General features: G+C 43.4%; 96 protein-coding genes, 1 tRNA gene, 4 pseudogenes and 1 CRISPR repeat array. Of the genes and pseudogenes, 20 read left to right on the forward strand and 81 right to left on the reverse strand.

Annotated elements, in window-relative coordinates:
- Nucleotides 1-93: 93 nt before the first annotated feature.
- Nucleotides 94-1,014 (forward strand): Rgg/GadR/MutR family transcriptional regulator, encoded by a 921-nt coding sequence (locus ACYQ2E_RS05655; protein ID WP_460017105.1) that lies wholly within the window; start codon nt 94-96, stop codon nt 1,012-1,014.
- Between the two features lie 519 nt (nt 1,015-1,533).
- On the opposite strand, the gene purH is transcribed toward ACYQ2E_RS05655, so the two are convergent.
- The 11 genes from purH to ACYQ2E_RS05710 all read right to left on the reverse strand — a co-directional run bounded on the left by purH (nt 1,534) and on the right by ACYQ2E_RS05710 (nt 10,278).
- Nucleotides 1,534-3,072: a bifunctional phosphoribosylaminoimidazolecarboxamide formyltransferase/IMP cyclohydrolase gene (gene purH / locus ACYQ2E_RS05660; RefSeq protein ID WP_460017106.1), complete on the reverse strand. Its 1,539-nt coding sequence runs from the start codon at nt 3,070-3,072 to the stop codon at nt 1,534-1,536.
- A complete protein-coding gene (purN, locus tag ACYQ2E_RS05665; RefSeq protein WP_460017194.1) occupies nt 3,069-3,620 on the reverse strand; it encodes a phosphoribosylglycinamide formyltransferase in 552 nt (183 codons plus the stop codon). Before purN ends, purH begins: the two co-directional genes overlap by 4 nt.
- An 8-nt stretch (nt 3,621-3,628) precedes the next feature.
- Complete coding sequence (gene purM / locus ACYQ2E_RS05670) at nt 3,629-4,660, reverse strand: phosphoribosylformylglycinamidine cyclo-ligase (RefSeq protein WP_460017107.1); 1,032 nt, start codon at nt 4,658-4,660, stop codon at nt 3,629-3,631.
- Between the two features lie 241 nt (nt 4,661-4,901).
- Nucleotides 4,902-5,636 (reverse strand): Fic family protein, encoded by a 735-nt coding sequence (locus tag ACYQ2E_RS05675; RefSeq protein ID WP_460017108.1) that lies wholly within the window; start codon nt 5,634-5,636, stop codon nt 4,902-4,904.
- Between the two features lie 4 nt (nt 5,637-5,640).
- Entirely contained in the window at nt 5,641-7,503 is a 1,863-nt protein-coding gene (locus ACYQ2E_RS05680) for an AAA family ATPase (protein WP_460017109.1), read from the reverse strand.
- Between the two features lie 190 nt (nt 7,504-7,693).
- The gene (locus ACYQ2E_RS05685) at nt 7,694-7,819 is read right to left on the reverse strand and encodes a hypothetical protein (RefSeq protein ID WP_460017110.1); all 126 of its coding nucleotides are present in this window, start codon (nt 7,817-7,819) and stop codon (nt 7,694-7,696) included.
- 115 nt (nt 7,820-7,934) lie between these two features.
- Nucleotides 7,935-8,165, reverse strand: a complete 231-nt coding sequence (locus tag ACYQ2E_RS05690; RefSeq protein ID WP_460017111.1) for a hypothetical protein — start codon at nt 8,163-8,165, stop codon at nt 7,935-7,937.
- An 84-nt stretch (nt 8,166-8,249) separates the two neighbouring features.
- On the reverse strand, nt 8,250-8,519 hold the full coding sequence (locus ACYQ2E_RS05695) for a type II toxin-antitoxin system RelE family toxin (protein ID WP_460017112.1): 270 nt from the start codon (nt 8,517-8,519) through the stop codon (nt 8,250-8,252).
- Nucleotides 8,509-8,724: a type II toxin-antitoxin system RelB family antitoxin gene (gene relB, locus ACYQ2E_RS05700; protein WP_460017113.1), complete on the reverse strand. Its 216-nt coding sequence runs from the start codon at nt 8,722-8,724 to the stop codon at nt 8,509-8,511. The genes ACYQ2E_RS05695 and relB overlap by 11 nt, the downstream gene beginning before the upstream one ends.
- Before the next feature lie 236 nt (nt 8,725-8,960).
- Nucleotides 8,961-10,001: a virulence RhuM family protein gene (locus ACYQ2E_RS05705; RefSeq protein ID WP_460017114.1), complete on the reverse strand. Its 1,041-nt coding sequence runs from the start codon at nt 9,999-10,001 to the stop codon at nt 8,961-8,963.
- Nucleotides 9,985-10,278: an N-6 DNA methylase gene (locus ACYQ2E_RS05710; RefSeq protein ID WP_460017115.1), complete on the reverse strand. Its 294-nt coding sequence runs from the start codon at nt 10,276-10,278 to the stop codon at nt 9,985-9,987. Before ACYQ2E_RS05710 ends, ACYQ2E_RS05705 begins: the two co-directional genes overlap by 17 nt.
- A 634-nt stretch (nt 10,279-10,912) precedes the next feature.
- Between ACYQ2E_RS05710 and ACYQ2E_RS05715 the strand changes: the two genes are divergently transcribed.
- The 6 genes from ACYQ2E_RS05715 (at nt 10,913) to recX (ending at nt 15,168) form a co-directional block, all read left to right on the forward strand.
- On the forward strand, nt 10,913-11,752 hold the full coding sequence (locus tag ACYQ2E_RS05715) for a DUF368 domain-containing protein (protein ID WP_460017116.1): 840 nt from the start codon (nt 10,913-10,915) through the stop codon (nt 11,750-11,752).
- 12 nt (nt 11,753-11,764) lie between these two features.
- Complete coding sequence (locus ACYQ2E_RS05720; RefSeq protein ID WP_460017117.1) at nt 11,765-12,079, forward strand: PadR family transcriptional regulator; 315 nt, start codon at nt 11,765-11,767, stop codon at nt 12,077-12,079.
- A complete protein-coding gene (locus tag ACYQ2E_RS05725) occupies nt 12,076-12,687 on the forward strand; it encodes a DUF1700 domain-containing protein (protein ID WP_460017118.1) in 612 nt (203 codons plus the stop codon). Before ACYQ2E_RS05720 ends, ACYQ2E_RS05725 begins: the two co-directional genes overlap by 4 nt.
- Nucleotides 12,684-13,475: a DUF4097 family beta strand repeat-containing protein gene (locus tag ACYQ2E_RS05730; protein ID WP_460017119.1), complete on the forward strand. Its 792-nt coding sequence runs from the start codon at nt 12,684-12,686 to the stop codon at nt 13,473-13,475. The genes ACYQ2E_RS05725 and ACYQ2E_RS05730 overlap by 4 nt, the downstream gene beginning before the upstream one ends.
- Nucleotides 13,476-13,540: 65 nt before the next feature.
- Nucleotides 13,541-14,290: an ATP-grasp domain-containing protein gene (locus tag ACYQ2E_RS05735; protein WP_460017120.1), complete on the forward strand. Its 750-nt coding sequence runs from the start codon at nt 13,541-13,543 to the stop codon at nt 14,288-14,290.
- A gap of 56 nt (nt 14,291-14,346) precedes the next feature.
- Complete coding sequence (recX, locus tag ACYQ2E_RS05740) at nt 14,347-15,168, forward strand: recombination regulator RecX (RefSeq protein WP_460017121.1); 822 nt, start codon at nt 14,347-14,349, stop codon at nt 15,166-15,168.
- A 36-nt stretch (nt 15,169-15,204) separates the two neighbouring features.
- On the opposite strand, the gene ACYQ2E_RS05745 is transcribed toward recX, so the two are convergent.
- Nucleotides 15,205-17,535, reverse strand: coding sequence for a TcaA 3rd/4th domain-containing protein (locus ACYQ2E_RS05745; RefSeq protein WP_460017122.1), 2,331 nt, complete (start codon nt 17,533-17,535; stop codon nt 15,205-15,207).
- A 93-nt stretch (nt 17,536-17,628) separates the two neighbouring features.
- A complete protein-coding gene (locus ACYQ2E_RS05750) occupies nt 17,629-18,399 on the reverse strand; it encodes a hypothetical protein (protein ID WP_460017123.1) in 771 nt (256 codons plus the stop codon).
- Between the two features lie 288 nt (nt 18,400-18,687).
- On the opposite strand from ACYQ2E_RS05750, the gene ACYQ2E_RS05755 reads away from it, so the two are divergent.
- Nucleotides 18,688-18,852 carry a hypothetical protein gene (locus tag ACYQ2E_RS05755; protein ID WP_460017124.1) on the forward strand — a complete coding sequence of 55 codons (165 nt, stop codon included), beginning with the start codon at nt 18,688-18,690 and terminating at the stop codon, nt 18,850-18,852.
- 514 nt (nt 18,853-19,366) lie between these two features.
- Nucleotides 19,367-19,696: a CRISPR direct-repeat array (repeat unit 38 nt; unit sequence GTTCTCGTCCCCTTCACTCGGGGAGGTATTACAGAACA).
- Nucleotides 19,697-20,001: 305 nt separating this feature from the next.
- On the opposite strand, the pseudogene cas2 reads toward ACYQ2E_RS05755, so the two are convergent.
- The 4 genes and pseudogenes from cas2 to ACYQ2E_RS05775 form a co-directional block, all read right to left on the reverse strand.
- Nucleotides 20,002-20,229: pseudogene (gene cas2 / locus ACYQ2E_RS05760) on the reverse strand (CRISPR-associated endonuclease Cas2); the annotation flags it as partial.
- Between the two features lie 701 nt (nt 20,230-20,930).
- Nucleotides 20,931-21,218 (reverse strand): hypothetical protein, encoded by a 288-nt coding sequence (locus ACYQ2E_RS05765; protein ID WP_460017125.1) that lies wholly within the window; start codon nt 21,216-21,218, stop codon nt 20,931-20,933.
- Between the two features lie 15 nt (nt 21,219-21,233).
- The gene (locus ACYQ2E_RS05770) at nt 21,234-21,665 is read right to left on the reverse strand and encodes a hypothetical protein (RefSeq protein ID WP_460017126.1); all 432 of its coding nucleotides are present in this window, start codon (nt 21,663-21,665) and stop codon (nt 21,234-21,236) included.
- Between the two features lie 46 nt (nt 21,666-21,711).
- Nucleotides 21,712-22,323, reverse strand: coding sequence for a hypothetical protein (locus ACYQ2E_RS05775; protein ID WP_460017127.1), 612 nt, complete (start codon nt 22,321-22,323; stop codon nt 21,712-21,714).
- Nucleotides 22,324-22,660: 337 nt separating this feature from the next.
- Between ACYQ2E_RS05775 and ACYQ2E_RS05780 the strand changes: the two genes are divergently transcribed.
- Nucleotides 22,661-23,005, forward strand: a complete 345-nt coding sequence (locus ACYQ2E_RS05780) for a helix-turn-helix domain-containing protein (protein ID WP_460017128.1) — start codon at nt 22,661-22,663, stop codon at nt 23,003-23,005.
- An 80-nt stretch (nt 23,006-23,085) separates the two neighbouring features.
- On the opposite strand, the gene ACYQ2E_RS05785 is transcribed toward ACYQ2E_RS05780, so the two are convergent.
- From ACYQ2E_RS05785 to gnd, 8 genes are all read right to left on the reverse strand, one after another.
- A complete protein-coding gene (locus ACYQ2E_RS05785; protein ID WP_460017129.1) occupies nt 23,086-23,646 on the reverse strand; it encodes a hypothetical protein in 561 nt (186 codons plus the stop codon).
- Nucleotides 23,646-24,368: an HAD family hydrolase gene (locus tag ACYQ2E_RS05790; protein WP_460017130.1), complete on the reverse strand. Its 723-nt coding sequence runs from the start codon at nt 24,366-24,368 to the stop codon at nt 23,646-23,648. Before ACYQ2E_RS05790 ends, ACYQ2E_RS05785 begins: the two co-directional genes overlap by 1 nt.
- Nucleotides 24,355-25,344, reverse strand: a complete 990-nt coding sequence (locus ACYQ2E_RS05795) for a D-isomer specific 2-hydroxyacid dehydrogenase family protein (protein ID WP_460017195.1) — start codon at nt 25,342-25,344, stop codon at nt 24,355-24,357. The genes ACYQ2E_RS05790 and ACYQ2E_RS05795 overlap by 14 nt, the downstream gene beginning before the upstream one ends.
- Before the next feature lie 174 nt (nt 25,345-25,518).
- Nucleotides 25,519-26,010 (reverse strand): PTS system mannose/fructose/N-acetylgalactosamine-transporter subunit IIB, encoded by a 492-nt coding sequence (locus ACYQ2E_RS05800; protein ID WP_460017131.1) that lies wholly within the window; start codon nt 26,008-26,010, stop codon nt 25,519-25,521.
- Nucleotides 26,011-26,017: 7 nt separating this feature from the next.
- Complete coding sequence (locus ACYQ2E_RS05805) at nt 26,018-26,437, reverse strand: PTS sugar transporter subunit IIA (protein WP_460017132.1); 420 nt, start codon at nt 26,435-26,437, stop codon at nt 26,018-26,020.
- A 58-nt stretch (nt 26,438-26,495) separates the two neighbouring features.
- Complete coding sequence (locus ACYQ2E_RS05810; RefSeq protein ID WP_460017196.1) at nt 26,496-27,371, reverse strand: PTS system mannose/fructose/sorbose family transporter subunit IID; 876 nt, start codon at nt 27,369-27,371, stop codon at nt 26,496-26,498.
- An 82-nt stretch (nt 27,372-27,453) separates the two neighbouring features.
- Nucleotides 27,454-28,212, reverse strand: coding sequence for a PTS mannose/fructose/sorbose/N-acetylgalactosamine transporter subunit IIC (locus tag ACYQ2E_RS05815; protein WP_460017133.1), 759 nt, complete (start codon nt 28,210-28,212; stop codon nt 27,454-27,456).
- A 75-nt stretch (nt 28,213-28,287) separates the two neighbouring features.
- Nucleotides 28,288-29,202, reverse strand: a complete 915-nt coding sequence (gnd, locus tag ACYQ2E_RS05820) for a phosphogluconate dehydrogenase (NAD(+)-dependent, decarboxylating) (protein WP_460017134.1) — start codon at nt 29,200-29,202, stop codon at nt 28,288-28,290.
- Nucleotides 29,203-29,361: 159 nt separating this feature from the next.
- On the opposite strand from gnd, the gene ACYQ2E_RS05825 reads away from it, so the two are divergent.
- Nucleotides 29,362-30,210 carry a MurR/RpiR family transcriptional regulator gene (locus tag ACYQ2E_RS05825; protein WP_460017135.1) on the forward strand — a complete coding sequence of 283 codons (849 nt, stop codon included), beginning with the start codon at nt 29,362-29,364 and terminating at the stop codon, nt 30,208-30,210.
- Nucleotides 30,211-30,290: 80 nt separating this feature from the next.
- Entirely contained in the window at nt 30,291-30,605 is a 315-nt protein-coding gene (locus ACYQ2E_RS05830; protein WP_460017136.1) for a DUF960 domain-containing protein, read from the forward strand.
- 250 nt (nt 30,606-30,855) lie between these two features.
- Here the strand turns inward: ACYQ2E_RS05830 and rpsR are convergent, their stop codons facing one another.
- The 13 genes and pseudogenes from rpsR to ACYQ2E_RS05895 form a co-directional block, all read right to left on the reverse strand.
- The gene (gene rpsR / locus ACYQ2E_RS05835; RefSeq protein WP_460017137.1) at nt 30,856-31,107 is read right to left on the reverse strand and encodes a 30S ribosomal protein S18; all 252 of its coding nucleotides are present in this window, start codon (nt 31,105-31,107) and stop codon (nt 30,856-30,858) included.
- A gap of 106 nt (nt 31,108-31,213) precedes the next feature.
- A complete protein-coding gene (gene ssb / locus ACYQ2E_RS05840) occupies nt 31,214-31,726 on the reverse strand; it encodes a single-stranded DNA-binding protein (RefSeq protein WP_460017138.1) in 513 nt (170 codons plus the stop codon).
- A gap of 196 nt (nt 31,727-31,922) precedes the next feature.
- Nucleotides 31,923-32,201: pseudogene (gene rpsF / locus ACYQ2E_RS05845) on the reverse strand (30S ribosomal protein S6); the annotation flags it as partial.
- A gap of 155 nt (nt 32,202-32,356) precedes the next feature.
- Complete coding sequence (locus tag ACYQ2E_RS05850) at nt 32,357-33,415, reverse strand: hypothetical protein (protein ID WP_460017139.1); 1,059 nt, start codon at nt 33,413-33,415, stop codon at nt 32,357-32,359.
- A gap of 114 nt (nt 33,416-33,529) precedes the next feature.
- The gene (locus tag ACYQ2E_RS05855) at nt 33,530-34,225 is read right to left on the reverse strand and encodes a VOC family protein (protein WP_460017140.1); all 696 of its coding nucleotides are present in this window, start codon (nt 34,223-34,225) and stop codon (nt 33,530-33,532) included.
- Between the two features lie 81 nt (nt 34,226-34,306).
- Nucleotides 34,307-35,020, reverse strand: coding sequence for a VOC family protein (locus tag ACYQ2E_RS05860; protein ID WP_460017141.1), 714 nt, complete (start codon nt 35,018-35,020; stop codon nt 34,307-34,309).
- The gene (locus tag ACYQ2E_RS05865) at nt 35,017-35,817 is read right to left on the reverse strand and encodes an energy-coupling factor transporter transmembrane component T family protein (protein WP_460017142.1); all 801 of its coding nucleotides are present in this window, start codon (nt 35,815-35,817) and stop codon (nt 35,017-35,019) included. Before ACYQ2E_RS05865 ends, ACYQ2E_RS05860 begins: the two co-directional genes overlap by 4 nt.
- Nucleotides 35,810-36,667: an energy-coupling factor ABC transporter ATP-binding protein gene (locus ACYQ2E_RS05870; protein WP_460017143.1), complete on the reverse strand. Its 858-nt coding sequence runs from the start codon at nt 36,665-36,667 to the stop codon at nt 35,810-35,812. The genes ACYQ2E_RS05865 and ACYQ2E_RS05870 overlap by 8 nt, the downstream gene beginning before the upstream one ends.
- Nucleotides 36,664-37,494 (reverse strand): energy-coupling factor ABC transporter ATP-binding protein, encoded by an 831-nt coding sequence (locus ACYQ2E_RS05875; protein WP_460017144.1) that lies wholly within the window; start codon nt 37,492-37,494, stop codon nt 36,664-36,666. Before ACYQ2E_RS05875 ends, ACYQ2E_RS05870 begins: the two co-directional genes overlap by 4 nt.
- A gap of 71 nt (nt 37,495-37,565) precedes the next feature.
- Nucleotides 37,566-37,817: a hypothetical protein gene (locus ACYQ2E_RS05880; RefSeq protein ID WP_460017145.1), complete on the reverse strand. Its 252-nt coding sequence runs from the start codon at nt 37,815-37,817 to the stop codon at nt 37,566-37,568.
- Nucleotides 37,818-37,891: 74 nt separating this feature from the next.
- On the reverse strand, nt 37,892-38,428 hold the full coding sequence (locus ACYQ2E_RS05885; protein WP_460017146.1) for a TetR family transcriptional regulator: 537 nt from the start codon (nt 38,426-38,428) through the stop codon (nt 37,892-37,894).
- Between the two features lie 495 nt (nt 38,429-38,923).
- Entirely contained in the window at nt 38,924-40,003 is a 1,080-nt protein-coding gene (locus ACYQ2E_RS05890; protein WP_460017147.1) for a DUF4209 domain-containing protein, read from the reverse strand.
- Nucleotides 40,004-40,044: 41 nt separating this feature from the next.
- Nucleotides 40,045-40,599 (reverse strand): hypothetical protein, encoded by a 555-nt coding sequence (locus ACYQ2E_RS05895; RefSeq protein WP_460017148.1) that lies wholly within the window; start codon nt 40,597-40,599, stop codon nt 40,045-40,047.
- A gap of 285 nt (nt 40,600-40,884) precedes the next feature.
- On the opposite strand from ACYQ2E_RS05895, the gene ACYQ2E_RS05900 reads away from it, so the two are divergent.
- Nucleotides 40,885-41,673 carry an SDR family NAD(P)-dependent oxidoreductase gene (locus ACYQ2E_RS05900; RefSeq protein ID WP_460017149.1) on the forward strand — a complete coding sequence of 263 codons (789 nt, stop codon included), beginning with the start codon at nt 40,885-40,887 and terminating at the stop codon, nt 41,671-41,673.
- Between the two features lie 126 nt (nt 41,674-41,799).
- On the opposite strand, the gene ACYQ2E_RS05905 is transcribed toward ACYQ2E_RS05900, so the two are convergent.
- The 9 genes from ACYQ2E_RS05905 to ACYQ2E_RS05945 form a co-directional block, all read right to left on the reverse strand.
- Nucleotides 41,800-42,120, reverse strand: coding sequence for a hypothetical protein (locus tag ACYQ2E_RS05905; protein ID WP_460017150.1), 321 nt, complete (start codon nt 42,118-42,120; stop codon nt 41,800-41,802).
- A 108-nt stretch (nt 42,121-42,228) separates the two neighbouring features.
- A complete protein-coding gene (locus tag ACYQ2E_RS05910) occupies nt 42,229-42,396 on the reverse strand; it encodes a hypothetical protein (RefSeq protein WP_460017151.1) in 168 nt (55 codons plus the stop codon).
- Between the two features lie 133 nt (nt 42,397-42,529).
- A complete protein-coding gene (locus ACYQ2E_RS05915) occupies nt 42,530-43,105 on the reverse strand; it encodes a hypothetical protein (RefSeq protein ID WP_460017152.1) in 576 nt (191 codons plus the stop codon).
- A gap of 227 nt (nt 43,106-43,332) precedes the next feature.
- Nucleotides 43,333-43,731: a hypothetical protein gene (locus ACYQ2E_RS05920; RefSeq protein ID WP_460017153.1), complete on the reverse strand. Its 399-nt coding sequence runs from the start codon at nt 43,729-43,731 to the stop codon at nt 43,333-43,335.
- A 99-nt stretch (nt 43,732-43,830) separates the two neighbouring features.
- A complete protein-coding gene (locus ACYQ2E_RS05925; RefSeq protein ID WP_460017154.1) occupies nt 43,831-45,315 on the reverse strand; it encodes a DNA/RNA helicase domain-containing protein in 1,485 nt (494 codons plus the stop codon).
- Nucleotides 45,312-45,611, reverse strand: coding sequence for a nucleotidyltransferase domain-containing protein (locus ACYQ2E_RS05930; RefSeq protein WP_460017155.1), 300 nt, complete (start codon nt 45,609-45,611; stop codon nt 45,312-45,314). Before ACYQ2E_RS05930 ends, ACYQ2E_RS05925 begins: the two co-directional genes overlap by 4 nt.
- Nucleotides 45,608-46,210 carry a protein adenylyltransferase Fic gene (gene fic, locus ACYQ2E_RS05935; protein WP_460017156.1) on the reverse strand — a complete coding sequence of 201 codons (603 nt, stop codon included), beginning with the start codon at nt 46,208-46,210 and terminating at the stop codon, nt 45,608-45,610. The genes ACYQ2E_RS05930 and fic overlap by 4 nt, the downstream gene beginning before the upstream one ends.
- A 193-nt stretch (nt 46,211-46,403) precedes the next feature.
- Complete coding sequence (locus tag ACYQ2E_RS05940; RefSeq protein ID WP_460017157.1) at nt 46,404-46,673, reverse strand: hypothetical protein; 270 nt, start codon at nt 46,671-46,673, stop codon at nt 46,404-46,406.
- Nucleotides 46,674-46,855: 182 nt separating this feature from the next.
- Nucleotides 46,856-46,943: transfer RNA gene (locus ACYQ2E_RS05945), tRNA-Ser, on the reverse strand.
- A 49-nt stretch (nt 46,944-46,992) separates the two neighbouring features.
- Here ACYQ2E_RS05945 and ACYQ2E_RS05950 point away from each other — a divergent pair.
- The 3 genes from ACYQ2E_RS05950 to ACYQ2E_RS05960 all read left to right on the forward strand — a co-directional run bounded on the left by ACYQ2E_RS05950 (nt 46,993) and on the right by ACYQ2E_RS05960 (nt 48,335).
- A complete protein-coding gene (locus ACYQ2E_RS05950) occupies nt 46,993-47,517 on the forward strand; it encodes a YbhB/YbcL family Raf kinase inhibitor-like protein (RefSeq protein WP_460017158.1) in 525 nt (174 codons plus the stop codon).
- 177 nt (nt 47,518-47,694) lie between these two features.
- Nucleotides 47,695-48,063 carry a type II toxin-antitoxin system RelE/ParE family toxin gene (locus ACYQ2E_RS05955; RefSeq protein WP_460017159.1) on the forward strand — a complete coding sequence of 123 codons (369 nt, stop codon included), beginning with the start codon at nt 47,695-47,697 and terminating at the stop codon, nt 48,061-48,063.
- Nucleotides 48,060-48,335, forward strand: a complete 276-nt coding sequence (locus ACYQ2E_RS05960; RefSeq protein WP_460017160.1) for a helix-turn-helix domain-containing protein — start codon at nt 48,060-48,062, stop codon at nt 48,333-48,335. The genes ACYQ2E_RS05955 and ACYQ2E_RS05960 overlap by 4 nt, the downstream gene beginning before the upstream one ends.
- 270 nt (nt 48,336-48,605) lie before the next feature.
- On the opposite strand, the gene ACYQ2E_RS05965 is transcribed toward ACYQ2E_RS05960, so the two are convergent.
- The 9 genes from ACYQ2E_RS05965 to nrdD all read right to left on the reverse strand — a co-directional run bounded on the left by ACYQ2E_RS05965 (nt 48,606) and on the right by nrdD (nt 57,755).
- Nucleotides 48,606-48,716, reverse strand: coding sequence for a type I toxin-antitoxin system Fst family toxin (locus ACYQ2E_RS05965; protein ID WP_460017161.1), 111 nt, complete (start codon nt 48,714-48,716; stop codon nt 48,606-48,608).
- A 154-nt stretch (nt 48,717-48,870) separates the two neighbouring features.
- Nucleotides 48,871-49,605 carry an amino acid ABC transporter ATP-binding protein gene (locus tag ACYQ2E_RS05970; RefSeq protein WP_460017197.1) on the reverse strand — a complete coding sequence of 245 codons (735 nt, stop codon included), beginning with the start codon at nt 49,603-49,605 and terminating at the stop codon, nt 48,871-48,873.
- Between the two features lies 1 nt (nt 49,606).
- Nucleotides 49,607-50,293 (reverse strand): amino acid ABC transporter permease, encoded by a 687-nt coding sequence (locus ACYQ2E_RS05975; RefSeq protein ID WP_460017162.1) that lies wholly within the window; start codon nt 50,291-50,293, stop codon nt 49,607-49,609.
- Between the two features lie 87 nt (nt 50,294-50,380).
- Nucleotides 50,381-51,205, reverse strand: coding sequence for a transporter substrate-binding domain-containing protein (locus ACYQ2E_RS05980; protein ID WP_460017198.1), 825 nt, complete (start codon nt 51,203-51,205; stop codon nt 50,381-50,383).
- A 207-nt stretch (nt 51,206-51,412) separates the two neighbouring features.
- A complete protein-coding gene (locus ACYQ2E_RS05985; protein ID WP_460017163.1) occupies nt 51,413-52,639 on the reverse strand; it encodes an ATP-binding protein in 1,227 nt (408 codons plus the stop codon).
- Nucleotides 52,640-52,768: 129 nt separating this feature from the next.
- Nucleotides 52,769-53,368 carry an anaerobic ribonucleoside-triphosphate reductase activating protein gene (nrdG, locus tag ACYQ2E_RS05990; protein ID WP_460017199.1) on the reverse strand — a complete coding sequence of 200 codons (600 nt, stop codon included), beginning with the start codon at nt 53,366-53,368 and terminating at the stop codon, nt 52,769-52,771.
- A gap of 114 nt (nt 53,369-53,482) precedes the next feature.
- Nucleotides 53,483-54,463, reverse strand: coding sequence for a D-2-hydroxyacid dehydrogenase (locus ACYQ2E_RS05995; RefSeq protein ID WP_460017164.1), 981 nt, complete (start codon nt 54,461-54,463; stop codon nt 53,483-53,485).
- A 52-nt stretch (nt 54,464-54,515) separates the two neighbouring features.
- Entirely contained in the window at nt 54,516-55,490 is a 975-nt protein-coding gene (locus tag ACYQ2E_RS06000; RefSeq protein ID WP_460017165.1) for an NAD-dependent epimerase/dehydratase family protein, read from the reverse strand.
- 21 nt (nt 55,491-55,511) lie between these two features.
- On the reverse strand, nt 55,512-57,755 hold the full coding sequence (gene nrdD / locus ACYQ2E_RS06005; protein ID WP_460017166.1) for an anaerobic ribonucleoside-triphosphate reductase: 2,244 nt from the start codon (nt 57,753-57,755) through the stop codon (nt 55,512-55,514).
- Between the two features lie 477 nt (nt 57,756-58,232).
- Between nrdD and ACYQ2E_RS06010 the strand changes: the two genes are divergently transcribed.
- The 3 genes from ACYQ2E_RS06010 to ACYQ2E_RS06020 are packed head-to-tail and all read left to right on the forward strand — an operon-like array spanning nt 58,233 to nt 61,844.
- Entirely contained in the window at nt 58,233-58,934 is a 702-nt protein-coding gene (locus tag ACYQ2E_RS06010) for a DeoR/GlpR family DNA-binding transcription regulator (RefSeq protein WP_460017167.1), read from the forward strand.
- A 15-nt stretch (nt 58,935-58,949) separates the two neighbouring features.
- Nucleotides 58,950-59,873 carry a 1-phosphofructokinase gene (gene pfkB / locus ACYQ2E_RS06015; RefSeq protein ID WP_460017168.1) on the forward strand — a complete coding sequence of 308 codons (924 nt, stop codon included), beginning with the start codon at nt 58,950-58,952 and terminating at the stop codon, nt 59,871-59,873.
- A 60-nt stretch (nt 59,874-59,933) separates the two neighbouring features.
- Entirely contained in the window at nt 59,934-61,844 is a 1,911-nt protein-coding gene (locus tag ACYQ2E_RS06020) for a PTS fructose transporter subunit IIABC (RefSeq protein WP_460017169.1), read from the forward strand.
- A gap of 65 nt (nt 61,845-61,909) precedes the next feature.
- Here the strand turns inward: ACYQ2E_RS06020 and glpK are convergent, their stop codons facing one another.
- Complete coding sequence (gene glpK / locus ACYQ2E_RS06025) at nt 61,910-63,406, reverse strand: glycerol kinase GlpK (RefSeq protein ID WP_460017170.1); 1,497 nt, start codon at nt 63,404-63,406, stop codon at nt 61,910-61,912.
- A gap of 144 nt (nt 63,407-63,550) precedes the next feature.
- Here glpK and ACYQ2E_RS06030 point away from each other — a divergent pair, with 144 nt between their 5' ends.
- The gene (locus ACYQ2E_RS06030) at nt 63,551-63,880 is read left to right on the forward strand and encodes an ArsR/SmtB family transcription factor (RefSeq protein WP_460017171.1); all 330 of its coding nucleotides are present in this window, start codon (nt 63,551-63,553) and stop codon (nt 63,878-63,880) included.
- A gap of 21 nt (nt 63,881-63,901) precedes the next feature.
- Nucleotides 63,902-66,160, forward strand: coding sequence for a heavy metal translocating P-type ATPase (locus ACYQ2E_RS06035; protein WP_460017172.1), 2,259 nt, complete (start codon nt 63,902-63,904; stop codon nt 66,158-66,160).
- A gap of 109 nt (nt 66,161-66,269) precedes the next feature.
- Here the strand turns inward: ACYQ2E_RS06035 and ACYQ2E_RS06040 are convergent, their stop codons facing one another.
- From ACYQ2E_RS06040 to ACYQ2E_RS06155, 24 genes and pseudogenes are all read right to left on the reverse strand, one after another.
- Nucleotides 66,270-66,758: a hypothetical protein gene (locus ACYQ2E_RS06040; protein WP_460017173.1), complete on the reverse strand. Its 489-nt coding sequence runs from the start codon at nt 66,756-66,758 to the stop codon at nt 66,270-66,272.
- Between the two features lie 137 nt (nt 66,759-66,895).
- The gene (locus ACYQ2E_RS06045; protein ID WP_460017174.1) at nt 66,896-68,236 is read right to left on the reverse strand and encodes a glycosyltransferase; all 1,341 of its coding nucleotides are present in this window, start codon (nt 68,234-68,236) and stop codon (nt 66,896-66,898) included.
- Between the two features lie 10 nt (nt 68,237-68,246).
- A complete protein-coding gene (locus ACYQ2E_RS06050) occupies nt 68,247-68,531 on the reverse strand; it encodes a hypothetical protein (RefSeq protein WP_460017175.1) in 285 nt (94 codons plus the stop codon).
- 79 nt (nt 68,532-68,610) lie between these two features.
- Nucleotides 68,611-68,808: a hypothetical protein gene (locus ACYQ2E_RS06055; RefSeq protein ID WP_460017176.1), complete on the reverse strand. Its 198-nt coding sequence runs from the start codon at nt 68,806-68,808 to the stop codon at nt 68,611-68,613.
- A 190-nt stretch (nt 68,809-68,998) separates the two neighbouring features.
- Nucleotides 68,999-69,274, reverse strand: coding sequence for a helix-turn-helix domain-containing protein (locus tag ACYQ2E_RS06060; RefSeq protein WP_460017177.1), 276 nt, complete (start codon nt 69,272-69,274; stop codon nt 68,999-69,001).
- Nucleotides 69,275-69,311: 37 nt separating this feature from the next.
- Nucleotides 69,312-70,955 (reverse strand): bacteriocin secretion accessory protein, encoded by a 1,644-nt coding sequence (locus ACYQ2E_RS06065; protein WP_460017178.1) that lies wholly within the window; start codon nt 70,953-70,955, stop codon nt 69,312-69,314.
- On the reverse strand, nt 70,948-73,095 hold the full coding sequence (locus tag ACYQ2E_RS06070; protein ID WP_460017179.1) for a peptide cleavage/export ABC transporter: 2,148 nt from the start codon (nt 73,093-73,095) through the stop codon (nt 70,948-70,950). The genes ACYQ2E_RS06065 and ACYQ2E_RS06070 overlap by 8 nt, the downstream gene beginning before the upstream one ends.
- A 305-nt stretch (nt 73,096-73,400) precedes the next feature.
- Entirely contained in the window at nt 73,401-73,556 is a 156-nt protein-coding gene (locus tag ACYQ2E_RS06075; protein WP_460017180.1) for a hypothetical protein, read from the reverse strand.
- Nucleotides 73,557-73,863: 307 nt separating this feature from the next.
- Nucleotides 73,864-74,199: a CPBP family intramembrane glutamic endopeptidase gene (locus tag ACYQ2E_RS06080; RefSeq protein WP_460017181.1), complete on the reverse strand. Its 336-nt coding sequence runs from the start codon at nt 74,197-74,199 to the stop codon at nt 73,864-73,866.
- The gene (locus ACYQ2E_RS06085; RefSeq protein WP_460017182.1) at nt 74,183-76,924 is read right to left on the reverse strand and encodes a cation-translocating P-type ATPase; all 2,742 of its coding nucleotides are present in this window, start codon (nt 76,922-76,924) and stop codon (nt 74,183-74,185) included. Before ACYQ2E_RS06085 ends, ACYQ2E_RS06080 begins: the two co-directional genes overlap by 17 nt.
- Nucleotides 76,925-77,171: 247 nt before the next feature.
- Nucleotides 77,172-79,163, reverse strand: coding sequence for an ABC transporter ATP-binding protein/permease (locus ACYQ2E_RS06090; RefSeq protein WP_460017183.1), 1,992 nt, complete (start codon nt 79,161-79,163; stop codon nt 77,172-77,174).
- 159 nt (nt 79,164-79,322) lie between these two features.
- A complete protein-coding gene (locus ACYQ2E_RS06095) occupies nt 79,323-80,705 on the reverse strand; it encodes a glycoside hydrolase family 1 protein (RefSeq protein WP_460017184.1) in 1,383 nt (460 codons plus the stop codon).
- Between the two features lie 48 nt (nt 80,706-80,753).
- Entirely contained in the window at nt 80,754-82,178 is a 1,425-nt protein-coding gene (locus ACYQ2E_RS06100; RefSeq protein WP_460017185.1) for a PTS sugar transporter subunit IIC, read from the reverse strand.
- Nucleotides 82,179-82,309: 131 nt separating this feature from the next.
- Nucleotides 82,310-83,047: a MurR/RpiR family transcriptional regulator gene (locus ACYQ2E_RS06105; RefSeq protein WP_460017186.1), complete on the reverse strand. Its 738-nt coding sequence runs from the start codon at nt 83,045-83,047 to the stop codon at nt 82,310-82,312.
- A gap of 458 nt (nt 83,048-83,505) precedes the next feature.
- Nucleotides 83,506-85,386 carry an LTA synthase family protein gene (locus tag ACYQ2E_RS06110; RefSeq protein ID WP_460017187.1) on the reverse strand — a complete coding sequence of 627 codons (1,881 nt, stop codon included), beginning with the start codon at nt 85,384-85,386 and terminating at the stop codon, nt 83,506-83,508.
- A 953-nt stretch (nt 85,387-86,339) separates the two neighbouring features.
- A pseudogene (locus ACYQ2E_RS06115) lies at nt 86,340-87,415 on the reverse strand (HigA family addiction module antitoxin).
- Nucleotides 87,408-87,754: pseudogene (locus tag ACYQ2E_RS06120) on the reverse strand (hypothetical protein). Before ACYQ2E_RS06120 ends, ACYQ2E_RS06115 begins: the two co-directional pseudogenes overlap by 8 nt.
- Before the next feature lie 365 nt (nt 87,755-88,119).
- Nucleotides 88,120-89,481 carry a hypothetical protein gene (locus tag ACYQ2E_RS06125; protein WP_460017188.1) on the reverse strand — a complete coding sequence of 454 codons (1,362 nt, stop codon included), beginning with the start codon at nt 89,479-89,481 and terminating at the stop codon, nt 88,120-88,122.
- 242 nt (nt 89,482-89,723) lie between these two features.
- Entirely contained in the window at nt 89,724-90,665 is a 942-nt protein-coding gene (locus ACYQ2E_RS06130) for a glycosyltransferase family 2 protein (RefSeq protein ID WP_460017189.1), read from the reverse strand.
- A gap of 456 nt (nt 90,666-91,121) precedes the next feature.
- Nucleotides 91,122-92,879, reverse strand: a complete 1,758-nt coding sequence (locus tag ACYQ2E_RS06135) for a hypothetical protein (RefSeq protein WP_460017190.1) — start codon at nt 92,877-92,879, stop codon at nt 91,122-91,124.
- A gap of 64 nt (nt 92,880-92,943) precedes the next feature.
- The gene (locus ACYQ2E_RS06140) at nt 92,944-94,407 is read right to left on the reverse strand and encodes a DUF2142 domain-containing protein (RefSeq protein WP_460017191.1); all 1,464 of its coding nucleotides are present in this window, start codon (nt 94,405-94,407) and stop codon (nt 92,944-92,946) included.
- Nucleotides 94,404-96,149, reverse strand: a complete 1,746-nt coding sequence (locus tag ACYQ2E_RS06145) for a glycosyltransferase (RefSeq protein WP_460017192.1) — start codon at nt 96,147-96,149, stop codon at nt 94,404-94,406. Before ACYQ2E_RS06145 ends, ACYQ2E_RS06140 begins: the two co-directional genes overlap by 4 nt.
- Before the next feature lie 29 nt (nt 96,150-96,178).
- Nucleotides 96,179-97,384 (reverse strand): ABC transporter ATP-binding protein, encoded by a 1,206-nt coding sequence (locus tag ACYQ2E_RS06150; protein WP_460017200.1) that lies wholly within the window; start codon nt 97,382-97,384, stop codon nt 96,179-96,181.
- A gap of 59 nt (nt 97,385-97,443) precedes the next feature.
- Nucleotides 97,444-98,292, reverse strand: a complete 849-nt coding sequence (locus tag ACYQ2E_RS06155) for an ABC transporter permease (protein ID WP_460017193.1) — start codon at nt 98,290-98,292, stop codon at nt 97,444-97,446.
- Nucleotides 98,293-98,492 lie beyond the last annotated feature (200 nt).

Consider the following 98,492-nt stretch of genomic DNA (forward strand, 5'->3'; position numbering starts at 1 on the left):
GATTTATAGGCTGAAAATTATACAGTTCAAGGGGTTTAGGGCTTTTCAATAATAATATTCACTTTAAATATATCTTAGAATTGAGAGTTTGACATGAACAAAAATAAGAAAATTGACCAAAATATTGGCGCTGTATTCAATCTGTTGCGTAAATCTAGAAAACTTACCCAGACTGAGGCTGCAAAAGGGGTAATGTCTGCTACAGAGCTTTCAAGTTTTGAAAACGGCAAAGTTATGCCTGGAGCAGATAAAGTTTTCCGCTTACTTTCGAATATTAACGTGACCTTACTTGAGTTTCAGGATGAATATAATACCTATTTGGGGAAGAGCGACATTTTACTTTATGACGACGCTGCAATTTCTAATGCCTACTTTTCACAGGATTTTGGAAAACTTGAGACAATTCTTGAAGAAATAAAAAATCAGATTAAACATGCGCCAGATATCCTAAAGTACAAGTTGGATAAAGGAAAAGTGGAAGCTATTATGGAAGTTATCAATCCTTCTTTTCAAGTTCCTCAAGAAGATAAGGAACTGATCAAAGATTACCTTCTTAGACTTAAGAGCTGGAGGCTGTATGATCTTTTACTTTTTGATCACTGTCTCAACTTTTTTGAGTTTGGCAGTTTTTTGAAAATTATTGATAGATTAACTAAATTTACAGGGAAAAATCTCAATATTCCTAGTGTTAAACGCGCTTTTATTCAGACCTGCCTAACTGCCATTGACACTTGTATCTTACAAAAGTATTACCCTTTAGCTGAAGAGTTAGTGGAATTTCTGACAAATTTTAGAAGTAGTGATTACAACATGTACGAAAATCTGACCCTAAAATATAACAAAGTTAAGCTAGGCTATCTGACTGGGAAGATAAAAAAAAGTTCTGCTTTCAATGAAATGAACAAATGCAGAGATGCTCTCCTTTTTTGTGATTGTCCAAATACGGCAAATTTGATTCAGCGTGAGATTGAAGCTTTGGACAAGCTTGACGTATCTAAACAAGAGCAAACATAATCCAATATGAAAAAAGAAATTCAACCTTAAGGGCAGCTCTAACAAACACAGATTTCGTGATTTTGGCTAAATTTCCCCCACAGTGGTGGGGAAAGCGACCTGTAAGCGGCTGAAGTCGCAACAGCCTGCTTACGAAATCCTGCGTCAGACCTCCTAGACTTACACCTGTAAGCCGTCGTCGGACTTCCTTGACTTTCGTAAATTTGCCATTTCGCCTTGCGACTTTAGTCGCTTAGAGCGAATGGACAGCATCGCGTTTGCGCGTAGATATCTCAAAAGTCACGAAAAGCTGTTTGTTAGAGCTGCCCTTAAAATGAATTCTTCTTGCATTCTTTTATCATTATATTAACCTTGTTATACTCTCCCCACCACGGAACCTTTGAATTTCGACATCCGAGTCCTGAATGTGGAGCAATAATTGACCGAATCTGAAAAGACCATGACTCCTTCCTTTCTGTCCAGCACAATTTAGTATAGTATCAAAAAACTGCCCGCGTGGACAGTTTTAGAAATTTGTACTCAATGTCTGAAATGCCGAACCCCGGTAAACACCATAGTAATCCCGTATTTCTCGCAGGCCTCAATCACCTCCTGGTCACGCACGGAGCCGCCGGGCTGGATGATGAATTTCACGTCGGCTGCGGCGATTTCGTCAATGTTATCCGCAAAAGGGAAAAAGGCATCGGACGCAAGCGCTGCACCGTCTAAGCGGTCCTTGGCCGCCTCCAGCGCGATTTTCACTGAGCCGACGCGGTTGGTCTGGCCTGGGCCGACGCCTAGGGTCTGGTGGTCGTTCGTGATGATGATGCCGTTTGATTTGACGAATTTCACGGATTTCCAGGCGAATTCGAGGGCTTTTTCTTCTTGAGCGGTCGGCTTTTCGCCCGTAACGAGCTGCCAGTTTGCCGGGTCTTCTTTAATCACGTCCTGATTCTGCACGAGTAGACCACCGAGTACGCCTGCGTAGAGCGGCTCAGTCTCAGAGTCTGCTTTCCGGCTGAAATCAACGGTCAAAAGCCGGATGTTCTTCTTTTTGGACAGGATTTCCAGGGCTTCGGCCGAATAGCTCGGCGCGATGATGATTTCGAGGAAGATTTTGCTCATTTTCCCGGCAGTTGTCGCATCGACTTCACGATTCAGCACGATAATACCGCCGAAAATAGAGACGGGGTCGGCCTCATAGGCGTAATCCCAGGCTTGTCCAATCGTCTCTGCCTGGCCGATGCCGCAAGGGTTCATGTGCTTGAGCGCAACGACCGTCGGCGCGTCAAAGTCACGGGCAATCGTGATGGCAGCGTCGGCGTCCCGCACATTGTTGTAGGACAGCTCCTTGCCGTGCAATTGGACAGCCTGTGCAATCGAGTAGTGCGTCGGAAGTGCAGATTCATAGAAATCAGCATTCTGCTGGGGATTCTCGCCGTAGCGCATGGGCTGCTTGAGCTCATAGGTCAGCGTAAGCTTCTCAGGCGTCCCGCCGCCAAACTGCGCCGTCAGATACTGGGCAATCAAGGCGTCATAAGCGGCCGTGTGGCGGAAAACCTTGGCTGCGAGCTTCTGTCGGGTGGACAATGCGGTTTCACCGCTTGCCAGCAACTCGGACAAGACCAGAGCATAGTCACTCGGGTCAACCACAACCGTCACGAACTGGTGATTCTTCGCGGCAGAACGCAACATCGAAGGACCGCCGATGTCAATCTTTTCAATCATCTCCTCCTGAGAACCGCCTGCCAGCAGCGTTTCCCTGAAAGGATAGAGATTCACCACCACAAGCTCAATCGGCTGGATATGATGCTCCTGCATTGCCGTCATGTGCGTGTCAAGGTCACGCCGGCCGAGCAGCGCCCCGTGAATCAGCGGGTGCAGCGTCTTGACCCGTCCGTCCATCATCTCCGGAAAGCCTGTGACATCATCAATCGCGATAGTGTCAATGCCTGCGGCATCAAGCGCAGTCTTTGTCCCGCCGGTTGAGATGATTTCCCAGCCCAGTTCTCTAAGTTTCTGGGCAAGTTCTACGATGCCTGTTTTGTCTGAAACACTGATGAGTGCACGTTTCGTCATTTTTTCTTTTCCTTAATTAATTTTTCGATTACTTTTGGATAAAGCTGATATTCTGCATTGTGAACGGATTGTTCATAATCCGTTAAATTGTCCAAATAAGGGACTTCAGTCTGAGCAATGATTTGGCCAGTGTCCACGCCTTTGTCCACAAAGTGCACGGTAACGCCGAGCCCCTTCTTTGCCTGCCAGCTTTCTTCAATGGCGTGCGGCGAGCCTGCGAAATCGGGCAGATAGGAGGGGTGGATGTTGACGATGCGGCCTTCATAGCTGTCAAGCATCGTCTGTCCGATGATTTTCATGTAGCCGGCTAAAACGACTAAATCAATTTCGTGGTCTCGCAATAGCTTTACCAGCTGGACTTCATAGGCAGTTTTGTCCGGAAACTCTCGGAGTTCAAATGAGACTGCTGGAATGTTCGTCTTTTCGGCACGTTTCAGGACATAGGCGTCACGATGGTCTGAAAAGACAAGTGAAACTTCGACTGGAAACTTTTCTGCAAGTACTTGAAAATTTGAGCCATTTCCCGACGCGAAAACGGCAATTTTCATTGGATTTTTCATTGAATGACGACCGCCTTGTCTTCCGCTGTTTTCGGAATTATCCGGCCGATTTCAAAGGCGCCGAGCTCGGCTTTCACGGCTGCTGCGTTTTCGGGCGAGACCGCCAGCACCATGCCGAGGCCCATGTTGAAGATTTCGTACATTTCGCTGTGCGGGATTTTACCGTATTTTTCCAGCGCCTGGAAAATCGGGAGCACCGGCCAGCTGCCCTCGCGGATTTCGGCCGCCAGATTTTTTCCGAACATTCGGGGCAGATTTTCATGAAAACCTCCGCCTGTAATATGGGCAATGCCGTTGATTTTGTCCGATTTTATGAGCGGAAGCAATTCTTGCACGTAAATTTTCGTCGGAGTCAATAGCTCGTCAATCAATGGCCTGTCCAGCTCCGGCAGGATTTCACTTTTGTCGAAGTCTTTGAAAATTTTGCGTACCAGCGAATAACCGTTCGAGTGGATACCAGATGAAGCAAGGCCCAGCAAGATATCACCGGCCTTAACATTTTTTTCGCCGTCAATCAGGTGTGATTTTTCAGCCATACCGACCGCAAAGCCCGCCAGGTCATAGTCCTCAGCGCCGTACATATCGGGCATCTCGGCCGTTTCACCGCCAATCAGCGCAGCCGCCGACTGAACGCAACCCTCAGCAACGCCCGCCACAACCTGCTCCAGCTTCTCCGGCACGTTTTTCCCCGTGGCGATATAGTCCAGGAAATACAACGGCTCCGCGCCCGCCGCGACGATGTCATTGACACACATGGCCACGCAGTCGATTCCGATCGTATCGTGCTTATCCGCCTCAATCGCCAGCATCAGCTTCGTTCCCACGCCGTCCGTCCCGGAAATCAAGACAGGTTCCTCGATTTTGTTCGCTTTCATGACCGCCGCCAAGTCAAAAGCGCCGCCGAAACCGCCCAGCGCGCCCAAAACACCTAAACGTTCGGTTTTTGCGACATGCTTTTTGATACGGCTCACGACCTCATAGCCAGCTTCGACGTCAACGCCGGATTTTGTGTATGCGTTTTTGGGCATTTGTTATCTCCAAGTATTTTTCTATAGCTTTATCTTAACTGAATGTTTGGAAATATAAAAGCTCCAGTGGGTGAAACTGGAGTTTTTTGCGGGGAATGTTCGGGTTTATGCTGGGGCTGTTTATGAAACGGTTTGAGTGGGAATCTTGTCAGAAACTTTGCGTCAGAGAGCACAGAGCTCTCTTATTACTGCCAGTGTATAGTGAGTGCTGTCATCATCTGTCAGTTTTAGAGGGTGTTTCTCAAGAAAGTAGAATCTCTGGATAAAAGTATTTCACCCATTCTTTGTAGGTATCTTGAGCAGCAAGGCAAGTGTCTCGCAGGTAGCCTTTTTGCGTATTGAACTCGCTCAAACCTCTGTAATAGAAGAGCTTTTTATCATTTTCAATCACAAAAGGCACAATGTTGTTTTTTAAACATTCACGGAATAGAATCAGGCGACCAACACGACCGTTTCCATCCTGAAAAGGATGAATTGTCTCAAAATTGACATGAAACGCCAGCAAATCGTCAAATGTTTTCGTGGAAAGCGAACGATAATCCGTCAGAAGCTTTTGAATGTCCGCTTCGACATTTTCAGGACGGCTCGTCTGAATATCGCCAACCTCATTGGGAATTTTCTTCCAATTGCCAACATTGAAATATGCTTTATGGCTATCACTCGTACCGTCCTTGAGAATTTTGTGAAGTTGCTTGATCATTGTGGAACTCAGCGGCTCATCAATCGTATCCAGCAAATAGTCGAAAGCACGGAAATGGTTGCTCGTCTCAATGATGTCGTCAACCGGCAGCCCGTCCGCGCCAAAACCTACTGTCTGCGTTTCAAAGACATAGCGGGTCTGCTCTTCTGTTAGCTTGCTGCCTTCAATTCGGTTAGAATTGTAACTTAGGCTGATTTGCGTTTTGTGGTATAGACCGCCTTTTAGAGCGTTTTTTCGCTCGGTTTGGAGGGCTTTTTGGATTTTGTTAGTCTTCATATCATCATTCCTCACTATAAATAATACCAGGAAAATAATTCTGTCTAATATCTTTTGCCAAGTCTTTATTCTTTTTTAGAGTTCCAACAGCCTTTCGGATATAATTTATTTTAGTTGTGCCATCATCAAAGACTTCATTGCTTAGAGCTCCAGAAATCTCTCCTTTCAAACTGCAGATAGTCAAACAGAATTTATATTCTTTCAAATCATCGTTCTCTTGGGGCTTAAACTTTTGAGTAATCTCTCTAGAAATCGATTCAAACCTTTTTTCTGTAAATAAACTTAGAAAGTTTTCTTTCAAGTCCGCTAAACTTTCTCCCTGAAGTTTTTCTTTCGAAAGTTTCTCTTCCAGCCTCTTCTTCACAGCCTGAGTAATTATTCTTTTTTGGTTTTTCCTCACACAGTCAATAAGTCCTTGTCTAAAATTTTGAATAAGACTTCCATCATCATCAGGAAACGCACTTTTAATCGTTTCATCTAAAATTTCGGGCAGAAAAAATGCCATCTCAACTTCGTTAATTGACTCAATGACAAAAACTTGTTCATCTTTAAGTCTTTGAATTTCATCATCACTTCGTAAGTCATAATCTATGATGCCGATAGCCGCATTTTGGAACAGCTTCTGTTTATTCGCATTATATGTCTTTGTGCAATGCCGGACACTCTCACAGCCTCCCACAGGATAAACTGTGTACTCTTTACCAAAAAGAATTTCATACAGTTGATAATCAAGTGATTTATTATCTTCTCCCTCACAAAACATCACACGTTTTTTATTACCCAGCAATGAAACTAACAAATTAGCCGGTAGATCCGCATCTTCAACTAATTCAATGTCCCAAGAGTCATTCTCCATATTGGAAGACTTCAACCAAAATAAAGAAGAATTTGAACGAGAATTGATAAACTCTACATTGTGAGTAACATAAATGAACTGGCAATCACTTCGTTTTTGCTCAAGTAAGTCCCAGAGTTTATCTGAAATATTCGGATTCAAGAATGTCTCAGGTTCATCAACAATTATATAAGAATTTTTCTTGGCAAATAGAACATACAATATGAAATAAATTGCTACTTTTTCTCCATCTGACATCCCATTAAGAGTATACTCATGTTTATCACGTATCGGTGTTAATACTCTCGAAGATGTTTCCATATGGAAAGTAATTCCAGTAAACACCTGCTGGAATATTTCTTTAAAACTATCAAAACTAGTGTATGGAACCTTTTGAGTGTTACCTGGTATGGCTTTTTCTTTATACTCAACAGATTTTTGAGTTTCCTCATTTATCATTGCCACGATTAAGTCCAATAATAAAGTGCTCAGTCCCTCTGGGACATTAGCTCTTATCTCTTGGTTTTTCAACTCAATCCTAGTCTGTTTTTGTTGAATTGTTTCAGGCGTAGAACTATTTGAAGCGTAATTGTTTCCAAAAAATAATACTTTCTGCGCAGGAATTGCCACGATACTGTCAAACAATCCTTTTTTTGTCAAGTATTCGGCAAAACTAGATTTCCCAGATCCATTTGCTCCAACTAATACAATATTACCTTCACTAGCTTTGGCTATCGGTTCTAATTGAATCAGGGTATTAATTGAAGTGGACAAAGAGCTCAATTGACTTCTAACCCCTCTCTCAAAAGCTTCTTGCATACTACTATTAGCCCTACTATCATCGTTTAGATAGGGCACATTTAGCGGCATTAGCTTATCAATCAGCACTTTATATTGGACCGAATAGTTTTTTAAATCCGAATTTTTAAGCCCATTAAGCTGGTTATTGATTCCCACCTGTTCCGATTCATCATAGTTTGCACCATTTAACGACTTTAACCGTTTAAATAGAGTTTCCAGTTTACATCTCATATTACACTTTTCCCAACATTTTTTTAACTTCTTTGGCTATTTCCTCAATAGTATTTCGGATTACTCTCCTAAAATCCCCTTAATCACATATGCCATATTCGTATAAGGATTCTCCCTAAGATTCACCTCATTCAGCACCTGGAAGCCCTCTGCATTTTCATCGCGTCAGGCAACTTTTCAATCATCTGCTTCAACTGCCTTCATCAGCCTTGACATAAATCTCGCCTAGTTCCGCGCCTAGTGCTTTCTCCAACTCATTTTGTGACTTCCTCCTGGAAACTTTTTGAAAATGCAAAAATACTGCGATTGAATTCATCACTGCTATTTTCAGAAATCGGATAATCCGAATGGTATTTGCTCATGCTTTAAATTATATAACTTTTTTAAGAAATAGTCTATCTCTTATGAACTCACCTACGATTTGTGATTGTTTAATTGCTTGTGCTCAAAAAACCTGCCAGATGACAGAGTTCCCAATTTTCTACCAAAATAGGCCTAGAAATCACTCTCAAAGCTTGTGAAGCCACATTCTGATATTCGAAAATGCGTGCTTTTTGAGGGTCTTTCTCATCAATTTTGTTAATTAGGACGCTTGAGTTCGGATAGGTATAAATGTTATCAGGATCGTTGTACTGATATGAATCATATTTCTTTCGAGCCATTACACAATCCCTAAAGCTATTGCTTCTTCACGGAGACGAAGAACATCGCTGACTTCCGGCTGCCAACCTTCAATCATATTTGTACTATCGCTGATAAATATCCCCGCGCTTGCCAACCGCAATCCCCAAAATAAGCAATTCATCATCAAGAATTTGAACAATCAGACGATATTTGCCCACACGATAACGCCAAAGTCCGCGCTTATCCCCCTGCAGCGCCTTACCGAAAAGACGGGGCTGCTCCGTCCCGTCAATATTCTTTTCTAAGTAATCAAGAATCAGCATTTTTACAGGCTTGTCCAGCTTCAAGAACTGCTTTTCTGCCGTGTTGTTGAACTTGAACTTATAAGCCATATTTTTCTCGCATTTCTGAAATAGAGAGTCTTGTTCCGTCATCCTCTCTCAAAGAGCGCTCCGCCAGCTGCAAGTCAAAATCATCCTCAATTTGCGCTTCAAGGGCTTCTTTGAGCATCGTCGACAGTGATTTCCCGTGTAAATCGGCGAATTGTTTCATTACTTTATATTCTGCATCGTTTAGTCTTACAGATGTTACAGTCATTTTAGCTTCCTCCCGACTACTTATGTAGGTTTATTTTACTACATTTGTAGGTTGACGTCAAGTTTTCGGCCTTAGTCCTTTTTCTGAAATCTCAGTTCTTCACGTAACGCTCCGAATTTCCGCCGCTAATTTCTCATTGTCAAAACGAATAGAGTTTCCTTCAAAAAATCCTAGGGGAATCAAATTCCTAGGATTTTGAAATAATAGACACAACCGAGCTCTCATCCAGCTCCCCATCAGCAATCTTCTCCATCACCACCCCGCTCTGCCAAAAACAAATCAAAGTCACTGGCAAATAATCTGTCCTGTATCATACGATACTTTTCAAATTCAGATTCTGCTTTCGCCTTGGCAATCTCAGCAGTAACTTTTCCCGCATCTTGCAGGATTTCCCGGTCAGCTGCTTCGATAAAACGATTAAGTCTGGTTTCCCAGTCGGCCATTGTCATAGGGATGTGGCGTTCAGCTTGAGCTTCTGCCAAATCTAGGTAGGCTGAAACCAGACGATTGAGTTGAAAACTCTCTTTTTCTGTCAAATAGTTTTTCGCTATAGACACATCAAACTTTTGAATTTTTCCATTTGGCGCATCTTCCCAGGTGGTCAGCCCCATGTAGTCTTTCTCACTGTCTGCACGGTCATAAACAATCTCAGCAGCAGTGTTCCCAGTAATAGCCCAATGTAATTTGTTCTGAACAGTCGCAAAAAAACGTTGTGTGGCTTGAGCTGTCTTATCATAGTCAACCGAAGTCTGATAAATATCTGTGATTTTTTGATAGAACTTGCGCTCTGACAGACGAATTTCACGAACCCGTTCAAGCTGCTCTTCAAAATACCTCTTCGTCAAAATACTACCATCATTTTTTAGTCGTTCATCATCCATTACGTAGGCTTTTATCGTAAATTCTTCAACGACGTCCGTTGCCCATTTCCGGAACTGGACTGCTTTTTCTGAATTAACTTTGTAGCCAACTGCAATAATCGCCTTGAGATTATAGTGCTTAGTATTGTAGTTTTTACCGTCCTTTGCAGTTATTCGAAATTTTCGAGTAACTGAATTTTCGTCCAACTCAGTATCTGAAAATATTTTTTTTAAATGATAATTAATAGTATGCGATTCAACATCATATAAAACTCCCATCATTTTCTGTGTCAGCCAAACATTCTCGTCCGCAAAAACAACTTCTACCCCGTCATCCCCAGTTGCTCCTATGTATGTTAAATACTCTGCAACAGAAGAACGAATAATCGAAATTTCATTTTTATCTTTCTTTTTCATTTTCACTCCAATTCCTTTCTTTGAAAAGCGCTATCCATAAACTTTTGACCGATTTCTCAAAACAGTCACTTTCTTCTTTTTTATCAAAACGGGAGAGGATATTGTCAATACTCACGTCTAAAAGCCCGTTATTGTCGGCTTCTTTCCTAAACTCCCGGCTGGCGTCAAGGAAGAATGTGTCTGTATCAGGCTTGTTTTTCGCAGGTATCAGGATACAGCTCGCAATGCCGGCACCGAAGAAAAGATTTGCTGACAGCTGAATCACAGCTTCTACCAAGGACTTGCGAATTCTTACTCTGCCCCCGCGATAGAAAACCCTAGAAATGCTGCAGTAGCCGCGGTATTGTCTGCTAAACCTGTTATATTCATATTTTAACACAAGTAAATATATTCTGAGCCAACAAGATTAATAGCACATCACTACCAAGCCTGTCCCATGTTTCAATCCACGACGAGATTTTCTTCATATGCTTTTTTCGCTCTGTATATTCAGATAGTCCCGGAATATCCTTAGTGAACTCGCATTCAGATTATTTACTTTTCAAAAGTAAATAAGAATTCGCTCAGCATCGCCCTGCGGCTGATAAATAATGATTTCTGCCTGATTTTCTCTTGTAAAACGCCTCTTACTATATAATACGTTTTTTATTCGGATTTGTTTCAGTTTCTATTTCAAAAAGAGAAAATATCCTTTCTCCCCCATCGCTCTGGCTGTCATTGCTGGTTCCTTGGGAAGAAAGTTGAAGCTCATTTTTTGGGTAATGAAAAATCATCTGCGGGGGCAAGCGCTTTTGGTACATGGCTGAAAACAGCTCGCTCTTCCCATTCTCTCATTTTGTTCAAACTTTATACTTGACATTATATTATATTTAATATAGTATTATATTACAATCAAAAACAAAAGAGGTTTTATGTTCAATTGGATATTTAGAGTCATCAAAGGCATGATTATTGCCCTGGGCTTCATTCTGCCGGGTGTCTCCGGCGGTGTGCTGGCAGCCATCATGGGGATTTACGAGCGGCTGCTGAGTTTTCTAGCGCATATTCGGCGGGATTTCAAGGGTAATTTTCTGTATTTTCTGCCGGTCGGAATCGGCGGTATCCTCGGCCTGGTATTGCTGTCACGGCCGCTGGATTATTTGCTGACGCATTTTCAGGTGATTGTGCTCTGGGGTTTCGCGGGGGCGATTTTGGGCTCATTGCCGGCGCTTTTCAGGGAGTCCACTGAAAAATCAAGGCGCGACAAGACGGATGCTTTCTGGCTTGTTGGTACTTTCCTGGTTTCACTAGTGGTTCTCTATATGCTGCCGGCCATCGGTCTGACGATTCCTGCCAATTTCGCTGGCTTCGTGTTGGCCGGTGTGCTGATTGCGCTTGGTGTCCTGGTGCCTGGACTGTCGCCGTCTAATTTGCTGATTATTCTGGGTTTGTTTACGCCGATGCTCAATGGTTTCCAGAATCGTGATTTGCTGGGGGTTTTCCTGCCGATTGTGATTGGCGGTGTGATTGCACTTCTGGCTTTCTCGAAGTTGATGGAGCGGTTGCTGTTGCGTTATCATTCTCGGGTTTACCATTTTATTATCGGACTTGTTCTGTCAAGTACGGTGCTCATCTTGGTGCCGAGCAAGTCTGCCGAGTCTATTTCTTATGCAGGTTTTACTCTTGGTACTGGCCTATTGTCCCTCGTCTTCTTTATGTTGGGGCTGATTCTGGGCTTTTGGATGACGATGTTAGAGAAAAAATATAAATAGGGAGGTATAAATATGGAAATACAAATTCCGACAGCTTTGCTGGATGGCGTGGTGCTTATGCTGGTCAGCCGGGAGGATATGTACGGCTACGCTTTGACGCAGACGGTTCAGAGAAATTTCCCGATTAGTGAGTCGACGCTTTATCCGGTGTTGAGGCGTCTTAAGAAGGATGGCGATTTGGAGACGCATGATGAGCCGTTTGAGGGGCGGATGCGCCGTTATTACCGGATTACTGAAGTCGGGAAACTGCAGCTGCAGAAGATTTCTGCGGACTGGGAGATTTTCAAGAGTGTTATTGACGAATGTTTGGGAGGGAGCAATTTATGAATAATTATTTGAATGATGTCAGAAAGCATCTTGCAGGGATTCCGGCTGAAGATGTCAATGATTTGCTGGAATATTATGAAGAGTATTTCTACGATGCAGGGATGACGGATGCTGACGCTTATACAAAGTACGGCCAGCCGAAGAAGTTTGCGCAGTTTCTGCGGATGAATTATTTGCTGAATCAGGATGATGCTAGACTGCGCGAGACCAAGCCGAAGCATCGTTTGCAGCTGGTCTGGATGGTTGTTCTGGGCTTGTTTGCCTCGCCGATTCTGCTGCCGCTGGCAATTGGCGCTGCGGCGGTAATCTTCTGCTTGCTGCTTGCCTTTCTGGCGATTGTTTTCAGCGCTTATGTGGTCGTGTTCGCGCTGATTGCGGCTGGTCTTGCGTCAGCGGTTGTTGGTTCTTTCGTGCTGCTGGAAAATCCTGCAACTTCCTTTGTTTCGATGGGCTGCGGCCTGGCAGCGCTTGGCATCGGCCTAATTCTGGCGCCGTTTCTTCTGCGCTTTACCCGCTTGCTTTTCAGCCTTTTCATGCGATTTGTCAAGTGGCTGGGCAGAAAACTTGTCAGACCTAAAAGCTCAAGAATGAAAGGAAGTTTATCATGAAATTTTTCAGGACTAGAAATTTAGTGCTGACTGGCGCGGTTCTCGCAGTTGTCGGTGCCATTCTGCTCATTGGCGGCTTTGCCATGGGAGGGTTTAAAAATTCTATCGGCTTTGAAGACGGAAGATTTCAGGTCGTCAAAAATGAAAGCACGACTCAGACAAGAATGTTAAGTTCAGACATTAAAAAACTCTTTATTGATACGAACGCCCTCCAAATCTCGATTAAAGTCGGTAAAGAGTTCTCTGTCAAGAGTCAGCTCATCGGTCGTGAGCTCACTGTCACCCGTCCAAAAGAAGGGGATGCAGCGATTATTTCAACGACAAGCGATATCGGCATACAGCTTTTCTCTTTTGGTTTCAAAAATGATGAGAGCCTCGTCATCACTGTGCCGGACAAAAAGCAGCTCAGAGAACTTCGTCTTTCGCTTGACGCAAGCAATGTCGATGTAGATGACCTGGAGCTGTTAGAGCTGTCAGGAAAATTGGCTGCTTCAAATTTATCTTCAAACAATTTGTCCGTAAATTCTATCAATTTTAAGGATGTCGAGGCTTCACAGCTCAATTTTAACGGTCTGAAGCTGGAAAAGGGCGGGAATATCAAGATGGAAGCCAGTTCCCTGGCCGTTCGGAACAGCCAGCTTCCAAAATTGGCAGCCGAAGGCGAGGCGTCCTATCTGAAAATCAACGGGAAGCATATAGATTTGCCCTACTTACTCGCCGACACGCTTGGTATCCCCGGTTTCTTGTACATCAACATGGAAGCTTCAGGCACAACAATCGAAGATTGACACACTGTCCAAAATTTCCAGACAAAAAAGCTGAGTTTTTGAAAACGAATACGTTATAATAAGGTATGAGACAAATCGAAAAAATTCTTCAGGAAATTTCAGCTGAAGAAAACCTGAACTACCAGTCATTCGCGGATGGCTGGATTTTGCGTGTCGGCGAGAAATTCGTCAGCGGCTACCAGTTTGCCGTCAACAATGCCGCTGCAAGCCGCCTTTGCGATGACAAATCGGCCACCTACGAGTGTCTGAAAGATGCCGAAATCGCAGCCATTCCCCACTACTTCTTCATGGAAATGGACAAGGCGCGTCTAGCCCAAATCCGCTCAGCCAACGGCGACCTCGTGCTCAAGCCGAACAACTCGACAGGCGGCGAAGATGTCGTCCGAGCCTCAAGCATCGAAGAAGTCTTCAGCGAAGCCGGGAAAATCCTCTCCAAGTCCGATTTTCTGGCAGTTTCTCCCTATTATTCTTTTGAAAATGAATACCGCCTCATCGTGCTCAACGGCGAAGTCCAAATCTGCTACCGCAAAAAAATCCAGTCAGGCTGGAAACACAACCTAGGGCTCGGCGCGCAAGCGACTATTATTGAGCCTGACGAAAAACTAGCTGACCTCGCTCTTAAAACAGCCGCTGCACTGAACATCTGCTTTGCCTCAGTCGACATCGCCGAATGCGCCAGCGAAGGTCTGAAAGTCCTGGAAGTCAATTCCGGCGTGATGATGGAGTATTTTTCTGAACAATCTGATGAAAATTATCAAATCGCGAAAGAAATCTATCGCAAGGCAGTCAAAATTATGGAAACACAGGATTGTTAGACAGACTCTTTTACATTGTAGTGAAACAATTTCCGATTTTTTTCGTATAATAAAGTATGGCGAAAATCATAGAACTCAAAAAACTCAAGCGGCTCTATCTGGTTCGATTTGATGAAGATATCGAAGATGATGATGGTGAGCTGCTCGAGAAGATTTATGTCACTGAGGACACGATTGTCAAGTTCATGCTGTCAAAGGGACTGGACGTTGATTCGGCGCTGGCTCAGGAGATTATCAAATTTGCGGACTATTCGCGCGGAAAAAATCTGGCGATTTACTACATTTCCTTCAAAATGCGCACCCGCAGCGAAGTCGCAAAGTACCTGGCTGAGCACGAAATCCCGGAGAACAATATTCCCAGAATCCTGACAGAGCTTGAGCAAATCGGTCTAGTCAATGATGCCAAGTTTGTCGAAAATTATCTGGACATTCGTATTTCCGGCGGGCAAAATGGGCCTTACAAGCTAAAACAAAAACTGCTGCAGAAAGGCATTGACGCAAATTTAGTTGCTGAGAAGCTCGAGCAGCTCTTTGATATGGACAAACAGCTGAAAGCTGCCGAAAAACTGGCAGAAAAACAGGTCAGAGCCAAAGCTGCCCGTCTGCCGCTGAAGCAGCTTAAGCTGAAAATCTCACAGTCGCTCGTCGCAAAAGGTTTCTCCTACGAAACTGCCGCAAACGCACTGGAAAATCTTGAGCTAGAGGCAGATGAGGAGAACGAGCAGGAGCTGCTCTCTGCAGAGGCAGAGAAGGCTTATGCACGGTTGTCGAAACGCTATGAGAGCTATGACTTGAAGCGAAGGGTGTCTCAGGCGCTTGCGCGCAAGGGGTTTGATTGGTCTGACATTTCCGACACCTTAAAAGATTATGATTTTTAAAAAGCTGGATAAATAAATATCCGGCTTTTCGCATAATTAATTGAGAGAATTCCAGTTAATGTTCGGGTTGTTGACAGCGGAATCCCCGGCGGCATTGCCGAAGCTGCGAATCTTGATGTAGCCTGTGTTTGGGTCGTAATTCGCTGAGCTGTTCAGCAGGTTTTCGGCCTGACTCGAATTGATGATAATCTGGCGCTCTGTCCAGTGGAAGAGCTGATAACCGTCCCCGTCCTTGCCGCCATTTGGGGTTGCTGACGAATACATGTTCCAGTACTGGACTTCGGAGAAATTCACGTTGAAGACCAGCTCGCTGTCTGTGATGTCGACCAGCGAAATATCTGCGTCCTGATTGTATTTGTAGTAATAACCGTCAAATTTGTACAGTTTCTGTGCTTTAATCTCATTAGTATTTGCATGATTATAAGTATCATTCTGCGCCTTGATTTTGGCGAAATGATTCGTGATATAGTCGCTGTAATCCGGCGTGGAAGCGCCTTTTTCGAGGAAATTGATGAGTTTGGGGTTCTGCGTGAGTCCCGCCTCGGTCTTGTAGTACTGGTAGAGGAAGTTGTTGATGACTGTTTTGTAGTCGGAGACATTGCCAGGGAAGGCCGCTTCAAAGTCCAACGTAATATCAGGATAACCTTCCACCAGCTCAATGCGGTTGCTCTCAAGCGTCTTTGAAGGAAAACTCTTTTTCAGATAGATTTTCATGCCGCTTGTATAAGCCATCTCGGGCAGGTAAAGGAGGCCGTCCGTGAGCTGTCCGACTTTTTTATTATCAATCCAGACGTCTGCATCCGGGAAAGTGCTGCAGCGAACAGTGGGCGCGGTGATTTTGAATTCCAGCGCGAGATTCTGCGTGAAAGCGTCGTGGCTAAAGCGCGTCAAATCAATCTCTCGAGAACTGCTGAGCGTCTGCTCATTCAGGGTGAAAGCGCCCTTGAGCTCATAACTGCCGGGCACATAAGCACCAGGCTTCAAAGTCTGATTATCCGCTGTTGTTTTTCCCAGCTTTTTACCGTCAAAAGTCACGGTCGTTCCGCTTCTCTCGGCAGTAATTGCCGGGTAGACCAGATTCATTTTGAGCACATATTTCGGGTAAAGCAGCAGCTGACTGCCGGCTCTCACCACATAAACATCGGAGTTCGACTTCTTCGCCGTATCATTTTCGACCGCCGAAGACAGCTCAGAAGCATAAGCCGGATTTTTAGACAGATAGTCTACAAAAGCCTTGAGACTCTTTGCGCTGACTTTAAATTTCGGGTCGGCTACCTGAACAACCTTGGCAATTTTGTCTGCATTCTCTGACTCAAGCGCCTTCCTCAGACTTACCAGCTGATTGTCACGCGAAAAGTGGATAAAGCCGAAAAAAATCAGCCCGACAATAACCACAAAAGCAAGGCACGAAACAATCACCGCCGCAATTTTGAGGCCTTTTCTCGAATTCGGCGCCTCGAACTCTGCCGCTTTCAGGGCCTTCGACATTTTAACAGGTTTGTCCAGAGGCACGGGTACTGCCTTTTGAGAAGAAGCTTTCTGGACATCTTCCGGACTTTCGTCTGTAATCTCGCTTGAGTTTTCGCTAAAAGCTTCAGCCGAGGCTTCAGCTGCCGTCTCATCCAGCACTTTCTCAGCATGTAAATACTCTGTATTTTGTGCCGCCTCAGCCTCCAGCTCGCCCATGTCAAAATTTGCCCCTTCAGCAGCTGTGAGCTCATCTTCAGTAGGTTTCCGGCCTTTGACCTCCTCAAAATAGGACAACCATCGCTCTTTCAGAGGCCTCGGGAAAAAATCGATTTTCCCTGAACTTTCTGACTGCGGGACCGTCTCTTCAGATGAAACTTCAGGCTCTGCCGCTTCTGGAACGGCTTCGGAAAATGCCGTGGATTCCGTGGATTCAGAGACACCTGTATCTTCAGCAACTTCGCTGGCTTCAGTGACCTCTGATGCTTCTGCGACCACAGTATCCTCTGAAGCTTCGGCGACTTCTGTAGCTTCTGCGACTTCTGTAGCTTCTGAGACTTCTGTATCTTCGGCAACTTCGCTGGTTTCAGTGACCTCTGAGGCTTCTATGGCTTCAGAGGCATCTATATCTTCTACAACTTCTGTAGTTTCTGCAACCACAGCATCTTCTGTAGCTTCGGCGACTTCTGAAACTTCTGAGGCTTCAGTGACCTCAGTATCTTCTGTGGCTTCTGAAACTTCTGCGGCTTTTTCGACCGCAGTATCCTCAGCGACTTCAACGTTTCCTGTATTACCAGGCTCATCCTCGAACCCATTGCTTTTCGCCTTCAAAAACTCTTCGAACTCTGGTTTACGCCCGAATTTTTGCTTGAAGGCTTTCATCCATTCCGATGCTTCCATCCTGACTCCTAACCCCTAAATTCATACAGACGCTGGAAATTTAAAGCTTTTTCTTCACATATCATAACATATATTTTTAGAAAAATTACAAAATTAAACCACTTTTTCCAGGCGATAAAAAACTTTATTGACATCGAAAACCGTCCGCCAAGGCGACCAGGTGTCAAGCTTCAGCTTCCTCACATTTTCACCCAAATCAGCACCATTAGTATTTGTCATGAAATACCGCTGCCTCTGATTCGTCAATGTCATACTATTCAAGTCCGCGTCCAGTTTGAAAGTCACCTGATATTCAACATCCCCCACCGGCTGTGTAGAGCCTACCGCCCCGCCGACACCATCAACAAACAGCGGATAATTCAAGACAAGCTGTTTATTTTTTTGATAATAACTCATAACTATTTTGGTCTCACTCAACTGCCTATATGAAAAATTCGTATAAGAAGAAGCCCGGTTTACATCAGAATTATGCTCGTCCTTCGGCATTGTCACACTAATCACGCCAGCATCATCCCAGCTGATTTTAAAAACCGCTCCACTTGCAAAACGCACATCCGAACTATTTTCCCAACTCGTACCTTTTAGCGCATCAAATGCGCTCTGAGAAGTCTCATAACTTTTTGCGGCCGAATTATTATTATTTTTCAAAACAAAATAAGTGCCAAAGCTGATTAGCACAAGCAGCGCTGCAACTCCGCCGATTACCAGTCCAATTTTTCCCTTCCGAGAAAAATGTGAGACCGCTGCTTTATTATCTTCCGGATTAAATTCCCCCGCATTGTCCGCCGCCGCATACTCATCCAGCGTCGGCGCACGGCCGTTGATGCGTCTGAAATCTTCAAACCATTCTTTTTTTTCTGCCATTTTCTGTTCTCTTTATCTTCCCGTTTTTCCTTTATTTTACAGGAGTTTGGCCATTATGTCAAAGTACAGAAAATTAGGGGATTCTGTTTTAGAAAACGCAGGAATTTAACTGATATTAATGATTTTTAACGCTATAATAACCTTATAGATATACAGGAGGTGACAAATGACTGCTCCAACGATGAACTTTAAGCTTGATGAAACACTCAAGGCTGAATTTAATCAGCTGGCAAAGGACCTCGGTCTCACGAGCACTGGTCTTTTGACTTTATTTGTCAAAAAGGCTGTTTGCAGGGCGTGCCCTTTGATGTTGTGGTGACAAAACCGCGCTATCAAGAGGATTTTTATAAGATGCTTGAGGCTGAAAATCAAAAGATTAACGGAGTGATTCCCGATGATTCAGCACCCGTCAGCCGTGCAGAACGACAAAGATGGCGCGAGGATTATGAATGAGCTTTGAGATTCGTGAAACGGCTGCTTTTGTGCGTCACCGGAAAAACTTACGTCAGCGTTTCGCTCTGTCCAGAGCAGAGGCAAGAAGCTAAATTTAAATAAGTCTCACTCTATGGAGTGCTAAAAAGATAAAAATCTCTCTAAACACAGTTTTTAGAGGGATTTTTATCTTTTCATCGGTCAAAATCATATGGCTTTGACTACTTATGTCTGCTCAAAATTGAGCAGATTTTTTATTTGTAGATAAGCTCAACGCTCATCCTTTGCACAGTCAAAACATTCTTGCCTGAGCAGTTACTTTTTTAAGCGCGGTTTCTCTCTAGTCAATAGCAATATATACAAAGTGTCTTCCTCTACTTTTGAGGAAGGCACTTTTTTTGCGTCTTAAGCTTGCTTTTGTGAAAAGCAGGGGAACGTGCAATTTTCTGTGAAACAGCTGAAATCTGTCTCCTTCATTCGGGGAGGGAATACTGAACAATACAACATTATCAATTTACTCACATGTCACAAAAAAGTTCTCGTCCCCTTCACGCGGGGAGGTAATACTGAACTGTTGGTCGATTTGCAAACCAGGTAGGTGTTAAAACTCGTTCTCGTCCCCTTCACTCGGGGAGGTATTACAGAACACTATTTCCGGAAACGGAAAACGTTTTTATGAGTTCTCGTCCCCTTCACTCGGGGAGGTATTACAGAACAGAATATATGTGACTGCAAAAGCAACTCTTTCAGGTTTGTTCTCGTCCCCTTCACTCGGGGAGGTATTACAGAACACGTCATCTAGTTGGAGCTCTGACGAAATTCATTCCGTTCTCGTCCCCTTCACACGGGGAGGTAATACTGAACACCAGCCTTGGAGACCCGCGTCCACCATGGGCTAGATTTGCCTTTTGCACACTTCAGCTTTTTCGGCTCTAAATGTCCTCCTTCATTTTTCAACAAAGTCTTAAACTCCTTCATATATCTGCTTCTACAGCTTGCACACATGAAGCCTGTTTTACATAATTCCATGCCAGCTTCAGCTTAAATTAAACTGAAATTTTCTTCCGCCCTGTCTTTTTGGATTGGTTTGTCATTGTTTCTGTATTGACCACTAACATTAGTTTACCACCTTTCATTAAATTGTCAATTTTGTCAGGTCGTTTCTTCTACTCAAAATATTGCAAAGCAATAGTTTTCATCAGGGATTGCGTGTTGTCCGTACTCTTCTGCTTTGTCCCAGCAGTCACTGCACAGGCGCAGAACAACGAGTGAATCTGTCTCTAGATTGATGATTTCTTTGGCTTGTGTGATGAGTTCTGTGAGAGTGTCTTCTTCCATTTCTCCGGTGAAGACGCTTTTTTGCATCCGCAGGCTTGCTGTCTGTAAGAGGGCCACGAGCCGCGCGGCGCTTGCTTGTCACGATGTCATACATTAAAACGACTCTTAGTGTCAACGCCATCGTAAGCCCTCGTATTCTTCGGGATTCTCGGTGTAGACGGCTTTGGCGAGTTTCTGGGCCTGGCGGTAGATGTGGCGGCGCAGGCTTCCTGAGAATTCTGGGATGGCGCCTTTGTGTTGTATTCGCTTTTTGGTATTGGAAAATGATTCCAGTCCCCTTTATTCGGGGAGGTGTTTATGAACGGGAGTTCGGGGCGAAAGGTGAGCTTGCGGTTATGTTCTCGTCCCCCTTCATTCGGGGAGGTGTTTATGAACGGGAGTTCGGGGCGAAAGGTGAGCTTGCGGTTATGTTCTCGTCCCCCTTTATTCGGGGAGGTAATACTGAACAATAAGCTTGTTTCACGAATAATGCCGAACGCTCTGTTCTCGTCCCCTTTATTCGGGGAGGTAATACTGAACTCTAGTACTGGAGACCCGCGTCTGCCATGGGCTGGTTTTGTCTTTTGCACACTTCAGCTTTTTTGATTCTAAAAGTGATTGTTCATTTTTTATCAAAGTCTCAAACTCCTTTATTGGTCTGCTTCTTCGGTTTGCACACTTGAAGCTTGTTTGACGTGAGGTCATGCCAGCTTCAGCTTAAATTAAGCTGAAACTGTGTAACTTCCCATGATGATAGCTTTAATAAAGTCGCTCTTTGTTAATCAAATCTCTATGCGCTTCAATTCTTTTGAAATTTCTTCTCGTTCATTGCTTCTTTCCTGAATCATTTTCCGAATATCAGTTTGCTCGTTTTTCAAGTTTAAAATATCTCTTTCAAGTTTTGAAAACTTATATTTCATTTCTCTCTGAGCCTTTTCAATCTTCTTTCTTTCCGAATTTCTAGTCTTTCTACTCACACCCTCTTTGGAATCTCTTTCTAACCTTGTCTTTTCTTCTTTCTGTCTGAGCACAAGTTCTTTTTCTTCAACCTTTTGTGCCAATTCTTTCAACTCACCATCAAGGATTTAAATTTTATTTCGCAGATTATTTGCTTTAAAAGATTTGATATTCTCCTCAGTCCTTCCAATTGCTAGTATTTTATTTTCATATTTCGCTTTAACGAAACTTTCGAAAAAAATTGCCAGATTAAAATCTTCTTTCTTAGGTGTGAAAATATGTTTTTCTCCAATAGTAAATTCTTGATTATACATTTCACTCGGCAAATCGTTGAAAAGGATAAGTATTTCGCCTTTAACTGGCTTAAATAAAATTGGATGCTGAAAGCGCTGGATTTTAGGTTTTCTTTTATTAAAAGCGAGATTTTTATCGTCTGGATCTCGCTCAACGCCCTCCACTGGCATTTTATTTTCGTTATAATTATCTGCAAGGCCAAGCAGTGCTCGATAAAATTTTGTATTTTGAGCGTCATAGTGAGATGTTTTATGTACTAACTCCAAGTCTGTTTTGTATTTTGTTTCTTCATATTTTCTGACTAAAAAACCCTCATATTTCCCTTTTGTTAGACTTTGTTTTCAACTCATCGGCAATGTTGTAAATTTCATCTAATATCGTGTTAGTTGGAACTTTCATCGAAAACATATAGCTAAAGAATCCAGAATCTGATATCTCTTGAACTGAAACATTTTGTACTTCACCATTAATTTTATCTACAACAAATGAACCAAATCCTTTACTTCCGCGTGCTCCAAAATTATGTATGACAAAAAACAAGGCAAGGTGTTTTTGAATTAAACTTAACAATTCTTCATGCTTTGAAATTATTTTGATATCAACCCCATCTTCATATCCTACTTGTTTAATCTTTTTACTATCTTTCCCCATATTTGCGAAAAAACTTTTATGAGGTTTACCAGCTTCCCCCTTCCCCATAATCTGCATCTTATAATCAAGTGCCCGATACTTTTTGTCTTTAACCTTTGGTAAGCACCAACATTCTTGAATTTCGCCTTTGGAGCAGGAATAGGTTTGCAGAAATTTATCCAGCTTCGGCTTTACCTCGCTTGCACGCAAAGTCGCATCAGTCGCTCCGTCCTGATGCACTTGAAAATGAATAAGCGGAGTAATCTGTGTCAGCTCGACTTTTAATTCATTCATTGAATTACCTTCTTTCCTTCAGTATTATTTCCCGAGTTCACCAAGTTTTTAATCAATCCCAGTAAAACGCTTACACAGTCTATATATTAAATTTTACGACTTTTTCTCTTTGTTGTCAATTTTTATTAAATTCGAAACTAGGACGTCTCAGTCTCTTCTTTCTTCTTTACAAGAAACGCAAATAGTACAAAATTCATCAAAGTCGTCTCAAGCGTGTGTCGCTAGGGGTTAATCTGAATCTGCAAAATCTACAAGAAATTCGACAGTTTCAAAACACTTGTACTTAAACCAGTACAAATAAGTTTAAATTTGCATACAGTTATGATACAATCAACCCATGGATAGAAAAGAACACAATGCAATTCTGGCTGAAAACATTTTAGCCAACCTGCATAAGCAGCAGATTACCCAGCAGGATTTCGCCAAGAAAATTGGAATTGCCCCGTCGACTTTGACCGACTATCTCAAACTCCGCACACTGCCTTCGCACGGCGTGGTCCAGAAGATGGCGGATTATTTTGGTATTGAAAAATCCGAACTTGACACCTTTTATAAGCCGGAATCCACTGATTTGGAGCAGTTAATCGAGCAGGCCGACAACTACGAAGGTTACAAGATTGACAAGACAACGCGACAAAAGCTCAAGAACATGATTCTAGACTTCTTGAAAGCTGAACAATAATTTTTCCTGCGGCATTCGCAGGTTTTTTTATTCCTGACAAAAAGCAGCATACACATTTATGCTGCCTTTATCAGAATCAGTTACTTCCTCTTCTTTTTCAAAATAGGGTCCACATAGTCAACAATCACCACTTCAGGATTCCCCGCCAGCGCATGCCTCCTCAGCTCCGCCCAAATTCTCTGAAACTTCTTCTTCCGAAACTGAAACCCGTCAATCATGATATTATAAAACACATGATTTCCGTTTTTCATCATATTCACGCGCATATTTTGTGCCAATTCTGCATGATTATTCATATCCTGACTCGCAAAAATCCCAATCTGCAGCGAAGAATTATTCGACACCTCCTCAAGCTTCATGACCTCCGACCAAGCCAAATCAATCACATGCGCCGGGTTCGTCAAATCCCGAATGCCGGCTTCAGAAATCTCATACATCACCTCATGCCGCAGAAACTTCCTCAGCTCGCTGAAAGTCATCAGCAAAAACAGCAGCAAGAGCAGCACGATGACAATCGCCAGAAAAAGCGGCGGCCGCTTGAAAAACAGCACACTCAACAGCCCGGCAAGCACCAGAACCTCAGCCCCAACCGCAAGCCCGCCCCGCACCCTGTCCGGATAAACCAAATAATTCTCATTCATCAAATCTTAAAATCCTTTTCCGTCAAAAAGTCCGCCGCCTGCCCCAAATCGTCAAATTTGAAGTCCGAAACAACGGCGCTCCGCGCCTGACCCAGCAAATCCTCATTCAGCAAACGCCATTTCCCGTCCAAACCAGCCAAATCACGAATATCATCCTCAACCCAGACCGAGCGAATCCCAGCAGAGCGAGCGGCCGCAATACCCACCGCCGAATCCTCAAACACCAGGCAACGAGACTCGGGAACCTCTGCAAGCCTCGCAGCGGCTAAAAACACATCCGGCGCAGGTTTCCCCCGCCTCATATCCTCCGCAGAAACAATAAAATTCATCACACCCGACATTTTCTCCATCGCCAAATACTCAAGAATCTTATTCCGCGCCGTCGACGAAGCCAGCGCAAGCTCCAGCCCCGCCGTCTGAGCGGCCGCGATGAGCTTCAACAGCCCCTTCTTCTTATAAACGCGCCCCTCACGCGCCAAAATCTCATTCTTAGCCGCGACAATATCCGCGCGCCAGAGCTCAACAGGCGCCGCAGACCCATAAATCTCGTGCATCCCCTGAATAATCGAGCGCTCCGTGCGCCCCGTCAAATAATAGTAAACATCCGGCGTCACCTCAAAATCATTTTTGCGCGCCGACTCAAGATAGGCGCGGTAAGCCAGCCGACCCGTGTCAAACATCAAGCCGTCCATATCAAAAATCAAAAGTTCAAGCCTTGCCATACACCAACTCCTCCGGTTTCTCACCGTTCACAACCCTCGTCAAATCAGCGACACACTTCTCGCCCATCCCCTCCAGACACTCATACGTATACGCCGAAGTATGCGGCGTCACCAGAATCTTCGGGTTTTTAAAGTAAGGGTGGGAAAAGTCTGCCGGTTCAGAAAGCATTACGTCAGTAGCGAGCCCCGCGACACGTCCCTCTTCCAGAGCCTCAAGCAGCGCAGCCTCGTCAATCAGCGCGCCGCGGGCTGTATTCGTCAGATAAAGCCCATTTTTCACGAGCTTCAGGCTTTCTCGGCTGATTATTTTTTCGCTGGTCTCATTTAACGTACAATTCAAAGAAATAAAGTCTGACTCCTGAAGTAAAGTCGCAAGCGACACCACTTCCATCTGGTGCTCTGCCGCCCATTTCTGCTGCTCAGGCTTGGGGTCGGCCACCAGCACGCGACCATTGAAGCCGTACTTGAAGATTTCCGCCACCCGGCTGCCGATATTGCCGCAGCCGATGACGCCGAAAGTCTTGCCGGTCAGGTTGCAGCCCATGAAACTGGCCCGCTCAGCCCAGCGATTATCCGCCGCAGCCTCTGCCGACAGCCGCGTCTGACGCACCAGCGCCATCAGGTTTGCCGCCGCGTTTTCAGCCACTGCATCGCGCTCAATAAGCGGCGGAACGATGGACACATAAGTCCCATGCGCCTCTGCAGCCTCAAGGTCAATATTATTGTAGCCTATCCCATGGCGTGAAATAATGAACAAATCGTCTTTATTGTCGAAAAACTCTTTCGTGAAATAAGGCGTAACACTGGCGATAATCATATTATAGCCATTTAGCTTTTCAGCTAAATCTCGGCCGCTGATGTCATTTGCCACACGAAAATTTTCAACTTCACCCAGTTTTTTCAGTGCTTCAAGATGTTTCGGAAACACACGCCCAAAACTGCTTGAATTCACAATTGCAATTTTATATTCCATAATTTTTTCCTTTGCATAACGTTCGCAAAATGCGCTCGGCTTAATGACAAATACAATTTACCCAGTTTTGTCTCGTTTCACCTCAAAATACGACAATTTTTTTGGACAGTCTGTATCTTAACACAGGAAAATCAGTGAATGGTCAAAGAAAGAGCCGCCCCGCAGGACGGCTTGTCACTACAAAGCCTTCAATGCTTCGTCCAGTGATACTTTCTTTGTGTCTGGCACAATCTGGAAATAGATGTCGATGTGCTTTTCTTCATTCAGCTGCTTCAAAAGCTCGCCGTCTTCTTTCGTAAGGCCGACGGTGCTGATGACGAAAGTTGCGCTCGGCTTTTTGGCAATGCCGCCGATGTTCAAACTTTCTGCCGGTATGCCGTTCTCAATGACTTCTTTGGCCGCTTTGATTGACTTGAACAGCAGAATCGCATTGTCCGAGCCGAACTGATTCTTGTTCCATTCATCCACTACCTCGGTCGTGCTGTAAACGGCAATCTTCAGACCTGCAGACGAATTTGTCGAAATATAAATATCTTTCATGAAATCATCAGCCGCAGTGTCATTATCCACCACATAAATGGCATTTGTTCCCATTCCTTTTGACCACTTTGTCATGACTTGTCCATGAATCAGACGGTCGTCCACGCGCAATAAGTTAATTTTTCCCATTTTTAAATCATATTCCTCCTTTTAGGAAATTAATGTCTAAGAGCTGGATTCCTTCATTCGAAGTATTTTGGACAGTTTTCAGTAATTCATCACTGTCTTCCATTGTTTTATAGAAGGTCAGCATCTCAATGAGCATGGGCATATTGACGCCGGTGAAGATTTTTTCAACACCTTTGGACAAAAGATAGAGTGCGACATTTGACGGGCTGCCGCCCAGCAGGTCACATAGGACATAAACTTTTCTGCCTTCGTTCTGATAGTTCTCGACGGCGGCAATCGCTTCATTGCGCAGCGATTCCACGGATTCTCCAGGATTCAATGACAGCGCGGTCACATCTTCTTGAGGTCCCATAATCATCTCAGCGCTTTTCACGAGTTCCACGCCAAACATGCCATGTGTAATTATAAGTATAGCACGATTTTCCATTTTTTAACATTCCTTTCATGAACTGCGCAAGCCAAGCGCTAGCGTTTTCCCCAAAATCCTACAGAATACCGACAACGGCCAGTACAATCAGCGCAATGGTCAGGTAAATCAGGCCGCGCATGATTTTCAGGCCTTTGCGGTCAAAGTAGAAGTAAAGTGCCATAATCGCAATCAGCGGCAGCATTCCCGGAAGTATGCTATTTAATATGTCCTGAATGACGAAAGCTTTGCCGCTGATACTGAACTTGAGTCCCGAACTAATCGTGACATAGCTGGAGGCCATCACGCCCATCATGAACAGGCCCAGAACGCCTAGTGCGTTGATAATCGTCTTTGTACGCTCACCTGTCATAATCTCCTTGGCGGCATTACGTCCCAGCGAATAGCCCATCTTTGTGAAAAAGTAGCCGTAAATAAAGGTCGCTGTCGCAAAGAAGATGAAGGGAAGCAAAGCTCCGAGCGCATTTCCCTGCCTCGCATAAGGCAGAAAAATCGCGATGAAAATATACTGAATCGTCCCGGAGTCAATCGCATCGCCGATTCCAGCCAGCGGGCCCATCAGTCCGACTTTCGTATTTGAAATCAAGGTCGGGTCAATTGCACCCTCGGTGTCGCCCTCTGCCAAAGCCTTGGCACGGCTTTCTTCAAGCGAAATCGACATACCGGTCAGCGTTCCGCCGCCCCAGACTGCCTGCGTATTGAAGAACATCAGGTGGCGCTGATAAGCCTCGCCGCGCATAATCTTGTCTTTATAAAGCTTCTTCAAAGACGGCATCATGCCGAAAAGGAAAGACGGCGCAAGCATGCGGTCAAAGGTATGCGGCACTTCATTGGCCCACCACCAGCGGAACCAGGACTTCATCAGGTCTTTATTGGTAATGGCCTCAGGTTTGTTTTCCGGTTTTGTCATGACGGAGACATCTGCATGAATCATGCCTTCTTCGTCCATATAGTCTTCGATTTTTGTTGAAAGTTCTGGAACTTCAGCAGAATTTACATTTTCTTCAGTCATTTTCCTAGTCTTCCTTTCTCATAAATTGGGTGTACAGAACCGCCAGAACCACACCGATAATCGCATAAGTCACCGTGTTAATTTTCAGGCTGGCCAGAGACACGCTGACGAAATAGGCTAGGAAGAAATATACCAATAGGCTCTTCTTGCCGATGACATGCATGATGACAGCAATACCAAGCGCAGCAAGTCCTCCCCCGACAACTGTCAGGACATGAATCAGCGGACCGTTTGAGAGGTTGTTGATGACGTCGGAAATAACCGGTGCTCCGTAATAAAGTGCGATAAAGAGCATCGGCACAAAGAGTAAGAATGAGATAACGGCCGGGATGACCATTATACTCAGAACAAGCCCCTTGTCATTGGCTTCACGAGCAAATCTGTCCATTTGCCTTGTAAAGAAAGTGTTGAGAAAGAAACGGAACTGATAAAGATAGCTTCCCAGCAAACCGACCGGAACCGCGATAGCAACCGCCGCCTCCGGCTTCAGGTCGCCGATAATCGCGACCGAGACCGCAATGGCCGCCGCAATTGACGGCTCAGCAGGCAGCGTCCCGCCAGGCGCGACCGTTCCCATATAAATCAGCTGAATCGTGGCCGTGACAACCATCGCTTCCGCGATATGGCCTGTCACCAGACCAACAACAAATCCCGTCATTAACGGGCTGAATCGCAGCATCAGGGTTGCATAACCCAGAATACGCGACTCGACAAGCGCCACCCATATGGCAATGAGCAGGGCTTGAACTACTGTGAGTGTCATAAATTTTCTCCTTTAATAGCGTTCGCGCAAGCGCTCGGCTTCCATCAGCTTGCACATGCGTTCTATCCTAAATATTTATTTCTCTGCTGAATCGACAGCGTGGCCGCCGAAACCGTTGCGCAGAGCCGCGACAACTTTTCCCGTGAATGTATCATTCTGCATGGAGCGGTTGCGCATCATCAGTGAAAGTGCAGTGACAGGTGCAGGAACATTGTACTCTAACGCTTCTTCCACTGCCCATTTTCCCTCGCCGGAAGCATACATATGTCCGGAAATTGTCTCAAGCTTCGGGTCCTTTTTGAAGGCTTCCTCAGCCAGTTCCATCAGCCAGGAGCGCACTACCGAGCCGTGATTCCAGAGCTTCGCGACGGCTTCATAGTCATAGTCGTATTCAGAAGCTTCCAGAATTTCAAAGCCTTCCGCAATGGCCTGCATCATGCCGTATTCAATGCCGTTGTGAATCATTTTCAGATAGTGGCCTGAGCCAATCGGCCCGGTATAGAGATAAGCACCGTTCTCAGATAGTCCTTTAAACAGCGGTTCAATCGTCTGCCAGCTCTCTGCATCATTTCCGCCGACCATGAAGTTCCCTGCCTCTCTCGCACCCTCCATGCCGCCGGAAGTTCCCGCGTCGAAGAACTTGATGCCTCGCGCGGCCAGAATCTCATTCTGACGAAGATTTTCCTTATAATTAGAATTTCCGCCGTCAATCAGAATGTCGCCCGGCTCCAGCTTCTCAGACAGTTGGCTAATCATCTCATCCGTTATTTCTCCGGCCGGAAGCATCAGCCAGACAACTCTCGGCTTCGGCAGCTTTGCCAGCAAATCATCAATGTCTGCTGAGTCCGTTACCATTGAGGCGGAATAGGCCGCGGCTTTTTGTACAGCCTGAGGATTAATGTCAAACACGACCACTTCATTGCCGTGGTCTACCGCATTCTCTACCAGATTCAGTCCCATTTTTCCCAGACCAATCATCGCAAATTTCATCTTTCTCTCCTTTCTCGAGCTTTGCCCGATTTTCCTGTTATCGCTTACATTTACATTGTACGAAAATATTTTTCTTTTGTCAATAGGAAATATGAAAATATTTTACAAAAGTCTTCACAAATGAAATTTTTTTACAGCATTTTATGCTATAATATGAAAATGGCCACTTCATTAAGCTCCAGAATAATAAGCTACAACGACAAACTCAGCAAATCCGACAGCCAGCTCGCCGATTTTCTGCTCGAAAACTCTGAAAACGCCGGAAAACTTTCAATCCAAGAATTATCAAGTTTAACCGGCATTTCCACCGCAACCATTTCCAGATTCGCCAAAAAAATCGGCTACGACTCCTATCAGGACCTGAAATTTGATTTGTCAAACTCAACCGCCGTCAAAACCGACGATTTTTTCCGTGAAATAAAGGACAGCGACAGCTATTACGACATGCTGGTGAAGAATTTCAGCGCCAACATCGCTTCCCTCAAGGCCACCGAATCCATCGCCAGCGAAGAGTCGCTCCAGAAATCCGTTGACCTCCTGCTCGCCGCCCGAAAATGCGCCTTCTTCGGCCTCGGCGAATCCAATGCCCTCGCTCTGATTGCCTACCACCGCTTCCTGAAAACTCCACTGATAGCGCTCTACCACCAGGATTTCCACTACCAGCAGATGATTGCCGCCAAAATGACGAAAAAAGATTGTGCAATCGTCATTTCCCATACCGGTAAAAACCGGGACATCCTGCGTCTGGTAGAAATCCTCAACGAGCGGAAAGTCCCCGTCATCGGCATTACCAGCTTCGCCGGCTCCCCCTTTGCCGACCAGGTCGACGTCGCCCTCATCTCAGTCGCCGAAGAAACCTCTTACCGCCCCGAAGCCGTCGCCAGCACCGTCTCGCAAATCAGCCTGCTCGACAGCCTCTTCATGATTTACGGCGCCAAAATGAAAAACCAGACCAACGAAGCCCTCGCCAGCATTCGCCAAGTCATCCAGAAAACCCGGCTTCCCTAATCAAAAATAATGGTCTTTCCTTGAACTTTTTCAAATTTTGTTTTATCATAGTATCAACTTAAAAGAAAGGTCGAAAAAATATGGCATTTTCAAGTACAAGGCGCCGCTACGCCAGTTTCAACACAGTGCAAAGTCTTCCCGGACCCCTTATCGACTTTTTCTGGTACCTCATCGACAACAACCTAAAAGGCACAATTACCCTCTCTAACGTCCTCAATTTCGAGCTCCTCGACAACAAAGCCGACCTGTCAATCCGCTTCACACAAGATGACATGCCAGAATTCTCAGCCGTCTTCGACACCAGCTTCAGCTTCAATCCGGACTGGCCGCGCCTCTTTCACGCCGTCGACAACATGGGCCGCGAAACCATAATCACCGCAGACGAAATGATGTAATTAAGATGTGAACCACGCCCGTTTTGACGCGTAGAAATTTAGGAAATTGTAGTTCTGCCGTAAGGCAGGTTCAGAATTTATCTAATTTCATAGCGTCAGGCCTGTTGAACTCAGTTAGTTTCTAATCATTAGAAGCTTTTTTGTTTGAAAAATTGCCGGAGATTGATTTTATAGGTGTAAAAAAATAACCCCGAAGAGTTATTTTTGTTAGTGTTAGCAATTTCAGTGCGATAATTAGCCTATTCTGAGCTTAATTATCCTGGTCAGCTACAAACGGCAGTAAAGCCATTATGCGTGCGCGCTTGATGGCAGTCACCACTTTACGCTGATTCTTGGCAGAAGTTCCTGTCACACGACGCGGCAAGATTTTTCCGCGCTCTGAGATAAAGCGTGAAAGCAATTCTGTGTCTTTGTAGTCGACATATTCAATTTTGTTGGCTGCAATGTAGTCAACTTTTTTACGACGCTTAAAACCGCCGCGGCGTTTGTTATCATAAGCCATATTAGTATTCCCGGCTTTCATTCTTATTTCAAAGAATGAACACCCATCGGCACCGCCTCAGCAGCACCAATGTTTCCTTTCTTTATATTATTCTTCCGCTTCTTAATTAGAATGGAAGATCATCGTCGCTGATATCAATCGGATTGCCGCCGCTGAACGGGTCAACGTCGCGCCCGAAATCAGGAACAGTATTCGACTGAGTCTTCATTGGAGCAGGATGATTGTTGCTGTTGTTATTGTATGAACCGCCGGCAGGTGCAGAATAACTTCCGCCGCCAGTGCCCATACTTTCACGTGTTGCCCGGCTTTCCAGCATCTGGAAATTATCAACCACCACTTCAGTCACGTAAACGCGCTGTCCCTGCTGGTTTTCATAATTCCGTGTCTGGATAGAACCGACCACACCAATCAAAGCACCCTTTTTTGCCCAATTCGCCAGATTCTCCGCAGATTGGCGCCAAATAACGCAGTTGATGAAATCCGCCTCACGCTCGCCGGCCGCATTTTTAAAACGGCGATTCACAGCAATTGTAAAGGTTGCAACAGCAGTATTCTGACCAGTATAACGAAGTTCCGGGTCTTTTGTCAGACGACCAACCAATGTTACATTATTGATCATGTTTTATGACACCTTTCTTCGAAAGCTTTTATTCAATAGCTTTCAGCTCCTTTGGTGGCTTGAAACCTTATTCAGCTTCAACAGTTGGTGCTTCTGCCGCTTCAGAAACAGGCGCTTCTTCAACAACTTCAGCCTCAGCCGCTTTTGAATTACGCCCAGCTTTAGCAGCCTTCGGCGCAACAAACTCTTCGACGATTACAAACATGTGACGCAAGATATCTGGACTGATTTTTGCCAGACGGTCAAACTCGCTAAGTGCAGCAGAGTCAGGTTCAGCTTCAAGATTTACGATTTGGTAGATACCCTCTTTAAAATCCTGAATCTCATAGGCAAGGCGACGCTTCTCCCAAGTTTTAGACTCAACGATTGTCGCACCGTTTTCAGTCAAAACTCCATCAAAACGCTCAACCAGAGCAGCTTTTGCGGCATCATCAATGTTTGGACGAATAATATAAAGCAATTCGTATTTAGTCATTGTTGACTTCCTCCTTTTGGTCTAATGCCTGACGGTCTTGCCGCCAGGAAGTGAGGTATTTTTACTCACGAGAGTTTAGTATAGCAGAAAATCACGTTTTTTGCAAGTTTTTGTGCCGATTTGGAAGAAAAATCTTCAGTCAAATAGAAAGCGGCTCATTTACGAGACCGCTTTTTAGAACTTTTAGTGCGCAAATTCTGTTTTGGAATTGTTGTGAGCAGGAAATCCTGCTGGAAATTCTTCTGCTCAGAAGGTTTTACTTCTTTCGCACGAACTTTGGTCATGTCCACAGGAGCTTTGGGAATTTCCGGCTTTATCTCATTTTTCGGCTCGTGCGCGTAGGACTGAGTTAAATCAACAGGGGCTTCGGGAACTTCTTTTCTGCTCTTAACTTTCGGCTGAGCTGTATTTTCTGCAGTCGCTTTTACTGACGGAGCTTCCGGTTTTATCTCTTCATTTTTTATTTCTTCAATAAATTTTTCGAGCGGCATCTTGTTATAGGGAGCCACTGCCTCTATCTCTGAATCTGTGCCGAATTCCAGTTTGTTCTCAAGTTTTACAATGTGTTTTCGCTCACTAGGGTCAACGAGCAAATCAGGGAAATCTTCCAGTCGTAAGCCTTGCTTTTTGATGAAAGCTAAACGAGATTCCTGCAAGATGTCTTCTGAGGCGTCAATTACACTGTTGGAGCTGTTGCATAAGCGTTCGTATTCGCCCTTTATCCTCATATACACATACTCTGTCCCGGACTTTCGATAGATTTGCATATTTTTATAGCTGTCGGCATCAATTCTTGAGCGTTTGTAGCTTTTTCCTTTTATCAAAAGCTGTAATGCCTGACGAATAATCTCATCTGCCTTGTCACCGTCTTCCGGTGTTCTTTTTAATTCTGCTTCAAGCGCATTTATTTCAGCGGTGAGTTGTTCGTAGAGCTGATTATTTTCTTTTACTGGGCTCACTTGTGCCGCACTCAGTTCGTAAATTTCACGGAGCTGAATCCGCAATTCACCTGCCTTTTTACGAAGCGACGAAATTTTCTCTGACAACTTGTTCAGCTCAGATAAGACTTCAGCGTATTCTGCATTCTGATTCTGATTGGCGTTTAGCTCGGCCAAAAAATCCTGAATTTCCGGCCTGTCAAAAGGATTCGGACTCATCAGAATATTTTTCTCAATATCGCGGAGACTAGGAAGTTTCTGAAATTCTTTTTTCATTTTATTCAATTATATCATACTCTTTGGCAGATGTCCCTAATATTTACAGATAATTTCTCGAAAAATAAAAAGCAAGTGGTGCTTACTTTTTATTGTACTGTCCATATCATTTTGTCAGATGGATTCTCCGTCTTCAACCTTGTAATAGCTGCCGTTCTCTGCGTGGCGAAGTAAGATTGGACCATCTTCAATGTTATACTTTCGGCAGACAAGCTGCAAATCTGATGACAAAGATTTATTTTCAAGGTCAATATAGTAAAGATTATTACGAATACCTGACAGTTTATCTGTGAAATCACGGCAGTCACGGCTGCTAAGTCGTCCGAAAAAGACGATGGCTTTATCCGGCAGGAAATCTAAATCGCGCACGTTAATCAGTTTTGCGCCGCTCAAATTGCGGAAATAATCGGCAATGACTTCATCTGTCAAGCCTGGGTCAATACGCGGCCCCCGCACTGCATACTGCAAGCCTTCCAAATCATAGAAGCTAAACGAATAATCTTCACCAATCGGTACAATCGGGCTGACTTTTTTGGTTTCTTTCTCCACCAGTTCATAGGCTTCATCAATGTCTTCGACAGAAAAAATTAAATTCGGATTTACAGTAGAAGCTTCTGGTGAATTTCTGGTGACGAAATCAATTTCATAGAGCTGAATTGTCACATCGCCGAAATCAACGTTTGACAGGATAATACTCTGACTATCCCCGATTGTGATGCGCTGCAGCTCTTCAAAGCCTAGTGCTATCCAGAAATTTGCCGAACGGTTGACATTTTTTACGTAAAGCACCAAAATCATTCCATTTATCATTTTTTTCTCCTTTAATATTTGCACGAGGACGTCATTTTGAATGAGTTCTTCTGATTGCACAAATATTTAACTTTTGATTTTTTATTTATTACCATTGATGAAATTCGAGAAGCTTTGTTTTTTTTCGTCAAATGTGACATACATGCCATTGGAGGCACGTTTAATCAGCGTCGGGACTGTTCTGACATTGTAGCGCTGCCGCACTGGATGGTTCGCATCGGTGCCCTCTGTGTCTACCCAATACATGCGGACTTTCAGTTTACTGAAGTTTCTGGCCATGCGACGGCACCATGGGCAGGTCTTTCTGCCGAAGAAGATAAAATTCGGCCGCGTCATATTTTCGAGCTCTTCAAAGCTCAGAGGCAGCAGATTGTGCATGTTGCGGTCAAATTCGGCCAAATCCTCAGCAGTTGCCGGCCGGTCAACCAGTTCACCAATCATAGTGAAGCGGTTATTGTCAGGGTCAAGAAAAGTGAAATAATTCTGGTCGCCGTACGGGGCTATTTCACTGAAGTGTGCATCAATGGCTGCTAATTTTGTATAAATATCATCAATGTAATCAGCTGAGAAAAGCAGGTTTGGCTTGCTGTCAAGCAGCTCCGGCTGTGACTGGCGGATAAACTCCCTGTCATAAAGCTGAATGCCGGCACCTGTTTCACTATACACCAAAAGTACCGTTTCGTGTCCATCTCCTAAATCTTGCCGAAATACTTCCTTGAAATCAATTTGCTGCCAAAATCGGCTAGAGACAGCCACATTTTCGACGTAAAGCATGACCGTCATGTCTGTTATCATCTGTATTTCCCCCAAACAACGAGTAAAGCTCCTAAAAGCACAAGGCTTACTAGCAATATTGTATCATTTTTACGCCATTTCAGCACGCGATACTTCGTACGGCCGTCGCCGCCTTGATAGCCGCGGGCTTCCATGGCGGTTGCCAGGTCATCGGCCCGGCGGAAGCTCGAGACGAAGAGCGGGATTAATATCGGGATGACGGAGCGGATTTTCTGGATGAGGTTGCCTTCGCCGAAGTCCATGCCGCGGGCGCGCTGGGCGTTCATAATCATGGTGGTGTCGTCCATCAGGGTGGGTATAAAGCGAAGGGAAATCGACAGCATGAGGCCGAGTTCGTGGACGGGGACTTTTATTTTCTTTAACGGGCTAAGCCCTGTTTCGATGCCGTCGGCAAGGGTCAGAGGGGGTGTGGTCAGTGTCAAGATGGTCGACATAAAGATAATCAGGACGAAACGGCAGAATATGAAGCCTGCGTTCACCAGCGACTCTGTGGAAATTCTGACAATCCAGAAACTAAACAACAGGTGAGTACCGGGTGTAAAGAGCATTTGGAAGATAACAGTGAAGAGTATCAAGCCAAGCATTGGCCGCAGGCCGCGTAGGAAGTAACCGACGGGGATTTTTGAGAGCCAGACGCCGAGGAAGGTGTAGGCTAAGAGCAGCAGGTAGCCTAGGGGGTCGTTCGCGAGGAAGATGACGAAGATGAAGGCAATCATGACGAGGAGCTTGCTGCGGGGGTCGAGGCGGTGAATGACGGAGTTGCCGGGGATGTAGCGGCCCATGATGAGTTTATCCATGTTGAACTACCTCCTTCACAGCTGCGACCAGCTCTGCACGGGTAATCGGGAGTCTGTCAAGTTTTTTGCCGATTTTTTCCTGAAGCTGCAGGGCAAATTCTGTGGCTTTGGGGAGGCCCAGCTGGTGCTGGGTGAGAAACTCGGGTGTCTGGAAGATTTCGCTCGGCGTGCCGGAATTGATGACACGGCCTTTTTCCAGGAGGTAGACGTAGTCAGCGTAATCGGCGACGTCGTCCATGTTATGAGTGACGAGGACGACGGTCAGGCCTTGTTTGACGTGCAGGTCGTTGAAGAGCTGCATCATTTCCTGGCGGGCTTTGGGGTCAAGGCCTGCGGTGGGCTCATCTAGAACGAGGACTTCGGGCTCCATGGCGAGGATTCCGGCGATGGCGACGCGGCGCATTTGGCCGCCTGAAAGTTCAAAGGGCGAGCGCTCGAAGAGCTCTTCCTGGAGGCCGACTTGTATGAGTTTTTCACGGGCAATTTTCTCGGCTGTGTCTTTGTCGACACCAAAATTCTGCGGGCCGAATGCTGCGTCTTTCAGCACGGTCTCATCGAAGAGCTGTGCCTCTGGGAATTGGAAGACCACGCCGACGCGCTTTCTCACGGGCTTGATGTCTTTTTGTTTACTGCCGGACTTTATGATGATGTCACCGACAATGACTGTGCCTGTGGTGGGCTGCAGTAAGCCGTTCAGATGCTGAAGGAGGGTTGATTTCCCCGAACCTGTATGGCCGATGAGCGCTGTGAAGCTGCCGTCTGCAATCTCGAGGTCAATGTCAAAAAGCGCCTGGCTGGCAAAGGGCGTTTTCGCCTGGTATTCAAAATTTACTTTGTCAAATTTTATCATTTATTTCTAGTCAAAAAATCTATCAGTTCTGTTTCCGTCAGGTAGCCGCCGGGGAGCTCGAATCCTGCTGCTCGCAGGTCTTTCATGAGTTTGGAGGTGAAGGGGACATCAAGGCCCAGCTCCATCAGGTCGTCACTGGAGCTGAAGAGCTCACGCGGGCGGGTGTCGCGGACTATTTTGCCATTCTGCATCACGAGAATGCGGTCGGCGGAGGCGGCCTCTTCCAGGTCATGGGTGATGGACAGCACGGTCAGATTGTATTTCTGCTTGATTTCGCGGATGACGCGCATGATTTCGGCGCGCCCTGTGGGGTCAAGCATAGAGGTTGCTTCGTCTAGAATGACGATTTCCGGCCGCAGCGCGACAACGCCGGCAATGGCCACGCGCTGTTTCTGTCCGCCGGATAAACGGGCAGGCTCTTTGCCGCGGAATTCCAGCATATCGACTTGTTTCAGGGCTTCTTCTACCCGCGGCAGCATTTCTTCGCGCGGGACACCTTGATTTTCCATGCCGAAGGCCACATCGTCCTCGACAGTGGCACCTACGAACTGGTTGTCCGGGTTCTGGAACACCATGCCGATTTTACGGCGCAGGTCCCAGACGTTGTCTTTGGTCAGCTCTGCGCCGTCGATTTTGACGCTGCCGGACTCTGCTTCCAGGAGACCGTCGATGAGGCGGGCGGTGGTGGATTTGCCGGAGCCGTTCTGGCCGATGATGGCGACCCATTCACCTGGGGCAACGTCAAAATTAACAGCATCTAAGGTTGGAGCTGTTTGCTCTTTTTCATAGCGAAAAGTGAGGTCTTTGATTTCCAGAACTTTTGTCATTGTATTATTTTACCAAAAAACGGCGCTAATGGCACCGTTTTTAATTACAAGATGCAAATACGGCGACTTTATTACAACTCGCCGTCTTCGTCAAAAACATTTCCGGACTCATTCGTGAGAATGTCCAGAATCTCCTCTAAGCTCTGGTCATCGTCATTGTCATCCTCGAAGCTTTCGTCGGTGTACTCGTCGTAGCGCATTTTGAGGTATTCAATCAGATTGTTGAGTTCAGCTAAACTGTAGTAGTTTTTGATTTCGATGCCGTCTGTGTTGTCTTTTAAGTAGTCTATTTGGTCGTCGGTCAGGATTTCGTTTAAATTCATTTTTTCCTCCGGATTTTTCTTTTTAGGTTAGTACTAGTATAACATAAATTTCGGACGGGAAATTTAGGAAAATATCATTTGTCAAAATTTTTCACAAGCTGCCAGACAGCTTCAAATTGCATTTGAAAATTGTCGTCCCATTGCGGTGCGATTTTTGGATGATGGAAATAACTGAATGCCAGCAGGAAAGCCCCAGCTTCATCGCGGCTTATTTCGGCAGCAGCGGACAGACTTTCCATTAAATCCTGAATGTGTGCCCGGCCAAGGTCTGGATTGCCTGCAATATAGGTGGTGTACAGTGCGAACATATCTGGTGTTTCCTGACAGGCTGCAAATTTTGACGAGGCGAGAGTCCAGAGCCAGTCGTGGATGATTTCGTTTTTGGCTGTATAGCCGCTTGTGGCAAAAGGGAAGATTTTGGATAGGGTTTTGTCATCCAGCCAGATGTGCGCAAGAGTTGTGAGGAGGTCGTCTTTATTTTTAAAATGTTTATACACTGCAGGCTGGCTGATGGTCAGTTGCTTCGAAATTTTTGATAAGGTCAGCTTGGAAATGCCGTTTTTTAAGATGAATTTTTCGGTCTCGGACAGAATTTTTTCGCGTGTGTTCATGAAATAATTATAGCACGCTTCTTAATTGTTAGGTTATTTAGCGGGTGGTTTATTTGGCGGAAAACACAATGTGAAAAGTTTTGCGAAAGACTTGCTTAACCGAGAATCAAACGTGATATTACTTGACGAATTCAATAAAACAATTTCCTTATCTTTTAGTATTTTTTACCAGTTATTTGATGAAGAAGTCTGAGGAGACCAAAATTATCGCGGAAAGCTATAAATCGATAATTATTTGTACAACCACTATCCGGAAAAATCGTAAAAGAATTAGGCTGCGCTATCTTTAATCGATTTGAAGAATGTTAAAATCTTCAGATTTAGACGATGAGGCCATGTCTCAAATATGCCAAAGAATCTTTGAGGAAATTTCACCTGCATACAAAGAACAATTTGATAACGAACTTCATAACCAAATTAGGTAGATTAAACCAGAGTTATTCAGAATTTGAAAATGCACGACAAATAAGAAGATTCATCGAAAATGTCTTTTCTTCAGTATTTCATCAATAATCTAAGCAAAAAGTAGCTACAGAACAAGTATGTTACATTAAACCGACCAGAATCTGATGTCAATCTATGGCTTGAAAGATTCCTAAGATTTAGACCATTTTTATTACAGAGTAAAGCTTCCAAAAGAAAAGCGTCATCCTCCTCAATTAAGTTATGTTCTTTACACTTGGCAAGCAACGCTCCCATTGTTAAATCTTCCTGTACGTCTTTATCTTCCAATTGTTTTATGCTTGAAAGTCCGTTTTGTTCTAACAATGCCGCTAAAAATGACTCAAAGGAAATGAGCAATGGTTCAATCACGATTTCAGAATATCCCGATAGAGCCGTTCGCAATATGTAATCTATCATACGTACATTTTCAGGAAGAAGAGGTTTAATAATCTCAGAAAAGGTTACATTATCAATCTCTGACAAAATATATCTTTGATTAAAAAAAACAATTATATACGATTGAAGATTTATATAGTTGATAGCCTCTTTTATTAAGAAAGTTTCATCCTCGTTTTTGTTGTTAGTAGCAAATTCTTTTGTACTAGAACGAACTATTCCTTTGTCATCAATAGTTTGACTATTAAATAGACCATAAAGTGGGTTAGCCTTTTTATTGTCCTCAAATCGATTACGAACGGTATCGTGACTGATTTTGGTAAATTCCATTATTAATAAAATTTTTTTATTAATACTTGCTCCATTAAATTTTTGCTCAAATCGATCAATAATACATTTTAAATCTATAGAATAACTATAAGATTTCCAACCACTTTTATCTCTTAGGCTTTCCTGAGAGGCCATAAGGCATCTGCTATATCCGACATCATCTCCACCTTTTTTATATGCATCGGCTGCTTTACTCATAGCATCAGCTTTTACTATCATCGGCCGATCTTTCATCATCTCGCTCATCTTTTCCCAGCCATTAGCAACTAACAACCATGCTTCTTTTTCGGCCTTCGTATCGTTTTCTTTTCGAGCTATCTTAACAAGCAAATTTCCGGCAAAATCAGCAGAATGATAATCTTCGGCTTTTTCTTTTAAATAAGCTTTATACTGCATTTTTTTCATGCCGGGTAACAATTTAAATTTTTCTTTTTTTACCAGACAATCTAATAAACCGAAAAATTCTGTGTCTTCATTACTGTGTCTTCATTATCTGAAATACTTTCATCAATGATATTACAAACAAATTCTACAGCTTCCTCTTTTAGTTTTTTACCAAGTTGTGTCATTAAATCAAATGCTATAAGTGCATTTTTTAGCGCTTCGCCCTTCCTCGCTTCGTCTAATTCTTTTTTACGATTAAAAAGATTTTTGTACGCCTCTACAGCTCTTTTTGCCGCCTGATAATCTCCACTAAAATGCCATAGTACCAATCCGATACAAGAGACCACTTCATCACGAGTGGCAAAATTAAAAATATTTTTCAAAACGCTAAGTTGGTCATCAGTAAAGATTTGTTCTTCATTTTTCTCTTTTTTTGTGACCGAAATGAAGCATTGTGTTACTTCTTTAGATTGTGGTTCCACTTGAATCCTATTAAAAACTACTTCTAGTATATCCCTAACTTCATCCTCAAGGCCTTCGGGCAAAACACATCCTATTATTGAAAAGTTCGCCATATCAAGATTTTTATTTATTTTTTCCCAATCCAATTCTTTCATTAGACCACACCTTTCATATTTATTATAACTGTTGTTCAGATTTTATCCAATTATATCAAATGTAAACGCTTTTTTGGCAGCAATAAATTCTTCAGTAATCCCCATATACAAAAGCGCCTTAATTATTTAATAACAATACACCTCATCGCTAGTATTTGTGTGTAAAGTTACTGGGATTGGTACTCATATGCCAGGTTATAAAAGTCGACAATTATAACTTTCTGCGCTATAATGGTTTCGTTGACAAAGTTATAAAAACAAAAATATATAACCAAAGGAAATTGAATGATGAAACTGGAAAATCAAATAATTCTTATTACAGGCGGGACGAGCGGGATTGGACTCGCCTTTGCCAAGGCATTGGCCGAGAAAAATAAGGTCATCATTGTCGGACGAAATTTGGCAAAGGTACAGGACTTTTTGGCGGAGAATTCATCTGTTACTGCGCTTCAAGCAGATTTAACGAGCTCTTCAGACCTGGTGAGGCTCGCAGCTCAGGTGCCTGACAAATTGACGCTGCTAATCAATTGTGCCGGGATTATGCGTCCTCTGAACTTTTTTGATGGGACTGGCAAAGCGGAGCGTTTCACGGATGAATTGGCGACAAATCTGGCCGCACCGGTTATTTTGACGAAACTGCTCCTGCCAAAGCTGGTTAAATCCGGCCAGGAGACTGCTATTGTCAATATTTCGAGCGGCTTGTCTTATGTTGCAAGCGGTGCCCATCCTGTCTATAGTGCAACGAAAGCCGGCATTAATGCCTTCAGCGATGCTGTCCGTGCGCAGGCTGAGTACTTCGGCGCTTCAGGGCTGCATGTGATTCAGATTGCGCCGCCTCTGATTTCTGAGACTAATCTGGAGCCTAGTATGCGCGGCGAAAACAATACTTCTAATCCGCTGAACATGAGGCTGGCCGACTTTATTCGCGTGAGTCTGGCGGGGATTGAACGTAATAAAAATGTGATTAATCCGGGGGCTTCAAAGTTCTTGCGGCTGCTTGGGCACTTTGCGCCGCTGGCTGTTAAGAATCGGATTTTTCAGGCGACGCTTGGGGTGGCTTTTGGCGGGAAATGAGTGATTAAACTGCTCTCTACAATTCACCGCCGGTGTCTTCGAATTTTTCAGCCAGTACGCTGATTTTCCCGAAGACTTTTTCCTTTGATGAGGGGGCTGATTCTAGGATTGGGACGTTTTCAATCATCACTTTACGCTTTCTAGATTGGCTTCCAAAATGTGCTTGTACCAGCCCTTATCAGGTGCCTCAACATCATAGGAATGGAAATCATGCTCAAAAGAGCCGCCAAAATCAGCGACAACGATTTTTCCAACTAATTTTTCACCTTGGATTTTGAAACTGACTTTGTCTCCCACTTTATACTTCATTGGAGGAAATTTTCGACGGAGTTCTGCTTGATGTGCGAAATATATTTTTCCAAACTTCTTATACTGTTCGTCTGAAAGTGATCGTCTGTCCTCTTCTTCATCTTCATTGGACAAAGTAGCAAAATATTGTTTTGTCATAAAATTATTTCCTGATTTCCTTTATTATTAATGAAATACTTTTTCCAATTGTCTCGAAATTTACCTGTAGACCTTGAGAATTCTTGAGTGATAGGTCAGATTTATCCGCTAACTCTTTGCAATTTCGGAGAATTGGTTAAATGTCGGCTGCTTTTCACCGCTCAAAATCTTACTGATATCAAAGGCCTTAATTTTTGACTCTAGATAGCTTTGGGAGACTTGTGAATTCTGAACGTAATGATTGAGCGTTTCTTTTTCCATGGCGAGTGTCATCATGTTTTAACCTCCTGTCCTTGTTTTGGTTTTATTATGTCATTTCTTTGAGTGATTTTTGTCAGGATTATCCATTCCGTAAATCGTCAGACATATTTTCATAATAAAACATTCTAAACAAGAAATTATTCTAGCATTAAGTATTAGACCTACTTTTCAACTTAATAAAATCACGATATCGGTTTATATCCTTTTCGTTGTTAATTATGAGTGGAATTATCTCCCCAGGTTTAGCGGTATTATTACCTAAGTCTTTGCGCATTTGAATGAGAAAGCTTTCCATATCGAACATAGCCTCCATAGGATCTGCCTGGTTGACATGCATTATGGATTTTTCAAAAGAACGAATAGTTGGACCTGAAGCCCACATCATTAATTGCTGTTTTAATCCAATCATTTCTTCATAAGTTGGCTTTGGAGTTTCTTTTTGTTCATTTCCGAAAAATTTAAAGAAAAGATTATAAAAGTTTTGATAGGCTTTCATTCGTTCTTCATAAAGATATTGCTCCCGTTCTAATTGCAATTCTTTTCTTTTATTGTAAAACAGCGTGACCATTGTCACCAAGGCCGTGAGAAGCGCCCCAAAAATAATAGCCCCATTCTGTGTTTTAACTAAAGTCAGAATAGATTGCCAGAGCAAATAAATTGCAACTACACCAATGATTAGAACAATTAACACTAGCATTATTGCTAGCCTGTTTTTCTTCTCCATTATCTTTCCTTTCGTACACCATACTTAGGACTCAACACGACACATAAAATGTTTTCTCAAAGTTTGGAGTAAGCTAGTTACTTTCTTGTACTTTTAAGTGATTTATTCATCACTTTCAGTTCATGAACAACATCTTTCAATTAGCTATTAGAATCTTTACTATTTTTTATAAGGATAAAGCTCAATAGTATTCTCCGTAACCACTCCTTTGTATGACGGTTGATGGGTCAACTTACCTCTACCATCACGCATCCACCTGACACCACTCGAATCTGTGAAATAAAGTTCAACTTTTTCTTCATCATATTCAGCGACTCCAACATATATTCCCGCGGGATGATTCTAACAAACTTTTGATCCTTAATTCCAGAACTGAGTTGGAAAATAATCTCTACTTCATAAATTGGACTCTGTGAATTATTGCTAATTATAGGGGAAACTTTGTCAGTACAATCCATTTCATCCATCCAGATAGCGATATTGTAAGCTTGTGTCGTTTGTCTCTGTAATTCAACTTGTGTTCTCATTAGACTACTTTGTCTACGAAATATTACTGCTTGAAAGATTACAGCTATTGCTGAAGCTATTCCTGCCAGCGCTGTCAAGACTGTTAAAAATTTTTCCATATTTTCTTCTCTCTAAAAATTATTTCCCATTTAAAATGAGGACAGCGGAATTGTGAGATTAAATACCAAAACGCTTTTATTTGTTTAATGTTTCAGTCATTATTCTTTTCCAGTTAACGTCATTTTATATAATTCTTCATTATCTATGATGACAATAGCCAACTTATATCTTGCTCTTGTCATATTTTGAAATAACATATCTGTGGTCGGGTAATATGGATTTTGATTGGCTTTAATCATTAGTTTTCGACTTTCAAGATTATAACCAAAATTATTATCAAGCAATACAACTACTTTATCACACTCCAATGAAATAATCTGATGAGTAGTTTTATGACTACCATTGATTCCTAACTCATCATTTAAATCATAATCAAATCGAGATGGAGTCATATTATAAAAAGAATAATTCTTACTCTCAAAATATTTAATAACTTGCTCAGCCTCCCCTTTATCTTTCACATGAATCACCTCGACAATGTCGTTAGGAACTGCTTTATGTTGTTTCAAATCAAAAAATCCTTTGATAAAATCTGCTAACTCAGGATTGGTTCTGATTTTCTCTTTAAGATTATACTCTACGGTTTTCCGATTCCGTAATTTTTCAACTGTTTCATAATCTTTCTCAGCATTTGAAATTTGCTGTTTTGAGTCAAAGAAGACAACCACTTGCTTAAACCGGGCTAGTTTTTCAAATGATTTTCCATAAAGCCGTTGCCCCTCATCAACTATTACAGCGTCATAAGATTGGGCATTGATTCCCTTAAATTCTTTAGCCGAGACAATATTATACGAATATTTGTTTCGAAGTTCGTTCTGTCCCTCATTTAAATTCGCTCCAAAGACAAACAGTACTTCGTGGTCTTTTGACAACCTTTTATATAAATCCAGCGCAACTAAACTTTTCCCCGTCCCAGCCCTACCTTTAATCAAAATAAAGTTTTCTTCTTTTTGCGTTAAACATTGACGGACATTATTTTCAATGTCTTCTTGACTTTGGGTTAAACAATAAATATTCTCTATGAACTTTTCAGGATTGTTATAAGGTGCCGTCAAAAATTTTGAAGGATGGAATTTTTCGTCAAGATTCACCGATTCTGCTTGGTCATTAGATAAAAGATTAATCAAAAATTTACTCTCAATTTGTTGAAGCTCATTATTCACAAACCAATAAAGCATTCGCTCCTTCTCATTGCCAATAAAGGCGAAACAGTATATTGCCTTATTGTCATCTGAAAATGCAGTTTCTAAGTATCTCTTATTCTGCTGGAGTTGCTTCAAGGTCTTCTCACCTGTATCCTTAGACTTCAGTTCAATATTAACAACACTGTCTCCAAATACCTTTAATAAGTCAAATTCTTTTTGCAGCTGAACTGTTTTATAACCTATAATAAAATCATCTAAATTGGGAATCGTCAGTATACCAGGTTCTATAAGGTATTCTGTAAAACGAGAAAGAGTATCAAACTCTTGGCTTCTATCAATTTGAAAACCTAAGTTTTCTCCTGAAATATCAAAGACTGGCTCTGTTAAACTCTTATATGCCCTCTCAATAAACAACAAATTCGCAGTTTTCACACTCATAATAACATGCCGTCCACTTCAATATTTTTCTTTAATGCTTCGTCTTTCAAGCTCTCAAAATGCACCACATCAAACTCAAAAATCGTATCCAATTCCTCCAATTGTCCACGAACCTCAGCTGTCACGCGCTCATCAAAATCGCCGAAAAGCGCCAAATCAACATCTGAATATTTCCGCTGAGTGCCGCGCGCCCGACTACCATAAAGTCTTACACCTGTAATTTCTGGGAACAGTCTTGTGATATCAAGTATTTGACCAATCAGGCCTTCCGTTAGACCTGTTTTATTTTCTTTCATAAATCCTCCACCCGAAACGCACCATACCCCTCATAAAAATAACTCGCATCAACCCCCTTAAACAAACTCTCCTTACTCAAATCATCCGTCAAAGCCTTCTGAATCAAGTATTTAAGCTCGCCCGTATTAACATGGCTCCGAATCATAGCTGAAAGATATTCGTCTTTGTCAATCGCGTTCCAGTCCACGATTTTCCCCAGCTTATCTTTCAAGATGCAATCAAGCCAGATTCGCGTTGCACGTCCATTTCCCTCACGAAAAGGGTGCGCCACGTTCATATCTGCGTATTTGTCAATGATTTCATCAAAAGTTTCCTGAGGTTCCTTATCGATGTAAGCTAAAGATTGTTCCAGATAAATCCGCGGTGCAAATTGGAAATCTCCTTTGGCGATATTAACATCACGGATTTTCCCGGCGAAGTCATAAATCTCATCAAATAAATAACGATGAATGTCTGAGAGTCCTTTAAAAGTGCCTATCTCAAATGAATCAATTTTTCCAGACTCAAAAAGCATCTTGGCCTTGAGCTTTGAAATCTTTTCCTCTTCTCTGTTCAATTCCGCCTGATTTTCGATTCCTAATTTGTTTTCTAAAATCATTTCATGCTCCTAATTTCAATATTCACAAATTCGACAAATTTAAACTTTTGTCCATTTTAATTTTATCACTTTTTACCTGACATTTGAGCTTGAGCTCCGTATAATTAATCCAATCGATGAAGTTCCGCGCGGGCTTCTGTGGCAAAAGATTCATTAGTCTTTATCAGCTATTGCTTCGGCTTTAGCTGTTTTTTTATTTTGGCAAAGATTTTCTTTCTAAATCATAAAAGGCAGTTCGATATTCCTTCCCGTCCACAGCAGTTGCCAACTGATAGTTTACAAATGAGCTCTCATCCAGCTCCCCATCTGCAATCACATTTTTAATATGTTTTGCAATGTTTTGTTTCGTCGTCCGGAAAAGTTCTGCCAGCTCCAGCTGAGTCAGCCAAACAGTCCCATTTCTCTTATGAAGCTCAACCTTTGTCAAACCGTCTTCCGTATTATAAATAATCACATCACTCATTTATTTAGCTCCTCCACAATCTCAGCCTACAACCGTGTCATCCGCTCCATTTTCCAATTCCCCATGCTTACTGTATTTATTCTCTAATTTTACCATTTTTTACCATTTTATTAAGTTTTCGAGAAAAACCGTACGAAAAAAAGCTCCCAGACTCAAAAAGAGTCATGGAAGCCCATAAAATAAGGAGAGGAGGGGATTCGAACCCCCGGTACGCTTGTGGCGTACACACACTTTCCAGGCGTGCTCCTTCGACCACTCGGACACCTCTCCGCAACCATTATATTATACCAAAATTTTCCAGATTTGCTATAATTAAAGTATGAAAATTCACTTAAAACTCGAAAAAGGCTTCCTGCCCGACAAATACGGCAAGTTTGCCGATGCTTCAGGGAAAACTGACGGAACACCAGTCATTTCCTTCCCGGTTGAAATCTCTGAAGTCCCTGAAGACGCACAAACGCTGGCGCTTTACCTCATCGATTTCGATGCCGTCCCAGTATCCGGTTTCCCCTGGATTCACTGGACCGCCGCTAACATCCCGGTCAAGTCGGGCACAGTCAACATCCCCGAGGATTTCAGCCGAATCGCGGCAAGAATTGGTGCAGACCAGGTCATACAGGGCAAAAACTCCCAGGCCTCGCGTTTTGTCGGCGAAACAGACCCGCAGCTGACAATACACTACACTGGACCCACACCGCCAAACGCCGACCACCGCTATTCCCTAGTCGTCGCCGCCTTTGACCGCCTCCTCAACCTACAGCCCGGCTTCTGGCTGAATGAACTCTATTTCGAGCTGCCGACGGCACTCGAAATTGCCCAACTAGACTTCTGGTCACGCGCTTAACATAAAATCTGCACAAATCAGAAATTTGTGCTATAATATGTATTACTTATAAATTGCAAAATCTATCGGAAAATAGAGCCGTTTCTGTAGCTCTATTTTTTGCTCCCCCTAAAAAATTTTTCAGATGACTTATAACGTATAATTTGCTTTTTGATGACCAATAAGGTATAATTGGATATGGAAAACAAAAGAAAAACTACATTTCGACCGTTGAGACGAAAAGACGGCTCGAGCGAATTTGAGGATTTCTACGAGGCATTGCCTGCCAAAGACAAGCACAAGTTACTTCTGATTATCAATCAGACAGAACTCGACGGCCTGCAGATTGCGATGAGACAAAAATGGGTCAAAAAACTGGATAAAAATCTTTACGAGCTGCGTTCAAAGGTGGCAACAAATATTCAGCGCGCGTTTTATTTTCAAAACGTTGGAAATGAATTTCTAATCACACATGGTTTCACCAAAAAATCACAGGAAACTCCGCAGCGGGAAATCAATCACGCAAAAGAGCTGAGAAAACAATTTGAAAAAGGAGACTTACTATGAGTTGGGTAGAAGAAAAAATCAAGGAAGAAGCAAAAAAGGACCCTCAGTTTATGACTTGGTTTGAAGAAGAGAGTAATAAACTGGACATTGCTGTTGCAATGACTGAATTGAGGGAAGAAACAGGATTAACACAGCGGGAGTTTGCTGAAAAAGTCGGTAAACAGCAAAGTGTTATCGCGCGAATTGAAACTGGTGCGATGACACCGTCATTCAAGCTTGTCAATGAAATTGCAGTTGCTTTGGGGAAGAAACCGACTCTGAGATTCAGCTGACCGAAATTTCTTACTGATGCGGTTTGAAATGTTGATTGTAACGCAGAAAAATCATTCTGTTATAAATCTGGGATTTCCTCGACCTACAGCATGTCACGCGCTTAACAGAACAGATGAATTGTAAGAGATTTATTTTGACAAGCCGGAAATCTGTGTTATAATATGTGTAGGTTATGAGAATCAATATCTCTCACAAAAATAGAACAGCGGGAACTGTTCTATTTTTTGCTCCAAAAAACTGTCAGATACGGGAATATCTGACAGCTAAGGCTAGCGGCGCTTTTTTCGTTGCTTATCGTGTTTAACTAGCCAATGCTTGAAGAGCTCAAGCAGAACACCGACCACTACAGGTGCAACTATTGAGGTTATGAAGACCAACATCTTCTCACCCCCTTTCTAAGGCACCATCCTGCCGGAAGGGAGCGCCAAAATAATTATATCATGTATCTTATTATTTTCATAGAATCTTCTCATATTGTAGTTGCACATAAATCACATCAAAAAATCCGCTCAAACTTGCGGATTTTTTGTTAAGTCACAGAACTTTCGCCAGGAATTCCTGCGTTCGTGTCTCCTTCGGCGCGTCGAAAACCTCCTCGGGCGTGCCTGTCTCAACAATCGCGCCGTCCGACATGAAGAGAACGCGGTCGGCCACATTTCGGGCGAAGCCCATTTCATGGGTCACGACGACCATGGTCATGCCTTCCTGCGCGAGTTCCTGCATGACGCTCAGAACTTCGCCTACCATTTCTGGGTCGAGGGCGGAGGTCGGCTCGTCAAAGAGCATGACGTCCGGCTGCATGACAAGCGCGCGCGCAATGGCGACACGCTGCTGCTGGCCGCCGGACAGGCTTTGCGGATAGGCATCAGCTTTTTCTGCCAGCCCTACTCGCTCTAGGAGCTCCAGCGACTTTTTCGAGGCTTCTTCTTTGGACATTTTGCCCGTTTTGACAGGGGCGAGTGCCAAGTTATCGAGGACGGTCATGTTCGGGAAAAGGTTGAACTGCTGGAATACCATGCCCATTTTTTGCCGATGTTCAAAAACGTCCACCGACTTGTCGGCGATATTGGTGCCTTCGAAGTAGACTTCGCCCTGGGTCGGTGTTTCGAGCAGGTTCATGCAGCGCAGAAAGGTCGACTTCCCCGAGCCAGACGGGCCAATCATGACGACCACTTCGCCCTTGGAAATCTGGATGTCCAGTCCTTTGAGCACCTCGTTTTTGCCGAAAGATTTATGCAGATTTTTTGTTTCAATCAAAAATTCGTTCATTTTAATGCACATAGCCCTTTCCTAGTTTTTTCTCGAATCGCGCCAGCACGCGGGACAAGATGAAGCAGACAACAAAGTAGTAAGCAGCTGCCAGAATGAACGGCGTCAGAGGGACGTAACTCGAGTGATTGACCGTGACTGCGCCGTTATAGAGTTCCATGATTCCGATGGTATAGAGCAGCGAGCTGTCTTTGATAATGGTCACAAACTCGTTGCCGACCGCCGGCAGAATATTGCGAATCGCCTGGGGCAAGATAACGCTTGACATGGTTGCGGCCGGCCGGATGCCCAATGAATAAGCGGCTTCGCGCTGCCCTGCGGGCACAGCTTCAATGCCTGCACGCACGATTTCTGCCATGTAGGCACCCGAATTCAGCGACAGGACAATCATTCCGGGAATCAGGCGTCCCAAGTCCTCATTTAGAATTCCGACCTGTACGTGCGGCCAGCCCATGCCGCCCATCAGCAGAAAACCAATGGTAATCTGAACCAGCATCGGCGTGTCGCGGAAGATTTCGATATAAGCATTCAGAATCCAGCGCAGCGGCAGTATTTTGGACATTTTCCCCAGCGCTGTAAAAATTCCGATGATTGTGCCGAACAGCACCACGAAAAAGGAAATGATGACCGTGACAATCATGCCGTCATTGAAATAGGGCCAGTACTGCGGTAAAAAACTAAAATTCATGTGTCCTCCTTGGAATAGCATTCGCACTCGGTTAAGCGATACATACAAAATCTGTCCTTTTGTATCGGACAGATTTCAGTTCAGAAATTATTCTGCATTCTGCGATTTCGTATAATTATCTTCAATGATTTTTTCCATCTCACCGGAATCTTTCAGGTCTTTGATAACAGCATTAATTTTTTTCTTCAGCTCGCTTGAGCCCTTCTTCATGGCAACGGCCATGTCTGCTTCCGCTTCTGTCACTGGGATTTTGACATTGGCAACAGCTAAATCCGGATTTGCAGCGACATAACTTTTGGCAATCATGTCTTCAAGCACTGTACCGTCAATCTTGCCTGTCTGAACCTCTGTGATTTCGTCACCGGCATCTGTCAGAGACACCAGATTTGAGCCTGTAATCTGGTCTTTAATGGCTGTTTCCTGGGTAGAGCCTGTCTGTCCTGCCAAAGATTTACCTTTGAAGTCGGCCAATGATGAATATTTACTCAAATCTGACTTCTTAATCACAATTTCATTATATGGTGTGTAATAACCGTTTGAAAAGTCAAATGTTTTCTTACGCTCCGGATTGGCCGAAATCGCTGAAATCGCTACATCAGCCTTGCCTGAAGAGACCGCGGCCAAGATATTGTCAAAGCTCATCGGACTCAATTCAAGCTTGACGCCCAGCTTATCCGCAATCTTGTTGGCCAGGTCAACATCGGCGCCGACAATCGTATCCTTGCCGTCAACCATGGTTTTATATTCAAAGGGCGGATAGTCAGGACTCAGCGCCACAACCAGTTTTCCGTTGTCTTTGATGGTGTCCACCTCACTCTTTTTTGATGAAGAATTTGAGGAAGAGCAGGCAGTGAGTGATACAGCAGCCGTGAGCAAGGCAGCGGCTAAAATTATTTTCTTAAATTTCATAATTGTCTCCTAAAAGTAGTATGCGTATTATTATACCAACTTACGTATAAATGTCAAGCATAAACTTTCATTCATATTAAAATTTATGCAATCATTTTCATTTATAAAATTATAAAAAACGGAGTTCCGAAGAACTCCTCAGGTGCCGATTGGCAATTTGAAATTTATTATAACGAATTCTCTAGCTTTGTCAGCTAATTTCGGAAATCGCTAGTTTTTCAGGTCCAACAGCCAATCCAGCAGATTCAGTTTTTGTATTCCGTTGTAATTTGCCGTGCGATTAATCTCATCCATCGTGAGCAGATATTTGGGGAAATGGTCATTAATCTGCTCCAGCGAGCGAAGCTCGCGTTTTAGCACAGCTTCGTCTAAAGTTGAAAGGGCCACTTGGTAATATTTCACCTCTTGTTTGGGATTTATCGCGACGAAATCCACTTCGTACTTTGAGCTGCGGCCGACATAGACTTTGTTTCCCCGGCGTTTAAGTTCTAGATAAACGACGTTCTCGATGATATGTCCAAAATCCTCTTGATGGTCTCGGAGCACGAGGTTTCTTAGTCCGAGGTCTGTTGCATAGTATTTGGCTTGCGTGTCCAAAAGTTGTCGTCCATGGATGTCGTATCGTCTTGCTTCGTACATGAGCATGCTGTCCAAAATTCCTTGGAGATATTTGTCTACTGTACTGCTTGCAATTTTCAGCCCTTTGCTCTCCATTGTATTTTTGATTTTATTCACGGTCACGGGGCTTCCTATCGAGCTGAACAGTGTTTCAATCAGCCTTTCCAGCGTGCGCGCGTCTTGTACGTTGATGCGCTTTACAATGTCATCCAGCACGACAGTTGAGTAGATGCCCTGAAGGTAATCCAGGCGCTCTTCTTCTGTGTTTGTGAACAGGGTATAAGGAAAGGAGCTCTTGAGATAGTTGTCAAATAAAACCGCCTCTGAAATATGCTGCTCATTCTGCACATGCCAGGCGACATATTCTTTGAACGACAGCGGCAGCATTTTCAGCTCGACATATCGGCCGGAAAGCAAGGTGGCCAATTCTCCGCTCAGAAAATACGCATTCGACCCCGTGAGATACAGGTCCACATTGTCGCGGATAAACAGAGAATCTACTACTTTCTCAAAGTTTTCAACATTCTGAATTTCATCAAGAAAAATATAGGTCATTTTCCCCTCGGCTAAATGCGCCAGGAGATAATCGTGCAGAGCTTTTGCCTCTCTCAAGTTGTCAAAGGAGAAATCTTCAAAATTAATGACAATCATCTGCTCAGGTGTAACACCCTGCTTTGCCAGATAATCTCTGAACAAATAGAACAGAGTCGACTTCCCTGCGCGGCGAATTCCGGAAACTACTTTGATGATTGGTTTGTTCGCTGAACGGATGAGAAAGTTGAGGTATTCGTCACGTGAAACGTATTTTAGTTTGCTCATTGTTTCAACTCCAGTTAGTATTTTATTATATTATATCATAAAGTTTGTACTTGAGGTGCAAACTTATGTTGAAAAATCATCTTCTTTGCATTAGAGTGTAAAAAAATCGGCATCGGCCGATTTTGTTCTTTAAATCAATTTTTCCTTGTGAATCTGCTCCGTCGCTGTTTCTGGGTCGTTCAGTTTCTCCCAGATGACAACTTTCTCGCTGGCGAGGGACTTTTTCACATCGATAATGCGCTGATTGCTGGAACCGCGGAACTGCAGGTTGAGGTTTTTCTTGGCCAGCTCAAATCTGCCGTCAACGAGGATGTCCACGTAATCAAGCAGCTCGAGCTTGTCTTTTGTTTCGAGCATCAATTCTTCCCAGCTGTATCCGGTCCATGACCAGATGTCTTTTCCTGGTAACTCTCGGCGAATCCGCTTGAGCAGCGGTAGCAGCGTGCCAGTGTTTAAAAAGGGCTCGCCGCCCAGCAAGGTCAGGCCTTGCACATAAGGTTGCGCCAAGTCCGCCATGATGCGCGCTTCCAGTTCCTGCGTGTATGGCACGCCATAACGAAAGCCCCACGTGGCCTGATTGTAGCAGCCCTCGCAGTGAAAAAGGCAGCCGCTGACGTAGAGTGAACAGCGCACGCCCTCGCCGTCGACGAAGTTGAAGGGCTTGTAATCGGCGATGTAGCCCTGGCTTAGTTCCTCGGACTTCCACTCGCCTGGTTTCGGGTCGTTCATCTTTTTCCTAACTGAGTTCAGCAGGCCTGAAACTAGGAAATTAGATGAAATTGGAACCTGGCTTGCGCCAGAACCCAATTTCCCTAAATTTCTACGTTTCAAAGAGGGCCTGCTTCACATCTTCTTTTTATATCCTGTCTGCATATCTACTAGGTTTCGTAAAGCTTTGCCAGCCTTGTAATTCTCCAGATTCTCCTGTAAAATCTCTGCGAAGCGATGCCGGCAGTCGGGGAGGGTATACCCACCCGCAGAATGGGGCGTGATAAGGAGATTCGGCGTGTGCCAGGCGCGGTGGCCTGGCGGTAATGGCTCGGGGTCTGTCACATCAAGTCCCGCTGCCCCTAGTTTCCCGGACTCTAGTGCGTCGCAAAGTGCGTCCAGGTCTGCTGTTGTTCCGCGTCCGACGTTGATGAAAACAGCGCTCGGCTTCATCCGTGCAAATTTGGCCGCATCAAAAATTTTATAGGTCGCCTTGGTACCTGGAACGCTCGTTGCAATGATGTCGGCCCTCGGCAGCACTTTGTCCAGCTCGCTCTCCGGATAGACTTCGTCCGCAAACTCTTCATCGCCGTAGACGGTTCGCTTAACCGCAATCACATGGGCGCCGAGCGCCTTAACTCTTTTGGCAAAGTTCCCGCCAATATCGCCCAGACCATGTACCAAAACGGTGGAGCCGTAGATAGACTGGATTTCACCGGCATTTTTCCAGATTTCCTGTTCCTGCTGGGCTGCATAAATATTGAAGCGGCGCATGAGAACAAGCGACATGGTCAGCATGTGCTCGGAAATGGACACACCATAGGTGCCTGTCGCATTGGTCAGCATGGCGTGCTCTGGAAATGGCTTACCTTCGGTATAGCCGTTCGTTCCGGCTGAGAAAAGCTGCAGCCATTTCAGGTTTTTGAATTTCATCAGGTCGGCCGTTGATGGATTTCCAACTAAGACTTCTGTTTCCGCAAAATCCGCTGCGGTCAGCTCTGCTTCAGCTTTCAACTGAAAACTGTAAGCCGGGTTCTGCGGAAAAATCGCTTCGATTACCTGCTTAAATGCTGGCGTCAGCAGGGAATTGGCTAATATTAGAGTTTTTATGGACATATTTTCTCCTAAAAACTAGAGTCTGCCAGTTGGGGCAGACTTTTGTCGTTCATTATTTTACCAGACCTTTGTCAATCAAACTTTGCGCCGCGTCGCAGATGGTTTCTTCTGACGGCCGGGGCTGCCAGCCGAGAAGCTTTTTAGCCATTTCGTTGCTGTGCGTGTATTTACGGCCTAGCATCGGCGTCAGCGCACGCAGGTCATGACGGAAATGGCTCAGGAGTTTTAGGACGAAATTGGGGACTTCCTGGGTTTTGATTTTGCTGTTTTCGGGATAGGCTTTTTTCAGAATTTCTGCAACTTCCAGAAAGGTGAGGTCGTTGTTTTTGGCAATGAAGCGCTGTCCAACTGCGGCTGCCGGATTTTCAAAAGCCAAGATGTGCAGCGCGGCTGCGTCGCGGACGTCTGTGATTTCCAGCGAGATTTTCGGCGACGGACTGCCGTTCATCATCTGAGCAATTAGGCCGTTTGACGAAAGATGATTGGTTAAAACAGGGCCAAATACGGCGCCAGGCAAGATTGTTGTGAGCGCTAAGCCGTGTTTTTCTGCGAGTTCCCAGGCTTTTCGCTCGGCAAAAAGTTTCGACAGGCGATAGGCATTGAGCTCGGGATTTTTTTCGTCTGACCAGAAATCGTCAGTAATTTCACCAGCAGTGGCAGCCGGAGGTGTTGAAGCTGCTTGTGAAGAGGTCATAACAATGCGCTTAACACCTGCGTGTGCAGCAGCCAGAAGGACATTTTCGACACCTGAGACTGCTTCGTCTATGAGTACCGGGTCGTTCGGATTTTCGCCGCCGAGCGGGCTTGCCACGTGGAAAATCACGTCCTGCCCGCTAACTGCTTCTTTCCAGCCGTCTGCATGCGTCAAATCTGCACGAAAAACTTGAATCTGTGGAAAAAGTCCCAGTAACTCTTTCTCCGAACGGTCAGAGCGCACGGTGGCTGAAACGTTCGCGTCCTTTTCTAGCAGCTGAGAAATCAAATGCGTGGCGACAAACCCATTCCCACCCGTGACTAAAGCTTTCATAGTTAAAACTCCTGTCCTGGCCTATTTTTCAATATAATACTTAGATTTCGCCTCATCAATTTCTTCTGAGTCGATGTTACTGCCGTTTGACAGCTGCCCCACGGAGCCTTCCATGTGCTTTACACGCGATGAAATCTCTACATGGCGGCCGTGTACCATTGGACGGGCTTGCGGGTTGCCGAGGTAGCCGCAGGTACGTTTGACGACGTCACAGGTCTTGGGGTCGGCGTTGCCGCACTGCGGGCATTTGAAACCGCGCTCGGTTGGCGTGAAGTCGCCTTCGAAGCCGCACTTGTAGCAGTGGTCAATCGGCGCATTGGTGCCGAGGTAGCCGACACGGTCGTAGGCATAGTCCCAGACTGCTTCTAGAGCTTTCGGATTCTGCTGAATCATCGGGTATTCGCAGTAGTGGATAAAGCCGCCGTTGGCATAAACCGGATAGTCTTTTTCAAAATCGAGTTTCTCAAATGGCGTCGGGTTCTTGCGGATGTCATAGTGGAAGCTGTTGGTATAGTAATCTTTATCGGTGATATTCGGCACGGAGCCAAATTTTTCTTTGTCCATGCGGCAGAAACGGTCGGTCAGGCTTTCACTCGGTGTGCTGTAGACGCTGTAATGATAGCCGCTCTCCTCGCTCCAGGCGTCGCAGTCTTCGTGCATGCGCTTGACGATTTCGATGGTGAAATCTTTGGCTTCTTTGTTATGCTCCCAGGTCGGGCCGTAAAATGTCGTCGCGACTTCGTAGAGACCGATGTAGCCGAGGCTGATTGTGGCACGGCCGTTCTTGTAGAGGTCATCGACATTGCCGTCTGGGTCGAGTCGGCCGAGCGCGCCTTCCTGGAACATAATCGGCGCATTTCTCGGGCTGGCTTCTTTTACTCGCTCAATCCGGTAGGCCAGCGCGTCATGGGCAATGTCCATGCGCTCATTGAAAATCTGCCAGAATTTGTCTTTGTCGCCGGCCGCTTCAAGTGCGATACGGGGCAGATTGACGGTGACAACGCCGAGATTGTTGCGCCCAGCGGTGACTTCATTGCCGTTGGCATCTTTCCAGCTGTGCAGGAAGGAGCGGCAGCCCATGCTGGCCTTGAATGAACCGGTCAATTCAACGATTTTGTCGTAACTCAAAATATCCGGATACATGCGCTTTGTTGCACATTCGAGTGCCATTTGTTTAATATCGTAATTCGCTGTGCCGACTTCCAGATTCAGTCCGCGCTTCAACGTGAAAATCAGCTTGGGGAAGATGGCTGTGCGGTGCTCTGAGCCGAGTCCGCCGATACGCACTTTGAGAATGGCTTTCTGGATTTCACGCGCATACCAGTCTTCGCCGAGGCCGAAACCGACCGTCACAAAAGGCGTCTGGCCGTTTGACGTGAACAGGGTGTTGATTTCATACTCCAGTGACTGCATGGCGTCATAAATGTCTTTGGAAGTCTTGGCTTTGGCGTAAGCCTCACGCTTTTCAGAGGTGTCCACCCATTTTTCGGCGTCGCGCATGTGTTTCTGGTAGTTTAGTTTCGCATAGGGGGCCAGGACTTCGTCTGCGCGGTCGAAGGAACAGCCTCCGTACTGAGAGCTGGCAACGTTGGCGATGATTTGTGAAGCCTGGGCGGTCGCAGTCTGGATGGATTTCGGTGAGTCCACCTGGGCATTTCCCAGCTTGAAACCATTTTCAAACATGTTTTTAAAGTCAATCAGGCAGCAGTTCGACATGGTCGTAAATGGCGAGTAGTCGAGGTCGTGGAAGTGAATGTCGCCTTTCTGGTGGGCGTTTGCGACGTGCGGCGGCAGCATTTTCAGGCCGATGGCTTTGGCAACGGCTCCCGCCGTCAAATCGCGCTGGGTATTGAAAACGTTGCTGTCCTTGTTGGCATTCTCGTTGACAACGGTGGCGTCGCGGTTAATCAGCTTTCCGATGGTATAATTGATGTCCGTAGCTTTTGAGCGCTCCAAATCACGTGCGGTGCGGTAACTGATGTAGACTCTGGCCAAATCAGTCTCGCCGGATTCCAGGAGTTCTTGCTCGACAATCGACTGAATCTCATAAATCTTGACGTCCTCATGAAAGCGTGCAAAAATTTCATCGACGACTTTATCCGTGATTTTGGACACGGCGTCCTCTGAAGTTAACCCGACTTCGTCGGCTGCTTTCATCAGTGCATCGTAAATTTTCGTCGCATCGAATTTGACGCTGCGGCCGTCACGTTTGACGACCTGAATCTCAGGCCTGCTGATTATTGAAACTTTTTCTAAAACTTTCATGATTAACTCCATTTCTTAGATTGGCCACCTTCACCAATGTTACGTTGCAATAATTCTACCACAAGAGCCTGAAAAAATCTACCATATTTAGTGAGTTTTTGTGAATTTCACATATTTTAGCACTAAATATAGAAAAACTAGGTTTAAAGCCGCTGTAAGGCTCCAAGTTCAAATCTGTCATAAAAGACATTGGTATATGGTAATTCTAAAACTTATCACGGTTTAGAAAGTCGGATTGTCCAGTCCCTAGAATCAATGTGTATTTACTGAGTATAAGTATTTTACCACGCAGAAATCAGCCCATATTCACTCATCCAGATTTATTTGTTTTAGACGCAGTGTCTCGTAAAAAGTTAGATTGTGAATTGGACTTTTTGTTTATGAAAGTTTTTGATTGACTTTGAAGGAAATTGATGTATAATAAAACTGTAAGCGTTTCAGGAGGTAAGAAAAATTTTAGCCAACAGCAGAAAACAGATGATATTGGAAAAACTTCATCAGCAGCGGCGGGTGACTTTAGAAGAGCTTCAGGAAATCACAGACTCCTCTGTCTCAACGATTCGCCGTGACTTAAACGAATTAGAAGCCAAAAAACTTCTGCGCCGAATTCACGGCGGCGCTGAACTTCCGCAGGATTTAATGAGCGAACTGTCAATGATTGAAAAATCTTCCAAAAACGTTCAAGAGAAAAATGAAATCGCGCAGCTCGCAATGAAAAACATTGAGGAAGGAGACACTATCTACTTAGATGCCGGCACGACGACTGGGGCAATGATTCCCCTGCTGAAGCAGTCAACGCTGCATCTCACCATCGTGACGAATTCCGTCACACACGCGTCAAACCTGATTGCAGAGCATCTGAGCGTCTACATATTAGGCGGCTTGATAAAAAAGACAACTGATTCTGTCACAGGCGCCAGAACACTGACGCAACTCTCTAGTTACCGTTTCAATAGTGCTTTCCTAGGCGCCAATGCCTATAATCAGAACATTGGCGCTATGACGCCGGACAGTGAGGAGGCCGCTGTAAAAGCGCAGGCAATCCGCCAATCAGACGAAAGTTACATTCTGATTGACAGCAGCAAGCTTTCACAAACCAGTTTCTGCCGCTTTGCCGAACCAAGCGAGGCACAAATTTTGACAGAAAATGGCTGGCTGTCTAAGCCCGAACACGATTAAGAAAGGACAACTGACATGATTTACACAGTGACCCTAAGCCCCGCCCTGGATTACTTTATGACCTACGACCGCTTAGAGCCCGGTGCAGTGAACCGAACCCGCACCACCCGCCTGGCCCCCGGCGGAAAAGGCATCATGGAAAGTCGCATGCTGTCGACGATGGGCGTGGAAAACACAGCCCTCGGCTTTATCGGCGGCTTTTCAGGAAAATTTATCCGTGACGAACTGACCCGGGCAGGGATTAAAACCGCTTTCACCATGACGCTGACAGAAACAAGAATCAACGTCAAAGTGAAAACCGACAGCTCCGAAACCAGTCTAGACGCCGTGAGCCCGAACCTGACCGAAGACGATATCGAGAATTTCATCCAAAACTTCAACCACTTGAAGCCGGGCGACATCGTTGTCTTTGCAGGCACAGCCCCGGAGTCGCTCGGAGAGGACTTCTACGCCCGCCTAATCAGCATCGTCCGGCAAAAAGGCGCAGAATTCGCCATCGACATCGACGGCCAGAAACTGCTAGAGACGCTCCGCCAAAACCCCATCGTCATCAAACCGAACAAAGAAGAGCTCGAAGCCGTTTTTTCGGTCAAGTTTGCCAGTAAAGAGGACATCGTCCCCTACGGAAAGAAAATGCAGGAAATGGGTGCCCAGAATGTCATGGTATCAATGGCCGGCGAAGGCGCGCTCCTCTTCACAGCCGAAGACAGCGTCTACTTTGCTCCGCCCGTCAAAGGCATCATAAAAAATTCAGTCGGCGCCGGCGACGCCACCGTCGCAGGATTTATCGCAGAATGGGACAAATCAAAAAATCCGCTAGCCGCATTCAAACAAGGAGTAGCCTGCGGCACCGCCAAAGTCTTCTCAGAAGACATGCCGTCCACAAACTTCCTGCAAAAATGCTACCAGCAAATAAAAATAGAAAAAATTAAGCTGTGAAGCACGCCTGTTTTGAGGCGTGCTGAACTCAATTAAAATTTATTAAGGAGGTAATAATTTATGAAAATTAACGAATTACTGAAAAAAGAAGTCATGATTCTTGATTTGCAGGCTTCGACAAAAGAAGCCGCAATTGATGAAATGATTAACAAACTTGTCTCAGCAGGATTTGTCGACAACTTCGACAGTTTCAAGACAGACATTCTAAAACGCGAGACACAGACTTCAACCGGGCTAGGAGACGGCATCGCCATGCCACACGCAAAAGATTCAGCCGTCAAAGAGGCTGTCGTTCTTTTCGCAAAATCTGCCACAGGCGTGGATTATGACGCGCTTGACGGACAGCCTGTCCAGCTCTTCTTCATGATTGCAGCGCCAGAAGGCGCCAACGACACGCACCTTGAAGCCTTGGCAGGCCTGTCAAAATACCTGCTGCAGAACGGATTTAAAGAGAAACTGCTGAGCGCTCAAAGCCCAGACGAAGTCCAGGCCCTCTTCTCACAAAAAATCGAAGAAAGCGCTGCTCCCGTCAAGTCAGACAAATTCATCGTGGCCGTCACCGCCTGCACAACAGGCATTGCCCACACCTATATGGCCGAGGAAGCACTGAAAAAAGCCGCTGCAGAGCTGGGCGTCGCCATAAAAGTCGAAACAAACGGCGCCAAAGGCGTGGACAATAAACTGAGCGCCGCAGACATTTCCAAAGCAGACGGCGTCATCATTGCCGCAGATAAAAATATCGGAATGAACCGTTTCTCAGGAAAAGCACTGATTAACAAGCCCGTTTCAGAAGGCATCCGCAATCCTGAAGGACTGATTCAGACGATTCTGAACGGCGAAGCTGGGATTTATGAGGGCAGCGGCACTGAGGCAGCTCAGGAAGAAGAAACTACCGGCGGACTTGGCAAAGCCTTCTATAAGCACCTAATGGGCGGAGTTTCCGCCATGCTGCCCTTTGTTGTCGGCGGCGGAATCCTCATTGCACTGGCCTTCCTGATTGACCAGACAATGGGCGTCCCCCACAGCCAGCTGGCCAATCTCGGCGTTTATCATCCAATTGCAGCCTATTTCAAAAATGTCGGCGGCGCAGCTTTTGCCTTTATGCTGCCGGTTTTAGCAGGCTTCATTGCCAATTCAATTGCCGATAAACCCGGTCTAGTGGCTGGATTTGTGGCCGGCTCAATGGCGGCTTCAGGCCTTGCTTTCGGCAATTTAGACCCTGCCAAAATGATTCCCTCAGGCTTTCTGGGTGCACTGGTGGGCGGATTTATCGCCGGCGGCGTCATACTCCTGCTGCGTAAAATCTTCCAGAATCTGCCGCGCTCACTGGACGGTATTAAGGCAATTCTGATTTATCCCGTATTAGGCACATTCTTCACAGGCCTTTTGATGCTCTTCATCAATATTCCCATGGGCGCCATCAACGAAGGACTTTCAGGATTCCTGAACGGTCTGTCCGGCTCATCCGCACTGCTGCTCGGAATGGTAGCCGGAGGTATGATGGCCATTGACCTTGGCGGCCCAATCAATAAAGCTGCCTACATTTTTGCCACCGGAACACTGGCCGAAACTGTCACACACGGCGGTTCCGTCGTCATGGCTTCCGTCATGGCCGGAGGCATGGTTCCGCCACTTGCCACTACAATTGCCGTACTTTTGTTCAAAAACAAGTTCAGCAAAGAAGAGCGCAACTCAGGAATCACCAATATTGTCATGGGATTTTCATTCATCACCGAAGGCTCAATCCCCTTCGCCGCAGCAGACCCGGCCCGCGCAATCCCAAGTTTCATGATTGGCGCCGCAGTCTCAGGCGCATTGACAGGCCTGGCCAATATCAAGCTGCTGGCCCCTCACGGTGGTATCTTCGTGCTGGCGCTGACGAATAATCCTCTGCTTTACCTGCTTATCATCGTTATCGGGGCCTTAGTCAGCGGTGTGCTGTTCGGCGCTCTAAAAAGAAACAAAGCCTGACAATCTAATCAAAATATAACAATAAAAAATCCGAATGAATTGACTATTCGGATTTTTTAATCTCATCACTCAAAAGCCTGCGCTGCCGCCACAGCCTTCTTCCAGCCCTTATACAGCGCCTCACGCCGCACTTCAGTCATCTGAACCTGGAAAACTTTACCTGCTTCATACGAAGCCTTGAGCTCATTCAAATCTTTCCAGAAACCAACGGCTAGACCAGCCAAGAAAGCTGCCCCGAGGGCGGTTGTTTCCAAGTCGCTCGCTCTCTGCACCGGAATATTCAATATATCCGCCTGAAACTGCATAAGATAGTCATTATTCGCCGCGCCGCCGTCGACCTTGAGCACAGGAATATCAATGCCCGTGTCCTCCTGCATCGTGTTAACCACATCACGGACTTGGTAGGCAATACTTTGCAAAGTCGCTTTAATCAAGTCTTCCCTGGTCGTTCCGCGGGTTAGGCCGAAAATGGCTCCGCGGGCATTTTGGTCCCAGTAGGGAGCACCAAGCCCTACAAAAGCAGGGACCACATAAACCTCATCCTGACTGCCAGAATGAGCGGCCGCTGCCTCAGAATCACTGGCCTTTTGTATCAGCTTCAAACCGTCGCGCAGCCACTGGATAGACGAGCCAGCCACAAAAATGCTGCCTTCCAGCGCATAATGGACCTTCCCGTTGATACCATAACCAATCGTCGTCAGCAGATTATTTTTTGACATTTGAGGCTTTTCGCCCGTATTCATCACAATAAATGAGCCTGTGCCATAAGTATTTTTAATCATCCCCGGCTCAAAGGCCATCTGGCCGAACAAAGCCGCCTGCTGGTCACCAGCCATGCCAGAGATAGGCACTTCGCAGCCGAAAAAGTGATAACTCTTAGTCACGCCGTAAATCTCAGAATTCGACACAACTTTCGGCAAAATAGCCTCAGGAATGTTCAGAAGTTCCAGGATTTCCTTGTCCCAGCTCAGCTCACGAATGTTATAAAGCATGGTACGGCTGGCATTTGAGTAATCCGTTACGTGGACTGCGCCTGCCGTCAATTTCCAGAGCAGCCAGCTGTCGATGGTGCCGAAGAGCAGTTCACCCCTTTCTGCACGCGCCTGCGCGCCTTCGACATGGTCCAGTATCCAGCGGATTTTTGTCGCTGAAAAATAAGAATCAATGATAAGCCCAGTCTTCTCGTGAATCATCTCACCATAACCGGATTTTTTCAGACTATCCGCAATATCTGCCGACTGGCGGGACTGCCAGACCACCGCATGATAAATCGGATGCCCCGTCGACTTTTCCCAGATAATCGTCGTCTCGCGCTGATTCGTAATCCCGATTCCTGCGATTTGATTCGGCTTAATGTCCGACTCAATGAAAGCATCGGCAATGACAGACTGGACAGAATTCCAGATTTCATCCGCATCGTGCTCCACCCAGCCGTCTTCCGGAAAATACTGCGGAAATTCTTTTTGTGAACTTCCGACATGACGGCCCTGTTTGTCGAAAATAATCGCGCGGGAGCTGGTTGTCCCCTGGTCAATGGCCATGATATATTCTGCTGTATTCATAATGACTTAACTCCTTTAGCTACATCTTATCATCAAATTGAGCAAAAAGCACTCATTAGCAGAAAATAATTTCTGCATTAATATTGACTAATCTAAAAGAGAGTGTTATCATATTAGTGAAAACTGATTTGAAAGGAAGATATCATGAATCAGGCACAAAAACGATTGAAGCTCATTCACGGGCTGTCAAATGAAATCAGGCTGGATGTTCTCGAGGCGTTGAAGACTGGGGAAAAATCTGTCACTGACTTATTGTCCATCCTAGAGGGCTGCTGCACACAGTCAAACCTTTCCCAGCATCTCGCTTGTTTAAAGGAATGCGGCCTCATCACGAGCTGTCAATCGGGAAAGTTTGTTTATTATTCTTTATCCAACGAACCGCTGCTGCACCTTCTTGATGTGATTGATGAAACTATTCTTTCCATGGAATGGTCGCAAGCCGAGGATGTCGAGTGTGTTTCGCATGTTAATTAATTATTTAGAAAGAGTATAAAAATGCTGAAATTATTTACGAAGAAAAAAGAAGTTTGTCACGATGACTGCTGCCAAACTCATACAAAAAGTTGCAACTGTCCAGAATGTGCGGGGGCTGATGCTCAGCAAGCGCATGATGACGACTGCTGTGAAGATGATGATGATGATGGCGGCGAACCCGCCGGCTCCTACACCTACACCGTAAGCGGAATGGACTGCGGTTCCTGTGCTCAGACAATTCAAAAAGGCGTTCTCGCGCTTCCCGGCGTCGGCAATGTCCAAGTAAACTTTTCTACTGGAAAGATGATTGCCACTGCGGATTCGGACAAAATCGCCAGGCATGATATTCTGAAAAAGGTCAAGCAGCTCGGCTACTCTGCAGCGCTTGACGGCATGCCGGCTTCAAACGAAGCGACGCAGCAGTATTTTTCTCAGACAAAACTCGTGACACTGTCAACTATTTTGTTCATAATCGGCCTTGGATTCGAGTTTTTATTTCGACAAAATCTTTCAGCCAATATTTTCTTTGCCCTAACAATGGCAATCGCTGGCGTAAAGACTTTCCGCAGTGCCTGGTATGGCTTGAGAGCACGGTCTCTGGACATGTATGTTCTGATGACTGCAGCTTCTCTTGGAGCAGCAGCAATAGGCGACTGGCTTGAGGGCGCAACGATTTTGTACTTATTCTTCATCGGTGTCCATCTTCAGGCCAAAGCTGTAGACAAAACACGTCAAAGTGTCAAAGTGCTGATGCAGCTCACGCCGAAAACTGCCAGTGTCAAAGCCGCTGATGGCAAGTGGCTTGAGCAGGAAATTGAACAAATCACCGTCGGAAGTACAGTTTTAGTCAGAGCCGGAGAAAAGATTCCGCTTGACGGCAGAGTTTCCAGAGGGCTGACAGAAGTCAATCAAGCCGCAATTACCGGAGAATCCGTCTCTGTCCTGAAGCAGAGCGGAGACGAAGTTTTTGCCGGAAGTCTGAATGAGACAGGAACGATTGAAATGTCTGTCACAAAGCTTTCTAGCGAGTCTACCATGTCAAAGATAATCAAAATGGTAGAGAAAGCCCAGGAAGACAAGGCGCCGAGTGAGGCTTTCATTGACAAATTTGCGCGTATTTATACGCCGGTTGTCTTTGCAGCGGCGCTCTTGATGATGATTGTGCCGGTGCTGTTTTTGGGCACTGACTGGCATTTGTCCATTTTCAAAGGGCTGGAATTGCTGATTGTGGCTTGTCCCTGTGCTCTGGTCATTTCTACGCCTGTTTCTATCGTTTCCGCCATTGGAAATGCGGCCAAAAACGGCGTGTTAATCAAGGGCGGGAGCTTTATTGAAAAGGCTGCGAAGGTGTCCGCTGTCGCATTTGATAAGACAGGCACCATTACGTGCGGAATACCCATTGTAACTGAGTTTATCGCGTTGAACGGCGATGAATCCGGAGCTCTTGCTATTGCCGCTAGTCTGGAGAAAAATTCAACTCACCCGATTGCCAGAGCTATCGTTGACTATGCCAAAAACTCTAACACTGAGTTTTTAGACATCGGCGAAGAAAAAAATATTCCGGGAAAAGGTGTTATTGGTAAGCTTTCTGGGGAGGACTATGCTGTAGGCTCTGCTCTGCTATTTTCCCTAAATAACGACCTGCTGATGCTGAAAAAGGAAAAAGAGGCACTGGGAAATACTGTTATTTTTGTTGGTAAAGAAGGTCGGCCGTTCGGCGTTTTGCTGGTTCAAGACACCATTCGAGAGACAACTGCCCAGACGATGTCGCAGCTCGAAAATGCCGGAATCAGCAAGCTTGTGATGCTGACTGGCGATAATCAGATTGTCGCTCAAAATATCGCTCAGTCTGCCGGCTTAACCGAAGTCGCAGCGGAGCTGATGCCTGAAGACAAAGCCGAAAAAATCAAAGCACTGCAGAAAAATTACCGTGTGGCAATGGTTGGTGACGGCATCAATGATGCCCCGGCGCTTGCGACAAGCGATTTAGGCATCGCGATGGGCGGCGCAGGAACGGATACGGCCATGGAAACTGCCGATGTCGTCCTGATGTCGGACAATCTGCACAAGCTGGGCTTCTTCTTTAATCTGAGCAAGCAGACGGTGCGAGTTATCAAGCAGAATGTCAGTCTTTCTCTCGTTGTCAAGCTGCTGGTGCTGGTCTTCATTTTCGGCGGGACAATGCCGATTTGGCTGGCTGTCATGAGCGACACGGGAATGGCAATTCTGGTCACGCTGAATGCGCTGCGTTTGCTGGTGATGAAAGACAGAGTCAAATAAAGGCCATTCTGTTCCGTAAAAACCGTGTAGGGCGCAACCTAAGCTTAGGTTGCGCCCTACACGGTTTTTACGGAACTTCACTAGATAAAAATTTGCTTAGCAGGATATATTATTCTTGATATTTCTTTAGTTGCCTTTTCAACAATTTCGGATATGAAGCAAAGACTAAAATCATCAAAGCTGCGATGATAATCGCTCCAAAAAATCCCCAAAGAACATTGTGAGTTAAGCTTAAAAACGCAAACAGAGCTAACAGAAAAAACAGGAGGACGATAATCGCTTCTAAAAATTTAATCATTGGGTTACTAGTCAAAATTGGCACATTAGGCACCTTTTCAGCTGCTTCAAAGATTTCAACTCTTAGTGCAGGGAAGTCCGACTTGAGTGTCTCCTTCAACGCGGGAAACTTCTCATCAATATAAACCTGATTATCTGATAAATCTGCTCCAACTAGACGCTTTTCCAAATTCCCTAAACTGATGAACTCCGGATTGTCCAGTTTGTCTACCGCAGCCTGAAAGTAGGGGTTATTTGAGCCGAATTGTACCGCTCCTCCCCAGACGACATCAACTGCTCCTGTTACAAAATAAGTTTTCATTTTATGTTCTCCTCTCGCTTCCATTCCACATACTCCATATAGATTTTACATTGTCATCTGTTAGTGTTTCCATAATTTGCTTTGCCATTGACAGATTACCAATCATCATGTTAAGCTCTGTCCTAGAAAACATGATTTTAACTCTGTATTTTCCTCAATACAGAGCTTTCTATCAATAAGTTTTCTTTCGCTGCTTTGTCCGAAATATCATTCAACAAAAGTGAAGCACTTTTATAATTATGAAAATCAAACATATATTTTACAACTAGTGATTCTATCAAATCCTGCTTTTGCTGGCTAACTTCTTCTGCCTCCTTATTATCAATTGCGCTTAAATCCGCTAAGAGGTCTTCAAACAATAATTTCTTTTCTTTCTCATTTTTCAAGTATTTCGCATAATGGTGAATAAACAAAATAAATGTGCTCATTGGAAACTTTTTCAGTGCCACATGCGATTCTGCTATTGCCAAGTCCAGTTCATTCCTTGCTATTCTTATAAGCAAATATTTCCCTAAAATCATATGTAAAAACTCGCCTTCTCGCAAGTTGGAAAGTGTAAACTTTTTATTTACATCAACTAATATCCCTCTTTTCAGCAAATCAAAATATTGATTTAACTCCTCTACAGGAGCTGTAACATCGGGGTTCGTCAAGTTTGCTATCCAGCGAGGATTGTTCGGCTCTTTTTCAAGCAATTCGAGCGTGAGAGTTTTATAAATTTCTTTTTTGTCAAATTTGCTCATCTCTTCATCAAGGAGTCCTTTATTTGTTAAAGAAAATTCCAAATGAATGAATTCGACTTCGCCATCTGCTTCAACTCCTTCATGAACTGTACCATAATATCTTGTACGGTCCTTTCTTCTAATGATTCTTTCTATGAATGAAAAAGAACGATATTGAGTTGCCCACTGTTTAATCTGTAAGCAAACAGGAAAATCTGGAATCAAAATGTCTATTAATGTCAGAGCACATCTTAATTCTTCAAAACTTTCTCCTGGATTGATAACTTCGTCTGAATCTACAAAGAACAACCACTTATTTTTATTCAGGTCAATGATATGATTTCTCATCTCTGAAAAATTTCCTGTCCAAGGAATCTCGTAGAAGCCCAATTTACTAGACTGATAAGCCTTTATTTTTTCTACAGTATCATCTGTTGAACCAGTATCCACAACAATGAGGTTATCACAAAAATTCAAAGCGCTTGCTAAGGTATTTTCTATCTTATCTTCCTGATTCTTCACCATTATCCCAATAGATATTAGAGTTGACGAATAGTTTTCTTTGAATTGGGTTGACAAATTTGAAAGATAATCTTTTTTGGCCACTTCAAAAAAAGAGGGGCGGAATCTTTTCTCCCCTAAATCCAAAAGTTTTGCTCCATTTTTCATTCTCTCAAACTCAGTCACATCATCGTTTAGAAAACTACTCTCGTTTACTGAGCTTAAAAGTTTTGTTAACCAATTTTCATATCCCATGTTTTTACCCCTATTTTTTCAGAACATCAGGTTCCTTGTAAAGCTCAATACGTGCTTTAGGATACTTTATTTTGAGGGAGTTCTCCCAAGGCTTGGAAAACTTAGAAAGGATGATTTCCGTATCCGCCCCATCTCCATCAGACAGAATATTGTAGAGTTCATTAACTCTTACAAATTCCGCATCCTTTACATGCTCTTTTGCACGCTTGAAATAGTCCCCAGAGTACAAAGCATGAATAACCAGACTTGCTTGCAAACCTAATCTTTCATTATCTGTCACAAAATATTTTTTCATTTTTATCCACCCTTTATCTGTAAAAACGTCAAAAACTGATACACCCCCATTAATAATGTATGTGTATCAGTTAAAGCGATTAGTTTCCGAAAGCAGCAATAAGCACCTGATTAACAAAACCTGCTACAGTTCCAACCATATACATTGATGCATCATAGCCACTTGAAAAATAAATTCCACCATTCACATTTTGTAATTCTTCATCCGTCATATCAACAAATCCTGCATCTAGAAATTGTTCATGAAGTTCATTCAAGTTTATTGTTTGTTTAGCCATCTTTGACCTTCTTTCTGGAGAAATTTCTCCAAATAGTTTTAGCAATCTTCGCGAAAGGTTGTCGAATGTTATCTATAGATTTTACAACTCTGTCTCCAACAAAACTTACTCTATCGGAGACTTATAAGCCTTATGAATTCATTATACAATTTGAAATTTTCTATGTCAACAGATTTTTCTTAAATTTACTCTATATTTTAGAGGGTTCATCATCAATCAATTCCTCGATTGTGATAGAAAAGACCTTGCTTAACATTTGAAGACAATGCATATCAGGTTCTGTCCGCTCGTGTTCCCAGTTTGCGACTGCTTTATCTGATACAAACAATCGGTCTGCAAGTTGTTTCTGCGTAAGCTCAAGTTTTATTCTTTCATCGTGAATTTTCTTTCCATAGCTTCCGCCTTCAATTTCACACAACTCTTCTTCACTGAGCGCAGTAAATTTATCAAAATCAAATTCATTCATCGTTTTTTCCTCCAGTTTTCTACTTAAGTTGTCAATTTTAATCATTTCCCATCACTTTGTCTTTATAGTAATTAAAGTAAGTTTTCTTCCCTGTGATAATCGTGAGTTTCCCCTGCAGGCCATACCGGACTTTTTCAAGGTCGGTTTTCTTGAGCGTGATGACAGCTTCAAGTCCGTAGTAACTTCCTGTCTTATCTTTGGTGGCCGCACTGTCAATCTTAGTGACTTTTCCTGTCAGAATCACGGGTTTAGGAAGATTCTGCTGAACTTGAAAACGCATTTTTTGTCCGGTGCTGACGGCTGAGATTTGGCTAGCCGGAATATAGGCGGTGATTTTTACTTGACTATTTTCATTAAAGGCTGGGTAAATTTCGGCGATTTCAGTTCCTACGGGAATCTTTTTCACACCTAAGATATTTGGAAGCACATGCAGAATGCCTGCGCTGGACGTCTTGAGTGTTCCATCTTGGCTCGTCTGAGACAAAAGTTTGAGTTTTGTCTGTAAATCGGTGATATTGGTGTCCAAAACTGTCATTTCCTGACTCGCTTTAAGCTGTGCCTCGGATTTGAGGGAACTGAGCTGACCGTTCAAGCTCGTGTCATAATTATTACTGTTAGTCAAGCCTGCTGACTGAGTGTTCAGACTGTCCAACTGGGCTTGAAGCGTGTCAATTTGTCCTTGCAGGTTTGAAATCAATTGCGATTGGAGTGAACTAGCCTGACTCTTTAGTGAAGATATTTGACCCTGAGTGGCATCAAACTGAGCTTTGTAGGGATTTGAAGAAGAAATTGAAGTGCTTGAAGAAGCATTTTTTACTTCTGTATAATCTTTTATCTGCTGTTTGAGCGTGTTAACCTGCCGGTTGAGCTTGCTTTTTGCAGTTGTATCTTCAGACTGCAGTTGCAAAATCTGTGTATTGAGTGTGTCAATCTGACTTTGAACTTGGTCAATACTCCCTTGAATGGTTGCTGTAAATTGGGCCTGTAGTGTTTGAATCTGGCTCTGGTTATCTGCTAATTGGCTCTGATAGTCGGTATACTGTGAATAATAAGGATTAGAAGAATCAGGCGTTTTACCTGAGCTGACCGCACTTTTCAGGGCTTTCAGGTCAGAAATCTTCTGATTCATTTGTTTGGTCTGTTCTTGAATAGATGAACGAGTATTCTGATTACTCGTGTTTTGGTCAGTCAGCGTCTGATTGGACTTGTTAATGTTTGATGTGAGAACAGAGCATTGAGACAGATAATCTTCAAATGTCTGATAATAGCCATAGCTGTCTTCGACTGGAAACTGATTTGAACCCGTGTTTAGACTATTCTGCAAGAAAGTCAACTGGGATTTCTGGTCTTGGGCTTTCTCAAGCTGTGCCTGATAATCTGCCTGCTGTGTTGCGTCTGAGGCAATATCATAACGTAATAGAATTTGCCCGTCTTTTACAGTTTTACCTTCTTTCAACACGTTTTCCAGAATCTTGCCCGAATTCGTCGACTGAATGCGTTGAATGATTTTTGTCGGCTCAATCGTCGCCGCTGATTTTACTGTGAGTTCTTTCTTTGCAAAAAAGGCAAAAATCAGCAGAAAGATAAAAATTCCTAGAATTGGGAAAATAATCAGGGTCGCAAAATTCTCTGTCCGGCGATGATAAAACTCGCCGCTTTCAAGTTTCTTTGCCTCAAACATGATAAAGACCTGCGTAAAAACCGCCAGCCGCAAGTAAGTCGCTGTGGCTGCCTTTCTCTATAATCTTTCCCTGGTCAATGACCACGACTTCGTCCGCGCGCTCGGCGACAGAAAGCCGGTGGGCAATGAAAATAACCGTTTTATCCAGCTGATAAAGTGCATTTAGAATCTTTTTTTCTGTCAAAACATCCAGACTGCTGGTGGCTTCGTCTAGAATCAGGATTTTCGCGGGTGTCAATAGAGCTCGTGCCAGCGCAATTCGCTGCTTCTGGCCACCTGAAATAGAGGTTGCATCGGCAGAGAGCTGTGTCTGAAAGCCAAGTTCCATGTGCTCAATATCGGTGCGAATTTCAGCCAGGTCACAGGCCTGCATGACTTCTTCCTGTGACACGCCGTCCCGTGCGCCGAGCATGAGATTCTCCAGCACAGAGCCAGTGAAAATATAAGGCTGCTGGGGAAGATAGTTAATCAGTGTACGCAAATGATGCTTGTTAAAGCCTTGAATGTCTCTGCCGCCTAATGTGACTTTCCCTGAAGTCGGTTCAAAAAAATTCACGAGTAACTTGACTAAAGTCGTTTTTCCAGAGCCTGACATTCCTACAATCGTCAGTTTTTCGTTTTCTGGTATTTCCAGGCTAATATCCGTAAGTGTGTCTCGACCGAAACCGTAACTATAGGAGACACCGTCAAACTTCACAGTCAAACCAGCAAAAGCCTGTTCGGAGCTGTCCTTTGAGAACTCACTTTCAACCAGATAAACTTCATTTAGACGGTTATTGGCGACCCGGGCTTGCTGGAGTGTGGTCTGAAGATTAATAATATTGGTCAGCGGATTCGTGAAATAGGTTAGCAAGGCATTAAAGGTAATCAGCTGACCAAGGCTGATGGACTGCTTCATCACCAGTTGAGCACCAATCCAGAGTACACACACGTTTAAGACAAGCTGCAGTCCTGTTTTCAAAGAAGTTTGGATTGCCTGATTCTTCTGAAGTTTGAAGGACTTTTCAAGGTAGTCTACAAACTCCCGGTCAATCTTTTCATAGCGGGTCTCTTCACTCGCCAGTGCTTTGATAGTTTCAATCCCGTTAATATCTTCAATGATTGAGGAATTCAAAATCGATGCCGATTGCATCGTGTCATAGTTTTGCTTTTCGAATATTTTGACAAAAACTAAAATAATAACAATATACAATGGAATTGACGCCAGAATTAACAAAAAGAGCCTAACATTCTGCAAGACAAGGACAGTTCCTGTAAGCAAAAGAACGGTCACATCCAGAAAAAGAGACATCACTGTCGAAGCAAGCGCATTCAAGATGGAATTCGCATCTGAAAAACGGCTCGTAATTTCTCCCGTCCGTCGTGTCGCAAAGAAAGACATCGGCAACTCAAAAATGTGCCGAATATAAGACAGAATCACTTCAATACCTAGACGTTGTCCTAGAACATTTAACAAAAAAGTCTGGGCAAAGGACAGAACCTGCTGGATGATGTAGGTGATAATCAGAGCGACAGACACCAGTGCCAGTGTATTCATCAGCCCTTCCGGGATGTAAGTGTCAATCATGCTCTGGAGGTAAAACGAAGCCAGGATATTAATGAAAGTGACCAGAAATGAGGCTACCACGATATTGGCAATCAAGCGCTTCTGACGCAGCAACACTGGAACGAAGCTAAGGAGAGAGTTCGGTTTTTCTTTCTCAGGTTTATATTCCGGTTTCGGAGCGAGAAAAAGCGCAATACCTGTCCATTCCGTAGCAAAACGCTCTTTTGAAATTCTTGTGAATTTTACAGACGGGTCTGGGTCAGCAATTGAAATCATATTCCCACTGCAGCCCAACACCACATAATAATGTGGATATTTCTGCTCCTTAATAACATTTGCAATAAAAGGATATGGAACATTTTTCATGTCAAAAAGCTGTATGTCCGCACGAATCGACCTTACTCCAAATTTTAATTCTTGCGCCGCTTTGACAATCCCGAGAGCGGATGTACCTTCCATGGTTGTGCCTGCAAGCAAACGCAAGCTTGCCAGTGACTTGTCCGTTCCATAGTATTTTAAAATCATAGCTAAAGCCGCACAACCACAGTCTCTGGCATCTACTTGAGGTTTGTAATAGTTCTTCTTGAATTTCATAAACACGACTTCCTACAATAATTTATTTCTACTAGCAAAATCACTTTTCGACATGAGAATTATATCATTTTTTAATAATGAAGTCAATAAATTTTCTAATATATTTTATATCTATTGTCTAATAATTCAAGTTAACAAAAAAAAACTTACGCTAAATATGTCAACTAAAGTCTATAATTTTAGCCACAAATTGCATAAGTTGCATTTAAGATATTTACACATTACGTCTTTTATTTTATAAATTTTTATTAAACATTAAACCACTTTTTGTGTAATTATTTATACTTTTTTATTAATCTAATAAATCATGCAAGCACACGCGCAAAAGCCGCCGTACTCCAAACCGTTGCAACTGCACCAAAAAGCATAATAACAACACCGATAATCAACCTTATTAACAAGTTCCCGTCATAAGGGGGAATAAATGGGATTGCAAAGCCTAACAAAACCACCAGCGACATAAAAGTCCGCCCCACGTAGTTCCGTCAGAAGAAAATAAAAATCGTGACAGAAAGTAAAATCCCCAACAGAAACGGTAGCATCAGCCAAAAGTCCTGCATCTGAATCTGATTTCCCGTAATCCGCATGACACCTCTTGGCAGGACCTCGGTGTCCACCCAGCTCGAATATTCTAAATTAGTGTTGTAGCGAATCCAGTCAATCTAGTAAAATTTAAAGTGAAAGAAAATGTAAATCAGTGTATAAGCCAGTGTCATCAGTGAATACCAAAGCAAACCGAAACGAAGCAGTTTTTTTAATTTCGCAAGTTCACTCATAGAAAATCCCACCCAAATTCAGTAAAATATGTAACACAATCGGAAGCTTGATGTCCTTACTATACCATCGCAGAGCAGAGAAGACAAGCCCCGAGAGAACAGCAAAAATCAAGAACAAATCAAAACCGAAAGACATAAAGCAAAGCGCTGGATAAACTAAACTTGAGCATGAAATATACAACCAAGCTTTCTTAGGGGTAAAAATTTTCAAGAATAATTCACGGAAAATCAATTCTTCCAGAATTGGAGTGAACAAGAAATTCTCTATGATAAAATATGGCCGCCAAACAGAATCATCGTAAGAACCAGTTTTATTTGTGAACCGCACGCTGCACGGCCTTAACAATCTCAACAATAACAATAATCGAGACGCTAGCGCCAAGCACCATCACCCACTGATAAGTATCCAGATGACTCACGTGGAAAAGCTGATTGAAGCCCGGAACAACGATTGTCACCGCGAGGAGCAGGAAGCTGACCGGCAATGCCCAGTTGAAGGTACGATTGCGGAAAATTCCGACTTTGAAGATGGACTGGTGGACGGATTTGACATTAACAGCGTGGAAGAGCTGAATCAGACCAAGTGTCGCAAAGGCCATGGTGAGTGCATCTGCGTGTTCCAGCGCAGAAATCAGCGCCGTATGGTCAAGTTTCCCGATGCCCTCACCGATATGATGAAGGAGCTCGCGCGCCTGCGCAACTGTTGTGTTCGCCGTTGTATGAGCCGGGAACTGAAGTGCAAGACCGTAAACTCCCAGTACAAGCGCCGCCTGCAGGATTCCCTGATAGATAATCGAGCTGAGGACACCGCCTGAGAAGAAGCTGGCTTTCTTGCCGCGAGGCTTCTGGTTCATAATCCCAGGCTCAGCCGGTTCAACGCCCAGCGCAATCGCCGGAAGTGTGTCTGTGACCAGATTTATCCAGAGCAGATGAACCGGCAGCAGGGTCGACCAGCCGAACAGCGTCGAGATAAAGACCGTCAGCACTTCAGCCGTATTGGCCGAAAGCAGGTACTGAATCGAACGCTGAATATTGGCAAAAACCTTACGTCCCTCACGCACAGCCGTGATAATCGTGGCAAAGTTATCGTCCGCCAGAATCATATCCGACGCGCCCTTGGAAACTTCCGTTCCCGTAATGCCCATGCCGATACCGATGTCGGCCGTCTTAAGCGCAGGCGCGTCATTAACACCGTCACCCGTCATAGCCACGACCTTGTCTTCCTTCTGCCAGGCCTTGACAATCCGCACCTTGTGCTCAGGCGAAACACGCGCATAAACGCTGTACTGCTCGACCTGGCCCTGGAATTCCTCGTCGCTCATTGCATTGAGCTCGGCCCCGGTCAGGACATGGTCCATATTGTCTTCTTCAATGATGCCAAGGCGTTTCGCGATTGCCTCGGCCGTATCCTGATGGTCACCGGTAATCATAATCGGGCGAATGCCGGCGGACTTGGCTGTCGCGACCGCAGCAGCCGCTTCCGGACGCTCAGGGTCAATCATACCGACAAGACCAGCGAAGATTAAGTTTTCTTCCAGCTGTGCCAAATCAGACGGTATCTCAGTTATTTCTTTGTAGGCCATCATCAGTACACGGAGTGCTTGAGTAGCTAGAGATTTATTCGTGTCGAGAACGAGTTCCCGGTCGGATTCTGTAAATTCAGTGATTTCTCCTGCGATGTTTTTCCGTGTCAAACGTTTCAGCAGCTGGTCTGGCGCACCTTTTACCGCTACAAAGAACTTCCCGTCATTTTCTTTGTGAACTGTTGACATGAGCTTGCGCTCAGAGTCAAAAGGCAGCTCTGCCACGCGCGGGTATTTTTTCAACTCTTCAGTCAGGTCAAATAATTTATCCTGACCGTACTTGACCAGCGCCGTTTCGGTCGGATCACCGAGCAAGTCTCCGTTTTCAGTAATTTTCGTGTCATTGGCGAAATTCATGATGCGCAGCGTCAGGTCATCGCTCGAAATATTGTCCGCTGCGTCCTGCATTTGGGCATTCGTAAAGACTTTTTCGACGGTCATCTGATTCATCGTCAGCGTACCGGTCTTATCGGAGCAGATGACATCGGTCGAGCCTAGTGTCTCAACAGCCGGAAGCTTGCGGATAATCGCATTCTGTTTGGCCAGGACCTGTGTTGACAGGGACAGGACGATTGTGACAATCGCAGGCAGGCCTTCAGGAATTGCCGCGACGGCCAGAGCGACGGAGGTCATCAAGCCTTCAATTAAGCCGTTCGGCGTGATGGTGTCCAGACGGAAAGTGTGCACAATGAAAGTGACAAGGGCGATTCCCAGAATCATCCAGGTCAGGAAGCCTGACAGCTTATTCAAGTTGCGTTTGAGCGGCGTTTCTGTCTCATCTGCGGACTCAATCATTTTAGCGATTTTTCCGACTTCTGTGGACATGCCTGTCGCTGTGACGACGCCATTGGCGCGGCCGTAGGTCACGTTTGAATTCTGGTAAGCGGAGTTAAGGCGGTCGCCGATGCCCGCGTCCTCTGGGATTTCAGCCTTGGCGTCTTTTTCAACCGGCACAGACTCGCCCGTCAAAGCAGATTCTTCAATTTTCAGGCTGGCAGATTCGAGCAGGCGAATATCGGCTGGAACGACGTCACCGGCTTCAAGCAGGACAATATCGCCCGGCACCAGGTCTTTGGAGTCGATTTCCAGCGCATGACCATCTCGCAGCACGCGCGCCGCCGGAGAAGACATATTCTTCAGCGCTTCAATCGCTGCCTCTGCACGTCCCTCCTGATAAACGCCGAACACAGCATTAATCAAAACCACGGCAAGAATGATAATCGCATCCGAAATATCCTCACCGCCACTGGTAATCACAGAGAGTACCGCAGCAATCAGCAGGATAATAATCATCAAGTCCTTGAACTGCTCAAGGAACTTCATGAAGAGGGTTTTCTTTTTGGCAGCTGTTAACTCATTGCGGCCGTATTCAGCCAGGCGCTTGGCTGCTTCTGCTTGGGACAAGCCTTTTTCTGATGATTTTACTTCTTCAAGAACTTGTTCTTTGGGTTGTGAATAAAAATTCTGCATAATTCTCCTTAAAAAGTGCAACTTATTTACCAGGTATAAAAAGAGACCTGCGGCAATGCCACAAGTCTCGCAATTAAGGTTAACCGAGCTTGCGCTGTATTGACGGCTAATCCAGGCAGAGTATTTTCTGCCTTGCTACTCCCTTGAGTCTTAAATAGTATAGCAGATTTTCGTCAAAAATCAAGCGTCTTGGCAGGGAAATTTCGGAATTTTTATTCTAATTCTCATTTTTTGCCCTGACAAATGATTATTCGGTTGCCAGCGCTTCGATGGTATTGAGATGAGCAGCGCGTACTGCAGGAGCAAGGCTTGAAAGCATCGCGATGACGACGGCAACAATCACAATTGAAATCACATGGCCACCCGTGATGACGACAAGGTTTCCGCCGACAAGGCTGTGCAGGCCTGAATTAATTGCTGCCTGGCCGATAAAGGCAAGCACAATGGCAAGTATTGCTGCTGACAATCCGAGAATTAAGCTCTCTGAGGTGAACAAGCGTGAAATATCTTTTCTGCGTCCGCCCATGGCACGGATAATCCCGATTTCTTTGGTCCGCTCAGCCACAGACATGTATGTGGTGACAACAATCATAAAGATTGAGACCACCAGCGAAATACCTGCGACTGCGGCTAGTACAGTCGTGACGATTCCTGTGATATTGTTGACCGTTGTGAGAATCGTGCCGACGTCTTGTGTGGCAAAAACTCTTTTACCGTCTGTCTTTACTTTTTGAATGTCTTTCACGACTTGCCGGACATTTTGAGGTTTATCAGCCAGAATAAATGCATTAGAGGTTTGCAGCGTTGCATTGTTTTCCTGGAAGATTTTCTTCAGGGTTGAGGTGGAAATGTACTGACCGCCAGGGCCGACTGAAAAGGTTGAACTGTCCATTACTCCTGAGACTTTGAAAGTTCTGGTAATCAGCTGTGCATCCGGTGCCGAACTTAGTGCAAATTGAAGTGAAATCTCTTTTCCAATCATTGATTTCCATTTTTTGTTCTCATAAGCCTTTGAATCAAGAGCTTTAAACAGTGCTTCATCAATGACAATCTCGTCATCTTTCGGCGCTTTTCCTGCACGAAGAGATGAGCTTGGATACGCTTTTGTCCAATTAGAAAGCAGCTCAGCATTTATATTCTGGTCTGTGACAGTTGCTTTCCCTCCTGTGGTGTAGATGAGGTCTACAGACTTGACATGGTCAATGTTTTTGAGTGTACGAGCCTGACCATCATTGAAATAAGCCGGCGTCGGCGACTGCATCGCATTTGAATAGGCTTCGTCATTGTTTTTTGCCTGATTATCTGCCCCTCGAAGAGTCGCACCAATCAGATTCGGATTGGCGACATTTGTAATCATCTTATTCATGTACTGGGTGCCGCCATTGCCGAGGCCCAGGAAGAAAATGACTGAGAAAAGGCCGATTGCTGTTCCGATTGCGATTAGAAGGTTAATCTTCCAGGCGTTGGTAAAATGTTTAAAAGAAGTACGGAAAATATCGCCGAAGGAAAGAGCCTTGGCTGCAACTCTTGTTGGTTCGCCTTCGAGCGGATAGGCCGGTTTAATCCGCTCGTCACCCGTGATAACACCGTCAGCCAGATGAATAATCCGTGTGCCGTAATTAGCCACTTCCTGTGAATGGGTGACAACGATGACGGTTTTACCTGACTGGGCGATTTTGCGCAAAATCGTCAGAACTTCTGCCGTATTTTGCGAATCCAGCGCTCCTGTCGGCTCATCCGCCAGAATAATTTCAGGGTCAGAAGCTAGTGCACGCGCAATTGCCACACGCTGTTTCTGACCGCCGGAAAGCTGACTAGGCTTTTTCTTACGATGCTCGTAAAGTCCGACCTGTTTTGTTAATTCAAGCGCTCTTTGATGACGTTCTTTTTCGGAAAGACGTGTCATTTTCAAAGACATCAGTATATTGTCAAGAACGGAGAGGTAACTGACCAGATTGAATGACTGAAAAATAAAGCCGATGGTTTCACGCCGGTAGGCATCCATGTCCTTTTCTTTCCTGGACTTTTGAGCAACGCCGTCAACGAGGACGTCGCCCTGGTATTCACGGTCCAGTCCGCCGATGATGTTCATCAAAGTGGATTTTCCGCCGCCGGATTCTCCTAGTAACGAGACGAAATCGCCTCGCTCAACGCTTAAGTTAATGCCTTTAAGGACTGGAAACTCTTCCTTACCTAGAAAATAGGATTTTCGGATGTTTTTTAGTTCTAGTATTGTCATAGCAATCACTTTCTAATATTTTTTAGCACTTCTTTATGATAACTGAAAAATAGTGAAAAAATGCAAGACTTAAGGCTGAATTTTCAGTGATATTTTCAAGCTCTTTCATTAATTTATCTTACAGGATAATTTTATTTGAAAGTAGAGTCATGTGGCTGACTAGAGTTCTTCTCCATTGGAGCCGAAGGCTTTTGCAAACCAATGGAAAGACTTTTTCGGCACACGCTTCATGTCACGCAGGTCATGATTGCCGCGATTGACATAGATTGCACCGTAACGTTTCTCCATATCTGCATGGCTTGACGGGATGTCAATTAATCCCCAGCCCAGATAGCCCAGCACTTCTACGCCATCGAGCTGAACGGCATCTTTCATGGCTTCTATGTGGTCACGGTGATAGGAAATTCGCAAATCATCCTGGATTTCGTTGACGCCGTCCCAGACTTCGCGCTGACCGAGCCCATTCTCGATGGGAAATAATGGAAGTTTATAACGGCTGTAGACTTTCGATAAAATCAGGCGGAGGCCCTCGGGGTCAATCGTCCAGCCCCATTCATTGGCGGGGAGTTTCGGGTCATTATGCATGCCTGTATTAAGATAACGGTTGGGCGCAGTTTCTTCTGATATTTGACTGGCGTCAAGCAGGGCGGAGCGATAATAAGAAAATGCAATGAAATCTTCTTTTGAGCTGGAAAGTATTTCGGCGTCGCCAGGCTGCCAGTCCATGTCAATGTTCTGGTTCTGCACAAAAGTTAAGACAGATGGCAAATAATGTCCTGTCGCATAAATTTCATTTAGATTATTATTTATAAATTCATCCAGACGGAATACTGCCAGATTATCCTCAGGCGATGTGCTTGCCGGATAAATCATCGTATATGCTAACATTCCGCCGATTTTGGCATTGCTTATTTCATGCAGATAGGCAGAGATTTGTTTGTGTGCCAGCATGGTATGGTGAAAAATACTGTAAAGTTCTGAAATTGTTTTCTCACCTTTTATATAGCCTGAAATTTCAAAAACTTCATCTGTAAAGTAAAGGTTGTGCTCGTTAAAAACAATCCACCATTTTACCCGGCTGGAAAAACGCTTGACCATTTCCTTTCCATAACGCACAAATGCGTCCATGACATGACGGTCCATAAAACCGTTGTATTTTTCGGCCAGGGCCAAAGGCATGTCAAAGTGGTAGAGGCAAATCATCGGTTCAATGCTGCGTTCAATCAGAGCGTCAATGAGGCGGCTGTAAAACTTGATGCCTTCTTCATTGAACTCGCCGTCGCCGTCCGGGCAGACACGGGACCAGGAAATCTGGAAGCGGTACATGTTCATGTTCATCTGCTTCATCAAGTCAAGGTCTCCATTGAAGTCATGAAAATTGTCAATGGCCACATGCCAGTCTGATGTATTTTCCGTCGCGGGGCGAATATCATAGACAGACAAACCTTTGCCTCCTTCATTCCAGCCGCCCTCGGTCTGCATAGATGAACTCGAATTTCCCCAAAAAAATTTTTTGCTTAAAATCATTTTCTGTTTTCTCATTTTCAATTAAAAATAAGCTACCCGAAGAGAGTAGCTTAAAAGGTTATTTTATTCTGTCTCAGCTGATTGAATTTCAGTTTCCCGTTCTGCTTCCTGCTCATGCAGCACTTTATCGTACCTGCGGGCAAACGGCAGATAAATCAAGGTTGATTCTACTAAGGCAACAGCTTGGAGTACGGCATATTTCCAGCCACCAATCAGGAAACCTGAAATAATAGGCGGAGTTGTCCAAGGAGCAGCCACGCCATTCATCGGCGGAACGATGTGAAAGGCAATCGCAGCATAAACAGTTGTTGAAACGACCACTGGAACCAGGAAGAACGGTAATGCCAGAATCGGATTTAATACCAGCGGCAGTCCGAAGAGGAAGGGCTCATTAATGTTAAACAGGCCAGGAACCAGTTCGACCTTACCAAGTGACTTCATCTGCTCTGAACGTGCCAGGAAAATCGTAAATATAATCAGCCCAAATGTAATACCAGAACCTGACAGGTTAATAAAGTTATTATAAAATTCATTGGTTACAATGTGAGCACCATTGGCCAGCGACAACTTATCTGCATGGTAAAGCGCAGCGTTGTCAGCCGTATTTGGAATCAGGAATGACCCGGTAATCGCACCCATAATAAGTCCGCCGTGTACACCGAAGAACCAGAAGAACGGCACCAGCAGTGAAATAACGATAATACCTGCATAAGAATCGCCAACACGCTGTAAAGGCTGTTCCAGCCATGTATAGATTTGAGTCACCATATCGGTATTGCCGATTTTGTCAAATAAAGTAAAGATGACAGTCGCGCCGATTATAACAACTGCCGACGGAATCATCGAAGTGAATTGATTGGCAACGTTTGACGGCACTTGCTCTGGTAAAGTTATTTTCCAGCCTGCTTTAATCATTGCGGAATAAGCCCAGCCAGTCAGCAGACCGATAATAATTGCGGCAATCATTCCTTGTCCGCCCTGCCATGAAAGATTAATGACGCCGGTTACAGGATTATTAAGGAAAACCTGCATCGCGTGCGGCAGTTTATTAACAGCCGTTGTTACCTGCGCACTTGTCATCGTCCTTCCTGCAGCAGTTAAACCGCCTGACATTGCTGACGTTACAGGATTTGACACCGACAAGGCCTGAACAATCCAAAAGGCCGACAAGGCGGTCAGACCAGCTGGAAGTGCGACACTACGCAGATTCTCTCCCTGAACATAAGTGTAAGCAATACCGACGACAGCCCAGATGGAAAGAACTCCAAATGAAACTGTATAAGCCTGAGTAAATACCGCTGTCCAGCCATTATCTGCAAACCAGTCGGCAACCGCCGGAATCGGAAAACTGGAAAGTATCAGAAATACTGAACCGATGATGATGAACGGCATCGCATAAAGCATACCGTTTTTAAGTGCTACCATCGCCTTTGTATTCACAAATTTCATGATGGGCGGCAGCAGCTTTTCGTTGACGAACGTTTTCATAAGCCCTCCTAAATAATAAATTGAAAATTTCTTATAACAAAGATAAGTATAACGTTTTCAGCTTCAATTTCAATACATTTTTGGATGACTGTTCCATGTTACATGATTTGTCACAAATTAAAAACTGCCGTTCATTCAGCAGCTTGATGAGCCAGAATTTCCAGATAGGCAACGACCGGCAATTGTGTCGTTAGATTCTCGAGCATATCATATTGAGAGTACTCTTCCTGAAAATCGTAGGTAAGATTAACATCTGAAAGTTTTGAAATTGGAGTATTCTTGCGATTGGTGATTGAAAGAATCTTCTCCGAGTTTTCTCTCAAAATCAGCAGACGCTCAATCAATTTATCTGTTTCACCCGAAGCCGACAAAACGATTGTTAATCCCGCAGCAGCATTCTGTTTTTTCATTGCTTGATAAGGGTCTGTGATAGCATAACTTTCAAGACCTAAATTAGAGAAATATTTTGCGCCGTAATCCGCCAAAGCACCCGATGTGCCGAGCCCGACAAACACAATATACTTTGCTTTCTTTATCAGTTTAACTGCCTGCTCCAGCTTGCGGGAAATCTCCCGATTTGAAATTCTTTTTAAAAATAAATCAAGCCGCAGCAGATTTTCGTAATAATTAACAGGAACAGCTTCCTCCTGTCCCTTGTCATTTAAATAATAGCGAAAGTCTGACCAGCCGCGAAAGCCCATGTTTTTTGTCATTCTAATGACAGTTGCTGTAGAAACATGGACTTTGTCTGCAACTTCACGGACTGTCAGTTTAGCTGCCGCGGTTTTATTCGTCAGAATCCAGTCAAATACTGAGCTTTCTAGGTCATTGAGATGGTTCATTTTTGAGGTTGAAAATTCTATTTCCATGTTTTTTTGACTGGTGGCCTTTCTTTTTATTTCGCTGGAGTTGTTAATTTTCAGACTTTATTATATCAGAAAATTCAGCAGGAAGAGGCTGAGACAAAACTAGCACATGAATCATACAGTACGTGATACAGAGGAGACTGAAAATTTCCATGGTTTTCTTGTGTTTTTCTGCTACTCTTTGTCTTACAGAAGATAGTCCTGTAAATTCAATTTTTGAATGCTATATAATTTGGTCTGCGACCTGCATTCCCCCGCTTTCCCCCGACGCAAAGGTTCTTGATGAACGTTATTCTCGACAATATGTCCGAAATACTCATGATGGTCACGCAGTAAGAAGTTCCTCAGCCCCAAATCTGTTGCGTAATATTTGGCTTGGGTATTCAATAATTGATGTCTGCGAATATCATAAAGGGGAAAGCGGCCTTTCCCCTTTTAAGTTTTTTAAGCCTGAACCACAATTATTGAACCTTAAAAAATGAACTTTTCGCCGTCAAATAGTGTTTCCCGGCCGTCAAATCATACTGAACCATTTTCAAATCTGAAATCAACTGCTTCTGCTCGGCATTCAGCTTTAAATCACCAGAAAAACGTGTATCAAATTCGGCTGGTACTTTCTGCATGACTTCTGTTAACAGAGCCTGGTATGGACTCACCTTAGAATTTGTGGTCTCAAGGAGTTTCGGCGTGAATTCAGCAGAATTCAGTGTATCATGCGAGTTTTTAGCATTTCCTTGATTTGTCCAAATAAAATAGTCTGTCAAAAATTGTGCTTCCGGATTATCGTTAAAGATGTCGCTGGGATAAAATCCGGGCAGATGGTCGCCATAAAAGACAACTGTGATTCTTTTGTCTATTTTCTTGAGCGCATCCAGAAAATCTTGAGTCGCCTGATCGCTTGTACTGACCTTGCGTGTATAGTTCTGAAGCTGATTATTTGTCCACTTGTCAAAGCCGACACCTGTTGCAGTAATCTTTGAATCTCCCGTGTAGGCATCATAAGGCATATGATTCTGCATCGTCAGCACGCTGAAAAACTGTGTTTTATTTGTGTCTATTTTATCAAGAACGTCTTTGTAGGTCTGCGCATCGTCCACTCGCCCGTCCAGCATTGTCTGATTCGTTAAAGTATCTTCTTTTGTCGTGCCCCACATGGCATAAAAATGCTGAAAGCCGAGCCGATCATAAATAACATTCCGGTCATAATTCTTCGCATTTTCAGGATGAAGCGCAATTTTATCCGAAAATTCGTCGGAAATGCTGGGAATAAACGGCATACGCGGAAGCACATCATTGTTAATGTTCGCGACGCTTGAAGTAAAGAAATTCATCGGCATACCCGTCAAAGATTGAATTTCCATATTTGCCGTTCCGCCGCCGTAACCGTTGGAAAGCATTGAACCGCCGGTATTCTCCTGCATCATCTTCTCAATGTTATTGAGCGGGTTCTGAGAAACAGTAACCCCTGGCACACGTCTCGGGTCGGACAAAGACTCAGAAAGAACGTAAATCACTGTCTGATCGGTAATTTCGTGAACTCTTGTCTGATTCATCTGCCCTGCCAGCTGCAGATATTTTTTATCTATTTTTTCAATTGATGACTGGCTATAGCTCTTCGGCTCCTCCATGATTTTCCCGAAAGCCGTTTTCAGCCAGACAAAAGACAGAGAATTTCTACTGCTGACCGTTGCATTCCCAAACCAGAGATTTGCAGCGTCTGAATTCACAAATGCTGTCAGGACAGGTATTTGAATCTGTTTTCCGCTGCTTGCAGAGTCAGTTAAATTATTCGGCAACGGATAATTTGCAAAAATATTAGCCAGAGGAACAAAAACTAGCAAGAACACAAAAAGCGTTGCCGAACGTGCCTTCCAGCTCATTAATTTTCCTTTAAACCATTTTTTCCGAATGATAAATACTGCGAACGTACAAATGACCACAAACACAACAGCAACAATGATGATAAGGCTTATATTGACAAAACTTAAAAGCGTCGAAGGATTTTTAAGCCAGCTCACATCCGAAAGATAAATCGGCTCTTCACGCTCCGAAAACTTGACAGCATTTGCAATCGAAAAAGTAGAAAAAACGACGATAATCAGCAAACTACTGATGACATATCGGTTAATAATCGCATAAATAAGCATAAAAATTGAAGTCAATACAAGAATCTGAAATAGCACCGCTCCCGTCAGCAGACTGTTTGGAATCGAGCTTCCACGCTGAATCGTATAATTAAAAATAACAGCCAGCAGCAAACTACTGAAAAACGCCAGCGAAAAAGACGGACGATTTTTTAGAAGTGAAATACCCCCCCTGTAAACGCACACGCTAATCAGCATTATCACAACAAACAGCAAGAATTGATCAAATACGAGCCTAAAAAAGTTATAATAGCTAAACACCCGCACCCCAGACATCAGCACAGACTGGAAGATTTTTATCATAAAATTATCAAGAAACACAAGCACAGTGAGCAAAAAGACAAACAAATCACAGTAGCTGACACTGAAGCCAGGGAGCGCTCTAAATATGTTTTTAAACTTAAACGGAATCCTCTTCAGAAACAGCAGCAATGACACGATCAGCAAAAAACTAATCAAAAAAAGATTATAGCTTGGACTAAAAAGATTATTTTGAATGAAAGAAAAATTGACCGGACTGCCTGAAACGCCAATATTCTTTGTTATTGCAATAAACAAATGAAAAAAACTATACAATAAAAAAAGCAATGCCAGCTTTTTAAGATTGGTTTTAACTAACTCCCTGCAACGATAGAGCAAAGCTCCGAGATATAGCGCACCAATCACACCCGATAATCTATAGAGGTTCAACAAGACGAATACACCCTGAGGAACTGCTATATTGTTATATAACAAGCTTAACATTGCAATATTGCTCAGAAGCAGGAACAAACTCAGGATAGCTGCCGCACGAGGTAAAACTTTATTAATTGTCGAATTTTTCTTCGTTTTCGTCATTAATTAATTATATAATTTCACATTAAATTAATCAATGGCTTTTAGACGTTTTTTATGTTTCTGTCTAAAAATATAAGATTCTGATTCAGATTCAAAGTTAAGTTAACTCAAAAAATAGCCCCTGCAAGCTATTTATTAGAATAAATTTTTCGTTTGTCTAATCTTTCGCAACGAAAATTGTATGGTGGCAATATACAAAAATCACGCAATAGTAATGTGTGAAAGAACATATGCATACATTTGAAAGCCATATTTTCTGAAAGACAACCTCTTCTACTTCTCCAAGAGGTGTTTCAGTCAACACGACTGAAGTGCTAATGGATAACAATATTGTAGTTCTGTCTTAGTTCAGAATACCTATATATGCCATTAATTCATCATTTTGTAGTCGGCCTAAGACAATGCTTGGACGAATTTTCATCTCATTAGAAAACTTTAAAATAGCTTCTCTTGTATAATCAGATTTACGCTGGAAAGTCAAATACTCATTTCCCGGTATCAGAAAGTTTTCAGCAAAACATCTGCTTTGCGTTCTTTTTCCAGATAACTGTTTTTGTCCCATGGTCGGAATAAAAATCATTTTCAATGATATGACCAAGCTCATGAAATAAAGAGAACCAGAAAACATCCGCCCCCTTATTTCTGTCAGTCATTAACAATAAGATACTGCCGTTTCTAAATTTTTTAGTTGCACCATTCAAATTTGTATTTTTCAGGGCAGGAAGCCCCAGCAGGATAATCCCACATTCCAGCAACTCTTTTTTCAAAACAGGATAAAAAACTTGAGGATCCTGAAGTGTCATCTTTCTAAGATTTGTCAGCAAACTGTCCAGTTTTTTCCTGTTAAATTTATTATCCGTCATATTTTTTGAAGAATTAATGGCCAATTCCAGCATAATATTAGAGTTTACAATTGATTTCTCAGAAAAGCCCTTTGTATTACGATAACTGACCAAATTATTGAAATCATATAAATAGGATAAGCTGGAAACATGAAGCAGCTTTTTAAGTTCTTCAACCTTTTCCCTTATGGTGTATTTTTTATTTTCTACAAACTTGTTTTTCTTAAAATAGGTAAAATCAACCAAGCGCAAATGTTTTCTTCGTCCTCATTTTGTGATTCTTCAATTTCAATTACTTTCATGTCATAGGCATTTTGCAGATTCAGCCAAGTAACAATAGAAACACCAGTTAATTTTGCCAACTTATTCGCTGTCTCTTTGCTGACTGATTCCTCGCCATTTACCAGCTTACTCACAGTCTTTGGGGGAATGCCAAGTCTCTGAGCGAACTCCTGCTGAGTGATGTTTAAGTCCTCTATAATTTCTTCAATATAAGCCCCTGGATGAAAAGCAATTAAGTCTTTGTATATTTTTTCGTTATTACTCATAATGTTTACTAACCTCCATTATTTGTATTATTGTGACAAATGCGGGTTTTGAATAAACTGCAAGCTCATCTTCTTCGTTAAAAGCAACGAGCAACCTGTATGAACTTTTTCTTCCATCAATGTCGCAATGTCGCTTGCATACTGGCCTAACCTTTCACCTCTTAATTTGTGAAAATTATACCTTGGGAAAGCTAAAAGTGAAGACAAATTATCAGCTCTCTCAATAAAATTAATCAACATATGCAGTTTTTTCGCAACCTTATCGGATAAATCCTTTTTTGCTTGTTTTAATTCAGTACACTGTCGTTCAATGACTTTGTTACTGTATTGAATTTGCATAGAACCTCCGATTTATAATTTGACTGTATCGTGAAATTACCTTTTAGGTAATTTTGTTATACATTGTCCTTGATTATAAATCAAGATATATACTTTCAACGAGGAAAAACTCCTGGTATACAAAAATAAGTTAACAATGACGTAAACTTCCCATTTAAAAAATGACCGCTTTAAGCCGTCATTCTGATTATTTATAAAATAATTCTAAACAAGGCACTTCCTCCCTAACTGTACAAAATCAAAGTTTTTCTAATCTTGCTATGAGTTGGATGAGAAATCGCAATACAGTTAAATACCTTAGACTTTGGGAAAGAATTCAACATCCTGAAAGTTTCAACTCCATCGAATAGAATTATAGACTCTATTTAGTTAGCTTCCTCACCGATTTTTGCAATTTCATCCATTATCACTTTTACAGGATTGCCAAAATCTGTCCACAATTTCAGATTCTTTTCTTGATTTTCTTTCAGTGAATCTCCATGCTCCATGATGTCATTCACTTCATTGGACATTTTTTGGAAAAAATTATCAGATTCTTTAATTGAATGCCAGCCATTGCTGATTTTTTCCCCGAGACTATTAAAAGCCATATGATCATTTCTTTCAAGAAACACAATTGGCTTTGAAGCGATTTGTCCCTCAGTCAAGGAAGATATTCCGTCTGTCACTATTACATCTGCCCCCTTCAAATAACCAATATAATTCGAGTCTCCTGAAAGCTCAAATGTATTATCAAGCTTATTCCATTCTTCAAGCCAATTATTATATTCCTCACTTATGATTGTCAAATCACTCCCCATTAATCTACTGCGAAATGAAGGATGTTCACAAAAAACAATGTCCACGTCTTGATTTTTCTGAGCAAAAGCCAAAAGTTCTTTATAAATTTTTGGAAAAAGTCCAAAGTTGAGCCAGTCTTTCCCAATTGAATGATGTGAAAACCAATAGATTTTTTTGTTCGTAGTCTCTCTAAACCACTTTGACTCAGCTTTTAATATTGTGTCAACCTTCGGACTTCCGACATTCACTTGATTATGAAGGTTTGGCAAACTATTTTCGGCCAATAACTCATCTATTTCCGGTACGTAGGAATGAAAGACTCTCCACGCTAATCTTTGTGCTTGATCATCGACTGTGGGAATAGGAAATTCAGCATTCATCGATTTTGGATTAACAAGAATTCCCAGCGCGTAATCAAGAATTGCTAATCTTGTAAAGGACAAAAATTTAGAAGAGTAATGCTCTTGGAGATCCGCATCCCAATGCGTTTGACGGACAATTACATCTGGATTTATCCGCTTTAAAAGTGTCAAACCAGAATAATCAAATGGCATTCTGATATGAGCAATTCCTAACTCTTCCAGCTTTTCATGAATTTTTGATTCATTTTCAAAATTAGGATTAGGCAGCATTCTTGAATGAATAGAACCGACAAAAACCTCAAATCGCTCATCCTGAGACATCCGTAATATTAAATCCTTTACAGTATCGATTGAGGCTAAATTTGAAACCAAATAAAACACTTTGATTTTTTCAGAAACTTTCTTTTCATGTTCATGACGAAGTATCATATTCAGCGAATCATTGACGGCCAAAAGATATCCAGCATTTGCATTATTACTATTTTGAAGATCCTGAATTTTAGTCTCTAGGAAATTAAATCTTTCGTTGATATTAACTTCTAGCGCTTCAATTCTGTCATCTGTTCTGCTTTGTTCTCTAAACATTTATTCATACCTCTTGAATCTGTCTGGTTCTTATTTCATCCTACTTTTCCAAGCTTTCCAATTTTAAAAAAAACAAGTTACATTTTTTATATTTTTCAAGCATCAAATCTGTGCATTAATATCATCTTGTCCATCACATCAAAGGAAATCGTTACATCAGTTGTTCGTTTGCTGTCAAAAATCCTGCAAATAATGCACTCTGATACCTACAATTTCGTGAGAGCTTAACTTCCATTCACAACTTATCTATCATGATGATTCTGCTCCATTACCTGATAAATATAAAGTTCATATGACATTCGACTCTGCCGGACAATCGTGTCAAGAATCAGCCCGGAAATCAAGAAGAGAGCCGCCAGAATCATCAAACCTACTGCCAGCATCGCCAGCGGCACATGCGTGATAAACTGAGTCCGTGCAAATTCAATCAGCACCGGAACTCCAACTAGAATACCGATGATGAAAAAAAGCAGAGCCAAAATGCCGAAAAAGCGCATCGGTTTATAATCTTTAAAAAGTCTGAAAATCGTCGCCAGAACTTTCACCCCGTCAGAATATGTATTGAGTTTTGATTCTGATCCTTCCGGCCGATCCTGATAAGAAATCGGAACTTCAACCAGCTTAAAACGCTTGTCCATCGCATGAATTGACAGTTCAGTTTCAATCTCAAAGCCTGGTGACAAGACGGGGAAAGATTTGACAAACAGACGATTAAACCCGCGGTAACCCGTCATGATGTCCTGATAATGGCCTTTGTAAAGGTTGTTAATCAAGCCTTTCACCAGGTTATTACCTAAATCATGAAAAGGACGCTTGTTTTCGTTAGAATATGTACCGTTTGAAAGACGGTCGCCTATCGTCATATCTGCCAGACCGGAGCGCAACGGCTCCAAAAGCTTATCGACTTCGGTAGCCGGATAAGTATCGTCCGCGTCCACCATGATGTAATAATCGGCGTTGATGTCACGGAACATTGAGCGAACAACGTTTCCTTTCCCCTGACGCGGTTCAAAAACAACATGCGCACCAGTTTCGCGAGCGAGTTCACTGGTTTTGTCTTTTGAATTGTTGTCATAAACGTAAATCTCGGCTTCTGGAAGTACTCGCCGAAAATCGGCAATCACTTTAGTGATTGTTTGTTCTTCGTTGTAGGCAGGGATAAGAATGGCGATTTTTTCTGACATTTTTATGTTTAATTTTCCTATTCTATTATTTTTTGGCTTTTGATAGGCCTCTGTAAACTTATGATGTGTCTGCAATTTGCCAATAGGCGCCTAAGAAGCAACTAGGCTACTAGGGGCTCTGCCTTTTGTCTTACAGATTAGCCTTTTTATGTTTAAAATGATTCAGTATACTATTTTTTTATCCGCTGAATCGGATGCTTTCACTTCGTTGCGAATGTATTTCACCTTGTTTTTAGTGGTCCTTTCGGAAATGTTACCCCAATTATTTTATCATACTTTTTCTGCAATATGTCGATTGTTAAATCAGTACTATTTTTTAACGATTAACAGTTTTTCGGAACTTTTGAGCTAAATTCAAAAAACGAGGAGGACGAACGTTCAGCTTACAGGTGCAATTTTAGGAGGTCTGTCGAAAAAATTTCCATGATTTTGTCAAAATCACAAAATCTGAGTTTGCTAATCCAAGTTTCGTCTTTTTACAAAAATAAAAATACAACTCCCAAATACTGAAACAATTTGAATAAATGCACCACAGACGAACCATTTTGACGGATGATAAGAAATAATTAACACGTTTTTTCCTGCTTGAGCGTTTACTTTCAAAGCACCAATGTAAGAAATATCGGTCTCAGAACTTGATAAAACTTTGCCGTTCAATATCACCTTCGTGTGCGCATAACTCAGAACTGGTAACATGGTTTTTTGATTTTTTTCCGAGCGCCACGAAATTTCCAGTCCTCTAGAAGTAACCCTATGTTGCAAGTCTGATCCAACAAAATAAGTCTGTTTATAAACATCGTTTATGAAATAATTCTGGAAATTCAGGTATCCTTGATTCCCTTGCGCCGATAATTCTGTTACTTTGTAGGGCGAACCATTGGGAACATAATCAACTTCACCAACACCTGGCTTATTTATGCTTTTTTCGTAAAAAGATGAACTCAGGAGGAACTGAGGGCTCGTCATTGCCTCAAAGTAATCTTGCGGCACCATTGAATCTTGGAATGTTGAAAAACTTTTTGAAACAAAAGATTTGGATTGCTGTGCCGTCACTGAAAAGTAGGAAATTAGCGTGAAAACTAGAGTAATAAGTGTGAAAAACTGAATTAACTGTCTATTTTCTCTAGACAATAACTTACCAATTAAAAACAGTCCAAGCGGGAAAGCAATCACCATAAAGCGGGTGTAAAACTGAAGCAAAGTAATTTTGGGAATAAAACTCAAATTTACTAACCCAAAAGAAAAAATGGTAAACAAAATCGAAATGACAAAAGAGAACTTTACATCCAAAGTTTCTGAACGTAGGTGTCTACCGGTCATAATATATCCAACCACAAGAAGAATCACTACAAAAATTGAAAATTGAGTAAAGCCCAGTCCTGAAATATCAAGCGTATATTGTAAATCCATCATAAGCGGCAGACGCGGCATGATTAAGCCCGGATTCGACAAAACAACCTCTAAGTAAGCTCCCCAGATATTAAAATTCAAAAATAAAAATAGAATTGCTGATAAAAGCATTGCTTTTATTACTGGAAAATAAATTTTTGATCTAAAATTTTTGAAAGTAAAGCAAATGAAAGCCAAAAAATAAATCCCCAGTCCAAGAAGTAAACTCAACATATGAGTTTGAGCCAAGACAGTTAATGATAAAACTAATTCCCAGACAATAACCGGCTTACCACTTGATTTTAACAGCCTTAATGAAACAGCAATAACCAAGGGAAAAAATGCGTAGCCAATCGCATAAGTTCCATTTGCTAGCTGAATATTCCCATTCCCTGCAATGACATAGAAAATGCTTAACAAAAAAGCCATTTTCTTTTGAATTAAACTACTCCTCAGGCAATAAAACATACAGCTTATCCCTATGACATTTGTCAGCCAGCAGTATGAAACATACCAGATAATGCCATGAAAACCGCAAAGAAAAAGCAAAAAGCCTTGAAAATAAGCAAAAAGCGGACCATATAAAGCATTCATGATCCGTCCGCTATTGTTATTGGTGAAAAACTGCTGAAAATAGGAAAAGTGGCCCGTTTTTATCTGCATAGCGGTATCAAGATAACGCGTCATGTGAAAAAACATATCAGGACCATTTAAACCTGAGCCGCCGCCGAAACTAATCTCCGGAATCAACAAGAACAAGGAGATAAATAAAATAATCAGAGAAACTTTAATTTTATAAGGGATAGCTATAAATTTATGAATCATTCTTTTCTTTCATTAATTGGAAGCCACACTACCCGGGCAGCTCCTGTGACCTAGAAGCAAGTCTTCAAGGGGCCAATGCTAAAGCGATGGACGAAGCTGATAATAATATCAAAAGCGATGAAATCGAGTACACTTTATATATTTTCTCTGTTGTACAAAACAGCCTGCCAGTCGGAATTACAGCCAAAATAAAGAAAACGGCCATATAATACCTTGCTTGAATTCCTAAAATTCTATCAGAATCAACCGGAGTCCATGTAATCCATTGCGCCAGCCAAGTGGCAGCTACTATGCCAAGTACAGCCACAACCATGAAAACTGACAATAACCTAAGCCTCATCTCAGAGACAGCCGAAAGTTTTTCCTTCTTTTCCTGATAACCGACAAAAATAAAAACAAAAATAGAGATTAATGTAAGATAACCAAATAGATAAGGAAGATGAAACACATAATCATTAAATTTCAGACTATCCAATGACCCATTTGTATCAGTGAAGGGAGATTGAAGCAACCCCAACCCTGTCTTTAAATAATTCCAGGCTCCTGTCATAAAAGATTTTATAGCTGCCAACGGCGCCGTTTTTAGTCTGGAAAGCTGCGGAATTGCCGTCAGGTAAATATCACTTAACCCCAAATGATGAGTTGACGTCAAACTCGTCCAAGCACCATAAATGATAAGCGGAGCAACAGTGGCTATCATCTTCAACCAAGTCAACGACTTCAACCCCAACTTTTTAACATACTTAATTTTCTGATAATCAACAAAGTAAAGCGGGATGAGAACAATCACCGCAATCATTGACGGCTTTGATAAAGCGGCAATCGTCACCAGCAATGAAAGTATTAATATATCAAGGACATTCTCCTTTTTTGAGCGTTCCTCAAAATAACTTCGAAGCAAAATTGCTAAAAAAAGAACAATCGGACCAATTGACATGATATCCGCATTCATCCCGATTGAAAGGCTTATCATTATTGGAAGCAGACCAACTGCAGCCACAGCCCATTTTTTTACAGGGATAATCTTAATTGAAAAATACATAAATAGTGCATAGGTAATAAACACTGCAAATCGAGCGAGATAATCCAAAATCACGGGCGATGAATTGAACAATTTTCCTAAAGTTACGGCTAAAGCCTGTGGTAAAAAGGCAACAGGCGCATAAGTATCAAACTGAGTAGTCCCTAATAATATCCTCTCGTTTTTATTTAGCGGTGTTTTCACCCATTTGCCAAAAGAATCATTGTAATTCTCTAAACCAGGGTAGGATTCAACAAATTCTGCAACTGACTTTGGAAACAATGAATTCGGTTCATTTGGAATAAAACCGAAATGTGATATATCAGCTTCACTAACAGGCAAGGGATGATTTTTAACAATAAAAAGCCCCTGACTTATGCCGTACACTCTTTGAAAAGCATGATTCTCATCATTGGATTGAAGCGGCTTAAAATAGATAAAAAAAGGGATAAAAAAGGCGACTAGAATTAATATAAAAATATTCTCTGTTTTTTTCAACTTACTCATTTATTTTCTCCAGGAAACAAAATATCATTCCACATTTCTTCACTCGTCAAATAATCCAAATCATCCAACAAACGTTTCCGTACCTTTCCATAATTTCGACGAATCTTCCAGCAATCGCGCCAAATTGAAAATATTCCTTTAAAAAGCTTTTTCTTGCTGATTTCAACAATAAATCCTTTGTTTGTGTTCGGATTGTAAGTCAATACACGTTTATAACCAGCCATTTGCTGAAATATCGGAAGAATCGACATTCTTTGAATATTGATTTTATCGTGCACTAATGGAAAGAAAAGCATTTTTAGAAGAGTTAATCTCCCCTTCTCACCCATTTTAGGATTGAACTCAATCGGAAGTTGTGACAAATCTAAGGTCTGTGCAGTATTGGCAGAAGCCAAATTCATTATTTTGACTATGTTCTCTTGCATTCCAGCGTTGTCAACTAACCATTTTGAAGTGAGGTTAAGATAGTCATTCAATGCAAGTTTCAAAACATCTACATAACCATACCGTCCTGCTAAAAGCATATTTTGTGCTAACCACTTATAATATTTCACAGCATATTTAGAACGATTAATAAAGAGAGTATTCACAATCATCTTATTTCGCATATCCAAATACTCTGTCATTGGAGAAAACTTATCCTCAAAGTTCTCAGCCATGCAAGCAACGCCATTTGCGAAAACAACATTAAACTTATTAAGTGTACTAAAGCTGACATCATCTCCTCGAACAAAATAAGGAGGAGTCAGATATTTAACATGTTTTACTGGAAAGGCAAAGAACCACCAGCCACCATAGTCATTTGAGGTATCCTCCTGTTCAGAATACAGGATTGTTTCACGTGAGAGCCCCCAAGCATCACGGTATTTAGCCATCCAAGTTACACTAGGATCTAACTTCGCACCACGTTCTATGAAATTATCAGGCCGATCTTCAAAGAACAAGGCTGCACCTACTGCTGTCGAATCATCTTCTGCAAACTGCAGAATTTGATAGGCACGTTTGATGCTTTCAACTTCAAGACTTGCATCATCATCCATGAACAGCACATGCGTAACATCAGTTTCATGCTTGTAATATAAAAATCCGCGCATAAAACCGCCTGAACCGCCTGTATTCTCATTAGGAATTATTTGAACGCCTTGAGATTCTTCAACCGTAATATTTTTTGAATTATCTACAACAACAAAGTCGATTTTGTCATGCCATTCCTGTTTATCAAGAAGGTTTTCTTTGATACGTTTAATTGCTGGGACTACATAGTTTTTACGATTGAAATGTGTAATTGAAATTCCGAGTTTAACTGTCCGTTTTATTGAATCCTTCGTTTCCCACTTCATTGACTTTATTGAAACATCTTCCAAAGCCGTTATTTTAGGAAAAATCAAGCCTGAATGTTTTGCATCTTGAACATTCAGCTCAAAAATATACTTATCCTCAGAATTCAAATCAAATTCAACAGAATCAAGTAATAAGTTAATATAATTTTCAGTATACTCAAAGAATTCAATTTTAACTTTTCCAGAGCCAGAAATTAAAAAGCTTGCGCTTTGAATGCCCACTTTCTTTTTCCATAACGGAACTGAAAAATAGTTATAATATGAATCAAAAGATACAGTTGACGTATTTGACATCTTTAGTTGACCTTCCGAGAAAACCACCTGGCCATCTGGGCGATAATACTTTTCTTTTGATCCGAAATCCAGGCTATGTGGAAAAACAAAATTTTGAAGAGTCTGCATATATGATTTAAATTCCTTTACTTTATATATTATTTTATTGTTTCGTCAAGTTGAATGGGAATCACAAAATTTCCATAATTTTTTTTGCCAAAAATATTTTCAAACATGAAAGCAGCTCGCACCCTGTCCAAAAGGTGTTCACCAGACTCCGCATACAAAAAAATATCCACAGTGAATGTTTCCTTTGAAAAATGATTGTCTACTTCTACTGAGAAATCTTTCATCTCTGATGAGTTCAAGGTCAAACCTTGCCTCTTATCAGAAATAAGATGATTACCGACTATATTCTTTCCATCCTGATAAAAAACAATCCCGAAATCAAGGTTTCCGCTGAAATCTTGATCAGAGTAATTCTTAATTTTAAAATTGAAAAGCAATCGTGAATCATCAAATTGAAAATCATATTTCTCGAAGCGCACACTTCCGTCGCCCATCCGCATGGGATCAATCTGTTTTGTTTCTCCAAGAAAAAGTTTGCTGTAATTCCATGAAATTTCTTCAACATCTTTTCCCGACTCAATAATATTACCACTGTCAATAAGCATTGCCTTATTGCAATACTTTCTAACCGCATTCATATCATGAGTAACCAGAACTATCGTCTTAGATTTATCACCTTTTATCGCTTTGAAAAAATTATCACATTTTTTCTGAAAAGCCTCGTCTCCAACAGCCAAGACCTCGTCCAGAACAAGAATATCTCCTTTTGCCTTAATTGCCACAGAAAAAGCCAGCCGCACCTGCATTCCCGAAGAATAATTCTTCAACTTCTGGTCCATGAAGTCCTGCAGTTCAGAAAACTCGACGATTTCGTCGTACATTTCGTCGACTTCTGTCGTTGAGAAGCCGAGCATGGCACCGTTCAGATAGACATTCTCACGGCCGGAAAGCTCGTCGTTAAATCCGACTCCCAACTCGATAAAAGAGACAAGGCGTCCATTAATTTCGACGCTGCCGGCGTTCGGCTTGTAAATTCTTGAAATAATTTTCAGAAGCGTGGACTTCCCAGAGCCGTTACGCCCGACAATGCCGAAGAAATCACCTTTCTCAATATCGAAACTGATGTCCTTCAGAACTTCCTGCCTGCGGTAGCCCTTAATTCCCTTAAAGCGATTGACGACGGCACGGCGGAGGCTGTTGGTCGGCTCAGTCGGGAGCTTGAAATACTTGGAGACGTGGCTGACACGAATGGCGATATTGTCGTCGGGGGTCGCGTTTTCTCCTATCACACCCATTTTGTCCGCGTTTTCATTAGCGGGGAAAGTCTGCCTAGTTTGTTGTTTTTCCATTTCCATCAAAGAACCTCCGCAAAGTTATCCGCATGGCGGGTGAAGATTGTGTATCCGAGAATGAAAATCAGTACGGAGAAGACGTAAGGAATGCTGGCGATAGCAGGATTCAGGATAAATTGGAAGGCCGGCGGATAACTTGGTGCATTGACCATGGTTCCGCCGATATTGACCGGACCGACCTGAGGGCCGATAATCGCCCAGCGAAGGTCAGAAATAATCTGCGCCATTGGGTTAAGCATGTCGATTTTTGCAACCAGCTCGCTTTTTCCGCGCAGCAAAGAGATAGGGTAGATAATCGGCGTGAAATACATGCCGACCTGCAGCAGAACGTTCCAGATGGGCTCAATGTCACGGAATGAGACATAGAGCGTGGCCACAACAAAAGAGATTCCCGCTGTAATCAGCAGCAGCTGAAAAGCCAGCGGAATCACGAAGATAATGTGCCAGTCGATTCGGACACCGTTGATAATCATGAAAATCAGCACGACACAGAGATTAATCCCCAGATTAATCGCTGCACCTGCGATTTCAGAAAAAATCAGAACCGGCTTTTCAAAGTCGATTTTTCTGAGAAGACCGCCGTGCCCTACAACTGTATAAAGACTACGGTGCGTCGCCTCATCAAAAAAGGTCCAAATGACAAGACCCAAAAGCATCGCCACCGGCCAATGCGGCGTACCTGCACCAAACTGCAGAAACTGTACAAAAACCAAATAGAGTACAGCAAAATACATCAACGGATAGAGGATGGACCACAAATAACCTATGACTGATTGTTGGTAACGGAGTTTAAAATCTGTCTTGATAAATTCTTTGAGTAGAACTCGGTTTTTCTTATTCAATAATTTCATAGTTTAAATTTCATTTTTCATTGTAACATAAATTTGAGTATTTTTCGAATATTTCAGCAGTCGGAGAATTCAACGAAAGTTATAAAATGAAGTTGGACACTTTTCCAACAAAAAATCATCATGTTTTCTTATAATAGTTTTTTCGACAAAACAATATAGAAAAGAGACATGATGACCTTCTCCAATTGTAGCACAGAACA

It is taken from the genome of Lactovum odontotermitis, assembly GCF_054658595.1.

Coding starts and splice junctions, on each gene's coding strand:
- ACYQ2E_RS05655 (WP_460017105.1), top strand. CDS start 94: ATGAACAAAAATAAGAAAATTGACCAAAATATTGGCGCTGTATTCAAT.
- purH (WP_460017106.1), bottom strand. CDS start 3,072: ATGACGAAACGTGCACTCATCAGTGTTTCAGACAAAACAGGCATCGTA.
- purN (WP_460017194.1), bottom strand. CDS start 3,620: ATGAAAATTGCCGTTTTCGCGTCGGGAAATGGCTCAAATTTTCAAGTA.
- purM (WP_460017107.1), bottom strand. CDS start 4,660: ATGCCCAAAAACGCATACACAAAATCCGGCGTTGACGTCGAAGCTGGC.
- ACYQ2E_RS05675 (WP_460017108.1), bottom strand. CDS start 5,636: ATGAAGACTAACAAAATCCAAAAAGCCCTCCAAACCGAGCGAAAAAAC.
- ACYQ2E_RS05680 (WP_460017109.1), bottom strand. CDS start 7,503: ATGAGATGTAAACTGGAAACTCTATTTAAACGGTTAAAGTCGTTAAAT.
- ACYQ2E_RS05685 (WP_460017110.1), bottom strand. CDS start 7,819: ATGAATTCAATCGCAGTATTTTTGCATTTTCAAAAAGTTTCCAGGAGG.
- ACYQ2E_RS05690 (WP_460017111.1), bottom strand. CDS start 8,165: ATGGCTCGAAAGAAATATGATTCATATCAGTACAACGATCCTGATAAC.
- ACYQ2E_RS05695 (WP_460017112.1), bottom strand. CDS start 8,519: ATGGCTTATAAGTTCAAGTTCAACAACACGGCAGAAAAGCAGTTCTTG.
- relB (WP_460017113.1), bottom strand. CDS start 8,724: ATGACTGTAACATCTGTAAGACTAAACGATGCAGAATATAAAGTAATG.
- ACYQ2E_RS05705 (WP_460017114.1), bottom strand. CDS start 10,001: ATGAAAAAGAAAGATAAAAATGAAATTTCGATTATTCGTTCTTCTGTT.
- ACYQ2E_RS05715 (WP_460017116.1), top strand. CDS start 10,913: ATGTTCAATTGGATATTTAGAGTCATCAAAGGCATGATTATTGCCCTG.
- ACYQ2E_RS05720 (WP_460017117.1), top strand. CDS start 11,765: ATGGAAATACAAATTCCGACAGCTTTGCTGGATGGCGTGGTGCTTATG.
- ACYQ2E_RS05725 (WP_460017118.1), top strand. CDS start 12,076: ATGAATAATTATTTGAATGATGTCAGAAAGCATCTTGCAGGGATTCCG.
- ACYQ2E_RS05730 (WP_460017119.1), top strand. CDS start 12,684: ATGAAATTTTTCAGGACTAGAAATTTAGTGCTGACTGGCGCGGTTCTC.
- ACYQ2E_RS05735 (WP_460017120.1), top strand. CDS start 13,541: ATGAGACAAATCGAAAAAATTCTTCAGGAAATTTCAGCTGAAGAAAAC.
- recX (WP_460017121.1), top strand. CDS start 14,347: ATGGCGAAAATCATAGAACTCAAAAAACTCAAGCGGCTCTATCTGGTT.
- ACYQ2E_RS05745 (WP_460017122.1), bottom strand. CDS start 17,535: ATGGAAGCATCGGAATGGATGAAAGCCTTCAAGCAAAAATTCGGGCGT.
- ACYQ2E_RS05750 (WP_460017123.1), bottom strand. CDS start 18,399: ATGGCAGAAAAAAAAGAATGGTTTGAAGATTTCAGACGCATCAACGGC.
- ACYQ2E_RS05775 (WP_460017127.1), bottom strand. CDS start 22,323: ATGAATGAATTAAAAGTCGAGCTGACACAGATTACTCCGCTTATTCAT.
- ACYQ2E_RS05780 (WP_460017128.1), top strand. CDS start 22,661: ATGGATAGAAAAGAACACAATGCAATTCTGGCTGAAAACATTTTAGCC.
- ACYQ2E_RS05785 (WP_460017129.1), bottom strand. CDS start 23,646: ATGAATGAGAATTATTTGGTTTATCCGGACAGGGTGCGGGGCGGGCTT.
- ACYQ2E_RS05790 (WP_460017130.1), bottom strand. CDS start 24,368: ATGGCAAGGCTTGAACTTTTGATTTTTGATATGGACGGCTTGATGTTT.
- ACYQ2E_RS05800 (WP_460017131.1), bottom strand. CDS start 26,010: ATGGGAAAAATTAACTTATTGCGCGTGGACGACCGTCTGATTCATGGA.
- ACYQ2E_RS05805 (WP_460017132.1), bottom strand. CDS start 26,437: ATGGAAAATCGTGCTATACTTATAATTACACATGGCATGTTTGGCGTG.
- ACYQ2E_RS05810 (WP_460017196.1), bottom strand. CDS start 27,371: ATGATTCATGCAGATGTCTCCGTCATGACAAAACCGGAAAACAAACCT.
- ACYQ2E_RS05815 (WP_460017133.1), bottom strand. CDS start 28,212: ATGACACTCACAGTAGTTCAAGCCCTGCTCATTGCCATATGGGTGGCG.
- gnd (WP_460017134.1), bottom strand. CDS start 29,202: ATGAAATTTGCGATGATTGGTCTGGGAAAAATGGGACTGAATCTGGTA.
- ACYQ2E_RS05825 (WP_460017135.1), top strand. CDS start 29,362: ATGGCCACTTCATTAAGCTCCAGAATAATAAGCTACAACGACAAACTC.
- ACYQ2E_RS05830 (WP_460017136.1), top strand. CDS start 30,291: ATGGCATTTTCAAGTACAAGGCGCCGCTACGCCAGTTTCAACACAGTG.
- rpsR (WP_460017137.1), bottom strand. CDS start 31,107: ATGGCTTATGATAACAAACGCCGCGGCGGTTTTAAGCGTCGTAAAAAA.
- ssb (WP_460017138.1), bottom strand. CDS start 31,726: ATGATCAATAATGTAACATTGGTTGGTCGTCTGACAAAAGACCCGGAA.
- ACYQ2E_RS05850 (WP_460017139.1), bottom strand. CDS start 33,415: ATGAAAAAAGAATTTCAGAAACTTCCTAGTCTCCGCGATATTGAGAAA.
- ACYQ2E_RS05855 (WP_460017140.1), bottom strand. CDS start 34,225: ATGATAAATGGAATGATTTTGGTGCTTTACGTAAAAAATGTCAACCGT.
- ACYQ2E_RS05860 (WP_460017141.1), bottom strand. CDS start 35,020: ATGATAACAGACATGACGGTCATGCTTTACGTCGAAAATGTGGCTGTC.
- ACYQ2E_RS05865 (WP_460017142.1), bottom strand. CDS start 35,817: ATGGATAAACTCATCATGGGCCGCTACATCCCCGGCAACTCCGTCATT.
- ACYQ2E_RS05870 (WP_460017143.1), bottom strand. CDS start 36,667: ATGATAAAATTTGACAAAGTAAATTTTGAATACCAGGCGAAAACGCCC.
- ACYQ2E_RS05875 (WP_460017144.1), bottom strand. CDS start 37,494: ATGACAAAAGTTCTGGAAATCAAAGACCTCACTTTTCGCTATGAAAAA.
- ACYQ2E_RS05880 (WP_460017145.1), bottom strand. CDS start 37,817: ATGAATTTAAACGAAATCCTGACCGACGACCAAATAGACTACTTAAAA.
- ACYQ2E_RS05885 (WP_460017146.1), bottom strand. CDS start 38,428: ATGAACACACGCGAAAAAATTCTGTCCGAGACCGAAAAATTCATCTTA.
- ACYQ2E_RS05890 (WP_460017147.1), bottom strand. CDS start 40,003: ATGAAAAAAATGCAGTATAAAGCTTATTTAAAAGAAAAAGCCGAAGAT.
- ACYQ2E_RS05895 (WP_460017148.1), bottom strand. CDS start 40,599: ATGAAAGAATTGGATTGGGAAAAAATAAATAAAAATCTTGATATGGCG.
- ACYQ2E_RS05900 (WP_460017149.1), top strand. CDS start 40,885: ATGATGAAACTGGAAAATCAAATAATTCTTATTACAGGCGGGACGAGC.
- ACYQ2E_RS05905 (WP_460017150.1), bottom strand. CDS start 42,120: ATGACAAAACAATATTTTGCTACTTTGTCCAATGAAGATGAAGAAGAG.
- ACYQ2E_RS05910 (WP_460017151.1), bottom strand. CDS start 42,396: ATGATGACACTCGCCATGGAAAAAGAAACGCTCAATCATTACGTTCAG.
- ACYQ2E_RS05915 (WP_460017152.1), bottom strand. CDS start 43,105: ATGGAGAAGAAAAACAGGCTAGCAATAATGCTAGTGTTAATTGTTCTA.
- ACYQ2E_RS05920 (WP_460017153.1), bottom strand. CDS start 43,731: ATGGAAAAATTTTTAACAGTCTTGACAGCGCTGGCAGGAATAGCTTCA.
- ACYQ2E_RS05925 (WP_460017154.1), bottom strand. CDS start 45,315: ATGAGTGTGAAAACTGCGAATTTGTTGTTTATTGAGAGGGCATATAAG.
- ACYQ2E_RS05930 (WP_460017155.1), bottom strand. CDS start 45,611: ATGAAAGAAAATAAAACAGGTCTAACGGAAGGCCTGATTGGTCAAATA.
- fic (WP_460017156.1), bottom strand. CDS start 46,210: ATGATTTTAGAAAACAAATTAGGAATCGAAAATCAGGCGGAATTGAAC.
- ACYQ2E_RS05940 (WP_460017157.1), bottom strand. CDS start 46,673: ATGAGTGATGTGATTATTTATAATACGGAAGACGGTTTGACAAAGGTT.
- ACYQ2E_RS05950 (WP_460017158.1), top strand. CDS start 46,993: ATGAAAATTCACTTAAAACTCGAAAAAGGCTTCCTGCCCGACAAATAC.
- ACYQ2E_RS05955 (WP_460017159.1), top strand. CDS start 47,695: ATGGAAAACAAAAGAAAAACTACATTTCGACCGTTGAGACGAAAAGAC.
- ACYQ2E_RS05960 (WP_460017160.1), top strand. CDS start 48,060: ATGAGTTGGGTAGAAGAAAAAATCAAGGAAGAAGCAAAAAAGGACCCT.
- ACYQ2E_RS05965 (WP_460017161.1), bottom strand. CDS start 48,716: ATGTTGGTCTTCATAACCTCAATAGTTGCACCTGTAGTGGTCGGTGTT.
- ACYQ2E_RS05970 (WP_460017197.1), bottom strand. CDS start 49,605: ATGAACGAATTTTTGATTGAAACAAAAAATCTGCATAAATCTTTCGGC.
- ACYQ2E_RS05975 (WP_460017162.1), bottom strand. CDS start 50,293: ATGAATTTTAGTTTTTTACCGCAGTACTGGCCCTATTTCAATGACGGC.
- ACYQ2E_RS05985 (WP_460017163.1), bottom strand. CDS start 52,639: ATGAGCAAACTAAAATACGTTTCACGTGACGAATACCTCAACTTTCTC.
- nrdG (WP_460017199.1), bottom strand. CDS start 53,368: ATGAACGACCCGAAACCAGGCGAGTGGAAGTCCGAGGAACTAAGCCAG.
- ACYQ2E_RS05995 (WP_460017164.1), bottom strand. CDS start 54,463: ATGTCCATAAAAACTCTAATATTAGCCAATTCCCTGCTGACGCCAGCA.
- ACYQ2E_RS06000 (WP_460017165.1), bottom strand. CDS start 55,490: ATGAAAGCTTTAGTCACGGGTGGGAATGGGTTTGTCGCCACGCATTTG.
- nrdD (WP_460017166.1), bottom strand. CDS start 57,755: ATGAAAGTTTTAGAAAAAGTTTCAATAATCAGCAGGCCTGAGATTCAG.
- ACYQ2E_RS06010 (WP_460017167.1), top strand. CDS start 58,233: ATGATATTGGAAAAACTTCATCAGCAGCGGCGGGTGACTTTAGAAGAG.
- pfkB (WP_460017168.1), top strand. CDS start 58,950: ATGATTTACACAGTGACCCTAAGCCCCGCCCTGGATTACTTTATGACC.
- ACYQ2E_RS06020 (WP_460017169.1), top strand. CDS start 59,934: ATGAAAATTAACGAATTACTGAAAAAAGAAGTCATGATTCTTGATTTG.
- glpK (WP_460017170.1), bottom strand. CDS start 63,406: ATGAATACAGCAGAATATATCATGGCCATTGACCAGGGGACAACCAGC.
- ACYQ2E_RS06030 (WP_460017171.1), top strand. CDS start 63,551: ATGAATCAGGCACAAAAACGATTGAAGCTCATTCACGGGCTGTCAAAT.
- ACYQ2E_RS06035 (WP_460017172.1), top strand. CDS start 63,902: ATGCTGAAATTATTTACGAAGAAAAAAGAAGTTTGTCACGATGACTGC.
- ACYQ2E_RS06040 (WP_460017173.1), bottom strand. CDS start 66,758: ATGAAAACTTATTTTGTAACAGGAGCAGTTGATGTCGTCTGGGGAGGA.
- ACYQ2E_RS06045 (WP_460017174.1), bottom strand. CDS start 68,236: ATGGGATATGAAAATTGGTTAACAAAACTTTTAAGCTCAGTAAACGAG.
- ACYQ2E_RS06050 (WP_460017175.1), bottom strand. CDS start 68,531: ATGAAAAAATATTTTGTGACAGATAATGAAAGATTAGGTTTGCAAGCA.
- ACYQ2E_RS06055 (WP_460017176.1), bottom strand. CDS start 68,808: ATGGCTAAACAAACAATAAACTTGAATGAACTTCATGAACAATTTCTA.
- ACYQ2E_RS06060 (WP_460017177.1), bottom strand. CDS start 69,274: ATGAATGAATTTGATTTTGATAAATTTACTGCGCTCAGTGAAGAAGAG.
- ACYQ2E_RS06065 (WP_460017178.1), bottom strand. CDS start 70,955: ATGTTTGAGGCAAAGAAACTTGAAAGCGGCGAGTTTTATCATCGCCGG.
- ACYQ2E_RS06070 (WP_460017179.1), bottom strand. CDS start 73,095: ATGAAATTCAAGAAGAACTATTACAAACCTCAAGTAGATGCCAGAGAC.
- ACYQ2E_RS06075 (WP_460017180.1), bottom strand. CDS start 73,556: ATGTCGCTGGTGGTTTTGTTAGGCTTTGCAATCCCATTTATTCCCCCT.
- ACYQ2E_RS06085 (WP_460017182.1), bottom strand. CDS start 76,924: ATGCAGAATTTTTATTCACAACCCAAAGAACAAGTTCTTGAAGAAGTA.
- ACYQ2E_RS06090 (WP_460017183.1), bottom strand. CDS start 79,163: ATGACAATACTAGAACTAAAAAACATCCGAAAATCCTATTTTCTAGGT.
- ACYQ2E_RS06095 (WP_460017184.1), bottom strand. CDS start 80,705: ATGAGAAAACAGAAAATGATTTTAAGCAAAAAATTTTTTTGGGGAAAT.
- ACYQ2E_RS06100 (WP_460017185.1), bottom strand. CDS start 82,178: ATGAAAACGTTCGTCAACGAAAAGCTGCTGCCGCCCATCATGAAATTT.
- ACYQ2E_RS06105 (WP_460017186.1), bottom strand. CDS start 83,047: ATGGAAATAGAATTTTCAACCTCAAAAATGAACCATCTCAATGACCTA.
- ACYQ2E_RS06110 (WP_460017187.1), bottom strand. CDS start 85,386: ATGCTGATTAGCGTGTGCGTTTACAGGGGGGGTATTTCACTTCTAAAA.
- ACYQ2E_RS06125 (WP_460017188.1), bottom strand. CDS start 89,481: ATGTTTAGAGAACAAAGCAGAACAGATGACAGAATTGAAGCGCTAGAA.
- ACYQ2E_RS06130 (WP_460017189.1), bottom strand. CDS start 90,665: ATGTCAGAAAAAATCGCCATTCTTATCCCTGCCTACAACGAAGAACAA.
- ACYQ2E_RS06135 (WP_460017190.1), bottom strand. CDS start 92,879: ATGATTCATAAATTTATAGCTATCCCTTATAAAATTAAAGTTTCTCTG.
- ACYQ2E_RS06140 (WP_460017191.1), bottom strand. CDS start 94,407: ATGAGTAAGTTGAAAAAAACAGAGAATATTTTTATATTAATTCTAGTC.
- ACYQ2E_RS06145 (WP_460017192.1), bottom strand. CDS start 96,149: ATGCAGACTCTTCAAAATTTTGTTTTTCCACATAGCCTGGATTTCGGA.
- ACYQ2E_RS06150 (WP_460017200.1), bottom strand. CDS start 97,384: ATGGGTGTGATAGGAGAAAACGCGACCCCCGACGACAATATCGCCATT.
- ACYQ2E_RS06155 (WP_460017193.1), bottom strand. CDS start 98,292: ATGAAATTATTGAATAAGAAAAACCGAGTTCTACTCAAAGAATTTATC.